Raw genomic sequence first — 112,627 nt, forward strand, 5'->3', positions numbered from 1 at the left:
TACCGCAGCTACCACGGCTCGACCGCCACCGCGATCACCGCGACCGGCGACCCGCGACGCTGGCCGAACGAGCCGGTCGCGATCGGGGTCGTGCACTTCTGGGGCCCCTATCCCTATCGGTCGCCGTTCCACGCTTCAAACGAGGTCGAAGAGGCCGAGCGCGCCCTCCAGCACCTGCGCGACACGATCGTCTTCGAGGGCCCATCCACGATCGCGGCGATCCTGCTGGAGACCGTGGTCGGCACGAACGGCATCCTGGTGCCACCGCCCGGCTACCTGGCCGGGGTGCGGGAACTCTGCGACGAGTTCGGCATCGTCTTCATCGCCGACGAGGTGATGGCCGGCTTCGGCCGGTGCGGCGAGTGGTTCGCGATCGACAGGTGGGGCGTCACCCCCGACCTGATCACGTTCGCGAAGGGCGTCAACTCCGGTTACCTGCCGCTCGGCGGCGTGGTCATCGCGGACGCCATCGCCGAGACGTTCCGGGAGCGGCCGTTCCCGGGTGGGCTCACCTACTCCGGTCACCCGCTGGCCACGGCGTCCGCGGTGGCGAGCATGCAGATCTTCAAGGAGGAGGGGATCGTCGAGCACGCCCGGATGCTGGGCGAGGACGTGATCGGCCCGGCGCTTTTGAAGATCGCGGAAAAGCATCCGAGCGTCGGTGACGTACGCGGCCTCGGTGTCTTCTGGGCGGTGGAGCTCATTAAAAATGAGGACAAGACGCCTCTTGTCCCGTTTAATGCCTCCGGAAAAGACGCCGCTCCGATGAACGCGGTAGCCGCCGCGTGCAAGGAGAAGGGGCTCTGGCCCTTCGTCCACTTCAACCGCGTCCACGTGGTGCCGCCGTGCACGATCAGCGTGGACGAACTGAAGGAGGGCCTCGCGATCCTGGACGGGGCGCTGACGGTGGCGGACGGCTACACCACCGCCTGAACCCCGGATTGCGTCGTCTGAACCGGTGTCGATCTTCTGATTCCGTTTCAGGCTTGGAAATTACTTCGGATTCCCTTGCCCCTCAATACATCGGTGTGGAATGGTCCTGGCCAGTCCCGGTGAGACCGCCGGCACACCATGAACCGGAAGGCTCCCTCTTTCGTGAGTATCGTGCTGCGCAACTTCGTCGCCGGGTCCTACACCGACACCGCCGACGGGATCACCTCGCCGGTCGTCGACCCGAGCACCGGGGAGACCTACGCGCAGGCGCCGGTCTCCTCGGCGCGGGACGTCGAGCGGGCGGTGGCCTCGGCGGCCGAGGGGTTCGAGGTGTGGCGGGACAGCACGCCCGCCGAGCGTCAGCGGGCCCTGCTGCGCATCGCCGACGCCCTCGAGGCGCGCGGCGAGGAGATCGTCGCGGCCGAGTGCCGCAACACCGGCAAGCCGGTCGAGGCGACGCGCCAGGAGGAGCTGGCGCCGGTCCTCGACGAGCTCCGGTTCTTCGCCGGCGCGGCGCGGATCCTGGAGGGCAAGGCGGCGGGGGAGTACCTGCGCGACCACACCTCCTTCGTCCGCCGCGAGCCGATCGGCGTGGTCGGCCAGATCGCGCCGTGGAACTACCCGATGGTGATGGCCGTCTGGAAGTTCGCGCCGGCGATCGCGGCCGGCAACGCGGTCGTGCTCAAGCCCTCCGACACCACTCCGGTGTCCACGCTGCTGCTCGCCGAGATCGCCGCCGAGTTCCTGCCGCCGGGCGTGCTCAACGTGGTCTGCGGGGACCGGGACACCGGCCGGTCGCTGGTGTCGCACCCGGTGCCGCAGCTCGTCTCGATCACCGGTTCGACCCGGGCCGGCATGGAGGTGGCCGCGGCGGCCGCGCCGGACCTGAAGCGGGTCCACCTCGAGCTCGGCGGCAAGGCCCCGGTGCTGGTCTTCGACGACGTCGACATCGAGGCCACCGCGGCCGCGATCGCCGGCGCCGGATATTTCAACGCCGGGCAGGACTGCACCGCCGCGACGCGGGTACTCGTGCACGAGCGGATCGCCGCCGACTTCACCGCGGCGCTGGCCGCCGCGGCGAAGCGCACCCGGGTGGGCGCTCCGTCGGACGCCGACGCCTTCTTCGGGCCGGTCAACAACGCGAGCCAGCTGGAGCGGGTGACCGGCTTCCTGGCCCGTACCCCGGACCACGCGGAGGTGGTGGCCGGGGGCAACCGCATCGGCGACCGGGGGTACTTCCTCGAGCCGACCGTCGTGACCGGACTGCAACAGCGGGATGAGATGATCCAGGACGAGATCTTCGGCCCGGTCATCACGGTGCAGAGTTTCACTGACGAGGAGCAGGCGGTCCGCTGGGCCAACGACGTCCGGTTCGGTCTCAGTGCCAGTGTCTGGACGCAGAACCACGGCCGGGCGATGCGGGTCTCCCGTCGGCTCGACTTCGGCGCGGTGTGGATCAACACGCACCTGCCGTTCGTCTCCGAGATGCCTCACGGCGGCTACGGTCACTCCGGTTACGGCAAGGACCTTTCCATGTACGGCTTCGAGGAGTACACCCGGATCAAGCACGTCATGAGCTTCAACGGCTGATCCGGTTCTTCAGACCCGCAGACATAACGCCCCGCTTGAGGTGATAGATGACCACTTCTCCCCCGCACCACGCCACGAGCGCGCCGATCGGCACCGACCGGCCCGCCGGGCACCCGGCGATCGAGTTCGCCGGCGTGCGCAAGGACTACCTGTCGCACGGTGAGGCGGTGCCGGCCGTCAAGAACCTGGACCTGGCGATCGGACAGGGGGAGTTCTTCTCGCTGCTCGGACCCTCGGGATGCGGCAAGACCACCACGATGCGGATGATCGCGGGCTTCGAGGAGCCCACGGCGGGCAAGGTCCTCCTCGACGGCCAGGACGTCACCGGGGTCGCGCCGAACAAGCGTGACGTCAACATGGTCTTCCAGTCGTACGCGCTCTTCCCGCACCTGAACGTGCTCCAGAACGTGGCCTTCGGCCTGGAGCGCAAGAAGGTGTCGAAGACCGAGATCCGGCGCCGGGTCGGCGAGATGCTCGAGATCGTCTCGCTGACCGGCATGGAGAAGCGGCAGCCCAAGGAGATGTCCGGCGGCCAGCAGCAGCGCGTCGCGCTGGCCCGGGCGCTCGTGAACCACCCCCGCGCCCTGCTGCTGGACGAGCCGCTCGGCGCCCTCGACCTGAAACTGCGCCAGCAGATGCAGGTCGAACTCAAGCGCATCCAGCGCGAGGTCGGCATCACCTTCGTCTACGTCACCCACGACCAGGGCGAGGCGCTGACCATGTCGGACCGCATCGCGGTCATGAACGGCGGCCTGATCGAGCAGCTGGGCTCGCCGCGCGCCATCTACGAGCGCCCGGCGTCCCGGTTCGTGGCCGGCTTCATCGGCACCTCCAACCTCGTGGACGGCCAGGTGAGCTGGGTGGAGAACGGCCTCGGGGTGATCGACCTCGGGTCCGGGGAGCGGGTCCTGCTGCCCGTGCCGCCCACCTTCCGGGCCGGCCGCGACGTCGAGGTGTCGGTGCGCCCCGAGAAGATCGATCTGCACCGTACGGCGCCGCACGCGCCGGGGCTCAGCGTCGTCTCGGGCACCGTCTCCGAGGTGGTCTACCACGGGACGTCGACGAACTACACGGTGGCGACCACCGCCGGATCAGACTTCGTGGTGTTCGATCAGAACGCACACGATGCCGAGGACGTCGCCTCGCGCGGCGAGCGCGTCTTCCTCACCTGGGCCCCTCAGCACTCGTACCCGATCGGAGTCTGAAGTTGTTCCCCACCAATAAGCCGGACCCCTCCGTCCTCCGGGGCATGACGCAGCGGCGGTTCGGCCGCCGCGACGCGCTTCGCCTCGGCGGGATGTCGGCGATGGGTGCCTTCCTCGCCGCCTGTGGCGTGGAGGGTCAGGGCAAGCCGCAGGCGAGCGTCGCGCCCGACGCGGTCGCCAAGTTCTGGAGCGGCAAGGTCAAGAACGGCACGCTCGACTTCGCGAACTGGCCGCTCTACATGGACCCGAAGAGGCCGGAGCTCAAGAAGTTCACCGAGAAGACCGGCATCAAGATCAACTCCTACGACGAGGTCATCAACGAGATGGGCCCTTGGTTCGCCAAGGTCCAGCCACAGCTGTCGGCCGGCCAGTCGATCGGCTACGACCTCATGGTGATCACGAACTCGATTCAGTTCGGGCAGTTCCGCGACGCCGGCTTCCTGGCGCCGCTGGACCACTCGAAGCTGCCGAACTACGTGGCGAACGCCGCGAAGTCGTACGCGCAGTCGTCGTACGACATGGGCAACGTCTTCAGCATCCCGTGGGCCTCCGGCATCACCGGCATCGCGTACGACGAGAAGAAGACCGGCCGCCCGATCACCTCGCTCGCCGACCTCTGGGATCCGGCCTTCAAGGGCAAGGTCGGCATGTTCCGCGACCTGCAGGAGCTCGGCAACTTCGGCCTGCTCGCGGCCGGCCTCAAGCCGTCCGAGTCGGGCGAGGCCGAGTGGAAGAAGGCCGCCGCCAAGCTGCGCGAGCAGAAGGACGCCGGCATCGTCCGCCAGTACTACGACCAGACCTACATCGACGCGCTCGGCAAGGGCGAGGTCTGGATCACCCAGGCCTGGTCCGGTGACATCTTCCAGAAGAACGTCTCCGACGGCACGGACTTCAAGTTCGTGGTCCCGTCCGAGGGCGGCACGATCTGGACCGACAACATGACCATCCCGGTCACCGCGGCCAACCCGGTCGACGCGATCACGCTGATGGACTTCTTCTACGAGGTGGACAACGCCGCCACGCTCGCCGAGTACATCAACTACGTGTGCCCGGTGCCCGGCGCGCAGGCCGTCATGAAGCAGCACGCGGCCGAGGCGAAGGGTGAGGACAAGGAGTACCTGACCTCCGTCGCGGAGAGCCCGCTGGTCTTCCCGGCCGAGTCGGACTACGCGAAGCTGCACTACTACGTCGACTTCAACACGGCCGAGGAGCAGCAGGACTTCTCCAAGATCTTCGACCCGATCGTGCTGGGCTGACCCATGGGCCGGGTCAAACGTACGCTCGCGCCCTACCTGCTCGTGCTGCCCGGCGGGTTGTGGCTCCTGATGTTCTTCGCGGTGCCGATGGCGACCATGCTGTCGTTGTCGCTGCAGGAGGGCGACATCGTCAACGGGTACGTCTTCACGGGTCACTGGCAGACCTACGTCGAGGCGATCTCTGATTATCAGACCCAGTTGATCCGCTCGCTGGTGTACGGCGTCATCGCCACGGTCATCCTGATCGTGCTGGCGTTCCCGGCCGCGTACTGGATCGCCTTCTACGGTGGCAAGCGGAAGGCGACCTACCTGTTCCTGCTGCTGTTGCCGTTCTTCGTGTCGTTCGTGCTGCGCACCATCTCGTGGCGGCTGATCCTCACCGACGACGGCTTCCTGCTGCGTCCGCTGAAGGAGGCGGGTCTCCTCCCGGAGAACTTCCACATCCTCGGCACGTCGGCCGCGGTGATCGGCGGCCTGGTGTACAACTTCCTGCCCTTCATGGTGCTGCCGATCTACGTGGCCCTGGAGCGCATCGACCCCCGCGTGGTCGAGGCGGCGCGGGACCTGTACGCCTCGCCGATCACCGCGTTCCGGAAGGTCATCCTTCCGCTCGCGGTGCCCGGCGTCTTCGCCGGCGTGCTGATGACCTTCATCCCGGTCAGCTCCGACTACGTCAACTCGGAGGTGCTCGGCAGCTCGGAGACCACCATGATCGGCCAGGTCATCCAGAGCCAGTACCTGTCGAGCTCCAACTACCCGACCGCCTCGGCGCTGTCCTTCACCCTGATGGCGGTGCTGCTGATCGGCGTCTTCTCGTACGCGAGGGCGCTCGGCACCGAGGACGTCATGAAGGTGGCCGCCCGATGACGACGACGCTCGAGAAGCCGCCCGTCAGGACGGTGAAGGTGCGCAAGAGGTTCGGCGGCGTGCAATTCCTGCACGCGTACACCTGGCTGGTCATCATCTGGCTGGTGCTGCCGATCTTCGTGATGATCCTGTTCGGGTTCAACGACCCGAGCGGCCGGTACAACCAGACCTGGCAGGGTTTCACGCTGAAGTGGTACCGCGAGCTGTTCGCGCTCGACGACCTCACCTCGGCGCTGATCCTCTCGCTGGTGATCGCGGTCGCCGCCTCGATCATCTCGACGGCGCTCGGCACCGGCATCGGCTACGCGCTGGGCCGCTACCAGTTCCGCGGCTCCGGCGGCATGAACCTGATCATGTTCGCCACGATGTCCTCGCCGGAGCTCGTGATGGGCGCGTCGCTGCTGACGCTCTTCGTCTCGCTCGGCATCGGCCTGGGCCCGATGACGATCACGATCGCGCACGTGATGTTCTCGATCTCGTTCGTCGCCACGGTGGTGCGGGCCCGGGTACTCACCCTGGACCGCTCGATCGAGGAGGCCGCCGCCGACCTGGGCGCCAACGCGTGGACGACGTTCTGGAAGGTGACGTTCCCGATCATCCTGCCGGCGGTCTTCTCCGGCTTCATGCTCGCGTTCGCGCTCTCCGTCGACGACTTCGTGGTCACCAACTTCACCGCGGGCACCAGCGTCACGTTCCCGCTGTGGATCTGGGGCGCCACCCGGGTCGGCCTGCCGCCGCAGGTCAACGTGATGGGCACGCTGATCTTCGCGGCCGGCGTCCTGATCGCGGTGATCACCAACATCCGCTCACGACCGAAGAAGACCGCGGCCTGAGTTCCTCCCCGGCCCGGGAGGGGCGCCATCCGGCTTCCTGCCGGGTGGCGCCTGCTGCTTTGTACGGTCTGAGCCGCTGTGCTGCCGAAACAGTACGGAAATAGTGGTCGGAGGTCTTGTGCACGACGGATTCCGTAGGCAGGATCACTGGCAACACTAGTGACCAGTGGCGTGCAGGAGTTCTCACCGTGACCGACAGACCAGCTGATGTGGACGCTCTCTCCGCGACCGCCCGCGACCACCTGTGGATGCACTTCACCCGGCTCTCCGCCTACCGTGACGCCCCCGTCCCGGTGATCACCCGCGGCGACGGCTGCTACGTCTGGGACTCCAGCGGCAAGCGCTACCTCGACGGCCTGTCCGCCCTCTTCGTCGTGCAGACCGGTCACGGCCGGCAGGAGCTCGCCGACGCCGCCGCGAAGCAGGCCGCCGAGCTGGCCTACTTCCCGATCTGGTCGTACGCGCACCCCAAGGCGATCGAGCTGGCCGGCCGGCTCGCCGACCTCACCCCCGGCGACCTGAACCGGGTCTTCTTCACCACCGGCGGCTCGGAGGCCGTGGAGAGCGCCTGGAAGCTGGCCCGGTCCTACTTCAAGCGGGTCGGCAAGCCGCTGAAGACCAAGGTCATCTCGCGGGCGATCGCGTACCACGGCAGCTCGATGGGCGCCCTGTCGATCACCGGCATCCCGCCCTTCAAGCAGGACTTCGAGCCCCTCGTGCCGAGCACCGTGCGGGTGCCGAACACCAACTACTACCGCCGCCCCGACGAGAACATGACGCCGGAGCAGTTCGGGATCTGGGCCGCCGACCGCATCGCCGAGGCGATCGAGTTCGAGGGCCCGGACACCGTCGCGGCCGTCTACCTCGAGCCTGTGCAGAACGCCGGCGGCTGCTTCCCGCCGCCGCCCGGCTACTTCCAGCGGGTCCGGGAGATCTGCGACCGCTACGACGTGCTGCTCGTCTCGGACGAGGTGATCTGCGCGTTCGGCCGGCTCGGCGAGTTCTTCGGCGCCGACAAGTACGGCTACCAGCCCGACATCATCACCGTGGCGAAGGGCCTCACCTCCGGCTACGTGCCGCTGGGCGCCATGATCGCCTCGGACCGGTTGGCCGAGCCGTTCCTGGAGGGCGCCAACTGGTTCGCGCACGGCATCACCTACGGTGGCCACCCGGTCGGCGCCGCGGTGGCGCTCGCGAACATCGACATCATGGAGCGCGAGGGCCTCAACCAGCACGTCACCGCGAACAGCCCGCTGTTCCGGTCGTACCTGGAGAAGCTGCTCGACCTGCCGATCGTCGGCGACGTGCGCGGCGACGGCTACTTCTTCGGCATCGAGCTGGTGAAGGACAAGGCCACCAAGGAGACGTTCGACGCCGACGAGTCCGAGCGGCTGCTGCGCGGATTCCTCTCCCAGGCGCTCTTCGAGGCCGGCCTCTACTGCCGCGCCGACGACCGGGGCGACCCGGTCATCCAGCTGGCCCCGCCGCTGACCGCGACGGAGACCCAGTTCGCCGAGATGGAGCAGATCATCCGCGGCGTGCTGGTCGAGGCCCAGAAGCTGCTCTGACCCCGGCTCAGACCTCCAGCTTCGTCATGACCTTCTCGACGTCGGCCCGGAGCAGGTCCTGCATCTCCTGCTCCGTGGCCGGCCAGCCGGCCGGCTCGGTGACGAACCCCGAGTAGTGGTACGACAGGACCAGGCCGCCGTCCCGGACCACGTATTTGAAGACGCTCAGGTCCTGCGGTGACCATGGTTTGCTGTCGTCGTGCCAGCGGCGCAGATAGGCCGCCTCACCCAGATCATCGAGCTCGGTCACCGTACCCTCGGCGCTCTTGAACTGATCGAACTTGGCGGTGGCGGCAGCGGAATCCGGGAACACCTCGGCGAAGAGCAGCAGCGTGATGCTCCCGCTGGCGTAGGCGAGCTCGCACTGCCCGTTGGCCGGATCGGCCTGCACCTCGGGCGGCTCGGGAATCCGCGCCTGCACCGCGTTCTCGGTGATCAGATCGCAGACGTCGCCCTCGATCCGGTAGTCGGGTGGGTCGTCCGAGCAGCCGGCGAGCAGGGTGGATGCGAGGATCAGCGCTGCCGCGGCACGGCGGGCGGTCGGGAGCATCGCCCGATGGTGGCACATGATCACCACTCTCGTGGTACCGCCGCCCCGTGGTGTGGTGCCGCCGCCTTGCACCCCTCCGGGCCGGAAATCCGGTATAGCGGCGCGGCGGCTCCCGCGCGGGGGCATCCTGAGAACGAGACCGTTTGATGGAGCTGATATGCCCGTTATGCTGATCGCCGAGGACGACGAGGACATCGCACTGGTGCTCACCAGGGTGTTCAAACGTGCCGGGATGACGGTGCTGCGCGCGGTGGACGGGGTGGCCGCGCTGGAACTGCTGGCGGAGAACGAGCCGGACGTGATCGTCACCGACCTCGGCATGCCCCGGATGGACGGCTGGGAACTGATCGCCGCGGTCCGTGCCGACCCGCGGGCCTCCCGGACGCCGATCGCCATCCTCAGCGGCCACCTGCGGCCCGGCGATCCGCGGGCCGGCTCCGCGCAGTGCTGCGCGATCCTGCTCAAGCCGTGCCCGAACGACCAGCTGCTCGCCACGGTCCAGGAATTGCTGGAGATCGGCCCGCACGACCACGACAGCAGCGATTCGCGCTGTCCGGCCGAAATGCCGGTTTCAGTGTAGTTTGAGGACGGGTGTCCCGTCGGGAAGCCCGTGACCACGAGGTGTGGTCCTCAGCGTCTGGCTGCCGCCCATGACCAGGCCGATGCCGGTGAGAAAGCGGGCTGATCATGGTGGTGCTCGACGAATCGGTGCTCGGGAATCCGGTGCGCCTCGCGGCCGTGGAACAGGCGATGCGCACCCTCCCCGGCCGGATCGGGCACCCCGACGACGTCGCCGCGCTCGCCGCCCGCATGCTCGGCACCCCGATGGCCGCGGTCACCCTGGTCGGCGACCACGAGGAGCACATCCTCGGCCTGCACGGCGTGCCCGAGCCGTTCCGCCGCACCCGCCGGGTGCCGATGAGCCACTCGGTCTGCAAGTACGCCGTCTCGGCCGGCCACGTCGTGCTCTGCGCCGACATGGCCGCCGAAACCGAACCCGAGCTGCGCGAGCACCCGCTGGTCCGGGAGTACGGCGTGCGCTCCTTCCTGACCGTGCCGATCCGCAACGACGACGACCGGCCGATCGGCTCGATCACCGTGCTCGACGGCAGGCCGCGGTCCTGGACCGGCGAGCACACCGACATGCTCCTGACCATCGCCGAAACCCTGGTCGTCACGGCCGGCTTCGAGGTGACCGCGCTCGACGACGGCGCGTTCCTCGGCGCGCTGCTGCAGAGCCTCGACGCCGGGGTGATCGCCTGCAACGCGGCCGGCCGGGTGGTCTTCGTGAACAAGGCGATGCGCGAGGTGCGCGGCCTGCCGCCGGACGGCCCGCTGCCGGACGACTACCAGGAGCAGACCGTCGCCGTGCTGTCCGGCCCCGACCAGCGGCCGATGCCCTGGGAGCAGACCCCGCTCATGCGGGCGCTGCACGGCGAGCAGGTGCTCGCCGAGGACGTGCACGCGAAACTCCCCGGGCACCGCAGCCGGGTCTTCGGCACCACGGCCCGCCCCATCGTCGGGGCCGGCGGCAAACTCCTCGGCGCCGTCGCGGTGGCGCACGAGGTGACCGCGCTGCGCCGGGCCGAGCGGTTCCGGGCCTGCCACATCGCCGTCGACTACGTGCTGAAACGCGCCGTCGACGCGCGCGAGGCCGCGCCCGAGGTGCTGCGCGCCGTCACCGGCACGCTGGGCTGGCCGGCCGCCGAACTGTTCCTCATCGACGACGCCACCGGCTCGCTCGAAGCCGTCGGCCACTGGGACTCGTCCGGCTTCGACCCGGACGGGTTCTTCGGGCACACCCCGGTGCCCGGCGAAGGCATCACCGGCCGGGCCTGGCAGACCGGGCGCGCCATCTGGGTGCCGGACATCGCGCTCAGCCGGGACCTGCGCACCGAGCACGAGCGCGAGCGGGTGGAGATCTGCCTGCGGCGCGGTGTGCGGACCGCCCTGGCCGTCCCGGTCCGCGACGGCGGCACCCTGTTCGGCGTGCTCACCTGCTACGCCGGCACCCAGGAATACGAGCCCGACCTGCTCACCGTGCTCCTCGACGGGGTGGCCGCGCAGATCGGCGTGTTCGTCTCCCGGCGCCGGGCCGAGGAACTGGGCCGGCAGCTCGCCCGGGCCCAGAGCGACTTCGTCGACCTGGTCGGCCACGAGCTGCGTACCCCGCTCACCTCCATCACCGCGAACGCCACCATCCTGGCCGAGGAATCCGCCGGCCTCGACGCCGACTGCCGGCAGATGGCCCGGGTGATCGCCCGCAACGCGGCCGCCCTCCAGCGCATCGCCGACACCCTGCTCGACCTGGCCGGCCTCGACTCCGGCCACCTCGTCCTGGACCGGCACGAGACCGACTTCGCCTCCCTGGTGGCCGAAGCCGTCACCGCAGCCCGCCGCGGCGCCGACCGCCTCACCCTGGTCACCGAACTACCCGCCGCCCTGCCCCTGCCCGCCGACGCCGAACGGCTGCGCCAGGTCGTCGACGACCTGCTCTCCAACGCGATCCGGTACAGCCCGCCGGGGGCGCCCGTGCACGTGAAACTGCGCGTCGAAGGGTCGATGGCCGAACTCTGCATCGCCGACCAGGGAATCGGGATGCCGGCCGATGAGCGGGCGCGGGTGTTCGACCGGTTCTTCCGGGGCAGCAACGTGCGGCATCAGGGGATGTCGGGGAGTGGGCTGGGGTTGAGTCTGGCGCGGGCGATCGTGCTGCAGCATGGCGGGACGATCAGGCTGGAGGAGAACCGGCCGTCGGGGACCGTGGTTCGGGTGAGGTTGCCGCTGAGCAGTTGATCGATCGTTTTGGTCGAAGTCGAACCAGTCCAGGGCCCGCCCTTCCCTGGGGGCTCCCCCGCTGGCCAGTGTGCCGGAATCGGGCGATCTCCGGGCACTGCCCTGTGGACAGCCCGCCATTGTGGACGCCGCGAGCCGGCTCCGCGAACATGCTGAGCGCCCACTCCACCGCGATCAGGTCGATGGCGCGCCTCCCGTTCAGCCCACCCGAACCGGCTGCAGCGTGTCCGGGAGCGCCGCGCTGCAGCCCATCGCTGCGCCAGAGCACCCGTCCGGGAGCAACCGGCTGCAGCCGCCCGCCACCAGCTGCAGTCCATCGCTGCGGGGGAGGGGTCCAAAGCATTACGCTGCAGCCGAGTATGCGCCCCGAGCGGCGCTGTCCGTGCAGGCTGCACCAAAGAGCGACATTTCGGGCGTCATCCCGACCCTGTTGTTCAGCTAGCCCGTGGTGGCTGTACCGCAGAGCGACATTTCGGGTGTCATCCCGACCCTGTTGTTCAGCCGGCCCGTGGTGGCTGTACCGCAGAGCGACATTTCGGGTGTCATCCCGACCCTGTTGTTCAGTCGGCCCGTGGTGGCTGTACCGCAGAGCGACATTTCGGGCGCCACCCCGACCTTGACGTTCAGCCCAGTGAGGCCAACCGCACCGCAGAGCGGCCTCCCGAACACCACCGGCCGACCGGCTGCACGGACAAGCGTCCCCAAACCCAGTACTACGCCGCGGACCGCCGATCCCAGGCATCCAGCAGAGCGGTAGCCTTCAGCCCCGCGTTGATGCCGAGCCACCGCGCCGGCTCCGGCTCCCACCGCCGGGACCGATGGTTCACCCAGGGCAGCGCGGTCAGGCCACTCTCCCTGCCACGGATCAGATCGGCCAGCGTCCGCCCGGCGAGGTTCGAGGCCGCCACCCCGTCGCCCACGTAACCTCCGGCCCAGGCGATGCCGTCGCGCAGGCCGGCGGAGGGCATCCAGTCGCGGGGGATGCCGAGCGGGCCGCCCCAGCGGCAGGCGATCGGCGGGTCGATGCCGAAGAGCTCGGTCACGGTGCGGCGCAGCGCGTCGAAGACGGCCGGCACCCGGTCGTAGGAGGGGTGGACCCGGGAGCCGAAGTGGTAGGGCGCGCCCCGGCCGCCGAAGGCGAGCCGATCGTCGGCCGTGCGCTGACCGTAGATCACCATGCGGCGTTCGTCGGTGAACGTCTCGCGGCGGGCCAGCCCGACCCGGTCCCAGAACGACGCGGGAAGCGGCTCGGTGGCGATCATGAGGGAGTAGACCGGGGCGAGGTTGCGGCGGTGGCCGGCGAGCCCGGCCGTGTATCCCTCCAGGGCCCGCACCACGGTCCCGGCGCGGACCGTGCCGTGGTCGGTGACGAGCGCGCCGCGGGTGATCTGCCGGACCCGGGTGCCCTCGTGGATCGTGACGCCGAGACGTTCCACCGCGGAGGCGAGGCCGCGGACCAGTTTGGCGGGGTGCAGCGCCGCGCAGTGTTCGCTGTAGACGCCGCCGAGCACGTCGTCGGCGTTGCACACAGCGCGCGCCGCGGCGGCGTCCAGGAAACCGGGGGAGCCCTGCGCCCGCCGCAGCTGTGCCGGGCTGCGGACCAGCGAGATGACGCCGCCCTTCGCGTAGTCGCAGTCGATGCCTTCGGCGGCCGCGGCCCGGCCCACCTCGTCGACCGCCGCGGCCAGCGCCTCGTGCATGGCGGCGGCCCGGGCGGCGCCGTACCGCCGGGCCAGCTTCGCTTCGGGGACCGGGAACTCGCCGGACGCCCAGCCGCCGTTGCGGCCGGACGCGCCGAACCCGCAGTATTCCGCCTCCAGCACCACGATCTTCAGGGTCGGGTCGGCCTTGGCCAGGTAGTACGCCGTCCAGAGCCCGGTGTAGCCGCCGCCCGCGATCGCCACGTCGGCGTCGCGGTCACCGGGCAGGGCCGGCCGGCGTTCGAGAGAGCCTAGGGAGTCGAGCCAGAACGAGGGTGTCAACGAGTTCCCCAGGCGTAGGTCTGTTTGGCGAGTTTCAGGTACATGAAGGTGTCGGCCTCGGTGACGCCCTTGACCGTACGGATCTTCTCGTTGAGCAGGTCCAGCAGGTGCTCGTCGTCGGTGCAGACCAGTTCGACGAGCAGGTCGTAGCGCCCGGCGCAGATCACCACGTAGTCGACCTCGGGGATGGTCGCGATCTCGTCGGCGATCTGGCGCAGGTCGCCGGTGACCCGCAGGCCGACCATGGCCTGCCGGGCGAAGCCCAGGGTGAGCGGGTCGGTGACCGCCACGATCTGCATGAGGTCGTTGTCGAGGAGCCGCTGCACCCGCTGGCGCACCGCCGCCTCGGAGAGCCCGATCGTCTTGGCCAGCGTCGCGTACGACATCCGGCCGTCACGCTGCAGGTGCTCGATGATCTGCTTGTTGATCTCGTCCAGGGCCGATTCGCTCACGACGCGATTCTTCCCTGTGAGGATTGGCGAGAGCAAAGAGCTGAGCCTTTCGGGGAGAGGTGTGGCGCCCGCCGGGGTGCGGCGGGCGCCACCGGCGACTAGCTCAGTGCGGCGCGAAGGATCTCGATGCCCCGGTTCAGGTCCTCATCGGAGATCACCAATGGCGGCAGGAACCGCAGCACGTTGCCGTAGGTGCCGCAGGTCAGCGTGAGCAGCCCGGCGTCGTGGCACGCCTTGGAGACCGCCGCGGTCCGGACCGGGTCGGGCTCGAGGCCACCCGGCTGCACCAGCTCGATCGCGATCATCGCACCGCGCCCCCGGACCTCGGCGATTCCAGGGTCAAGATCAGCGAGGGTACGAAGGGAAGGCACGAGCACCGACTCGATGTGGCGGGCGGCCGCTGCCAGGTCGAGTTCGCGCATCGTCTCGATCGCGGCGAGCGCGGCCGCGCAGGCCACCGGGTTCCCGCCGTACGTGCCGCCGAGCCCGCCCGCGTGCACCGCGTCCATGAGCTCGGCCCGGCCGGTGACGCCGGCGATCGGCAGGCCGCCGCCCATCCCCTTGGCCGTGGTGATGAGGTCCGGCTCGACGCCCTCGTCCTCGCAGGCGAACCACTGTCCGGTCCGGGCGAACCCGGTCTGGATCTCGTCGGCGACGAAGACCGCGCCGTTGTGCTTCGCCCACGCGGCGATGGCCGGCAGGAAGCCCGCGGCCGGCACCACGAAGCCGCCCTCGCCCTGGATCGGCTCGATCAGCACGGCCGCCACGTTCTCGGCGCCGACCTGCTTCTCGATCACGTCGATGGCCCGGCGGGCCGCCTCGGCGCCGGACAGGCCGCCGTCGCGCAGCGGGTAGGACATCGGCGCCCGGTAGACCTCCGGCGCGAACGGCCCGAACCGGTGCTTGTACGGCATGTTCTTCGCGGTCAGCGCCATGGTCAGGTTGGTCCGGCCGTGGTACGCGTGGTCGAACACCACGACCGCCTGCCGCCCGGTGGCGTGCCGTGCGATCTTCACGGCGTTCTCCACCGCCTCGGCGCCGGAGTTGAACAGCGCGGCCCGCTTCTCGAACGACCCCGGGGTCAGCTCGATCAGCTGCTCGCAGACCGCCACGTAGGACTCGTAGGGCGCGACCATGAAGCAGGTGTGCGTGAACCGCGCGACCTGCTCCTGCACGGCGGCGACCACGCGGGGTGCGGCGTTGCCGACGTTGGTGACGGCGATGCCGCTGGCGAAGTCGATCCACTCCCGCCCGTCGACGTCGGTGAGCGTGCCGCCCGCGGCACGGTCGACGTACGCGGAAATGCTGGAACCGACGCCTCGCGCGACCGATGCCAGACGCCGTTTGTGGAGCTCTTCCGAAGAGGTGGACACGGTTCAGGCCCCCACGTTGTGCATGACGTGCTTGATCCGGGTGTAGTCCTCCAGGCCGTAGACCGACAGGTCCTTGCCGTGCCCGGAGTGCTTGAAGCCGCCGTGCGGCATCTCGGCGACCAGCGGGATGTGGCAGTTCACCCACACGCAGCCGAAGTCGAGGTTCTGGGTCATCCGCATGGCGGTGCCGTGGTCGGACGTCCAGACGCTCGAGGCCAGCGCGTACGGGACGCCGTTGGCGTACTCCAGGGCCTCGGCCTCGGTGCTGAACTTCTGCACGGTGATGACCGGGCCGAACACCTCGTTCTGGATGATCTCGTCGGTCTGCCGCAGCCCGGAGACGACGGTGGGCGACCAGAAGTAGCCGCGGTCGCCGACCCGCGCGCCGCCGGCCTGCAGCACCGCGTGGTCCGGCAGCCGGTCGATGAACCCGGCCACCCGGGCCAGCTGGCCGGCGTTGTTGACCGGCCCGTAGAGCACGTCCTCGTCGTCCGGCAGCCCGGTCTTGATGCCCTTGGCCTGCTCGGCGAGGGCGGCCACGAAGTCGTCGTAGGCGGCCTCGTGCACCAGCACCCGGGTCGCGGCGGTGCAGTCCTGGCCCGCGTTGAAGTAGCCGGCCTCGGCGATCGACGCGGCGGCGGCCGCCACGTCGGCGTCGGCGAAGACCACGACCGGGGCCTTGCCGCCCAGCTCCAGGTGGGTGCGCTTGAGGTCGGCCGCGGCCGACCCGGCCACCTCCATGCCGGCCCGGACCGAACCGGTGATCGACACCATCTGCGGGGTCTTGTGCTCGATCAGCGCGCGGCCGGTGTCGCGGTCGCCGAGGACCACGTTGAAGAGGCCGGCCGGGAAGAACTCGGCGGCGATCTCGGCGAGCCGGACCGTGGTGACCGGGGTGGTGTCGGACGGCTTGAGCACGACCGCGTTGCCGGCCGCGAGCGCCGGGGCGATCTTCCAGACGGCCATCATGAGCGGGTAGTTCCAGGGCGTGACCTGCGCGCAGACGCCGATCGGCTCGCGGCGCACGTAGCTCTCGAAGCCGTTCATGTACTGCCCGGCGGACCGGCCCTCGAGCAGCCGGGCCGCGCCGGCGAAGAAGCGGATCTGGTCGACCGCGGGCGGCAGCTCCTCGCTGGCGGTGAGGCCGAGCGGCTTGCCGGTGTTCTGCGACTCGAGGGCGACCAGCTCCCCGGCGCGGGACTCGACCGCGTCGGCGAACTTGAGCAGCGCCTTCTGCCGGTCACCGGGGGTGGTGGTGCGCCATTCCTGGAACGCGGTGGCGGCGGCCTGCATGGCCCGATCGACGTCGGCGGCGCCGGACACCGGAGCCGACGCGAATACCTCGCCGGTGGCCGGGTCGATCAGATCCTCGTACCGTCCCTCGGCGGGCGCGACGGCCTCGCCGGCGACGAAGTTGTGCAGAACCGTCTTGGCGCTCATCCGGCCTCCAGCTGTGGTATCAGTGCATGCGGCCCCATCTTTTCCGCTGAATCCGTGGCGAACAAGAGGGTTCAGAGATTTTTCCGTACCGGAAACATGGCCGCGTCAGAAGCGGCGGACCGCCAGCACGGCGACGTCGTCGGTCGGCTGCTCGACGCCGGCATCCGCCATGACGGTAGCGCACACGACGGCGGCCGGGGCCGCCCGAACCGTGTCGACCAGCTGCTCGAGGCCGACGTCGATGACCCGCTCGCGCCGTTCGACGAGCCCGTCGGTGAAACAGAAGAGCACCGCGCCGGGTACGAGGGTCAGCGCGGTGCTGCGCCGGGGACGGCCGTACCGCCCCACCCCGAGCGGCGGGTCGATCACGATCGCGGCGAGCCCGGCCGGCCGGCCCGGTTCGGCCAGCACCGGGCGCAGATGCCCGGCCGAGGAGATCAGCACCTGGCCCCGGTCCGGGCTGATCATGGCGTACAGCGCGGTGGTGAGGCTGCCCGCCTCGAAGTGCCGGACCTTGCGGTCCAGCAGGGTGAGGGCCTCCGCCGGGTCGTTGCAGATCAGGGCGTACGCCCGGAGCGCGCTGCGGATCCGGCCCATCACGACGGCCGAGGCGAGCCCGTGCCCCGACACGTCGCCGATCACCACGCCGACCCAGCCGGAGGGGAGGGTGAAGACGTCGTACCAGTCCCCGCCCACCCCGGCCGCGTGGCCCGGCACGTAGCGCGCGTCCAGCTCGATGCCGGGGACGTCGGGCAGCCGGGCCGGCAGCAGGCTGCGCTGCAGGGCCAGCGCGGCCTGCTGATCGAGCTTCGCCGAGCGGATCCCGCCGGCCACCGCGGCCCGGTCGGCGACGAGCTCGAGCAGCGCCACGTCGTCGTCGCCGAACATCCGCCGGCTCAGCGTGCCGATGTGCAGCACGCCGATCAGGTCGTGCCCGGCCAGGATCGGCACGCCGAGCAGCGACCGGATCCCCTTCTCCAGCAGGATCGGGTTCACCACGTCGGCCTCGCTCACCTCGGTGATCCGCACCGGCTTGCGGGTGGCGGCGATCCGGCCGGCGAACCCCCGGCCCACGGCGATCCGGAACCCCTTGCGGACCTCCTCCTCGAGGCCCTTCGCCGCGGTCGCGACGAGCTGCTGGGCGTGCACGTCGAGCAGCAGGATCGCGGCGGTGTCGACGTCGAGCAGATCGCGCACCCGGTCCAGCAGCTCGTCGAGGAGATCCGAGACGTCGAGCCGGGACAGCGTCGCATCGGCGACCGCTTCGAGACGGCGCAGCCGCTCGTCGTCGTTGATGCTTCGGGGCACAGGGAAAGCCTAGTGTTCGCCGGTCGGGCCGGGGGTGCCCACCGGGGTCACGAATCGGCGGGCCGTACCTCCACCGGGGTGATCAGGCGGCGGCCCGCCGGGGCCTCGCGCACCGGGCCGTCCAGGTGCACGGTTCCCTCGCAGGGCAGGTCCGCGGCCGACGACCCGACGAGGACCCGCAGCTCACCGGGCTCGACGATGCGGCGCATCCGGCGGCCGGTGAACGCGGTCCGGTCGGTGTGCACGGAGAACACCACGTCGGCGGCCTCGCCCGCGGCCAGCGGCACCCGCCGGAAGCCGGTCAGCTGTTTCACCGGACGGGTGACCTCGGCGACCGGGTCGGCCAGGTAGAGCTGGACCACCTCGGCGCCGTCCCGCTCGCCGGTGTTGGCGACCCGCACGGTGACCGTGAACGCGCCGTCGGTCGGCACCCGCTCGTCGCTGATCCGCAGATCGCCCACCGTGAAGCGGGTGTAGGAGCGCCCGTGCCCGAACGCGAACAGCGGCGTCGGGTCGAGGTTGCTCACGCCCAGGTGGTCGGCGCCGAGCCGGGGTTGCAGGTAGGTGCCGGGCTGCCCGCCCGGGTGCCGCGGGATCTGCACCGGCAGCCTGCCGCTGGGCTGGACCCGGCCGGAGAGCACGCCGGCGATCGCGGCGCCGCCCTCCTCGCCCGGCATGAACGCCTGCACCAGGCCGGCGGCCCGGCCGGCGACGTCGCCGAGCGCGTACGGCCGGCCGGAGACGACCACGACGACGACCGGCTTCCCGGTCGAGAGAAGCGCTTCGACGAGGTCGGCCTGCACACCCGGCAGGCGCAGGTCCGCGGCGTCGCAGCCCTCGCCCGAGGTGCCGTTGCCGAACAGGCCGGCGAGGTCGCCGACGAAGGCCAGGGTCACGTCGGCCTGCTCGGCCGCCGCCACGGCGGCGGCGAACCCGGACCGGTCGCGGCCGTCGACGGTGCAGCCCGCGGCGTACGAGATCGCGGTCTCCCCGAACTCGGCCCGCAGCGCCTCCAGGGCGCTGGGCATCGCGATGCCCGCGTCGACGCCCGGATAGCGGGGCAGGACGTGGTTGGGGAACGCGTAGCAGCCCAGGAAGGTGCGCGGATCGTCGGCGCACGGTCCGGTCACGGCGATCCGGGCGCCCGGGGCGATCGGCAGCGCGGTGCCCGGGTCGAGCAGCACGATCGAGCGCTCGGCCAGCTCGCGGGCGATCTCCCGGTTGGCGGGGGAGTCCAGGTCGACGCCGGCCGCTCCGGCCACTGTCGCCTCCGGCGTCCACCCCTGATCGAGCAGGCCGAGCTCGGCCTTCTGGGTGAGCAGCCGGCGGGCGGCCCGGTCGACGAGCGCCTCCGGCACCTCGCCCCGGCGGACCCGGGCGACCAGTTCCTCGCCGTACCCGATGGTGTCCGGCAGCTCCACGTCGATCCCGGCGGTCAGCGCGAGCACGCCGGCGCTGCCGGAGTCCGCGGCGACCCGGTGGTTGCCGGCCAGGAACGGCACCGCCCAGTAGTCGGAGACCACCGTGCCGGTGAAGCCCCACTCGTCCCGCAGCACCTCGGTGAGCAGCCATTCGTCGGCGCCGGCCGGCACGCCGTCGACGTCCGAGTAGGAATTCATGACCGATCGCGCGCCGGCTTGGGAGATGGCGGTCTCGAACGGCGGCAGGATCACGTCGATCAGCTCCCGGCGGCCCATCGGCACCGGACCGTGGTTGCGGGCGCCGCGCGAGGCGGAGTACCCGGCGAAGTGCTTGAGCGTGGCGATCACGCCGGCGCTCTGCAGGCCGCGCACGTACGCGGCGCCGACCAGCGACACCAGGTACGGGTCCTCGGCGATCGCCTCCTCGACCCGGCCCCACCGGTAGTCGCGGACCACGTCGAGCACCGGGGACAGGCCCTGGTGGACGCCGAGCGCGGCCATGTCCCGGCCGATCGCGGCGGCCATCCGCTCGATCAGCTCGGGGTCGAAGGTGGCGCCCCACGCGGTGGCCGAGGGATAGACGGTGGCGCCGTGCGCGGTGAACCCGGTGAGGCACTCCTCGTGCACGATCGCCGGGATGCCGAGCCGGTTCGAGGTCATCACGATGCGCTGCTGCCGGACCACCTCGGCCGCGCCCTCGGCGACGGTGAGCGGGTAGCTGCCGTAGACCCGGGTGAGGTGGCCGAGGCCGTGCCGGCTCGCGTCCTCGAGGGCGGCGCCGGCTCCGAACTCGTCCTCCATCGGTGCAACGTTGTGACTGTCTTCCGGTTCCGGCCCGGCGGCGCCGGTGGCACCCTTGTCCTTGCCGATCCAGCGGCTGCCGAGTTGCGCGACCTTCTCTTCCAGCGACATCTCGGCCAGCAGCGCCTCCACGCGCTCGGCGATCGGCAGGCCGGGATCCCGCCAGGGGTGAGTCGGCTGATCTGTTGTCAAGGAATTCCTCCGAAACTTTCAGTGCCCGCCGATCGGCGGCCATTTGCGCTTGCCGGGGGCTCAGGGCGCGGGCGGACGTTGCCAACTCTCGCGCTGTGAGCACTGTTACCGCAAGGGTCTTGACACTTGTGACGGCGAAACCCTACGTTAACGAAACCTCGCGTTAAATTGCGGCAGGGGGCCGAAACTTTCGAAACTTAACCGGTTCGGGAAACCTTCCGGTGTGAAAGATCCGGTCAGCTGCCATCGCCATATATCGCCAGCCGTGCCCCGCCGCGGCTTCTTCGAATACGGAGACCAGCGTGAAACGCAGGAGTTTTCTGACCCTGTCCGCCGGAGCCGCCGCGGGCGCCGCCCTCGCCGCGTGTGGCAGTTCCGGTCCCTCCGACAGCTCCGGTGGCGACACCGCCTCCGGCGAGGCCAGCTACTGGTTCCTCAGCGGCCCTCCCGGTGAGCCGATCCGCCAGGGCGCGGTCGACCGCTTCAACAAGGCGAACTCCGGTGGCCAGATCAAGGTCACCACGTTCCAGAACGACGCCTACAAGGACAAGCTCAAGACCGCCCTCGGCGCCGGCCAGGCGCCCAGCATCATCTGGGGCTGGGGCGGCGGCGGCCTGAAGAGCTACGTGGACAACGACCAGGTCGACGACCTGACCGACTGGTTCGGCCAGAACGCCGCGGTCAAGGACCGGCTCTTCCCGGCCTCCTTCGGCCCGGCCACGATCAACGGCAAGATCTACGCGATGCCGTGCGAGACCGTGCAGCCGATCGTGATGTTCTACAACAAGGAGGTCTTCGACAACCTCAAGCTCACGCCCCCGACCACCTGGGGCGAGGTCATGGAGATCGTACCGAAGATCAACGCCGCGAACATCGCGCCGTTCTCGCTCGGCGGCCAGTCGCGCTGGACCAACATGATGTGGCTGGAGTTCCTCTTCGACCGCATCGGCGGTCCCGAGGTCTTCCAGTCGGTCTTCGACGGCCAGGCCAACGCGTGGAACAACCCGGCGTCGCTCAAGGGCCTCACCGAGATCCAGAACCTGATCAAGGCGAACGGCTTCGTCAAGGGCTTCTCCTCGATCACCGCCGACTCCAACGCCGACCAGGCGCTGCTCTACCGCGGCAAGGCGGCCATGATGCTGCACGGCTCGTGGTCGTACGGCATCATCTCGGCCGAGGGCGGCAGCTTCATCAAGGACGGCAAGCTCGGCTACATGAGCTTCCCGACGGTCGAGGGCGGCACCGGCGACCCGAGCAACACCGTCGGCAACGCCGGCCAGTTCCTCTCGATCTACTCGAAGGCCAGCGACGCGCAGAAGGAGACCGCGAAGAACTTCTTCAAGAGCCTCCTCGACGACACCGAGCAGCAGGGCTGGATCGAAACCGGCGGTGTGCCTATCGTCAAGGGTGCGGACGCCAAGCTCGCCGCCTCGCCGGACAAGGACTTCCTGAACTTCGTCTACCAGGTGTCCAGCAACGCGAAGTACTTCGGGCAGTCCTGGGACCAGGCGCTGAGCCCGACGGCCGCCGAGACGCTCCTCGACAACATCGCCAAGCTGTTCCAGATGCAGATCTCCCCCCAGCAGTTCGCCGACAGCATGAATCAGGTCATCGGCAAATGACGATCGCTCCGCCCGTAGTGCAGACCGCTCCGCCTTCCGCCAACAGCGGCGGGCGGAGCGGTTCCGTCACCTGGATGGCCTGGCCGGCGCTCGTCGCGTTCGTGGCGTTCGGCGTCGTGCCGCTGATCGGCGTGCTGCTGCTGAGCTTCACCTCGTGGAACCGGCTGAGCCAGGACATCCCGTTCACCGGTCTGGACAGCTGGCGTTCCGTGCTCAGCGACCCGGGCCTGCCGCACGCGCTCTGGGTCACCTTCCTGATCATGGCGCTCTCCTGGCTCTTCCAGACCCCGATCTCGCTGCTGCTGGGCGTCTTCATCGCGGCCCAGAAGCGCTACCGGTCGGTGCTGGCCGTGCTCTTCTTCGTCCCGCTGCTGCTGAGCCAGGCCGCCATCTCCATCACGTACAAGGCTCTTCTCGACCCGAACTTCGGGCTCGGCGCCGGCCTCGGCTGGCCGTTCCTGCAGCAGGACTGGCTCGGTGACAGCACCCTCGCGCTCGGCGTCGTGGTCTTCGTGGTGTCCTGGCAGTTCATCCCGTTCCACACGCTGATCTACCAGGGCGGCGTGCGGCAGATCCCGGCCTCGATGTACGAAGCGGCCCAGATCGACGGGGCCGGCCGGGTCCGGCAGTTCTTCAGCATCACGCTGCCGCAGCTCAAGTACACGATCATCACGTCGTCGACGCTCATGGTGGTCGGGTCGCTGACCTTCTTCGACCTGATCTGGGTGCTCACGGCCGGCGGCCCCGGCGACGCCACCCGGGCCCTCGCGGTCGACATGTACCAGCGCGGCTTCAAGGCCGACCTGATGGGCCCGGCCAGCGCGATCGCGGTGATCCTGGTGCTCGTCGGCCTGGCGCTGGCGCTCGGCCTGCGCCGGCTGGGCGGCCGGGACGCCTCGTCGAGTCAGTTGGAAGGTGTCTGATGACGACCATGCTCGACAGCCGGACCACGCCGGCGCCGGCGAAGACGCCGGCGTCGCGACGACGAGGGCATCTGCGGCACTTCAACTTCCTCGGTGGCCTCGCCGGCTGGCTCTGGCTCATCGTCGTGCTGCTCCCGATCTACTGGATCGTGATCACCAGTTTCAAGGTGCAGTCCGACTACTACGCCACCAACCCGCTGGCGCCGCCGACGAGCCCGACCCTGGAGAACTACCGGTTCGTCCTGGAGAACGACTTCGTCCGGTACTTCGTGAACAGCGTCATCGTCACGGTCGGCGCGGTCGGACCGGCCGTGCTGGTGTCGTTCATGGCGGCGTACGCGATCGTCCGCGGCAGCGCGGCGAGCCGGTTCCTGCGCGGGGTGAACGGCCTGTTCCTGATGGGCCTGGCGATCCCGCTCCAGGCGGTGATCATCCCGATCTATCTGATCATCATCAAGCTGCAGATGTACGACACGCTCGGCGCGATCATCCTGCCGTCGCTGGCGTTCGCCATCCCGCTCTCGGTGCTGGTCCTCGGGAACTTCGTCCGCGACGTGCCGAAGGAGCTCTTCGAGTCGATGCGGATGGACGGCGCCACCGAGTGGGGCACGCTGTGGCGCCTCGCGTTCCCGCTCACCCGCCCGGCCCTGGTGACCGTCACCATCTACCAGGGACTGACCGTGTGGAACGGCTTCATCCTGCCGCTGATCCTGACCCAGAGCCCCGAGCAGCGCACCCTGCCGCTCGCGCTGTGGAGCTTCCAGGGTCAGTACAGCGTGAACATCCCGGCCGTGCTCGCCTCGGTCGTGCTGACCACGCTGCCGATCCTGACGCTCTACATCATCGGGCGCCGGCAGCTGCTCAGCGGTCTGACCGCGGGCTTCAGCAAGTGATCGGCCGCCGGCTTCGGCAGCCGGCGGAGCCGGTGATCAGCCGAGGGGTGCGGTGCTCTCCCGCACCATCAGCTTGGTGACCAGCTCCACCCGCGGGGTCTCGATGGTCTCGCCGCGCGACAACCGCAGGACGGTCCGCGCGGCGAGCGCCCCCATCTCGGCGAGCGGCTGCCGGACCGTGGTGAGCGGGGGAGAGGCCCACTGCGACTCGGGCAGGTCGTCGAACCCGACCACGCTGAGCTGATCCGGCACCCGCAGCCCGCGCCGCCGGGCCGCCTCGCACGCGCCGAGCGCCATCAGGTCGCTGGACGCGAAGATCGCGGTCGGCGGGTTCGGTGAGTCCAGCAGCTTGCTCGCGGCCGCGAACCCCGACTCGTGCCGGAAGTCGCCCGTCTCGATCAGCTCCTCCTCGGCCTGCAGCCCGGCCGCCTCCAGCGCGGCCCGGTAGCCGTCCAGCCGGGCCCGGCTGCACAGCAGGTTCTTCGGCCCGGCGATGAACCCGATCCGCCGGTGCCCCAGCGACAGCAGATGGTCGGTGGCGGTGCGCCCGCCGGACCAGTTCGTCGCGCCGATCGTCGGCACGTCCGCGGCCGCGCCGCCGGCCGGGTCGATGATCACCACGGGCACCTTGAGCCGGTGCAGCTCGGCGTGGATCGGCTCGGCCACGTCCGAGGTCACGAAGATGACGCCGTCGGACGCGCGGGCCCGCAGATTCTGCAGCCACTGCCGGGCCGCCGTGGTCCGCCGGTGCACCTGGGAGACGACCGTGCCGACCCCGGCCGCGTGGCTGACGTCCTCCACGCCGCGGATCAGCTCGAGCGCCCACGGGCTGTCCAGGTCGTTGAAGACCAGGTCCACCAGCCGGGCCCGGCCCGAATGCCGAGAGTTGCGGGGCCGGTAATCGTGCTCGCGGAGAAGCCTCTCGATCAGCTCACGCGTCTGGGGCGACACGTCGGAGCGCCCGTTGAGCACGCGGGACACCGTGGGGACCGAGACACCGGCCGCCTCGGCGATGGCCGCGATGGTCACACGTTGCCTGGACAGGGCCATGGGAGCGCTCCTTACGGCCGGGCTGCTCCGGCTGCAACTTCCGGTACCGGCATCGAAATCATGCCATGCCGGGTTCGCGCGCTCCACCTGCCCTCGCGGTGTTCCACCGCGATCTCCCTCGAAAGATCGATACCTGTCAGTCATGGGCCTGTCGCGTGTTGTTAGCATCGCGCCATGCGCGTTGCCGTCGGGTCGACGAACCCGGTCAAAATAGCCTCGGTCCGCGGTGCATGCGGCCAGCTCTGGCCGGACCGCGAATGGTCGTTCGACGCGATCGCCGCGCCGTCCGGGGTGAGCGCGCAGCCGCTCAGCGACGAGGAGGCGCGGACCGGCGCCCGGGCCCGGGCCGTGTACGCGCAGAAGCATCTCGACGCCGACTACGGCGTCGGCATCGAGGGCGGCCTGCAGAAGGTCGAGGGCTACTGGTTCAACGCGGCCTGGGTCGTCGTGGTGGACCGGGCCGGCCTGGAGGGGATGAGCAGCACCACCAGCGTGGCGGTGCCCGACGGCCTGCTGCCGCTGATCGAGGCGGGGCACGAGCTGCGGGACGCCTGCGAGATCCTCTGGGGAGGGTCCCGGACGGCGTACCACGGTGGACTGATCGGTGTGCTCACCGACGGGACCCTCGACCGCACCGGGGTCTACGTGGACGCCGTGGTGGCGGCCCTGACCCGTTTCCGGCACCCGGAGATCTTCGACCGCCGGTCGTAGCACCGCCGGCCGTAGCAATAGGACGGGAGTGTCAGTGCCGGATACCGGCAGGATCGCGATCGAAAACAAGATCGTCAAAGACATCTATCGTAATCATCGGCATTTCCTCCCGGGCATGAACTGCTCGCCACGCGAGCTGCGCGCGCATTTCGCCGGCCGCATTCTCCAGGACGGACTCGACGAGGAGGAGAAACTGCTCATCCTGTCGATCCTGCCGTCCGGATCGGCCGAGATCCTGCTCGAGGTGGCGGACAAGGGGCTGAGCGGCTCGAAGACCTTCCACGCCCGGTACCGGATTCCGGACGGCCTCTCCAAGCGCTTCGTCGTCAAGGTCGGCACCCTGCGGAAGATCGAGCGCGAGGCGTCGGCCGTGCTGCAGTTCGCGGCGCCGCTGCTGGACGGCACGAACAGCCCGGTCTGGCGCCGTGGCGAGACCAAGGCGGTGATCGCGCAGGAGCTGGTCAACCTCAACCGCGGCGCGCAGCTCAGCAGCCTGCGCAACCGGCTGCGGGAACGGCCGGACTCGGCCGAGTCGGTGAGCCGGCTCCTGCGGGACGGCCTGGCGCCCTGGTACGAGGACCCGATCGCGAACGGCCCGGTCCCGATGACGCTGGACGCGCTCTTCAGCCGGCACGTGCGGCGCGGCGGGGCGGTCGTGCATCCGGAGGACTGGGTCCTGCTGAAGGAGTGGACCGAGAACCTCTCCGGCGTCGCGTGGCGGGAGCCGTCCGAGGTGATCGGCGATCTCCTGCGGCGCACGGTCCGGGTCCCGAAATCCATCTCGCACGGCGATCTGCATTCCCAGAACATTCTGGTGGACCCGGCCGGGCGGTGCTGGCCCATCGACTTCGCGTGGTGTACAAACAACAGCAGTCTCGTAGTGGATCTCGTCATGCTGGAATGCTCGCTGAAATTCCTCGCATTCCCGATGCGCGCCGATCTGCAGGAGATGATTCGCCTCGAGCGTGCGCTGACAAATGAATACATCTATTCGGGTTCGCTGCCGCTGATGCCGTACGCCACCGAGCTCCGGAACGTCCTCGGCGGCCTGGTGGAGGTCCGCCGGTTCGCCCGGGACGCCGGGATCTCCTTCGCGGACTACCGGGCGTGCCTGGCGGTCATGACGAGCAGCCTCGCCACCCACGCCAAGCTGAACAGGCCGCTCGTGCTGGCGAGCCTGCAGATACTGATGGGATCAGTATGACGTTCGCCGGTTCCTACGATGAGCTGTACGCCGAACGCGGCCATGCCCCGCTGTGGGGGCCGGGTCCGGGCCGGCTCGTCGGCAGGATCCTCGAGTGGTGCTCCGGCGGGGAGGTCCTCGACGCGGGCTGCGGCGACGGCAAGAACGCGCTCTTCCTGGAACGGCACGGCTTCGCGGTGACCGGCATGGACGTCAGCAGCCAGGCCCTCGACCTCCTGGCCGACCGGTTCGCCGCGGCGGGCCACGTCCCCAAGGGGTCGTACCTGCAGGGCGACGTCGCCCAGTGGGCGCCCGATGGGCCCTTCGACGTCCTGCTCTCGTACGGACTGTTCCATTGTCTGGATCCGGCGGATCGCGTACGGCGTCACCGCGAACTCCAGGCATCCGTGCGGCCCGGGGGCATAATCGTGTTCTGTGCGCTGAGCGACGGCATTCCGATGCCCGACGACCACCGGACTCCCGGCGTCACCCTCGCCGGCCCGGACGAGCTGTCGGCCCTGTGGGACGGTCACGAGATCATGGAGAGCACGGTAGGACAGATCGCCGAGGAGCACCCGCCGCACGTGCCCTTACACCGGCACGAGGTCACCTGGACCGTCGCGCGGGTGTCGCCGTGACGGCCCGTGTGCCGTTCCCGGTGGCGATCGTGGTCACCGGCCCGGCCGGCTCCGGCAAGTCGAAGCTGTCCCGCGCCATCGCCGAACGGGCCAACTGCCCGGCCGTCAACGTCGGCAGCCTGATGGAGCAGGAGCTGCTCAAGCACGGCATGGTGATGAACCACCGCCGCGACATCGGTCCCGCCTTCCTGGAGCGTCTCGGCCAGCATGCCTACGTCGACCTGGTGGTCGACGCCCTCCGCCCCGGCGTGGTCGTGGAGGGCGTACGCCTCGCCGTCGCCCTGAAGGAGGCGGCGGCCCGCCGCCGCCCCCTCTTCCACGTGGCCCGCACCGAACGCCCCGGCTGGCAGGTGGCCCCCTCCGAACCCTTCGCCGCCGACGTCCTCGCCATGCGCGATGCGGCCGACCTCGTGGTCGGCTGGTTGCCCACCTCGGCGGCCCTCGAGCGCGAGGCCACCCGCGTCATCGCCGGCGCCCGCGGCCTGGTCCGGGGCTCCCACCCCGACGTCCCGGCCCGCCGATAGCAGGCCACCTGCCCCCGGCGCCGCAGGCCGGCCGTCTCACCGTCATCGAGGCGGAGCAGGACCGGCGGCTTCGGCCCCGAAGTGACCCCCTCTCCACGCCCGGCCGCTCGGCCCGCCACGCCTGGTCGTGGTCCGGAGTCGGCGTGCGGATGGTCGCTGCGGCGCCGTGACGGGGTCAAGGATGGGCGCGTCTCCTGATGGCCAGGGCGCCCGGCTGTGGGTGGCTGTGACCATCAGTGACCCATGGCTCCCGTCGCCGGGCGTCCCGCAACGCCACCCATCGGCAGGGGCCTCATACGTGTGCTGCTCGATGAAACGGTGATCGGGCCGGCGCACCGCCGGCCCGATCGCGGATGGGGAGAGTTCCATCGTGGCCGCTGTCAGGACTTCGCGGCCTCCACCACGTCGCCGTTGATCGCCGGACCGGATGCGGGGTCCTCGGCTGCGGTCAGCGAGGAGCGGCCCGGACCGGACATGATCTCGATGCGGCGGGGCTTCGCCGCCTCGGCCACCGGGATGGTCAGGGTCAGGACGCCGTCCTGCCAGGTCGCGCTGATCCGGTCGAGGTCGAGGCCGTCGCCCAGGGTGAGCCGGCGCTCGAACGTGCCGGTCAGCCGCTCGCGCCGGACCCACTGGACGTCCGCGTCGGTCCGCGCGGTCCGCTCCGCGCGGATGGTCAGCACGCGGCCGTCGACGTCGACCTGGACCGAGCCGGGGTCGATGCCGGCGAGGTCGCAGTGCAGGACGAAGTGGTCGCCGGAGCGGTAGAGGTCCATCGGCATGGCCGTGCTCGCACCGCCCGAGACGGGGCTGGTCAGCATCTGGCCGGCGAGCCGGTCGAACTCACGGAAAGGATCGAAAGTCAGCACCACGGATCCACCTCCTCGAGACCGCCGCCGGACTGTCCGGCGGCTCGTGGCGCTCGGCCGTCAATCGTCGCCGAGTGTGGTACCAGATCTCTCTGACCTGGCCCGACAAGACATTTTTTAGCACTGCCTCCCGGCGAGTGCCAAGCCTTTCGCGAAAAAATTCAGAGCGCCGTACGGAACCCCGTGTTGCCGGTCGAGGAGTCCGGCGTGTTGGCGGAGCGGGCGGCGTTGCGGTAGCGGTTGCAGTACGAGTCGTGGCACAGGTACGACCCGCCCCGGATCACCTTGGCGGTCCCCTCGGCCGGCCCGCGCGGGTCCTCGGCGGGCGCGACGGCGTAGTAGTCGCGGGCGAACCAGTCGGCGACCCACTCCCAGACGTTGCCGACCGGCTGCCACAGGCCGTACGCGTTCGGCGCGAACGACCGGACCGGCGCCGTCGTGAGGAATCCGTCGGCGGTCGTGTTCTCGTACGGAAATCGACCCTGCCAGATGTTGAGCGCATGGCCCGTATCGGGCAGCTCGTCACCCCACGGATAGCGCAGGGAGGGCAGGCCGCCGCGGGCCGCGCACTCCCACTCCGCCTCGGACGGCAACCGGCGGCCGGCCCAGGCGCAGTAGGCCTCGGCGTCGTTCCAGCTCACGTGCACGACGGGGTGGTCGTCGTGGGCCGTGTCCGAGGGGCCGCCCGGATGCTGCCAGTCGGCCCCGGAGACGCCGAGCCACCACGGGGTGCCCTGCATCTCGCCTACGACCTGTTCGGGATCGGTCAGGGCGAGGTGGAAGACCGCGGACCAGCCGAACTGCTCGGCGTCGGTCCGGTACCCGGTCGCCGCGACGAAGGCGCGGAAGTCGGCGACGGTCACCGCGGTGGCGTCGATCGTGAACGCGGGGACCCGTACCGGATGAACCGGCTGCTCACCGTCGGCCCAGGCGCCGTCGGAGTGCGCGTCGCCCATCGCGAAGGTCTGGGCGGGAACGGGGATCTGCTCGATCCGGTGCGTCCCGGCGCCGCCGATCGTGAGCGGCGCCGGGATGTGGGCGGACGGGCGGTCCGAAGACGGCGTGCAACAATCCATAATCGCTAGGATAAGTAGGATTGATCGTCGAGACCGCTCAGGGTCGGGTCGTGATCGACGTCGCCGACCTGGTACATCGACGTCATCCAGTGGTAGAACCGGTCGTCCCGCTCGACCAGGAGCCGGTACAGGCGTCCCAGCATCCGGTCGCGGACCGGCGCCATCTCCGGATGGCCGTAGACGTTGAGCAGCTCGTCCGGATCCTGGGCGAGGTCGTAGAGTTCGTTCACCGACTCCGGGTTGACCACCAGCTTGTAGCGGTCGTCGCGGAGCATGCGCTGCGGGTACGGGAAGTGGTGCCCGTGGAACTCGCAGACGATGTCCGGCTGCCACTCCGGGCGCTCGCCCCGGACCAGCGGGGCGAGGCTCCGCGAGTCGACCGCCGGGGCGGTGTCGGCGCCGGCCAGGTCGAGGATCGTGGCCGTGCAGTCGAGCAGGCTCACGAACTCGTCGCGGACCTGCGGCGGGGCGCCCGGGATCCGGATGATGCCCGGGGTCCGGTAGATGTCCTCGTACATGGCCGGGCCCTTGTCGTGCAGCCGGTGCGACCCGGTGAACTCGCCGTGGTCGCAGGTGAAGAAGACGGTGGTGCCCGCCTCGTCCACGGCGTCGAGGATCCGGCCGATCTCGTAGTCGATCATCGACACGTAACCCCGGTAGACCGCGATCAGCTTGCGCGTCACCTCGATCGGCATGGTGTCGAACGTCCAGTGCGCGCTGTAGTTGCGCTGCACCGGCGGCTTGCCCTCGAACGTCTCGGCGATCGACTTCGGCAATTCCACGCCGGCCGGGTCGATCAGGTCGAAGTATTCGTCCGGGACGATGTAGGGAAGATGCGGCCCGAAGAAGTGGGTGGCCAGATAGAAGGGCCTGTCCTCGCTCCGGTAACGGCGCAGCAGCTCGATCGTCCGGTCCGCCAGATAGTGCTCGAAGGTCGCCTCGACCGGCTGATTCAATCGGGCGGCGAGCAGATTTCCGGGTCCGCCGTTCGGCAGGGTCCCCCGGATCCGATCATTTATTTCGTACGGGGGAAGGTCGTGCTCCTTGAGATAGGCGAGGTAATCCGGGTGGTCGACAGGGTTGTGCCAGCCCGGGAGATGCGGGCCGTCGAACCCGTAGTCGGCCGGCGACTTCGCGCTGCTGGCGTGCCATTTGCCGAGCAGACCGCAGTTGTATCCGCGCTCCTTCAGCGCGATGCCGAAAGTGAACGCGTCGTCCGGCAGGTCCTCCTGATAACCGACGTTCCGCTCCCGGTTGGCGAGCACCTTGTGCCGGAACGGCGCCTGCCCGGTGAGCAGGCTGGCCCGCGCCGGCGTACAGATCGCGGTGGGCGTGTACCACCTGTCGAAGCGCGTTCCGGTGGCCGCCAGGCGGTCCAGATTCGGGGTGCTCACCCCCGGATTCCCGTAGGCGCCGAGGGTGTCCACCCGGTGCTGATCCGTCATCAGGAAAAGGAAGTTCACGGCAGGCCCAGGTAGTAGGTCGACGGCTCCGGATTGGACGGCAGCTTGCCCGCGCCGACGAAGTAGGAACCCATTCCGGTCAGCCATTTCGCGACCGTTCCGTCGCTGACATAACCGTCGACGGTCTTCGCGTCGAGCATCCGGCTGTTCGCGGCGTCGGCCTTCACCGCGTCGACGGTCTGCTTGTTCATCGCCGCCACGAGCTGCACGGTCTCGTCGGGGTGCGCGGCCCGGTAGTCCATGGCCTCGCGGAGCACCTCCCTGACGGCGGCCGTCCGGTCGGCGGCCACGTCGTTGCCCGCCACGAACGCGGTCGGGAACGCCATCTGGTCGGCGAAGTCGGCGTTCTCGGCGAGCTCCACCAGGTCCGGCGTGCGCTGCTTGATGGTGCCGAGCAGCGGATACCAGATGCCCGCCGCGTCGATCTGCCCGGCCGCGAACGCCGTGACGATGGTGGCCGGTTCCATCGGCACGCGCTCGACGTCGTCGTTCGTGAGCCCGGCCTTCCGCAGCGCCAGGGTCAGGATCATGTCGCCGGACGTGCCCTCCGGGACGCCGATCTTCTTGCCCTTGAGCTGCGCCAGGCCGGTGATCCCCGGCTGCGCGATCACGCGGTCGGCGTTGCCGAGCGAGTTCAGCGAGACGATCTTCGCCTTGCCGGAGGCGGGCAGCCAGACCGCGCCCGGTCCGATGTAGCCGTAGTCGAGGTCGCCGGCGTTCATCGCGGTGATCTGAAGCGGTCCGTTGGTGAAGACCTTGGCGTCGGGCTCGAGGCCGTGTTTCGCCCACAGCTTCTGATCGCCGGCGACGGCCAGCAGGCTCGTGCCGTTGTAGTCGGCGATGTAGCCGAAGCGCACTTTCCGCAGCGATTCCCCGCCTGCCTCGTCGCCGCTTCCGCCGCAGGCGGAAACGGCGAGCAACGATGCCGCGGCGATGGCCGCGAAGACCTTTTTCACGGTACGGGCTCCTGATGGTGAACGGCGCTCCACACGCGATTGCGGAGCGCGGTGAACGCGGGGCTGAGCCGGATCTCGTCGGTCCGGGGGTAGGGCAGGCCGACGTCGACGATCTCGGCGATCCGGCCGGGGTGGGCCGCCATGACGACGACCCGGTTGGCGAGGAAGACGGCTTCGTCGACGTCGTGGGTGATGAAGAGGATCGTGCGTTTCTCCCGGTCCCAGGTGGCGAGAAGCTGTTCCTGCAGCCGGACGCGGGTCATCGCGTCGACGGCGCCGAACGGCTCGTCCATGAGCAGGATCGACGGGTTGACGGCGTAGGCGCGGGCGATCGCGACGCGCTGTCTCATGCCGCCGGACAGGGTCTTCGGCAGGGCGCCGGCGAATTTCCCGAGGCCGACGAGCTCGATGAAATGGTCGGCGATCCGGCGTCGTTCGGCTTTGGGCACGCCTTTGTTGCGCAGGCCGAATTCGACGTTCTCGCGCACGGTCAGCCACGGGAAGAGCGCGTACTGCTGAAAGATCACCCCGCGTTCCGGCCCGGGCCCGGTCACCGGTGCGCCGTTCACCAGCGCGCGGCCGCTGCTCGGCGTCTCGAGACCGGCCAGGATGTTCATGAGGGTCGTCTTCCCGCAGCCCGAGGGCCCGACGACGGTGACGAACTCGTTGCCGGCGAGCTCCAGGGAGACGTCGCCGAGCGCGACGAACTCCCGCCCGTTCAGGGGGAATACTTTCCGGACATGCTCGATGCTGATCATCGGGTCTCCTGCCAACTCGTCAGCCGCTTCTCCGCGAGCAGCAGGATCCGGTCCATCCCCAGCCCGAGCACGCCGATCGTGATCAGTCCTACGAAGATCGTCGGAAGGTCGTAGTAGAGCTGCGCGCTCTGCATCCGGTAGCCGAGCCCCTGCTGGGCGGCGATCAACTCGGCGGCGACGAGCGTGGCCCACGACGAGCCGAGGCCGACGCGCATCCCGACGAGGATGAACGGCGATGACGCGGGGATCACCACCCGGCCGAAAATGATCCGGTCATTGGCTCCGAGGACCCGGGCCGCGTTGATCAGTGTCCGGTCGACGCCGACCACGCCCTGGAGGGTCGCGATCACGCACGACAGGAAGGAGGCCAGGAAGATCACGAAGATCTTCGGCGTCTCCTCGATGCCCATCAGCACGATCGCGAGCGGGATGATCGCCAGCGGCGGGATGGTCCGGAAGAACTGGATCCACGGTTCCACCAGGGCGCGTACCGGGGCATACCAGCCCATCAGGAACCCGACCGGCACGGCCAGCGCCACGCCGAGCAGGAATCCGGCCAGCACGCGCGTGAGGCTCGCCAGCACATCCGCGGCCAGCGTGCCGTCGGCGATCAGCTCGCCCGCGCGGGTCAGCACCGCGGGCGGCGCCGGAATGTCGTGGCCCGCGAGCGAGAAGCCCCACCACAGCCCGATTCCGATCACCACCGAGATCAAATTCAAGATCAATTTGCGTACGGGCGGCCGCCGCCGTGGCTGCGCGCCGGCAGCGACAGCGGCCCCCGCCCTGGTGTCGGCCTCGACCAGGCTCACCGTTCGTCCTCTCGTGGTCCGGTCTCGTGGTAGTCGTCGAGCAGCGGCGACTGCCGGAAGATCGCGGCGATCGCTCCCCGCGCCCCGTCGTCGTCCCCGAGCCGCGCCGCCCGCACGCTGAGTGCCTGGCCGGTGATGCGTTCGGCGTCGATGACCCGGGCCGCGCCGCCGACCAGCTCCGGGACCGCGCGGACGAGAGGGCCGCCGATCACGACGAGTTCCGGGTCGAGGACCAGCGCCGCGGCGGCCAGCACCCGCCCCACCGCGCCGGCGATGCGGTCCATGGCGGCGGCGACCGCGGGCTCGTGCCGGCGGCCGGCCAGGTCGTCGAGGTCCGCGGCGCCGGCCGCGGCCAGGGCCGGCGCCACGGCGGCGACGGTCTCCAGGCATCCCCGCTTGCCGCAGCGGCACAGCGCCCCACCGGGGACCGCGCTGACGTGCCCGAACTCGCCCGCCGCCCCGCCGGCCCCGGCCACCAGCCGGCCGCCGACGACCAGACCGCCGCCGATGCCGTCGGCCAGCCTGATGTAGAGCACGTCCCGCGCATCGGTGGTCCCGGCCTCGGCCAGCGCCGCGAACCGCGTGTTGTTGCCGACCAGCACCGGCGCGGCGAACCGTTCCCGGAAGGCCGCCAGCACCTCGTCCCGGGCCGACCGGCCCCGATCGCGGTCGGCGGTGGCCTGCGGGATGCCGGCCGGGTGCGGGCCGGTCACGCCGACCCCGACGCCCTGCAGGGCGGAGAGGCCGATGTCCTGGTTGCGGCTCAGGCGATCGACGAGGGTCAGGGCCGCGCGGATGCGCGCCGGGAGGGAGATCTTCGTCGGGTACGGGGTGACGCCGCTCGCGATGATCTCGTGGGCCGCGTCGGCGACCACGACGCGTACCCGGGTGTGCCCGAGGTCGACGCCGAGGAACTGGCCGGACCTCGGGTCGAGCGCCAGCAGTTCGGCGGGGCGGCCGCTGCCCGCCCGCCGGTGCGCGTCGGTGGTCGTCACGACGATCGCGCCGCGGCCGAGCAGGTCGCCGGTGATCTCCGAGAGCGTGGTGCGCGACAGGCCGGAGCGGGCCGCGATCTGGGCCCGGCTCAGCGTTCCGTGCTCACGGAGGATCGCCAGGACGCGCTCCTCGTGAGCGCGCCTGACCAGGGCATGGACACCACCAGTGACGGGCACGCCGGAAACCGTAGGCGCCCGCCAATTTTTCCGTCAACGATCCGACAGAATTATCTCTTCTAAACCGCTAGGAAAACTTCCCCGCCGCCGGGAAAGCCGGATTTGCCGGACCAGTATTCAGACCTGGACTCAGACCTGGACTCAGACCAGGACGAGGGAACGCGACCAGGGAGCCGGGGTCCAGCACGCGGCCTGCGGGGAGTCGGGCTCCTCGGCGAACCGGCGGAGGAGGATGCCCTCCCGCAGACCCCACGGGCAGACCCGGGCGGTGTCCTCGCCGAAGGCGCCGAGCAGCTCGTGGGCGATCACCGCGCCGGCCAGGATCTGGTGGGCCCGGTGGGCGGAGACGCCGGGCAGGCGCTCGCGTTTGGCGCTCGGCAGGCGGGAGAGGCGCTCGATCCACTTGCGCAGCGGTTTGCGCTGGACGTAACGGGGGCGGTGCGGGCCGTGGCGCATCGGCGCGGCGCCGGTGAGCCGGGCCAGCTGGTAGAACGTGCGGGACGCTGCCACCACGGTCCGGGGCGCCGGCCAGTGGCCGGGCATGACGCCGTCGCGGATCTCGCTCCTCACGTGACGGCGCAACCGGCGGACCGCGGCGCTGGACGGCGGATCTCCGTCGTACAGAAACTCTCTCGTCATTCGCCCCGCACCCAGCGGAAGCGACAGTGCCAGCTCGGGCAGCTGCCGGACCCCCGACGCGACCTCCAGGGTGCCGCCGCCGATGTCGAGCAGCAGCATCCGCCCGGCCTCGCGGCCCAGCCAGCTGCGGGCGGCCAGGAACGTCAGCTCGGCCTCCTCGACGCCGGAGAGGGCGCCGAGCCGGATGCCGGAACGGTCCTCGATCTCGTCGAGGACGCGCTCCCGGTTCGCGCAGTCGCGGATCGCCGCCGTACCGAAAGCGAAGATCTCCTCGACGCCGGCGCGACGCGCGTGTCCCACCGCTTCCGCGACGGCGTCCGCGACGCGTACCCGGCCCTTCGTCTCGATCGCGCCGTCCGGGTCGATGCAGGTGGCGACGTGTGTCCGGACCTTCCACGAGCGTGCCGGAAAGGGCTTCTTCGCCTCGATCCGGTTGCCGGACTCGCTGACGACCAGGTTGACCGCTTGAGAGCCGACGTCGAGGACACCTATCCGCATCGGCGCCGCCTACCCAAAATCCGCCCGCTCTCACCTCGGCAACATGCGTGACGCCTCACACGGCCGTGGCCGGCGAGGCGCCCGTCAAGTCTAGCCGGAACTCTCAGGTGAACTGCGGAATCACCTCTTCGGCGAACCGGAGCAGGGGCTCGTGGTCGTAGGCGGCGCGCGGGAAGTAGGCGATGACGTAGTCGGCGCCGGCGTCCCGGATCTGCTCGACCTTGCGGGTCAGGCCGGCCGTGGTGTCGCCCGGCTCGACGTTGAGGCTCGTCGACTTGGCGATCCGGTCGTAGTCGCGGCCGAGGGTGTCGCAGTGCTGCCGGAGGACGGCCAGCTTCTGCTTGATGATCTCCGGGTCGCCGTTGCCGAGGTTGCTGCCGTCGGCGTACTGCGCCACCAGCTTCAGCGTCACCTTCTCGCCGCCGCCGCCCAGCCAGAACGACGGGTGGGGCTTGCGGACGCCCTTCGGCTCGTTGATCGGCTTGTCGATGCTGTAGTGCCTGCCCTGGAAGACCGGCTCGTCCTCGGTCCACATCTTGTGCACGATCTGCACCGCCTCGCGGAAGGCGGCCATCCGGGCGGGGACGTCGGCCCACTCGTACCCGTAGGCCTTCCACTCGTGCTCGTACCACCCGGCGCCGAGACCGGCGTAGAGACGGCCGCGGCTGGCGACGTCGACGGTGGAGGCCATCTTCGCGTAGAGCGACGGGTGGCGGTAGCCGTTGCAGCCGACCATCTGCCCGATGTTGACGCGGCTGGTGTCCCGGGCCAGCGTGGCGGTCACGGTCCAGGCCTCGAACGTGGTCTGCATCGAGGGCTCGGGAAACGTGTGGAAGTGGTCGTAGACCCAGATGCTGTCCCACGGGCCGGCGTCGGCCAGCTTCGCCACCTGGGTCATCGCCTCGTACTGCTCGATCGGGTCGGCGATCTCGTCGAGATCGTTCTTCCAGCCCTGCGGAACGAAAACCCCGAAACGCATGCTCATGAGGGGTAACCTACCCGCCGATCATGGATGGGAGCGGCGGCCCACCTGATCTCCAGCATCGATTTCGACCATCGTTCGCCACCCGGCGGTCATCGGTGGCTGCCGGTATCGGAGGGGTAACGGTCTCGCGGGGCGCGTGTGCCTGACAGCGCCGGTGGCGTGAGGCTGTCAGACAGACGTCGACGCGGGGGAGCAGTCGCATGTTCAGAGTCGTCGTGGGCGCGGTGCGGTTCCGGGCGGCGCAGGCGGCCGCGCTGCTGATCCTGACCGCGCTGCCGCGACCGTGGCGGCCGCCGCGCCGTGGTACCCCGCCGCCGCGCAGGCCCGCACCTCGCGGGCCGTCATCAACGCGGTGCCCGAAGGCGATCGCATCCTCACGGTGCATCAAACAGCCGGCCCCTAGGCCCGCGATCTGCCCGCCATCCATGGGCGACCACCGATCCAATCTCGAACGCGCCCCCTACCCGTCACCGATCTTGAACGCGGGACCGCCCACAGCCGCCAATCTTGAACGCGGGACCACCCACCGCCGCCAATCTTGGACGCGGGACCACCCACCGCCACCAATCTTGGACGATTGCCCACCCAGAAAGCGATCTTGGACGACCACCCACCGGAAACGGTGGTCAACCGTCCAAGATCGCGTGAGGGTTCCGCAACCCTGCGACGAGGCTGCCGTCTGCTCCTCGTCACGCCGCGTATTGCTAGCCCGCACTGCCGTCAACTGCTCGGCGTAGAGCATGCTCGCTTCGCCGCCGCCGCCGCCGCCGCCAACTCGCTAACGCCGCCGGCCGCGATCTTGAACGATTCACCGCGCGCCCGCGGCGATCTTGGACGCTCGGCCACCGAAAGCGGTGGGCAATCGTCCAAGATCGGCAGAAAGGGGGCCGATCGTTCAAGATCGGCGGGGCGGACTCGGGGCCTGCGACGGCGCCGCCGACGTGAGTAACGGCGTCACAAGCGATCTTGGACGCTCGGCCACCGAAAGCGGTGGTCAACCGTCCAAGATCGCTGGAGGAGGGGGAGCTGTCGTTCAAGGTTGGCCGGGGGCTCGGGGGCTCGGAGGGCTTGTGGGGACGCTGCCGGCTTGAGCAAGCCGACTACTTATGGGCGCTGTGCTGCTGTCGGTTGTTCGGCTTGGGTTGTGTTCGGGTTGCTGCTTTGGCGATTCGCTCGCCCACCCGGCTAACCGCGATCTTGGACGATTGGACCACCAAAAAAGGCGATCTTGGACGAGAGGCCACCGGGAACGGTGGTCGATCGTCCAAGATCGCCTGCGTGGGAGCCCGCGTGGGAGCCCGCGTGGGAGCCCGCGTGGGAGCCCGCGTGGGAGCCCGCGTGGGAGCCCGCGTGGGAGCCCGCGTGGGAGCCCGAGGTGAGTCAGAGGTCAGGTCAAGGGCTCTTGGTCACGGTCGGCTCCGGGAGGACCGGGGGGCCGCGCACCGAAGAACAGCGCGGCCCCCGCCCACCCTCAGGAACCCTGCGAAGAAGCCGCCGGCTTGAGGAGGGGCATCCGCTCCCACGCACGGTGCTTGGCCAGCGCCGCCGTCAACTGCTCGGCGAACGCCTTGCTCGCATCCCCGTTGGTGAGCACACCGGGCGCCGCCGGGTCGATGCCGGCCGTCCGAAGCAGCTGCTCGCCGTCACCCCAGGAGCCGATCGCCTTCGCGTGCCGGAACGCCTCCTGCAGCAGGACCGTCACCTGCAGGTCGACGAGCTTGCCGGCGCCGTCCGCGACCAGGACCGCGTCGAACTCCACGGACCGGGCGGTCTGGAACGTCCGCTCGACGATCTCCTTGCCGTCCAGGATGCCGCCGATCGGGGCGATCACCCGGAGCACCACGCCCTGCGCCTTGAGCGCCTTGCGCAGCGTGTCGATGCCGGACAGGTCGGCGCCCGGACCGGCGATCACCCCGACGATCCGGCCGGCGACCGGCCAGAGCTTGTCGGTGATCTGGGCGAGCGCGGGGGAGGGCGTGACCTCGGCGGGCGGCTCGCCCTGCGGGGCCGGCAGGCCGAGGCCGGCGGCCACCTTCGCGGTCAGGCCGGCGTCGACCTTCGCGAGGACCGTGAGCATCCGCTCGCGGATCGGCGTCTCGTAGCACTTGCCCAGCTCGAAGGTGAACGCCTCGACCATGTGCTCCTGCTCGATCGGCGTGAGGCTGTGGTAGAAGAGCGCCGCCTGCGAGTAGTGGTCGGCGAACGACGCCGGGTTCTCCCGGATCTTGACGCCCTGCACCGGCTTCGGCAGGTGGACGTACCCGGCCGGGTCGGCCTCCGGCGCCTCCGGGCCGCCCAGGCTGTTCGGCAGGTAGGGCGCGATGCCGCGGTGCACCACGCTCTGGTGCATGCCGTCGCGCAGGTTGTCGTTCACCGGCGCGTGCGACCGGTTGATCGGCAGCTGGGTGAAGTTCGGCCCGCCGAGCCGGCTCAGCTGGGTGTCCAGGTAGGAGAAGAGCCGCGCCTGCAGCAGCGGGTCGTTCGTCACCTCGATGCCGGGGACCAGGTTGCCCATGTGGAAGGCGATCTGCTCGGTCTCGGCGTGGAAGTTGTCGGTGTTGCGGTTCAGCACGAGCTTGCCGATCGGCTGCACCGGCGCGAGCTCCTCCGGGACGATCTTCGTGGGGTCGAGCAGGTCGATGCCCTGGAAGGTCTCGTCACCGGTGTCCGGCATGACCTGCACGCCGAGCTCGTACTCGAAGAACAGGCCCGCGTCGATCGAGTCGGTGAGGTCGCGGCGGTGGAAGTCGGGGTCGACGCCCGCGGCGATCTGCGCCTCCTCCCACGCGAGGGAGTGCACGCCGGCGACCGGCTTCCAGTGGAACTTCACGAGCGCCGTCTCGCCGGCCGCGTTGACCAGGCGGAACGTGTGGACGCCGAAGCCCTCCATGGTCCGGTACGAGCGCGGGATGGCCCGGTCCGACATCGCCCAGAACACGTGGTGGGTGGCCTCGGTGTGCAGCGAGACGAAGTCCCAGAACGTGTCGTGCGCGGTCTGCGCCTGCGGAATCTCCCGGTCCGGGTGCCACTTGGCGGCGTGGATGAGGTCCGGGAACTTGATGCCGTCCTGGATGAAGAAGACCGGCATGTTGTTGCCGACCAGGTCGAAGTTGCCCTCGTCGGTGTAGAACTTGGTCGCGAATCCGCGGGTGTCGCGGACGGTGTCGGCGGAGCCGCGCGAGCCGAGGACCGTCGAGAAGCGGACGAAGACCTCGGTCTGCTTGTTCTTCTCGGCGAGGAACCCGGCCTTCGTGATGGACGCGGCGTTGCCGTAGGCGGTGAACACGCCGTAGGCGCCCGAGCCCCGCGCGTGCACCACGCGCTCCGGGATCCGCTCGTGGTCGAAGTGGGTGATCTTCTCCCGGAGGTGGAAGTCCTCCATCAGCGCCGGACCGCGGGTGCCCGCCTTCAGCGAATGATCGGTGTCGGACAGCCGCAGACCCTGCGCCGTGGTCAGAGCCTCCCCGGTCTGCAGTCCGCGCTCCGGCGCGAGCGACGCCTGCAGCGGCGTGGACTCGGCAGGGTCGAGGGACGCCGGGCTGGGAAGTGTAGGTTCTGGCATCGCTCTCTTCCTTCGGATCTTCGATTTAGGATCGCGACGGCCTCCATACCCACGAAAATCCGGACGGAACGTTGCGTAGGGTCGGTATTTATGGACCCACAGCTCCTCACCGCGTTCGCCGGCAACTGGAGCGGCGGCGGCACCGGCGTCACCGTGATCCTGCCGCCGCCCGGCACGGTCGGCTCCGGCGAGGTCCGCGGCGGGGCGCCCGCCACCCGGGAGTTCGAGCTTCTCCACCCCAGTCGCCTGGTCGACCGGGTGGACGCCGTGGTGCTCTCCGGCGGGTCGGCCTTCGGCCTCTCCGCGGCCGACGGCGTCGTGCAGGTCCTGCGCTCCCGGGAGCAGGGATTCCCGACCCCGTTCGGCCCGGTCCCGATCGTCGTCGGCATGTCGATCTTCGATCCGTCCGTCGGCGGCACGCCACCGGGGGCGGCGGCCGGGCGCGATGCCGCCCTCGCGGCCCTGCGGGGAGATCCCTTCCTGCCGGGTACGTCGGGAGCGGGCGTGGGTGCGACCACCGGCAAATGGCGGGGCGGCCCGGCGCCGGGTGGGCTCGGGGTGGCCCGCGGCCGGTCCGGCGCCGCGTCGGTGGCCGTCGTGGCGGTGGTCAACGCCTGGGGCGACGTGATCGGGGCGGACGGCACGCCGGTGCTCCCGGCCGGCGACGGTGATCCGGTCACCCCTCCCGGCCTCACGAACACCACGATCGCCGTGGTGCTGACCGACGCGAGGCTCACCAAGGCGGACTGCTTCCTGCTGTCCCAGAGCGGTCACGACGGGTTCGCGCGGGCCCTGCACCCGGCCCACTCCCGCTACGACGGCGACGCCGTGGTGGCGCTCGCGACCGGCGACGTGGAGGCCGACCTCGACCTGCTGCGCGCAACGACCACCGAGGTGACCGCGGAGGCGATCCGCGCGGCGGCGGCCCGGTGATCGTTTTTCCTTGGTATGCATGAACGATGTTCGTTGACTTCGCCGCGCCGGTCGCGGCCTCACCGGCCGAGGCGGAGACCGCCGCCGTCTCGGCGGAACAGGTCGGATACGACGGTTTCCTGGCGGCGGAGACGAAGCACGACGTCTTCACGACGCTCGCCCTGGTGGCCCGCGCCACCGCCCGGATCAGCCTTCAGTCGGCCATCGCGGTGGCGTTCGCGCGCAACCCGATGAACGTCGCGGTGCTCGCCAACGACCTCCAGCTGATCAGCGAGGGCCGCTTCCGGCTCGGGCTGGGATCGCAGGTCAAGCCGCACATCGAGCGGCGGTTCGCGATGCCGTGGGGGCAGCCGGCGAAGCGGATGGAGGAGTTCACCGGCGCGATCCGGGCGATCTGGCGGGCCTGGGAGACCGGCGACCGGCTGATGTTCCGCGGCGAGTTCTACAAGCACACCCTCATGACCGACTTCTTCAACCCGGGACCGAACCCGTTCGGGAACCCGCCGCTCGAGCTCGCGGCCGTCGGCGAACGGATGATCACGGTGGCCGGCCGGGCCGCGGACGGGCTGCTCGTGCACCCGCTGACCAGCCCGGCGTACCTGACCGAGCGGATCCTGCCGTGCCTGCGCGAGGCGCGCGGCGGCGACCTCGGCGGCTTCACGCTGCAGATGAGCGCCATGGTGGTGCTCGGCGCGGACCCGGCTCAGCGGGCCCGCGCCGAACAGGCGGTACGCGGGCAGATCGCGTTCTACGCGTCGACGCCGTCCTACCGTCCCGTGCTCGAGCTGCACGGCTGGGGCGATCTCGCCGACCGCCTCGCCATGATGTCGCGGCGGCAGGACTGGACCGCGATGGCCGCCGAGATCACCGACGACGTGCTCGACGCCTTCGCGGTGTCCGGGGACGCCGCGGCCGTCGCCGACGGCCTGCGATCCCGGTTCGGCACGTCGATTGATCGGATTTCGCTATATACGCCGTACGAGGCGGATCGCTACCAGATGGCCGCGGTCAGAGCGGCGTTGTCTCGATCGAGTCCACCCGGTTCGGATAGAACGCCACGTGGTTGACGATCGGCGCCACGGCGTCGAACGGCTCGGCGTACTCCCAGATCGCGTCCACCGACTTCTCGCCCCCGACCGGGATCGAGTAGTAGCCGGCCTCGCCCTTGTAGGGGCAGTAGGTCGTCGTCGACGTGCGTTCCAGCAGCGACCGGTCCACGTCCGTGAGCGGCACGTAGTACGCCGGCGGATAGTTCGCCTCCTGCAGGGTCAGCGCGTTGCGGCTGTCCGCCACCACCTTGCCGGCCACCGTGACGACGACCCGCTCGGTGCTGGGCCGCACGGTGATCGGATGATCCGGACCGGGCTGAAGCCGAGGTTTGTCGGCCATCGAAGTCCCCTCTCGTCGATGTTTCCGAAGCTTATTACCCTGATCTTGTGACGACCCCCGCGATCACCGCAGCGACCGCCCTCGGCATCCCCTTCGAGGTGATCACCCACGGCCCGGTCGCCAGCGTCGAGGAGGCCGCGGCGGCCCAGGGCGTCGAGGTCCGTGACCTGGTCAAGACCCTGGTGGTCCGCCGGGCCGAGGGCGAGTACCTGTTCGTCCTCGTCCCCGGCGACCGTTCGATCTCCTGGCCGAAACTGCGGACCCTGCTCGGTGTGAACCGCCTCTCCATGCCGGACGCCGCGACGGCGAAGGACGCCACCGGGTACGAGCGGGGCACCATCACCCCGTTCGGCGCGGCGAAACCGTGGCCGGTGATCGCCGACGAGCGCACCCGGGGCCGCACCGTCAGCCTCGGTGCCGGAGAGCGGGGCCTGGGCCTTCGCGTCCCGGCCGACGAGGCCGTCGCGGCACTGGGCGGCACGTTCGCCGACGTCACCGAGTGAGCCCGGCACCGAGTGAGCCCGGCACCGAGTGAGCCCGGCACCGAGTGAGTCCCGGCATCGGCTGAGTCACGGCACCGGCTGATCAGGCCTTGAGCAGCGCCGCCACGGCCTCGGACAGCGGCGTCGACGGGCGGCCGATCAGCTTCGCCAGGTCGTCGCTGCCGGTGTCGAGGTGGCCCTCAGTGATCTTGAAGTCGGTGTCGGCGAGCAGGCCCGCGTACGCCTCCGGCAGCCCGAGCCCGGCCAGCACCGCCTGGTACTCGGCGACCGGCAGGTCCTGGTAGGCGACCGGCTTGCCGGACTGCTCCGCCACCTCGGCCGCGAGCTCGGCCATGGTGAACGGCGTGCCGCCCAGCTCGTACACGCCGGCCTCGCCGGACAGCAGCACCGCGGCGGCGGCCTCGGCGTAGTCGGCGCGGGTGGCGGCGGCGATCCGGCCGTCGCCGGCGCTGCCCGCGATCGTGCCGGTGTGCAGGGCGCCGGCGACGCTTCCGGCGTAGTTCTCGATGTACCAGCCGTTGCGCAGCAGGGCGGTCGGGATGCCGGACGCCGCGAGGGCCTGCTCGGTGGCGAGGTGCTCCGGCGCGAGCCCGATCGGGCTGCTGTCCGCCCGCAGGATGCTGGTGTACGCGAGGAATCCGACCCCCGCCGCGACGGCGGCGTCGATGACGGCCCGGTGCTGCGGAACCCGCTGGCCCACCGCGTTCCCCGAGATCAGGAGCAGGCGGTCGACCCCGGCGAAGGCCGCGGCCAGCGTCGGCGGCTCGTCGTAGTCGGCCCGGCGGACCTGCACGCCGAGCGCCGCGAGCGGGGCGGCCTTGGCGGTGTCGCGGACCGCCGCGACGATGTCGCCCGGCGCGGCGCCCCGCGCGATGAGCGCCTCGACGACGAGGCGGCCGAGGTGGCCGGTGGCACCGGTGACGGCGATGGTGGTCATGTGAATCTCCTTAGAAGGTGCTGCGGTCAAAGCATGCACTAACTTTTCGAAAGTGCCAACTCTGAGTTGGTATCGTCTACGTCATGACCGACCCGGATGACGACCTGATCCCCAGCGTCTTCGCCCGCGACTGCCTCTCCCGCGACGTGCTCGGCGACGTGACCGGCCGCTGGGGCGGGCTCGCGCTGGCGGCGCTGCACGAGGGCTCGTTCCGGTTCAACGCGCTGCGCCGCAAGGTCGACGGCGTGAGCGAGAAGATGCTGGCCCAGACGCTGCAGGCGCTGGAGCGGGACGGGCTGGTCCGCCGCGAGGTGCAGGCCACCATCCCGCCGCGGGTGGAATACAGCCTGACCGAGCTGGGCGAGCGGGTCGCCGCGAAGTTCGTCGAGCTGATCGAGCTGGTCGAGGGTGAGATCAAGACCATGCGTGCGGCGCAGCGGGCGTACGACGAGCTGCGATAGGTTGCGGACGTGACTGCGCCGATTCAGACCGACGTCCCTCCCTCCGGCACCGGCTGCGCGGAGTGCCTCGAAACCGGCGGCTGGTGGTTCCACCTGCGCCGATGCGCCTCCTGCGGCCACGTCGGCTGCTGTGACACCTCGCCGTCGCAGCACGCCACCGCGCACTTCCGCAGCACCGGCCACCCGATCATCCAGTCCTTCGAGCCGGGCGAGGACTGGTATTGGGACTACGTGAAGGAGGAGGCCGGCAGCGGCCCCGAGCTGGCGCCGCCGACCAGCCGTCCCGCCGACCAGACCGTTCCTGGCCCCGCCGCGTCGGTTCCGGCGGATTGGCGAAACAAGATCCATCGCTGACGTAGGCTCGTTCCGGGCAAGCAGAGTCGTCCGGAAGCGGAAGATCTGCTTCCGGACTTCCAATCCGCTGAAACTTCAGTCCTCAGATGGATCCGTGCGCGGCCGATGGAACGTGCGTCGGACCACGGACGGAGGGCAGATGCGCGGCTTACAGAACATCGGCACGGCCAAACGGCTCAGTGCCATCGTCGCCACGGGCGCCATCGCGCTCGGTTCGATGGCGACGATCACCCTGCTGGGCCAGGACACCCTGGCGGACCAGGCCGAGGAGATCCGAAGCCTGGAGGCCGGCCTCGCCGCCCTCAACCACCTGAACAACCGGCAGAGCGAGCTCAAGGTCGACGCGTACCGGGCCGCGCTCGGACACGACGTCGCCGGCGACGCGAAGGACGACGTGCAGTCGGCGGTCGAGGCCGCGGACGCCGTGATCGCCTCCGGTCTGCCCGCCGACATCATCACCGAGTTCAACGGCTACCGGCCGGACTTCGAGGACTTCAACACCTTCATCACCGAGTTCGTGGCGGCCGGCGTGGCGAACCCGGCCTCGGTGGTGGACCGTACCGACGAGATCGCCGAGCGCAACGACACGACCGACAACGAGCTCGACGCGCTCACCGAGAAGGTCGAGGCCGACATCGTCGCCGGCAAGGCCGAGATGGAGAGCACCATCTCGTCGGTACGCACCACCGCGATCGTGGTGGCGCTCGCCGCCCTGGCGCTGCTCATCGGCCTGGCCGTCCCGATGGTCCGCTCGATCCTCGGCCCGATCCGCAAGCTCGGCCTCGTCATCGACGCCCTGGACCGCGGCGACCTGACCGTCCGCAGCGGCATCACGAGCCGCGACGAGCTGGGCACCATGGCCGCCGGCCTGGACCGCTCGCTCGACAAGGTGCGCGCCTCGATGGAGACCATCGCGGCCGACGCCGACAAGCTCGCCGCGGCGTCCACCGAGCTCGCCGCCGTCTCCGGCGAGATCGCCGGCGCGGTCGACAACACCGACCGGCAGAGCAGCTCGGCCACGATCGAGGCCGACGAGATCTCCCGCAACGTGCAGACCGTCGCGGCCGGCTCCGAGGAGATGGGCCTGTCGATCCGGGAGATCTCCCGCAACGCGGCCGACGCCGCACAGGTCGCCTCGATCGCCGTCTCCGAGGCCGCCAGCGCCTCCGAGGCCATCCGCAAGCTCGGCGAGTCCTCCGCCGAGATCGGCAACGTCATCAAGCTGATCACCTCGATCGCCGAGCAGACCAACCTGCTCGCGCTGAACGCCACCATCGAGGCCGCGCGCGCCGGCGACGCCGGCAAGGGCTTCGCGGTCGTCGCCTCCGAGGTCAAGGACCTGGCCCAGGAGACCGCCCGCGCGACCGAGGACATCGGCGCCCGGGTCACCGCGATCCAGCAGGACACCGGCGGCGCGGTCGAGGTCATCAACCGCATCTCCGAGGTCATCGCGCAGATCAACGACTTCCAGACCACCATCGCCTCCGCGGTGGAGGAGCAGACCGCCACGACCGGCGAGATGTCCCGGAGCATCGCCGAGGTGGCCGCCGGCTCCAGCCGGATCGCCGCGAACATCAGCGACGTCTCGTCCGCGAGCGCCCTGACGGTGAGCGGTGTGAACCAGACCCGCGAGGCGAGCGAGGAGGTCTCCCGGACCGCCGAGGAGCTGCGCAACCTGGTCGGCGCGTTCAAGTTCTGACGAGAAGCACCCCGAGGGGCCGGTCGCCGACGGCGACCGGCCTTCTCTCATGCCGGGGACGTTTCTGCCGATCAAAGGCTTATGCGTACGGTGGTGGACGACTCCCTCATGTCGCGCCGCCGCACGATCGAGCTCGCCGGCCTGGTCTCGCGCTCCATCGGGATCGCGAGCACGGCCTTCTACGGCAGCGGGCTCAGCCCCTACTCGCCGGCCGGCCTCGACGCCGGGGTGACGCTGGCCTGCTGGCTCGGCGTGGCGGTCATGTCGCTCTCCAACGTCCTCGGTCTCCTCGCCCGCCGCCGGCCCGGTTCCCGCTGGTACCCCTGGCTCAGCGCCACGCAGGTCACCCTCGACACCGCCACGATCACCGGGGTCGTGCTGATCTCGACGCTGCACTACCCGCAGGTGACCACCTGGCCGCTGCTGATGCTGACCGTCACGATCGGCGCGCTCCGGCACCGGCTCGCCGGCGCGCTGCTCGTCTGCCTGCTGACCTCGGCCGCGTTCATGGCGGGCGTCCCGGGGACGACCGACGACGTGTTCGTGGTGGGCATCAACCTGATGATCGCGGTGATCACCGGCACCCAGTCGTCGGCCTTCGCGAAGCAGCTCACCACGCTCCAGGAGACCCGCCGGGAGCTGCAGCACCAGGCCAACCACGATCCGCTGACCGGCCTGCCGAACCGATCCCAGCTGGCCTGCTGGGCGGCCGACCGTACCGGTTCCCCGCTGGCCGTCCTGCTGCTCGACCTCAACGGGTTCAAGAAGGTGAACGACACCTACGGGCACGCGGCCGGCGACGTGCTGCTGCACGAGATCGGCGCCCGGCTCGGCGCGGTGCTCGAGCCGGGCGACCTCGCCGGCCGGCTGGGCGGCGACGAGTTCCTGGTGCTGCTGCCCGACGCGGACAGCGCACGCTCGGCGCGGACGATAGCCCGGATCCGGGACGCCGTCTCCCGGCCGATCGCCATCGGCAACGGCCGCGAGGTCACGGTCGGGGTGAGCGTCGGTTTCGCCCTGCGCGCGGCCGGTTCCGACGTCACCCTCGACACGCTCACCGCCGAGGCGGACGCCGCGATGTACCGCGACAAGCGCAAGCTCGCCGCCTGATCACTCCCAACCGGCCAGGACGCCGGTCACGGTGGTCGTCTCGGGCGCGGTGGGAGCGCTTGCCGGGGTACGAGCGAAGCGGGGCGCCGGCGCGGGCTGGCGCACGCCGTCCACCTCGACGAACGTCCCGCGCGCCACGTTGTGCGGGTGATCCGGCGCCTCGGCCGGGGTCAGCACCGGCGCCACGCAGGCGTCCAGCCTCGCGAACACCGCGGCCCACTCGTCCCGGGTCCGGGTCGCGAACCGCTCGGTGAGGATCCGCCGCAGCTCCGGCCACCGCTCCCGGTCCATCTGGTCCGGCAGGTCCGCGTCACCGAGGTCGAGACCGGTGAGCAGCGCCGCGTAGAACTGCGGCTCGAGCGCGCCGACCGCGAGGAATCCGCCGTCCGACGCCCGGTAGGTGTCGTAGAACGGCGCGCCGCCGTCGAGCAGGTTCCCGCCCCGGCCGCCGCCCCACATCCCGCCCGCCATCATCCCGTGCAGGAACGTCATGAGCAGTGCGGATCCGTCCACCATCGCGGCGTCGACCACCTGGCCCACGCCGGACCGCTCCCGTTCGAGGAGCGCGGCGAGCACCCCGACGGCCAGCAGCATGCCACCGCCGGCGAAGTCGGCGAGCAGGTTGATCGGCGCGTGCGGGTTGGCGCCGGGCCGGCCCAGGGGCTCCAGCGCGCCGGCGAGGGCGAGGTAGTCGATGTCGTGTCCGGCGGCCGCCGCGAGGGGGCCCTGCTGGCCGAAACCGGTCATCCGCCCGTACACAAGCCTGGGGTTGATCTTGAAGAGCTCCTCCGGGCCGAAGCCGAGGCGCTCGGCCACGCCGGGACGGTAGCCCTCGATCAGGACGTCGGCCCTCCCGGCCAGGCGCAGGAGGTCGGTCCGGCCCTCCTCGCTCTTGAGATCCAGCGTGACGATGCTGCGGTTGCGCTGGAGCGGACCGCTCAGTCCGGTGCCGCCGGGGCGGTCGACCAGCACGACGTCGGCGCCCAGGTCGGCCAGCACCATGCAGCCGAACGGGCCGGGAGCGAGGCCGGCCAGCTCCACGACACGGATGCCGTTGAGCGGTCCTTTCCGGTCATAGGACACGCGCGATCAACTCCTTCATGATCTCGTTCGTGCCGCCGTAGATCTTCTGGACCCGGGCGTCCGCATACATCCGGGCGATCGGGTACTCGGTGGTGTAGCCGTAGCCGCCGAAGATCTGCAGGCAGCGGTCGACGATCTCGCACTGGCCCTCGGTGAGGTAGAGCTTCGCCATGGCCGCGGTCGCCACGTCCAGCTCACCACGCGTGTGCCGCTCGATCGCGTCGTCCAGGAAGATCCGGGACACCCGGGTACGCGTCGCGCACTCGGCGAGGACCATCCGGGTGTTCTGGTGGCCCAGCAGTGGCTTGCCGAAGGCGTGCCGCTCCTTCGCGTACGCCGTGGCCAGCGCGACCGCCCGCTGCATGGCAGCGACCGCTCCCACGCCGATGACCAGGCGTTCCTGGGGGAGCTGCTGCATCAGCTGGATGAAGCCCTGGTTCTCCTCGCCGCCGAGGAGGTTCGCCGCCGGCACGCGCATCTCGTCGAAGAACAGCTCGGCCGTGTCGTTGGCGTGCAGGCCGATCTTCTCGAGGCTGCGGCCGCGGGTGAACCCCGGCGTGCCGTCCTTCAGCTCGCAGATCAGCAGCGAGATGCCGTGCGCCTTGGCGGACTGATCGGTCTTCACGGCGAGGACCAATAAGTCCGCCAGATACCCATTGGTGATGAAGGTCTTCGACCCGCTCACCAGATAGTCCTCGCCGGTCCGGACCGCACGGGTCCGTATCGCCTGCACGTCGGAACCGCCGTCCGGCTCGGTCATCCCGATCGCGCCGATCAGCTCGCCGCTCACCAGGCCGGGCAGCCAGCGTTGTTTCTGCTCGTCCGTCCCGTAGTGAGCGAGATATCCCGTGACGATCCCGCTGTGCACCGCCAGGCCCAGGCTACCCTCGCCGGCCAGCGTCTGTTCGTGCAACAGCACCGCCTCGTGGGTGAAATCGCCGCCCCCGCCGCCGTACTGCTCCGGCACCGACAGGCCGAGCAGGCCGAGCTCGCCGGCGCGAAGGTAGTGCTCGCGATCGGGGTGGCCCTGCTTCTCCAGGCGGCCGGCGTGCGGCACGACCTCCTTCAGGAAGAACGTGCGGGCCAGCTCGGCGAGGTCATCGTGTTCCGGCTTGCGCCACGGCTCGGTGTAGCCGTCCAGTCCAGGCGTCGACATCGACCCACTGTCGATCGCTATTGGCGATGTGTCAATAAGTGGCGTATGAATTTCCGGGATTCATCTGGTCTGCTTCTGGATGCTTGATGGATCTTGAGACATTGATCTGTTCGAGGTCTGACTCGCGGCTATCGCGGATCGCGATGAATCGTGTGACGTAGGGTCACGGCGTGAGCATGGAGGCGACCCGCCGCCGGCGGATGGAACCGGACAGCCGCCGGGGGGAGATCCTGACGGTGGCTGTCCGGTTGTTCGGGCAGCGTCCGTATTCTGAGGTTTCTACGACGGATGTGGCGCGTGCGGCTGGGGTGGCGCGTGGGTTGGTGAACCACTATTTCGGGACAAAAAAGGATTTATACCTCGAAGTGGTGCGGGTGATGCTGACAGTGCCCGCCGTGGCCCTGGAGCAGGTCCGCCGGGACGATCCGCTCGAACGGCGCGTCGACACCATCGTCAGCTGGTTTCTCGACGTGGTGTCCCGGCACAGCACCTCCTGGCTGGCCGCCGTCAACGCCGGCGGCATAGCCGGTGATGCCGAAGTTGACGGAGTGATAGCCGAGGCCATCGATGTCGCCGCGGTGGGTGTGCTCGGTGCGGTGGGCCTCGGGGAGTCCCCGTCCGAGGCGTTGCGCGGCATGGCCCGGTCATATGTGGGGCTGGCGGTGTTCACGGGGCGCGAGTGGCTGCAGCGAGGCGTGTTGAGTCGCGAACAGGTCCACGCGCTGTTGAAGACGTCGTTGCTGGCGATGGTGGAAGAGGTGTTCCCCCAGGCGGTGTAGGACCACCCGGTCCGGGACCGTTCGGTCCGATTGCCGGACGGTGAGGTCCGAGCCGGTCGCCGGTTGTGGTGCGCCTGGTTCTTGCCGCGCCGGGTGGGCGGTTTTGGGGCGGGGATGGCCCACTCCGGGCGGTCAGGCTTGATCCCTGCGTGGTCCATCCCCGCCCCAAAACCTTGCCGGCTCAGCCTGGGTGCGGCGGCTCACTCTCCACAGGGGAGGCGCCCCCTCGCGGTGTGGTTGTCCGTTGTGGAGGCGTGCTCGGCGCGCCCGCGTGAGATCTCCATCGTGGGGGTCGGCTCGGGGCGCCCGCGTGACCCTCCGTCGTGGAGATCCGGTTCGGCTGCAGCGTATTGCTGCGACACGCCGTGGGTGACCGCAGCGCGCTGCAGCCGGATGTCGGCCGGCGGTGATCTCGTCTCTTCGGCTGCGCCCCGCCGCCGGCTCGCCCCACATGCCTGGGTCGGGGAGAAGCTCGCCCTGGATGCGCCCCTTTGGTCGGCTTGCTGCCCGGTCGGCTCGCACCCCGATGGATGAATCTGGCCTAGGTTCCTAGGACGCTCACGCTCGCGCTCGACCGCGCAGGCTTGCACGTTGCAGGAGGGTGCGACCTAGGTTCCTAGGATGCTTTAGAGCGGGTTATGTGGGGTGGACAACGGGGAGGGAGGGGCGCAGCGTCGGGGGATGGGTGCGTATGAGGAGGTCTATCGGCGGAGTCTGGCCGACCCGGCGGGATTCTGGCGGGCGGCGGCCGAGGGGATCGACTGGGAGCGGGCGCCGGACAGGATTCTGGACGACAGCGAGGCGCCGATCTTCCGGTGGTTTCCGGACGCGGAGTTGAACACCTGCTGGAACGCGGTCGATCGGCATGTGGCGGAGCGCGGGGATCAGGACGCGCTGATCTATGACAGTCCGGTGACCGGGGTGGTGCGGAAGTACACCTACCGTGAGCTGCGCGATCAGGTGGCGCTGTTCGCCGGGGCGCTGCTGCGGGCCGGGGTGGAGCGGGGGGATCGGGTCGTCGTCTACATGGCGATGGTGCCGGAAGCCGTCGTGGCGATGCTGGCCTGCGCGCGGATCGGGGCGGTGCACTCCGTTGTGTTCGGCGGGTTCGGGGCGAGTGAGCTCGCCAAGCGGATCGACGATGCGCGTCCGAAAGTGATCGTGGCGGCGAGCTGTGGGATCGAGGCCGGCCGGGTCGTGCCCTATCAGCCGATGCTCGACGCGGCCTGCGACGAGGCGACCCACAAGCCGGCTACCCGAATAATCCTCGAACGAGAGCAAATATCCGGAAAAATCGGGCGAAACGACTTGAGCTGGCACGACGCGATCCACCAAGCCGAACCCGCGGACTGCGTCCCCGTCAGCGCCACCGACCCGCTCTACATCCTCTACACGTCGGGGACGACCGGCCGCCCCAAAGGCGTGGTACGCGACAACGGCGGCCACGCGGTGGCGCTGCACTGGTCGATGGCGAACATCTTCACGATTGCACCGGGCGAGGTGTTCTGGGCGGCCTCCGACGTGGGGTGGGTGGTCGGTCACTCGTACATCGTCTATGCGCCTCTTCTGGCGGGCGCCACCACGATCCTGTACGAGGGCAAGCCGGTCGGCACCCCCGATGCCGGCGCGTTCTGGCGGGTGGCCGAGCGGCATCGGGTGTCGGTCATGTTCACGGCGCCGACGGCGATCCGGGCGATCCGGCGGGAGGATCCGGACGGCAGGCTCGCGGCGGGGCGGGATCTCGGCGCGTTGCGGTTGCTGTTCCTGGCGGGGGAGCGGCTCGACACCCCGACCTACGAGTGGGCCGGCGAGCTGTTGGGAATCCCGGTGGTGGACAACTGGTGGCAGACCGAGACGGGCTGGCCGATCGCGGCGAGTCCGCGGGGGATCGAGGCGTTGCCGACCCGGCCGGGGTCGCCGTCGGTGCCGATGCCGGGCTATCGGGTGCGGGTGGTGGACGAGGCCGGCAACGACGTGCCGCCGGGCACCGAGGGCGCGATCGTGCTCGGGTTGCCGCTGCCGCCGGGGTGCCTGCCGACGCTCTGGGGCGACGACGAGCGCTACGTCCGGTCCTATCTGTCGCGTTTCCAGGGCAACTATCTGACCGGAGACGGCGGTTCTCTCGATCAAGACCATTATCTGTACGTGTCCGGCCGCACCGACGACGTGATCAACGTGGCGGGGCACCGGCTGTCCACGGGGTCGATGGAGGAGGCGCTCGCCGCCCATCCGTCGGTCGCCGAGTGCGCCGTCATCGGCGTGGCCGACCCGTTGAAGGGGCAGGTGCCGCGCGGGCTCGTGGTGCTCAGGGCGGGGGCGGCCGCCGACCCGGCGGAGCTGGTGGCGTGGGTGCGGGAGCGGATCGGGGCGGTCGCCTCGCTGCGCCGCATCGACGTGGTGGCGGCGCTGCCGAAGACGCGGTCCGGGAAGATCCTGCGCGGCACCATGCGCGGGATCGCCGGCGGTGAGGACGCGCCGGTGCCGTCGACGATCGAGAACCCGGACGTCCTCGAGGCGCTGAGAACGATCCTGAAGCCGTGAGGGGCGGTGTGCGGCGCCGGCCTTGACCGGGGATCCGGCGCCGCACACCGGGTCAGTGGCCGCCCGGCCCGTACGCGGTCAGGAACCGGTCGCGGAAGGCGTTCATCGGCCAGACCGGCGCGTCGGTGGCCGGCTTGAGGCCGTCGGTCCAGCCCCACGACGAGATCTTGTCGAGTACCGCGGGGTCCTTCGCGACCACGGTGATCGGCACGTCGTGGCTGGCGTTCTCGCCGGAGACCACCTTGGACGGCTGGTGGTCGCCGAGGAAGACCAGGACCAGGTCGTCGTTCCCGTACTTCTGCACCCAGTCGATCAGCGTGGTGAGCGTGTACTGGATCGACTTGCCGTACTCGGCGCGCACCCGGGAGGTGCTTCCCCAGATGTCCGCCTTCTTCGGCGCCTCGGCGGCGATGCCGGAGTAGACCGACCCGTCGCCGACCGCGTTCCAGTCCAGGAAGGTCGGGATCGGCGCCCACGGCGTGTGGCTGGAGACCAGCGGCATCTCCACCATGAGCGGCTGCCGGCCGGCCTTGCCGTACTCGACCTCGGTGAACTTCTTCAGCGTGTACTGGTCGGGCATCGGCGCCCAGCTGAACTTCGGCCCCTGGTAGCCGAGGTTGCGGCTGTCCCAGACCCGGTTGTAGCCGTAGAACTTCCCCTCGGGCCAGGCCCGGGTGGCGCCCGGCATGACGCTCACGGTGTCCCATCGGGCGCGCTTGAACGCGCTCGTGATGGTGAGCCGGTCGCTCGCGGTCAGCGTGCGGTACCGGCTCTGGTTGTTGATCCAGAGCCCGGAGAGCAGCGTGGAGTGGGCCAGCCAGCTGTTGCCGCCGAAGGTGGGTGAGGTGAGCCAGCCGCTGCGGGCCGCGAACCCGGCCTGGGTGAGCTGCGCCGTGCCCTTGTCGAGGACGGCGTCGACGCCGGGCGCGAGCTCGGGGGCCTCGACCGCGTTGCGGCCGTAGCTCTCCACGAATGTGAAGATCACGTCCTTGCCGGCCAGCCCGGTGAGCAGCTGGTCGCCCGGGGTGTCCTGGAACGGGTCGTTCGCGATCTCCTTGCCGAACTCGGCGCTGTTCGCGATGCCGGCCTTCGCCTGCCGGGCGCGGTCGTAGGCGTAGGTGACCGTGCTGCGGGCCGCGATCGGGATCTTCGGGACCACCTGGACGCCGACCAGGAGGGCGGCGAGCCAGGCGGCGGCGATGCCGCCGGCGGTGTACGCCGACACGCGGCGGTGCCGGCCGATCAGGTCGGTGACCCGCAGCACCGCCCAGACGAGCAGGGCGATCACGGCGACGGCTCCCAGCGCACCCCCGACGGCGGCGGCGTAGGCCGAGGCCTGGCCGTAGGAGTCGCGGATGAAGCCGTACGTGTCGTCGAAGAGGATCCAGTCGAGGACCGGGTCGAACGGCCGGTTGAGGATTTCGAACCAGCCCATGTCCAGCGACTTCTCGATGATCAGCCAGCCGAGGGCGGCGCCCGCGATCGCGGCGAGGACGCGCCGGGGCCGGCGGGGCAGCAGGATGAGCAGGCCGATCCCGATCGCCGCCTCGATCGGGATGCGGGCGAAGCCGCCGACGGTGAGCCGCTTGAGCACGTTCGGGTAGACCAGCGCGGCGAAGACGACGATGCAGGCGAGAACGGTCAGGGCCAGCTGGAACCGCGGGTGCGCGACGGTCCGGCGTACGCGTCCCGGCTCTTTCGGCGGCGCGACCGGGGTCTCCTCCTCGGTGGTCTCCTGCGAGGTGTCCTGCGGATCGGCGAGTTCTGTCTGCTGCACGACCAAGGGAACGGACGGCCGGCCGAGATGGTTCATCAGCGGCGCCTAATCGGCCGCTAAACATCACTAAAGCTTGTGCATTTCCTACAGAAGCTACTTGTGCATTTCCTACAGAGGCTATAGGAATGGTGGAGCGCACGACTACACGCGCACGCTGCTCGCCGCCGTGCGCAACTGGAGGTACCGCATGAGTTTGCAGCTGGCCGTGGCCCTGGACTCCCCGTCGTTCGACGCCGGGGACTGGGTGACCTGGGCCCGGCAGGCGGACGACGCCCGCCTCGACTTCCTGACGATCGAGGACTCGTTCGGCCGGCACGGGCCGGACGCGGTGCTCACGGCGGCCCGGATCGCTCCGGTGACCCGGCACGTCGGGCTGATCCCGGTCGCCACCACGACGCACACCGAGCCGTTCCACCTGTCCACGGCGATCGCGTCGCTCGACTACGCGAGCAGGGGGCGGGCCGGCTGGCAGGTGCGGGTGTCGGCGGAGCCGGGGGAGGCGTCGCTGCTCGGGCGCCGAGAGCCGCTGCCGGTGGACGCGCTGTTCGAGGAGGCCGGGGACGCCGTCGAGGTGGTGCGCCGGCTCTGGGACAGCTGGGAGGACGACGCGATCATCAAGGACGTGCCGACCGGCCGGTTCATTGACCGGGAGAAGCTGCACTACATCGCGTTCGACGGGAAGTACTTCTCGGTGAAGGGGCCGTCGATCGTCCCGCGGCCGCCGCAGGGGCAGCCGGTGGTGGCCGCGCTCGCCCACAGCGCCCCGGTATGGGAGTTCGCGGGCCGTTCCGCCGACCTGGTCTTCATCACGCCGTCCGACGCCGACGACGCCGCGAAGATCAAGGCGAGGCTGGACCCGGCACTCAAGGTCTTCGCCGATCTCGTCGTCTTCCTGGATGAGCGGGACACCGACGCGATCCAGCGCCGGGGGTCGGCGACCTCGGACGCGGCCGTGTTCGCGGGAACCGCCGCCCAGCTGGCCGACCTGCTCGGCCGGTGGTCGGGGTCGGGGATCGACGGGGTGCGGTTGCGGCCCGCGGAGATCACCCGCGATCTCCGACACATCACCGAACATCTGGTACCCGAGCTGCGGCAGCGCGGGCTCTTCCGGCCCTCGGCCGCGACCACCCTCCGCGAACGGCTCGGACTGCCGGTCGCGATCAACCGTTACTCCGCCCAGGGGGCCGTCCGTGCCTAGGCAGATCATCCTGGCCGCCCACTTCCCGGGCGTGAACAACACGACCGTCTGGAGCGATCCCCGCGCCGGCAGCCAGATCGCGTTCGACTCCTTCGAGTACCTCGCGAAGACCGCCGAGCGGGGCAGGTTCGACTTCTTCTTCCTGGCCGAAGGGCTGCGGCTGCGCGAGCAGCGCGGGCTCATCCACGACCTGGACGTGGTGGGGCGGCCGGACACGCTGACCGTGCTCACCGCCCTCGCCGCGGTGACCGAGCACCTGGGTCTCGCCGGGACGCTGAACGCTACCTACCACGAGCCCTACGAGCTGGCCCGGCAGCTGGCGACGCTCGACCACCTGTCCGGCGGGCGGGCCGCGTGGAACGTGGTGACCTCGCCGGGGGCGTTCTTCGGCGAGAACTTCCGGCGCGGCGGATTCCTCGCCCATGAGGACCGCTATGTGCGGGCGGCCGAGTTCATCCGGGCGGCGCGGGCGCTGTGGGATACCGATGGTGGCGAATTCGCCATCAGGTCCTCGCAGTTCGACATCTCCGGGCGCTTCGGTGTCCCGCGCAGCCCGCAGGGGCATCCGGTCGTTCTCCAGGCCGGCGATTCGGACGGTGGCCGCGAACTCGCCGCGCAGCACGCCGACGCGATCTTCTCCCGGCATCATCGGCTGGAGGACGCGCGGATCTTCTATCGGGACGTGAAGGATCGGCTGTCTCGTCATGGGCGCGCCGAGGACGACCTGAAAATCATTCCGGGCGTCTCCTACGTGCTCGGCGACAGCGACGCCGACGCCCAGGAGAAGGCGCACCACATCCGCCGCCAGCAGGTGAGCCCGCAGACCGCGATCCTGCTCCTGGAGCAGTTGTGGAACACGGACCTGTCCGGGTACGACGCCGACGGGCCGCTGCCTTCCTTCGAGCCGGTCCTCGACGAGGACGACACGATCATCAAGGGCCGGGCCGGCATGTATCCGGACCGGCTGGCCACCGCGGCCGAGTGGCGGGCGCTCGCCGAGGCCAAGAAGCTCTCGATCCGCGACCTGATCATCGAGGTGACCGGCCGGCAGAACTTCATCGGCACCGCGGACCGGGTCGCCTCCCAGCTGAACGAGTACGTCCAGACCGGCGCCTGCGACGGCTTCATCCTGGTTCCGCACCTGACGCCGACCGGCCTCGACGACTTCGTGGACCAGGTGGTCCCGCTGCTCCAGGAACGGGGCGTCTTCCGGACCGAGTATTCCGACGGCGGCACGCTGCGGCAGAACCTGGGGCTGTCGCCCGTGTCACGCCGACTGAAAGGGCGGTGAGCCACCATGTCCGTACCCCTCTCCATCCTCGATCTGTCGCCGCTCGTCTCCGGCGAGACCTCGCCGCGGCCCGCCCTGCTCCGGACCCTCGACCTGGCCCGGCAGGCCGAGCAGTTCGGCTACCACCGCTACTGGGTGGCCGAGCACCACTTCACGCCCGGTGTCGCGAGCTCGCAGCCGGCGTTGCTGCTCGGCCAGATCGCCGCGGTCACCGACCACATCCGGCTCGGTTCCGGCGCGGTGCAGACCGGCCACCAGACGGCGCTCACCATCGTCGAACAGTTCGGCCTGCTCGACGCGCTGCATCCCGGCCGTCTCGACCTCGGCATCGGCCGGTCCGGCCAGGCCAAGACCGAGGTGTTGCGCGAACAGCGGAAGCACGCCGCACCGCAGGAGGAGCGCGTCGTCGACGGCCTGCTCATCCCGAAGCCGTTCTCCTGGGCGCCGATCTTCGCTTCGAAGCGCACCGCCCTCGCCTCCAGCCTGCTCAGCCAACCCGGCGCCGAGCCGCTCGGCCTCGCCGAGATCCTCGACCAGATCGAGGCCCTGCTGGCCGGCCCGGTCGGTGACGGCGACGGCAACGAGGTGGTGGCGGTGCCCGGCGCCGGCGCCGACCTGCAACTCTGGCTGCTCGGTTCCAGCGGCGGCGAGTCCGCCCGCACGGCCGGCGCGCGAGGCCTCCCCTTCGCCGCGAACTACCACGTCGCCCCGGCGAAGGTCCTCGAGGCCGCCGAGGCGTACCGGGAAAGCTTTGTGCCCTCGCCCTCCCTCAGCGCGCCGCGCCTGATGGTCTCGGCCGACGTCCTGGTCGCGGAGGACGACGAGACGGCGAGGCGCCTGGCGGCGCCGTTCGCCCTGTGGGTGCACAGCATCCGGACCGGGTTCGGCGCGGTGCCGTTCCCCAGCATCGAGGAGGCCCAAGGGTACGAGTGGACCGACGAGTCGAGAGCCCTGGTCAAGGACCGGGTGGACACCCGATTCGTAGGCTCCCCCCGAACAGTCGCCGACAAGCTGCGAACCCTGCAGCGCGTAACCGGAGCCGACGAACTCCTCATCACGACGATCGCCCACGACCACACCGACCGCGTCCGCTCCTACGAACTCCTCGCGAAGGAGTGGCACAGCTGACCCGACGCCCACCGCTGTGACGAATGCCGACCTGATCGCGATGCAGCGCGCCGTTCAGCGCAGCTCGCATGCAAGAGGCTCTGGCGATGGCCCGATCCAGTTCCGGTATAAGTACTGATCGTGGACGTCACCTCATTCGACATGCGCTGGGAGATCGTCGGTTCCGGCTGGGCCAAGCTGACCTGGATCGCTGACGACGACGAGCTGCAAGTGATCACGTCCTACACCGGCCACGGGCTTCAGAGCCTCCTTCGGACCGCAGTCGATCTGCACCTCGGATCCGCGTCGTCGCTCGCCTGGCTGTCCGACGAGCCCCATGCCCATGTCTTCGTCTTCACCGGCGCTGCCGAACATGTCTACGTCCAGATCCTTCGCGTGCCTGACGAGTATGCGGAGGACCCATGGATAGGCGCGAAGCGCCGATGGGCTGCCCGGATTCCGGTCCACGCCTTCCTTACCGCCGCGGCGAATATGGCCCAAGCAGTGCTCGATCAGTACGGCGAGACCGGCTACAAACAGGCGTGGCGAAACATGTCGTTCCCAAGCCAAGAACTGGCCGTGCTACGGAGCAAACGCCCATAGACGCTCCTTGCGCTCAACCGCGCGGCCGACTTCACCATTCTCGCGCCAGGGCCCGAAGCTGGCTCGGCCGTACATCTGTCGTTCGAGCATTTGACGCGGCTGACGTTGCCTTCGACGGGGCCGGAACTGAAGGGCAGGCCGAGTCCGATCCAACCGCCCCACCCGCCACCCTGAAACGGACTGAAGGCTGCCTTCCCCGCTGCGACATCGTTCTTATTCCCCCGGAAGATTGACGGAACCGGATCTCGGCGGTGGCTCGCGGGGTGCCGGGCAAGGATCGTGGCGTGGAGTTGCGCCAGCTCAGCTACGTCGAGGCGGTGGCCCGGTACGGCGGGTTCACCCGTGCCGCCGAGCGTCTGCACGTGGCCCAGTCGGCGGTGTCGGCGCAGATCCGGGCGCTGGAGACGGAGCTGGGGCTGGCGTTGTTCGCGCGCACGACGCGGCGGGTGGCGCTGACGCCGGCCGGTGAGTTGTTCGTGGCGCGGGCGCGGCGGGTGCTGGCCGAACTGGACGGTGCGCGGACCGAGCTCCACGAGATCACGGCGGTGGTGAACGGGAAGGTCGGTATCGGCGCCACGGCGGCGCTGGGCTCGTACGATCTGGCGCACGCCCTGGCGAACTTCCGCGACCGTTTCCCCGGCATCGCGCTGCGGTTGCGCAGCGGCACGGCGACCACGCTGCTCGGCGCGCTCGACGAGGGTGAGCTGGATCTGGTGCTGGGCCCGATCTACGCCGATCTGCCGCCCCGGTTCGACGCGCTGCCCCTGGCCGACGAGCATCTGCTGCTGGCGTTGCCGATCGGGCACGCGCTGGCGCGGACCGGGCGCCTGACGCTGGGCGAGGCCCGCGACGAACCCTTCGTGTCGACGCCGACCGGCACCGGGCTGCGCTGGATCCTGGAGGACGCCTGCCGGTCGGCCGGGTTCGCGCCGCGGGTGGAGTTCGAGACGGCCACCTCCGCCGGGATCCGGGATCTGGTCGCGGCCGGCCTGGGGCTGGGCCTGCTGTCGAAGTCGGCGGCGGAGGCGGCCTGGGGTCCGGCCATCGCGATCCGGAACCTGCATCCCACGCCCGTGCACCCGCCGATCGGGGTGATGCACTCGCGGGACCGCCCGCTGTCGCCGGCCGCCCAGTCCTGCCGCCACCACCTGGTCGAGCTGGCGGGCCGCCAGCCGGACCCGTCGCATCGGGAGGATCCCACCGAGGAACCGTTGTGAGAGCTAGACCCGGATCTCGTGGAGGTGGTTCTCGGCCCACTGGCGCAGCGCCCGCAACGGCACGTTGAGGCTGCGCCCCACCTCGGTCAGCTCGTATTCGACGTGCAGCGGCACGGCCGGGTAGACCGTCCGCGTCAGCAGTCCCGCCTCCTCCATCCGGCGCAGCGTCTGGGTGAGCACTTTCGGACTCACGCCTTCGAGCTGGCGCTGCAGGACGCCGAACCGCTGCGGGCCGTCCTCGAGGGCGCCGACCGCGAGCGTCGTCCACTTGTTGGCGATCAGGTCGAGCAGTCCCCGGCACGGGCAGAGCTGGGCGTAGACGTCGTGGTGGTCGTGCTGACCGGTCTCACAGGCGGTGGGCATCGCCGTGACCTCCTTACTTCCTGATGGATAGTAGTAGCTCTTGCGGGTAACTACCATCCAGCGGATAGCTTGGCCGGCATGCGAGCAATCACCCAGCAGCGGTTCGGCGGCGTCGAGGTCCTCGAGGTCGGCGACGTGCCGCGTCCCCAGCCACTCCCCACCGAGGTCCTGGTCCGCGTGGTCGCGGCCGGCCTCAACCCGGTCGACGCGAAGTCCCGCGAGGGCGGCGGCATGGCCGGCGTCCTCGGCGCGCCGCCGTTCATCCTGGGCTGGGACGTCTCCGGCGTCGTCGAGGAGGTCGGCTTCGGCGTGCACACGCTGCGGCCGGGCGACGAGGTCTACGGCATGCCCTGGTTCCCGCGCCAGGCCGGCGCCTACGCCGAATACGTGACGGCGCCGTCCCGCCAGTTCGCCCGCAAGCCGGTCACTATCGGTCATCCGGCGGCGGCCGCTGTTCCGCTGGCCGCCCTCACGGCGTGGCAGGCGCTCACCGCGGCCACGACCGTCGCTCCCGGACAGCGGGTGCTCATCCACGCGGCGGCCGGCGGCGTCGGGCACTTCGCGGTGCAGTTCGCCCACCACCTCGGCGCCCACGTGATCGGGACCGCCCGGTCCGCGAAGCACGACTGGCTGCGCTCCCTCGGCGCCGACGAGCTGATCGACTACACGGCCGCGCCGTTCGAGTCGGCCACCGGCGGCGTGGATCTGGTCCTCGACCTGGTCGGCGACGAGGACACCGGGCTGCGGTCATTGAAGGCGCTCTCCCCGGGCGGCCTCCTCATCGCGATCCCTTCCGGCGTCGCACCCGCCGTGGCCGAGGCCGCTTCCCACCAGGGCAAACACGCCATCCCGTTCCTGGTCGAGCCGGACGGTCCCGCGCTGACCGAGATCGCCTCGCTGATCGATAACGGTCATGTGCGGGTCGAGGTGGCGGAGCAGTTCCCGCTGGAGAAGGCCGCCGACGCGCATGCGGCGCTGGAGACCGGCCGCACCCGAGGAAAGATCGTCCTGACTCTCTGAAAGAAGAATGCGGATGTCGTAGCGGGCGAGGGAGGGGCCGGTTCTCGGTGGGGACGCCGTCCATCAGGAAGTCCGAGCGGGCCGGCCGGCCGTCGGACAAGCTCGAAGGCCGCCTCGGACCGGATTGCGAGGCCGGATCGTCGCCGGGTGCGGTTCACCGCCGGCGGCGTCACGGTCGCGTTCCTGGTCGACCGCCGCGATCAGCTCGGCCGGACCCGGACCGAGGTCGTGTCGATCGGCGCGTGCTCCTGAAGGCCGGCCCCGCGGGAAGGCGGGGCCGGCGCTCTCAGAGCCGTCGATAGGCGGTGAAATCGGTCGTCCTGCGGAGTTCGAAACCGATCGACTCGTAGAGGCGGATCGCTGTCAGGTTGGCTGCTCCGGTGTGCAGGAAAGGGGTCTCGCCGCGTTCGCGGATGCCGGCCGCCACCGCCCGGATCAGCCGGGTCGCCAGGCCGCGGCCTCGGTGGGCCGGGTCGGTGCAGACCGCGCTGATCTCGGTCCATCCGGACGGGTGGAGGCGTTCCCCGGCCATCGCGATGAGGGCGCCGGCGGGGGAGCGGAGCCCCAGGTAGACGCCGAGCTCCACGGTCCGCGGCAGGTAGGGGCCGGGCCTGGTCCGCGCGATCAGGTCGAGGATCTCCGGGACGTCCGCGGTGCCGAGCCGGACCGCCTCCGGATCGGACGCGGCGGTCAGGGCCACGTCGACGAACTGGACGCCCGGGATGCTCCGGGCGACCTCCCAGCCCGGGTACGCCACCTCGCCCGCGCCGGCGATCGTCACCGCCGTGCCGGGTTCGACCAGGGAGCGCAGGTCCTCCCAGGCCTCCGGGTCGGCCGGGTCGGACAGGGCGTGGAACGGCGCGACGTCGGACCGGTAGCGCGCCGCCTTCCCGTGCCGGACGGCGAACCGCGCGTGTGCCCCGGTGAGCGCCGACCAGGCCGGGTTGTCGAGGACGCCGGCCGCCCGCAGAACCCCCGTCACTTGCCCTCGATCGGCAGGCCCGGCGGGTTCACCTGGGCCTCGGTGACGGCCTCGTCCGTGAGGTTCCACCGCTCCAGGATCTTCGCGTAGTCACCGGAGGCGATCAGCTTGTCGAGGGCCGCCGCGTACGCCTCGACCAGGCCGTTGTCCTTCTTCGTGGTGAGCGCGATCAGGCCCTGCAGGCTCGCGCCGGCGCCCGAGTAGGTGCCGACGATCTCGCTGTCCCCGGTGGTGGCGACGTGGTAGGCCAGCGACGGGTTCGGGCCGAGGTACAGGTCGATCTGGCCGGAGCCGAGCGCCAGGTAGGTGGCCTGGTTCGTCTGGTAGTACTTGATCTCCACCTTGGGCAGCCCTTGACGGGAGACCTCCGCGGCCCACTCGACCAGGATCTTCTCCTGGTTGGTGCCGGAGCCGACCGCGACCTTCTTGCCGGCGATGTCGGCCGGCTTCGTGACGGTCAGGCCCGAGCCGCGCTTGGCGAGCCACCCCAGGTCGTCCTTGCGGTAGCTGACGAAGTCGTACTTGAGCTTGCGCTCCTCGGTGACCGTGATGTTCGAGGCGCCGAGCTGGTACTTGCCCGAGTCGAGGCCGATGAACAGGTTCTCCCAGGAGGTGTTCTCCAGGACCGGTTCGAGGCCGAGGGTGCCGGCGATCGCGACGGCGATGTCCGGCTCGTTGCCGATCAGCGTCTTGTTGTCGGTGGCGGCGAACGCGAGCGGCGGGAATCCGGAGCCGGCCGTGCCGACGCCGATGACCAGTCTGCCGCTCGCCGCGACGTCGGGTGGCAGCAGTGCCGCGGCCGCCTCGTCCTTGGCCGGCACGATCCGGTTCTGTTCCGGGCTGTCGTTGAATGTCACGACGGTCGCGCCCGACGCGTCGCCGGCGGCGGGGACCGCCGCGGCCTCCTCGTCGGGCGCGGCGCAGGCGGCGAGGCTCAAGGTCACTGCGGCAAGGGCCAAGACCCATTTGGTACGCATGAAAGTGTCGCTCCGATTCGTCAGATGAGGACCTTGGACAGGAACGTCCGGGTCCGGTCGTGCTGGGGGTTGTCGAGCACCTGTGCGGGCGGGCCCTGCTCGACGATCCGGCCCTCGTCCATGAAGATCACGGTGTCGGCGGCCTCCCGGGCGAAGCCGATCTCGTGGGTGACGACGATCATCGTGGTGCCGGCGCTCGCCAGGTCGCGGAGGACGTCGAGCACCTCGCCGACCAGCTCCGGGTCGAGCGCCGAGGTCGGCTCGTCGAAGAGGATCAGCTGGGGGTCGAGGGCCAGGGCGCGGGCGATCGCGACCCGCTGCTGCTGGCCGCCGGAGAGCTGCCGTGGGTAGGCGTCGGCCTTGTCCGCCAGTCCCACCCGTTTCAGCAGCTCACGCGCCGTCGCGTACACATCGGCCTTGGGCTTGTGAAGAGCCGAGACGGGGGCCTCGGCGATGTTCTCGAGCGCCGTCAGGTGCGGGAAGAGGTTGAAGTTCTGGAAGACGAAGCCGATGCCGGCCCGCTGCTTGAGGATCTGGCGCTCGCTGAGCTCGTGGAGCCGATCGCCCGACCGGCGGTAGCCGATCAGCTCGCCGCCGACCCGGACCAGGCCGCTGTCGACCTTCTCCAGGTGGTTGATCGAGCGGAGCAGGGTGGACTTGCCGGAGCCGGACGGCCCGAGGATCACGGTGACGGTGCCGGCCCGGGCGGTCAGGTCGACGCCGCGCAGCACGTGCAGCGCGCCGAACGACTTGTGGACGCCGGTCACCTCGACGACGGGGGTGCTCATCTCGTCAACGCCGCCTTGAGCTTCTGGAACGGGGTGGGCGGGAGCGTGCGGACGGCGCCGCGGGCGAAGTGGCGCTCGGTGTAGAACTGCAGGATCGACAGCGCGGCGGTGAGGATCACGTACCAGACCGTGGCGACCATGAGCAGGGGAACGACCCGTCCGCTGCGGCCGTAGATCACCTGTACCTGGTAGAACAGCTCGCCGATCGCCAGGACGTACACGATCGATGTGCTCTTCAGGAGGTTGACCAGCAGGTTCGCGGCGTTCGGCAGGATCGCCCGCATGGCCTGCGGCGCCACGATCCGGAAGAACTGCCGGCGCCGGGGGATGCCGAGCGCGGCGGCCGCCTCGTGCTGTCCCTGGTCCACCGAGAGCAGGCCGGCGCGGATGATCTCGCCGGCGAAGGCGGCCTCGTGCAGGGCCAGGCCGAGCAGCGCGGCGCCGAACGGGCTGACCAGGTCGGCCGTGGCGAACGACCAGCCCGGGCCGAACGGGACGCCGATCTGCAGGCGGTCGTAGAGGTAGCCGAGGTTGGCCCAGAACAGCAGCTGCACCAGCAGGGGCACGCTGCGGAACACCCAGATGTAGGCCCAGCTCACGGTGGCGAGGACCGGGTTCTTCGACAGCCGCATCGCGGCGAGGGGGATGCCGCCGAGGAAGCCGAGGACCGCGCCGGCGACGGTCAGCTGGAGGGTGACCAGCAGCGCGTCCATGACCGACTTCTCCAGGAAGTAGCCGGCGAAGGTGCTCCAGTCCCAGCCCGGGTTGGTGGCCAGGCCGTGCGCGAACTGGGCGAGCAGCACGAGGACCAGCGCCGTGCCGGCCCACCGCCACGGATGACGGGCGGGCACCACGACCAGGGTGGACGGCGGATCCGCGTTCTCGGATCGCGGCGGGGACAGGACGCTCATGCCGAGAAAGGTAGGCAGCGGGCGACCTTACCCACAAGTCCTATCAGGTATATATGTTTAAACGCGTCGTTACGGCTGCCGGCATCCGGGAGTCGCGCGCACGTCCGAGGAGGTGGGGTCGTGCTCAGGCCTTCTTGACCACGACCTTCTTGCCGGAGGCCTTCACCGTGTAGGCGACCGTCTTCTTGGTCCACGGGTTGGTGGCGCTCACCTTCACGCCGCCGGTGACGTCCTTGACGGTGAACTTCACGATCGACGTGCGGTTCCAGGACGTCACGTCGTTGCGGGCCACCTTGCGCAGGGTCGCGACCTTGACGGTTCCACCCTTCGCCTTGGTGCGGGTGGCGGTCGCGGCCGCGCCGGCCAGCGCTTTCACGTCGTCGGCCATGGTCAGGTAGGCGACGCCCTTCGCCAGCGCGGCCACGGGGATCGTCTCGGCGCCGGTCGGCATGGTGACGGTCTGCGGCCCGTACGCGAAGGCCATCTCCACCTCGGCGGCGGTGCCGTCCTCGCCGCCCCCGACGGCCAGGTGCGCGCCGGTGAGCAGGCCGGACGCTCCGACGTGCAGGACCACGCCGGCGCCCTGCTCGTCGGTGGCGGTCAGATCCGCGCTGCCGTCGTCGTGGGTGACCTTGGTGCCGCCACCGTCGATCCCGGCGGTCATCGCGACCGGGCTGGGCGCGTTCTCGGTGAGATATTCACCGAGGTCGAACGCGGCGTCGGCGGTGTAGGCGTACTTCACCGACGCCCGGCCCATCATGGCGAGGGCCCGCTGCTCGTCCTGCTCCTGCACCGGCTCCCAGCGACCCGTGCGGTCCACCGCGAAGTAGTCGGCCGAGCCGAACCCGATCGTGGTGAACCGGTCGGCGTAGCGGCCGCGCACCAGGTCGGCCTGGGTCGCGCCGGAACCCCTGATCACGGTGGCCGAGCCGGGGAAGGTGAACGTGTAGTCCGAGACGGTCTTCCAGCCCTGACTGCCGGCCGCCGTCGAGGCGGCCGCGATGGTGTCGAGCTCGGCGGCCATCTGCGCCGCGGTGAGCTGCGCCGGGGCGCCGGCCGCGGTGAGCTGCGCCCGGGTGCCCGCTGCGGTGAGCTGCGCCGGGGCGCCGGCCGCGGTGAGCTGCGCCCGGGTGCCCGCTGCGGTGAGCTGCGCCGGGGCGGCCGCGTGGGCTGCGCCGGGGGTCGCGAGCAGGCCGGCGGCCGCCGAGGCGGTGGCGAGCAGGACGGCGGGCCGGGTGAGGACGGACATACGGCAACCTTCGGGGCGGCGGGACCGGATGCCGTAGTGATCGGTCCCTCGCGGGCCGGGATGAGGTTCCGCCGCCGACGATCAGTAGTTGCCGCCCCCGCCGCCTCCTCCGCCGAGGCTGTTGCCGTCGTCGTACAGGCTCCAGCGGGTGTCGGCGTTGGGGTCACGATCCCGAGGGCCGCTGCGACGCAGGCCCTTGCCGGCCGCGCGGGCCGCGGCGAGACGCTCCTCGCGGGTCAGCGGCCGGGCCGGGCGGCGCAGGTGACGGAGGATGAGAAGGAACAGGACGACGGTGACGGCCGCGATTCCAGCGGCCCAGAGAAACCACTGCATGCCCTCGACGGTAGGAACCCCGCGCCAGGGGTAAACGAGCGATCATGAGCGACGTGAACCCCGAAGCATTCGCCGAGTTCGCCACCCAGGACGGGCCGGGCTCCGCGGACAGTGACTACTTTTCTCGCGACGAGTCTTCTCGCGGCTCTTCTCGCGACGAGGAACGGGACCCGCGCCCCGAGCAGGAAGCGCACGGCGGCAGCATGGCCCCCAACCTCGTGAACGACACCGGTGACCGCACCGCCGAGGAGTTCCCCGGCGAGCGCGATCTGTAGGAGTCCTACGGCTTGCGGCCGACCGCACCGTATTCGTCGACGGGACGGATCTCGTCGCCGGTGGCGCCCTCGGCCGGGCGCCACTCGGCGCACGGGACCAGGCCCGGCTCGAGCACGTCGAGGCCCTCGAGGAACCGGCTGATCTGGTCGGGGTGGCGCAGGTGGTAGCTGAGCGGGGCGTTCGCGTTCCACACCCCGATCGCCTCCTCGAACGCCGGCCCGTCGATCACGTTGGTGCCGTCGGCGGTCACCAGGTAGCTCCCCGGCGCGAGCTCCGCGAGCAGTGTACGGACGATCTTGACGGCGTCGTCGAGGTCGGGCACGTGACCGAGAATGTTCATCAGGATCAGGCCGACCGGCTGGTCCAGGTCGAGCGTGCCGCGGGCCGCGTCGAGGATCTGCAGCGGCTCGTGCAGGTTGGCGTCGACGTATTCGGTGCGGCCCTCGGCCGTACCGGTGAGCAGCGCCCGGGCGTGCACCAGCACCAGCGGGTCGTTGTCCACGTAGACGATCTTCGAATCGGGCGCGGCGGCCTGCGCGACCTGGTGGGTGTTCTCGGCGGTCGGCATGCCGGTGCCGATGTCGAGGAACTGCCGGAGCCCGGCGTCGGTGGCCAGGTGGGTGACGGCCCGCTTGAGGAAGGCCCGCGACTGGCGGGCCACCACCGCGATGTCCGGGTACAGGTTCGCGAAGTCGTCGCCGACCGCGCGGTCCACCTGGTAGTTGTCCTTGCCGCCGAGCCAGTAGTTCCAGACCCGGGCGGAGTGCGGCACGGTGGTGTCGAGCTTGGCGTCGTTGTCGGTCATCGGGGGGCTCCTGACGTGTGGTGACGCAGAGCATACGCGCGTCCGATGAGGACAGTGGGGTACGGTCGGCCGACCGGGGGAGGACGGATGTCTAGAGTCCGCGAGCGGCAGGCGTCCCGGCTCGGGCCGGCCGCAAGCGTCGCCGCGACCGCCTCCCGGGCCCGGAAAGGGAGGCGGGCGTGACGCGTCCCCCGTCCGCGTCACGCCCGCTCAACGACCCGCCCACCCCCACCGTCCTGGGGTGGCCGGGAGGTCTGTTATCTCAGATCGACCACCAGACGGTGGTGTCCGGCGGCAGCACCACGTTGTCCGGGGTGCCGTCCAGCGAGCCGCTGGTCAGCAGCAGCTCACCGGGTCGGCCCACGGCGACCGGCGCGGCGCCCATGTTGACCGTGCAGCGGAACACCGGGTGGCCCTCCACCTCACGCTCGAAGGCGAGGACGCCCTCCGGCGCCGGCACCCAGCGCAGGTTGTCGATCGGCGCGAGCGCCGGGTTGCCGCGGCGCACCGCGAGGGCGGCGCGGTACAGCTCCAGCGTCGAGCCGGGCACGCCCTCCTGCGCGGCGACGCTGAGCTCCGCCCAGGAATCCGGCTGCGGCAGCCAGCTGCCGCCACCGTCCGGGCCGAATCCGTACGGGGCCTCCGAACCGCTCCACGGGATCGGCACCCGGCACCCGTCACGATATCCGTCCTGGCCGGTCGCGCGGTGGAACGCCGGGTCCTGCCGCACCTCCGGGGGAAGATCGACGACCTCGGGCAGGCCGAGCTCCTCGCCCTGGTAGAGGTAGGCCGAGCCGGGCAGCGCCAGCATCAGCGCGGACGCGGCGCGGGCCCGCTGCAGGCCGGCCACCGGGTCGACGTTCACGGGGCGGCGGCCGGCCACCTCGCCGTCGCCGGTCTGCAGCAGCCGGTTGGTGTGCCGGACGACGTCGTGGTTGGAGAGCGTCCAGGTGGTCGGGGCGCCGACCACACGCATCGCGGCGAGCGAGTCGTCGATCATCTGGCGCTGCTGCGCGACGTCCCACCGGGTGCCGAGGTAGCTGAAGTTGAACGCCTGGTGCAGCTCGTCCTCGCGGACGTAGTCGGCGACCCGGGCCAGGGTCGGCGCCCAGGCCTCGGCCACCGCGATGCGCTCGCCCGGGTACTCGTCCAGGATCTTGCGCCACTCGCGGTAGATCTCGTGCACGCCGTCGCGGTCGAAGCACGGGCTCTCGCCGACGCCCAGCAGGTGCCACTCGGCGTCGCCGCCGACGTCCGGCAGGCCGTCCTCCTTGACCATGCCGTGCGCCACGTCGATCCGGAAGCCGTCGACGCCCAGGTCCAGCCAGAACCGCAGGATGGTCTTGAACTCGTCGCGGACCGCCGGGTGCTCCCAGTTGAAGTCCGGCTGCTCGGGGGCGAACAGGTGGAGATACCACTCGCCGTCCTCGACGCGGGTCCACGCCGAGCCGCCGAAGATCGACGGCCAGTCGTTCGGCGGCAGCTCGCCGTTCTCGCCCTTGCCGGGGCGGAAGTGGTAGCGGTCCCGGAACGGCGAGCCCGGGCCCTCGGCGAGCGCCCGCTTGAACCACTCGTGCTGGTCGGAGGAGTGGTTCGGCACCAGGTCCACGATGATCCGCATGCCGTGCTCGTGCGCGCCGGCGATCAGCTTCTCGGCGTCCGCGACGGTGCCGAAGATCGGGTCGACGGTGCGGTAGTCGGAGACGTCGTAGCCGGCGTCCGCCTGGGGCGAGGCGTAGAAGGGGGAGAGCCAGACCGCGTCGACGCCCAGGTCCCGCAGGTACGGCAGCCGGCTCAGGATGCCGGGCAGGTCGCCGATGCCGTCGCCGTTCGAGTCGGCGAAGCTGCGCGGGTAGATCTGGTAGATGACCGCGTTGCGCCACCAGGATGCGGGCGGCGCCTCCACGGCGGGCGGTGCGATCAGTTGATCAGTCATGACGAGGAACGCTAGCAGGTAACTAACACGTGTTACATAGCCGGACGGCTGCTTTCTTGCAGCAAGTTCTTGCAGAGGTGGCACATGCCCGGAATATCCGGCCTAATGCGGCAGACTCTGCGGCTTCGCGGTCGAGTCCCGGATGATCAGCGAGGTGCCGAGCATCTGGTGCGGGTGCTGGTCCTCGCCCCGGATCGCGGAGATCAGGAAGTCCGCCGCCATCCGGCCCTTGGTCACGATCGGCTGTCGCACGGTGGTGAGCCGGGGACGGAACCAGGCGGACTCCGCGAGGTCGTCGAAGCCGGTCACGGACACCTCGTTCGGGACATCCACCGCAAGTTCTTGCAAAGCATCCACGGCGCCGTAGGCGAGCACGTCGGAAAGGGCGATGATGGCGGTCGGCGGGTCGGCCCGCGCCATCAGGCCGGTCGTGGCGCGGTAGCCGTCGTGGCGGGTCACCGGCACCTCGGCGAGGCGTACGTCGTCGAGGCTCAGACCGAAATCGCCCAGCGCGTCGCCGATCCCGGCGAGGCGCCGCGCCAGCGGCCCGCGGTAGCCTCGCACCGCCGCGTCCGGGCCCGGCTCGATGGACAGCACGGCGAGCCGGCGGTGCCCGAGCTCGAGCAGGTAGCGGGCCACCTCGGCAGCGCCGCCCCGGTCGTCCACCTCGACGCTCGGCGCCCCCTCGTGCCGATCGCTGTCGATCAGCACGAACGGAATCCCGCGCCGATCCAATTCGGCCACCTCGCCGCGATCGACCTCGAGCCCGCAGACGATGAACCCGTCCACCGCGGCGTACGGGATCGCCTTGAGCACCGAGTCCTGCAACGGCGGCGTCAGTAGCAGTGTGTAACCCTCCCGGTCGCACACCTGCCCGGCGCCCATCAGGAACCGCGAGTAGTACGGGTTCTCCAGCACCTGCGCGAGCCGCTGCGGCAACAGCACGCCGATCGAGTTCGTGGTGCCCGCCTGCAGCATCCGTCCCAGCGTGTTCGGCGTGTATCCGAGCCGCTCGGCGGCGTCCAGGATCCGCTGCCGGGTGCCCGCCGAGATCCGCTGCGGATTGTTGAACGCGAACGACACCGCCGAGCGGGACACACCCGCGGCCGCGGCCACATCACTGGACGTGGGCTTCCTCGACCGCATGAGCGCTCCCCGGGGTAGGCAGCCACGATAACGCAGCCCACTGCCGGTCACTCAGGGTGTTTCTCGTCGGACACACGCCACCGACCGTTTCCGGTCACCGTCGCCGTCGTCGTCACCCCCGCCCCCGCGTGTCGACTTGTGGTCCAATCCGCGCCTCAGCTCCCCACGCACGTGGCAGACCGTTGCCGTGTGGGGAGTTGAGGTTCGATCCGCGCCTCAATTCCCCACGCACGTGACAGACCGTTGCCGTGTGGGGAGTTGAGGTTCGATCCGCGCCTCAATTCCCCACGCACGTGACAGACCGTTGCCGTGTGGGGAGTTGAGGTTCGAGCCGCGCCTCTATTCCCCACGTACGTGACAGACCGTTGCCGTGTGGGGAGTTGAGGTTCGAGCCGCGCCAGCTCCCCGCCCAACTCGCAACAGATCTTGGACGATCGCTCACCCGCTCCACGATCTTGGACGCTCCACCACCGAATCAGGTAGCAAAGCGTTCAAGATCCGAACGGGGCGCGACCTTTGACTGGGGGCCGCTGCGGGTGCACTGCGGCATGTCGGCACGGCGCACCCCGCGACGGTCGAGCGGACTGCTCAGGTGGCGGTGACCGGGACCCGCACGACGGCGTCGAAGAGGTAGCCGAGGGTGTTGTGGACCGTGGCGTCGGGCTGGGTGTTGCCGTGCACGTCGGTGGCCCGGGCCAGCAACTCGTGGGCGCCCGCGCCCGGCTTCCAGTCGAGCTCCCAGCGCTGCCAGACGCCGCCGGGCGTGGCGCCGTAGAAGCGGGCCCGGCGCCAGGTCGCGCCGCCGTCGGTGCTGACCTCGACCTTGCGGATCGGGCCGTGGGCGGACCAGGAGCGGCCGGTCAGGACGGTACGGCGGCCGGCCTCGAAGACCGCTCCGGCGTCGAGTTCGAAGGCGCTCTTCACGACCTGGGAGTCGAACGGCTGCCCGGCCGCCGGGTAGGAGTCCCCGAAGAGCCGATAAAATTGGGTGTTCCACGGCGAGAACAGCGGTTCGGACGACACCTCGATGCTCCCCACCCACTTGATCGACGCGATGCCGGCCCAGCCCGGGACGATCACGCGGACCGGATGGCCGTGGTCGGCGGGCAGGTCCTCGCCGTTCATCCCGTAGGCCAGGATGACGTCGTCGAGGGCCTTCTCCAGGGGGAACGGGCGGCGGACCGGGCCGAGGTCGACGCCGCCGGAGACGAAGTTCGCGTCGAGGCCGATCGGCTGCACGTCGACGGCGTGCCGGCTCAGCCCGGCCCGGCGCAGCACTGTCGACAGCCTGACCCCGCGCCACTTCGCCACGCCCACGGCGCCCAGCGTCCAGGCGGTGCCGGAGACCGTCTGGCCCTGCTGCGAGGTGAAGTAGCTGCGGCCGTTGCCGGCGCACTCGACGGCGGCCGGCACCGTGACGCCGGGCAGGCGCTTCAGGTCAGCCAGCGAGAACGACACCGGGCCGCCGCGCAGCCCCGAGCCGAAGACCGACAGGCTCCAGGTGGCGGCGTCGATGATCGGGGTCGTCGTGTGGTTGCGGACGAAGAAGCGGTCGGCCGGGACGTAGTAGCCGACGTCCTTCAGCGACGACCAGCGCGTCTCCGCGTTGGTGCCGAGCGCGCGGAACAATGCGGGCGGCAGCGGCTTGACGATGGGGGAGGCGGCTCGCGCCGATCCGGGGAGGGCAGTGGCGCCGACGCCGGCCGCCGCGGCCAGAACCAGCAGGTCACGCCGGGAGAAGCCACGCGCCCGGCCGGCCGTGAAATCCCGCAGCCGACGCTCGTCGTATTCACGTTCGTTCATGGCAGTACCCTATCTAGCAGATAGGGTTAATGGATACACTTCCCGGCGTACGGGGAATGCGGCGCAACGATCGACGGCCCGGACCGGAAGTCCGGGCCGTCGATCCGCGAAGATCAGCTGTCGGCGGGCGACGTGCTCTTGCTCCGGTTCACCGCTTCCCAGTCGGTCTTCTCCTGCGGGGAGGGGGAGTCGCCGGAAGCGGGGGCGGAGACCTGCGGGCGGCTCGGCCACCAGAACCTGTCCCCGGTCAGCGTGGCCAGGGCGGGCACCAGCACGGTCCGGACCAGCAGGGTGTCCAGCAGGACGCCGATGCCGACGATGATGCCGATCTGGGTGAGCGTCACCACCGGGAGGACGCCGAGCACCGCGAAGACCGCCGCGAGCAGGATGCCCGCGCTGGTGATCACGGCGCCGGTCACGGCGAGGGCGTGCACCATGCCGTCCCGGGTGCCGCGCGCCGGCGTCTCCTCCTTGGCCCGGGTGACCAGGAAGATGTTGTAGTCGACGCCGAGCGCCACCAGGAACAGGAACGCGAAGAGCGGGACCGAGTTGTCCAGCGCCGGGTAGTCGAAGACGTTCTCGAACAGCCAGGACCCGGCGCCCAGCGAGGCCAGGAAGCTGACCACCACGGTCGCCATCAGCAGCACCGGCGCGACCAGGGCCCGCAGCAGCAGGACCAGCACCAGGAACACCACGCCCAGGATGACCGGGACGATCGTCACGAGGTCGTGCCGGGCGGCGTCGCGGGTGTCGAGCGCGGTCGCGACGGTGCCGCCGACGAGCGCTTCGCCGTCGAGGCGGTCGCGCATCTCGCGGATCGTGTCGAAGGCCTCGGCGGTGTCCGGCGCGGCCTCCATGGTGGCGCTGATCGCGGCGAGGCCGGCGTTCTGCTCGGCGATCCGGGCCTGCACCACGCCCGGGGTCTCCGAGACGGTCTTGAGCACCTGCTCGGCCTTGGCCGGCTCGGTGAGCACGGTGGCCGGGCCGGCCGCGCCGGCCGGGAAGTACTTGCTGAGCGTCTCGAGGCCCTGCACCGACTCGGCCTCGACCCGGAACTGCTCGGTCTGCGACAGGCCCACCTTCGTGCCGAGCGCGCCGAGCGAGAGGACGCCGAGGACGACGACGGAGAACGCGGTCACCGCGACCGGGCGCTTCACGACCATCCGGCCGACCTTGCCCCAGAAGCCACGCTCGTCCTCGGCGCCGGCCTGGCCGTACCGCGGGATGAACGGCCAGAACAGGCCGCGGCCGCAGATCACCAGCGCGGCCGGCAGCACGACCAGGGCGAACAGCGCCGCGATCGCCACGCCGACGGCGGCGGTCACGCCGAGGGCCGCGTTGCTCTTGAGGCTGGCGAGCAGGAGGGTGAGCAGGGCCAGGAACACGGTGCCGGAGCTGGCCAGGATCGCCGGCCCGGCGCCGCGCAGCGCCCGGCGCATCGCCTCGAAGCGGTCCTCGTGCCTGTGCAGCTCCTCGCGGTACCGGGAGATCAGCAGCAGCGCGTAGTTGGTGCCGGCGCCGAACACCAGGACCGTGACGATGCCGGTGGTCGAGCCGTTGATCGCGAGGTCGGTGTGCTGCGAGAAGAGCGCGATGGCCTTCGCCGCGAGCTGGTCGGCGAACCCGACCACGAAGAGCGGGACGATCCAGAGGATCGGGCTGCGGTACGTCACCAGCAGCAGGATCGTCACGACCACGACGGTCACGATCAGCAGGCGGGTGTTCGCGCCGCTGAAGCTGTCCGACAGGTCGGCGCTGAATCCGGCGCCGCCGGTCACCTGGGCGGTCACGCCCTCCGGCGCCGCGGCCCGGAGCTTGTCGCGCAGCTCCTGCACCTGGCCGATGGTCCGGTCGGCGTCGCCGGTGGCGGCCAGCGGCACCGAGATGATCGCGGCCTTGCGGTCCTCGGACGGGATCGGCTGCCCGAACTCGGCGAAGGCGGACAGGTCGGCCTCGGTGAGTGTGTCGCCGCCCTTCGCGATCACGAGGAGGGCCGGGTTGGTGCGGCCGGACGGCAGCTCCTTCTGCAGCTGCGCGACCTTGGTCGACTCAGCCGAAGAGGGCAGCGACGAGGTGGGGTCGTTGTCGGTGGTCGTCGAACCGGCGAAGGCGAAGACCGCGCCGCCGATGACGAGGGCCAGCAACAGCGTTGCCCATGCCCTTCTCATGAAACCTCCAAGACTGAGAATCTTTACAATCGAGATTGTTCACGACCGGAGGGGAATCTGCAACACTTACCCCCGTGGAGGTAACGGAGACCGCCGAACGCCAGCGGTTACGCAGGGCGCTTGTCGACCTGCTGAACACGTACAGCAGCGAGGCGCAACACATCGGGCACGCTTTTGCCAACCGCAATCACCTGCATGCCACGGACATGCACGCTCTACTCGCCGTCATGCATGCCGAACGGCACGGGAATCCGCTGACCCCGGGCAGGCTGGGGGAGGCGATCGGCCTGTCCTCGGGTGCGACGACGGCGCTGATCGACCGGCTGGAGAAGGGCGGGCACCTGCGGCGCAGCCGGGAGAGCTCCGACCGGCGGGTGGTGCACCTGCGCTACGGCGACGCCGGGATGTCGCTGGCGATGGCGTTCTTCACACCGCTGCGACCGCACACCGACGCCGTGATGGAGCAGTTCAGTGTGGACGAGCTGCTGGCCGTCGAGAAGTTCCTGAGTGGGATGACGGCCGCGCTCGTCGAATACCGGGATGAGCTGAGGGGACGCTAGCGGGCCAGGGCGGCGTACCGGCCGCCCATGTCCACCAGGGACTCGTGCGTCCCCGACTCCAGGATGCGGCCGTGGTCGATCACGGCGATCTGGTCGGCGTCGCGGACGGTGGACAGCCGGTGCGCGATCGTCACGGTGGTGCGACCCGCCGACAGCGCGTCGAAGGCCTGCTGCACGGCCCGTTCGGTCTCGGTGTCGAGCGCGCTCGTCGCCTCGTCCAGGACCAGGATCCGCGGGTCGCGCAGCAGGGTGCGGGCGATCGCCATCCGCTGCTTCTCGCCGCCGGAGAACCGGTGGCCGCGCGAGCCGACCATGGTGTCGTAGCCGTCCGGCAGCGCCGCGATCAGGTCGTGGATCCGCGCCGCCGTGGCCGCCGCGACGATCTCCTCGTCGGTGGCGTCCGGCTTCGCGTAGCGCAGGTTCTCCCGGATCGTGGTGTGCAGCAGGTAGGTCTCCTGGCTCACCACGCCGACGATCTCGGCGAGCTGCGTGAGCGACATCGTGGAGATGTCGACACCGTCGATCGTGACGCGCCCGGAGGTCGGGTCGTGGAGACGGGCGATCAGCGACGCGATGGTGCTCTTCCCCGATCCGGTCTCGCCGACCAGGGCGAGCGACGAACCCGGGGGCACGTCGACGTTGACGCCCGCCAGGGCGGCGGTGGCGCTGCCGTCGTACACGAAGGTCACGTCCTCGAAGCGCAGGTGGCCCCGCACGTGCTCGAGCCGCACCGGCGTCGCAGGCTCCTCGACCTCGACCGGCAGGTCGAGATATTCGAAGATGCGCTGGAAGAGCGCGAGCGAGGAGGTGAGCGTCACGCCGACGTCGAGCAGGCTCATGAGCGGCCGGAAGAGGCCGGCCTGCAATCCGGTGAAGGCGACGAGCGTGCCGATGCTCATGGTGCTGAACGGCAGCCCGGCGGCGAGGTAGATGACGGCCGGGATGGCGGCGAAGACGATGTTCATGGACGCCATCCGCCAGCGTCCGGCCAGCTCGGACCGGAGTTCGAGGTCGATGAGCTTGCCCGAGGACGCGGCGAACCGCTCGGTCACGAGAGCCGTGGCGCCCATCGTCTTGCTCAGCTGGATGCCGCTGATCGACAGGCCCTCGTCGATGATGACGTTCAGCTCCGCCAGCTCGCGCTGCCGCTGGGCGGTGATGGCCTGCCGCATCCGCGCGACGCGCCGGGTCCAGTAGATCGCCGGCGGCAGCGCCACCAGCGAGACCAGGGTCAGCTGCCAGGAGAGGGCGGCCATCGCGACCAGGGTGGCGACGACGGTGGTGACGTTCGAGGCGATCGAGCCGGCGGTCGAGGTGACCACCTGCTGCATGCCGCCGATGTCGTTGGTGATGCGGGACTGCACCTCGCCGGTGCGGGTACGGGTGAAGAACCCGACCGACTGGCGCTGCAGATGGGTGAAGACGTCGGTGCGCAGCCGGTGCATGACCCGCTGGCCGACCGACGTCGAGATCCAGGTCTGCACGACGCCGAGCCCGGACGTCGCGGCCGCCACGGCGACCATGCCGGCGACGAGCCAGCTCAGCAGGGTGAGGTCACCGTCCGGCAGGGCGACGTCGATGACCTCGCGGAGCAGGAACGGTGACGCCATCGAGATCACGGAGGAGATCACGATGACCGCGACGACGACGGCGAGCTGCCGCCGATGTCCGATGAAGAGCGCGCCGATGCGGCGCAGGGAGACGGCGCGTGCCTGCGCCTTCTCCGCGGGGGTCACGGTCCGTGCCGGCCCCCGTCCCGGGCGTTCTGCCAAGTCGTACTCCCTCGTTTTTTGCTGAGGTTACCTCAACATGAGGGTACAACCGTAATCGCTGTTATGTTGTTCCCGTGCAACCCGACTCCCTGTCCGAGGCGTTCTGGGCCGTCGCCCGCGAGCTGCGGCACCGCACCCGGGCCGCGCTCGAGCCGTGGAACGTCACGCCGTCCCAGTCCCGGGCCATCGGCGTGCTGTCCCGGCACGGCGAGATGCGGCTCAGCGCGCTCGCCGAGCACCTGCGGATCGCGCCGCGCTCGGCCACCGAGGTGGTCGACGACCTGCAGCGGCGCGGCCTCGCCGAACGCCGGCCCGACCCGGCCGACCGGCGGGCGACCCTGGTGGCGCTGACCGCGGACGGGTCGTCGGCCGCCGCGGCGATCCAGGAGGCGCGGGCCGCCGAGGGGGAGCGGCTGTTCGCGGTCCTGTCGCCGGGCGACCGCGCCGCGCTGGGCCGGATCCTGCGCGACCTGCTATGACACCCGGGCCCTAGGGCAGCCGGGGCCGGGCCAGGCGCGCCACCAGCGCGAACACGCCGGCGGTGCAGAGCAGCGTCAGGTAGAGCCCGTCCGGCACCGCGACGAGCCCGGTGATGTCGAGCGCCCCGACGCCGAGGAACGCCGAGAAGAACCAGACGAACGACACCCGCATGACGTACGCGAAGGCGTCCCGCGCCTTCTGCGACCCCACCGGCGCCGGGGCCGGCCGGACCCGCATCCGCTCGGCGAACTCGTCGGCGGCCAGCGCCAGCGACGGGGCGTCCACGACGTCCTTCATGGCCCGCTCGAACCGCCCGATCGCCGACCGCGCACCGGCGTGCTGCGGGTCCAGGGTCAGGGCCCGCCCGGCCGCCTCCCGCGCGGTGAGCGGACGGCCGGCCGCGAACAGCGCCAGCGCGTACGTGACGTGCAGGTCGGCGTCGTAGCCGGCCAGCTCCACGGCGACCTGCAGGCCGGCCACGGCGTCGCCGACCCGGCCGTCCGCGAGCTGCGCCTCGCCGAGCCGGTTGTGCAGCCGCGGGTTGCCCGGGTCCTGCCGGCACGCCGTCGCCGCCGTCTCGATCGCCTCGGCGTGGTCGCCAGCGGCGGTGCAGGCCCGGCTGATCCAGTACAGCGACTCGGCGCCGTCCGGGTCCTGCTGCCAGGCGGCCCACGCGGCGTGCATGGCGCCGCGGGCGTCGCCCAGCTCGAGGCGGGCCCGGGACATCCGGTGCCAGGCCGGCACGTCCTCCGGCCGGCGCCCGACGTGGGGCGCGAGCAGGTCGACGACGTCACCGGCCCGGCCGCGGGCCAGGAGGTCGTCGGCCTCGTCCAGGATGGGTCGTCCGGCGGGCGGGTCGAGAAGCGGCTGCTGCGTCACGCCCCTCTGATTCGGCCGTCAGGGTGGCGGCTTGCGGATCACCCTCGGTGCGCTCCGGTTGCGCCGGTCTCCCACCCCTGCACCGCGTGCACCCGTGCCGACTTCGGGTAGCCCGCCGCCGACGGCTCGCCGATCTCGAAGAGGTCGATCAGCAGGAACAGCGGGTACGACGGCGCCTGCGCGATCTCCCGGACCACCTCGCCCTCGCACCCGATCGTCGTGAAGCCGGGACCCCACACCGCGGTCCAGGTGTGCGGCCGGGAGGCGTCCAGCGGAACCGTCACCGCTGCCATGTCGGTCCGCAGCCGCTCGTCGGAGTGCGCCTTCACCCCGCAGCGGGCCACGGTCGAGGACGCACCGACCGCCGAGGCGTCGATCTCGAACAGGCAGATCTCCCCCGCGTCGCCCTCCGCGAGGTGCTCGGTCCCGACCAGCCAGGCGGCCAGCATGCAGTTCTCGTCGACGCTGGCGCTGACCGTCACGTCGACCCGGCCGGCCGAGGGCGCCCACAGCACGGTCGTGGGCGACGGGGTACGCACCGACAGACCGTCCGGCCGGTGCCGATGCGTACCCGGATGGTTTCCGCTCTGGATGTTGGAGACGCGCAGCGGAGCGTCCTCCGGGCGCCAGTCGAGCTGGTCGGCGTCGATCCGCAGGCGAAGACCGCCGGCGCCCACGTCGTAGCGGGCCCGCGACCGCTCCGGAGTGGTCCAGTGCGGTAGGTAGTGATCGATCCAGCGGGCCGGATCGAGCGAGCGGAAGTCGTCGGCGAAGTCGGGGGCGCGATCGGGCGCGGGTGGCAGGCGCACTACTGCTGGAACCGCTCGAAGTGGACGACCTCGTCGAGCGGCCGGCGCTTCGGCTCGGACCAGCGGCCCTTCGCCGGGTAGCCGAGCGGGATCAGCGCCATGGTGAGCGCGTCGTCGGGCAGGCCGAGCAGCGTCCGCACGTCCTCCTCGTGGCCGATGTGCAGGGTGGTCAGCGTGGCGCCGATGCCGTAGGCGCGGGCCGCGAGGATGAGGTGCTGCACCGCGCCGTAGATGGACGAGCCGAGCCGCGGGTTGGCCGACTTCGCGGCGCCGAGCAGCACCGGGAAGATCCAGACCGGCGCCTCCTCGAGGTGGTTGGCCAGGTGGTCGGCGGCGAGGAAGCTGGCCTTGCTCATCGGCCCGCCGGCCGGCGCGTTCAGGATCTGCTCGCGCCGCGAGCCGTAGTGGCGCTCCCAGCCCTCCCGGTACCACTCGGCGATCTGCCGCTTCGTCTCCGGCTCCCGGACGACGATCCACGTCCAGAACTGCCCGTTGCCGGCCGAGGGTCCGCGGATCGCCGCGTCCAGGATCGCGCGGATCACGTCGTCGGCGATCGGCTGGTCGGACAGGTATCGGCGGGCCGGCGTGGAGTGCAGCGCCTCGAGCAGCGGAAGATCCTCAGGGTTCATGCCGTGCAGCCTACGATCTCGTGCGGCGCACCACGCGGGTGCCGTGCACCACCCGGACCGCCGCGATCCCGGTGAGCCAGGCCAGGCCGGCCGCGTAGAACGGCGGCCAGTGGAACGGCTCCAGCGTGTAGATCACGACGAGCGCCAGCGGCACCCAGGCGAGCCGCAGCGGCCACCACGGCAGCCACGGGATCGCCAGGAAGAGCACGGCGGCGATCACGGCGGGTATGCCGTGTTCGATGCATTCGTACACCAGGATCGCGGCCACGAAGAGGCCGGCGACTGCCCAGCCGACCCGTGGCACGTCCACCGCTCCGACGATAACCACATCGGCGAACAGCGCAGGTCACGTGGGCGATTCGCCCGCGTATCGACCACTCGGACGGTATCGCAGCGGCCGAGCCGCGTACTCCTCCAGTGCGTGCGCGAGCCATCCGGCGGTCCGCGCCACCGCGAAGATCGCTTCCCCGGCGTCCGCCGGCATGTCGTGCCGCAGCGTGAGTGCCGCGAGCGCCAGGTCCACATTGGGCAGAACCCCCGACCGGGTACGCATGACCGCCCCGAGTTGTTCCGCCACCCGCCGGGCCGGCCCGTCCACCAGCGCGAGCAGTGTGGTGGCGCGCGGGTCACCGTCCGGGTAGAGCGGGTGCCCGAAGCCCGGGACCGTCCCGCTGGTGCCGGCCGCCCGCAGCCGCTCGGAGACGATGGCGACCGGGTCGGGCCCGCTCATCGCCTCGGCGAGCAGCGTATGGGCGAGGGAGCTGGCCGCGCCGTGCAGCGGGCCGTCGAGGGCGGCGAGCCCGGCGCTGACCACGGCGTACGGATGGGCCCGGGTCGAGGCGGCGACCCGGGCGGCCAGGGTGGACGCCGCCAGGTCGTGGTCGGCCAGCAGCACCAGCGCCGCGTCGAGCGCCCGGATCCCCTCGGGGGTCGGCGGCTGTGGGCTGAGCCGGTGCCAGAGAGCCGCGGCCAGCGAGTCCCCCTCCGTCGCCGGGGAGCGCTGCGGCAGCGCGTGCACCATCGTGGACAGCAGCTGCCGGCCGGTCGCCACCACGGCCGCCGATGTCGTGTCGAAGCGCAGCGGGTCGGCGGCCGCCACCGCCGCCACCGTCACCCGGAGCCGGTCGGCGAGCCGGGCCGTCGCGGGCAGCGGCCGCGTCACCCGGGTCGCCAGGTCGACCAGCTCCGGGTCGACCGGGAACGCCTCGTGGCCGGGCTCGCCGGTCCAGAGCAGGGTGGCGACGGACTCGAAGGACTCCGTCCCGGCCAGCCCGGTGACGTCGCGCCCCCGGTAGAAGAGGGCGCCGTCCCTGATCAGCGTGATGCCCGTCCGGATGGCCGGCGTCGTGGTCCTCCGCCGGCCCGCCACGAACGCGTCGACGTCGGCCCGGTCGAACAGGCTCCCCTTCCCGTCCGCGTTGCGGCGGCTGCGCAGCAGGCCCCGGCTCACATATGCGTACACCGTCGCCGCCTTGACACCCAGCCGCTCAGCGACCTCATCCGTGGTCAGGAGAGAACCCATACGGGGATCCTCCCATGTTGACTGGATCAATATTGACCGCACGGCGTGCTGGTTCCGGCGGCCGGCTGGGTGGCAGCCGGCTCCGAAGGCGCCCGAGCGGAGGGCCCCGTTGCGAATGACGACTATCCCTGTGGTCTCCTTCTCGCGGCCCGCGATGAATTGTCAGTGTCGGATTCCGGTCGGACAACAACCGCATGCGAAAAGGCCAGATGACCGCGTTAATGGACGCCTGCCAATGGATCCGGCGCGGCCGTCGATCGCGGCCCAAGGTCTCAACGTCCGCGGTCGCGGCGCCCGCCGGCTCCGCGATCGCGGTCGGGTTGACCGCCTCCAGCGGTTCCGCGATCGAGGTTCGGGTGACCGCCTCCAGCGGCTCCGCGATCGCGGTTCGGATGACCGCCTCCAGCGGCTCCGCGATCTCCACCCCTGATTGACGAGCCTCTTCAGTGCTGTCATCACCTGCGCATTCATCCCGCTCAGCCGCGTCCGCATCGCTGGGCGCTGACTCGACGGATGCCTCGGAACCCCCGCCTCCCTCCCGCAGCCTCCGCAGTCGCCGAGCGTGACGCTGCGCCAGACCCCACGCGCGATGTCGCTCGTGGTCGCGCCGGAACTCCTCGGCCGCCTCCGCATGGTTTCGCCGCAGCGTCCGATCCCGCAGGTGCTTCGTGGGAAAGAGGGAAAGCTGCCGCATGCGCCATTCTTGCTCGGCCGGAATTCGATCGGCGAGGCCGGCCACGACTAATTCAGAATGCGCAACCACGGGCGGAACGCCTCGATGGGTGGAGGCCCACCTGACCTTCGCGCCGGGCTGTGCGGATCCTCTCATGTTGATGGGATCAACATTGACAGCAAGTCATGTTGATTTCAGATTGAAGTCATGTTGACTGTGAATCCAGGGCTTGCCGGTGTCGTCGCGTTCGACACCGAGATCGCGGAACCGGATCGGGACGGCGGGTCGCTGCGCTATCGCGGCGTGGACATCCGGTCGCTCGCCGGTCACGTCTCCTACGGCGACGTCTGGGGGCTGCTCGTCGACGGCGACGTGGAGCGGGGACTCCCGGACGCCGAGCCGGCCGTGCTGCCGGTGCGGACCGGGGACGTGCGGGTGGACGTCCAGGCGGCCGCCGCGATGCTGGCGCCGCGCCTCGGCGCCGGACAACTGATCGACATCGCGGCCGGACGGGCCCGGGACGATCTGGCGCGGACGTCGGCGACGCTCCTCTCGTACGTCTCCCAGGCCGCCCGCGGCAGTGAGCGGACCGCCGTGCCGCAGCACCTCGTGGATGCCGGCCGGACCGCCACCGAGCAGTTCATGATCCGCTGGCGGGGCGAGCCCGACCCGCGGCACGTGGCGGCCGTCGACCGCTACTGGATCTGCGCGGCCGAGCACGGCATGAACGCGTCCACGTTCACGGCGCGGGTGGTCGCCAGCACCGGCGCCGACGCCCCGGCGTGCCTGTCCGCCGCGGTCGCCGCGCTCTCCGGGCCGCTGCACGGCGGCGCGCCCTCCCGGGCCCTCGGGATGATCGAGGCGGTCGAGGGCGGGGTCGACGCGCGGAAGTACGTGAAGCGGGTCCTCGACGGCGGGCAACGGCTGATGGGATTCGGTCACGCGATCTACCGGGCCGAGGACCCGCGCGCCCGGATCCTGCGGGACGCGGCCCGGGAGCTGGGCGCGCCGCGCTACGAGGTGGCCCGGGAGCTCGAGCGGGCCGCCCTCGCCGAGCTGCGGGAGCGCAAGCCGGACCGGGTCCTGGAGACCAACGTCGAGTTCTGGGCCGCGGTGATCCTCGACTTCGCCGAGGTGCCGGCCGACCTGTTCACGGCGATGTTCACCTGCGCCCGGACGGCGGGCTGGAGCGCGCACATCCTGGAACAGAAGGCGCTCGGGAAGATCATCCGGCCGTCCGCCGACTACGTGGGGCCAGGGGAGCGGGACGCCGCGTCGGTCCGGGGCTGGTCGGAGGCCGTCCGCCGTAGCGGAAAGTCCGATTTGTCGGTTTAAGACGCGCCGGGGATTTCCCACATTGTGTCCGACTTGGCATGTTTGCCCGCATCCGGAAGGGTCCCGGCGCGGTTATCGGGTCGAATCCCTGCACGGAACACGCGGAAGGCACTCGATGGCTGTCACCCCGCGGGCACCCGACGACCCGCACACCCACCTGGACGACGCCACCCAGGTGTTCCCCGGCGCGACCCCGATCTCCTCGGACGCCACCCAGGTGTTCCCCGGCGCGACCCCGATCTCCTCCGACGCGACCCGGGTGTTCCCGCCGGCGAGACCGGCGCCGGACGCCCTGGACTCCACGCTCGTCATGCCGCGCCGGGAGCGGCCGGCCTGGCGCGCCGACGAGCCGGCCGAGGAGGCCCGGCAGCTTCGGCAGGCGCGCCGGCTGCGGCATCGGAAGCTGGCGAGCATGGCGTTCGCCGCGACCGGGCTGATCGTGGTGACGTCCGGGGCGTGGGCGCTGCTCGGCTCCGAACCGGGGGACCCGACGTTCGCCGGGGCGATTCCCACGGTCCCGGTCGCCGAGGCGCCGGTCAGTTCGGGGCCGGCCGCCGTGGCGCCGCTCACGCCGCTCGATGCGGACGCCTCCGAACCCGGGTACGAGACGTGGACGGAAACGGTCACGCCCACGGCCGGGCGCACCTCCAGCACGCCCCGGGTGAAGCGCAGCGCGCAGGCCGCGGCGCCGTCGCCGGCGGGCGTCGCGGCCGAGACTCCGGCCGCCACGCCGGGGCGCCGGGCACGGAAGGCCACGCCGGACGCCGGCAGGACGGCGGCCGCCGCTTCGGTGAGCATCGCGAGCCCGCGGAACGGGGAGTCCGTCGAGGAGAACGTCACCGTCAGCGGCGAGGCGGAGGTCCCGGACGGTCACCAGGTGTATCTGCTGACCGGTACCGATCAGGCGACGACCTCGTGCGCTGGGGAGGGCCATTTCGTCTGCGGCCCGGTCACCCTCGACGACGGCGAGGAGACGGTGCCGCTGGCCGTCGTGGTGGCGCCCGAGGGCGACGCCGGCGACGCGGTGGCCCGGGACGAGATCACCGTGCAGCGCCCCGCGGAGTAGCGCGGCGCGAGAAGGAGGGACGACCCGGGCGGCATCCCCTCCCTCGCCGCCCGGGCCTCGTCAGACCCCGGCCTTTGCCAGCAGCGGTCTCACCAGCCGGGCGAACTCGTCGGGCCTCTCGATCTGCGGCATGTGCCCGGTGTCGGCGAACAGGTGGGACTGCGCGTGCGGGAACGCGGCCCGCGCCGCCGCCAGGTGGGCGCACGGGAGGATCACGTCCCGGTCGCCCCAGAGGATCATCGTGGGCTTGGCGTGCGCGGCGACCCGGCGGAGGAGATCGGTGCGCCACGGGGCCGCCACGCCGCGGAAGCCGCCGAGGGCCTTCGCGATCTCCAGGTAGACCGGTGCGAAATCGGGCTGGCGGGCGATCCGGATCGCCATCTCGATGCGTTCCGGCGTGACCAGCGCGCGGTCGGCGAACAATTGCCGTTCCACCCGCGGGGCGGTACGCGCGTCGATGCGTTTGAGCATTTGCCGGCCGATTCCGGGAACGGCGAGCATGCGCAGCGCGACCGTCACCTCCCGGCCGAACCCGGCGCTGTTCACCAGCGTCAGGGTGGACACCCGATCCGGCTCGCCGGCCAGCATGGTCATCGCCACGGCGCCGCCGAGGGAATTGCCCATCATGTGCACGGGACGCGTCTCGCCGAGCGCGTCCAGCGAAGCCCGGACCCCGTCCGCGAGCACGGGCAGGGTGGTGGTCTCCGGGGAGCGCTGGGACAACCCGAATCCGGGCATGTCGAGGCTGATGACCCGGTATTCGTCGTCGAACCGGGAATGCTGCGGCGACCAGTCCTCGAGGCTCCGGCCGATACCGTGCAGCAGGACCACCGGCGGCGCTTCCACCGGGCCCGATTCGTGGACGCGGATGCGGGTCCCCCGTACGTCCATGAACCTCATCGATTGACCACCCGCTCAGCGGAAGCGGGACGCGCAGCGGAAGCCGTGGTCAGGGCACGCACGATGCGGGCGTGACCGACCGGCAGGAGCCGGGCCAGCAGGTCGGGGACCTTGGCGCTCGTCGAGATCAGCAGCCGTGCCTTCCGGGTGGCGACGGCGCGCAGGATCTGTTCGGCGGCCTTTTCCGGCGGATAGCTGAGCAGCGCCGCGAACAGTTTCCGATTCGGCTCGATCTCCGACTCCGGAACGTCGACGCCGACGAGCGCGCTCTCCGCGATCCGGGTGCGAATACCGCCCGGATGCACTGTCGTGACGCCGATCCCGTTCTCCGCGAGCTCGCTCCGCAACGATTCGCTGAGGCCGCGCAACGCGAATTTGCTGGCCGCGTAGGCGGACTGCCCGGGCGGCGCGATCAGCCCGAACAGGGACGAGACGTTGACCAGATGCGAACCGTTCGACAGGGACGGCAACAACGCGTGGGTGAGCAGCATCGGCGCGCGGAAGTTCACGTTCATGACGGTCTCGAACTGCGCCACGGAGATCTGGTCGAAGCGGCCGCCCAGCGCGATTCCGGCGTTGTTGACGAGCAGGCCGAGTGCCGGGTGCTCGGACCGGATCCGCTCCGCCACATCGTCGACAGCCGATCGATCGGCCAGGTCGGCGACGATGGTCTGCACGGTTATGCCCGGATGGGATGTCCGGATCCGGTCAGCGACCGCCGTGAGCCGCGCGGCGTCCACGTCGACCAGGACGAGGTTGCTGCCGCGCGCGGACAGGCCGTAGGCGAGGTGCTCGCCGATGCCACTGGCGGCGCCGGTGAGGACGGCGGTGCGGCCGGCGAAACGATAGGGAGTCATGAGGCCACCTTGTGGGGAACGGACGCACGGGTGAAGGTCATGTCGCGGGTGACGTCGGCGCGCGGGGTGGTGAGCACGTCCCGCAGGTAGTTCTGCCGGATGATCCACGGGTCCCGGTCGCCCTGCCTCGGGAACCTGTCGAGGGCGCGCCGCACGTATCCCGAGGACAGGTCGATGAGGGGCCGGCCGCTGCGGACCGGGGCGGTCGGGGCGGCGATGGCGTAGCCCCGCCGGTCCATGTGGTCGAGCAGCCGCAGCACGTAGCGGTGGGACAGGTCGGCGCGCAGCGTCCACGACGCGTTGGTGTAGCCGAGGCAGTAGGCGAAGTTCGGCACCCGGCTCAGCATCAGCCCCCGGTAGGCGGCGTGCTGTCCGACGTCGATCGGGTCGCCGTCGACCGTCAGCGCGATGCCGCCGACCGGGAGCAGGGACAGGCCGGTCGCCGAGACCACGATGTCGGCGTCGAGGACGGTGCCCGACCGCAGGCGGACGCCGGTCGGCGTGAACGTCTCGATGTGGTCGGTCACCACCGAGGCGCGCCCGGAAGCGATCACCTGGAACAGGTCGCCGTCCGGGATCACGCAGAGCCGCTGGTCCCAGGGGTCGTAGCGCGGCTTGAAGTGCTCGTCGACGTACCCGGGGTCGCCCAGATGGCGCACCGCGACCTTGCGCAGGGCCTCGCGCACCAGCTTCGGCCGCCGCCGCGCGAGCTGGTAGAAACCCTGCGTGAGCAGGATGTTCTTGGCGCGGGCGACGCGATTCGCCGCCTGCGGCGGCAGGATCCGGCGGGCCAGGTCGGCGATCACGTCGCGGTCCGGGAGCGGTGTCACGTACGTGGGGGAGCGCTGCAGCATCGTCACGTGTGCCGCGTCGGCGGCCAGGGCCGGCACCAGGGTCACCGCGGTGGCGCCGCTGCCGATCACGACGACGCGCTTGCCGGCATAGGAGAGGTCCCCGGGCCAGAACTGCGGGTGGACGACCGTGCCCCGATACGACGAGATGCCGGGGAAGTCCGGCTGGTAACCCTCGGTGTAGCTGTAGTACCCCGAGCAGCTGTAGAGAAAATCGCAGGTCAGAACGCCGCCGTCGGCGATCCGGACGGTCCACCGCGCTTCGGGGGTCGACCAGTCGGCGCGCACGACGCGGTGATTGAAACGGATATTGGGGGAGATATCTGATTCGGCCGCCGTCTCCTCGATGTACCGCCGGATCGCCGCCCCCGACGCCAGGGCCTCGCGCTCCCGCCACGGCCGGAACGGGTAGCTTAGCGTGAACATGTCCGAGTCGGATCGCACGCCGGGGTAGCGGAACAGGTCCCAGGTCCCGCCGACGGCGTCGCGCGCCTCGAGGATGGCCCAGGTGTCGCCGGGCCGCTGCCGCTGGAGGCGCCAGGCCGCGCCGATCCCGGACAGGCCGGCCCCGACGATCAGCACGTCGAAGTGCTCAGTCATGGCCGGCTCCGGACCACGGCGGGGTTCCGGTACCCGAGAGCCGCACCCCGCCCCAGGGATCCGGCTCGCTCAGCTTGACCGGTGTCTCGCGCTCGTCGACCACGAGGACCGCCGTACGCAGTCCGCCGCTCACCCTCCGCAGCAACGCCTCGTCGGGTCCGGTGCGGCCGGCCCACCGGAACCTTCCCTCGATCGGCTCGAAGCGGGCCGACATCCGTATCGACACCGCGATGTCCTCGTCCTCGGTGCGCAGGCGGGCGGGACCGCGGTACTGCTCATCGCTCATGAGTCCTCCGTGGGAGCGGTGAAGGCGGAGAGCCCGCCCGGGATGTCGGCGGCCCGGGAGATCCCGGCGATGCCGCCCCAGAGGAACGTCGTCAGGTATTCGCCGAGCGCCTCCCGGCTGATCGGCTGCTGCTGCCGGAGCCACCAGTCGCCGACCGCCTGCACGTAGCCGACCACGCCGTACGCCCAGGGCAGCGCCGCGCCGGAGTCGAGCCCGCGGGCCCGCAGCCGATCGCCGAAAATCCGGGCGAGCCCGCTGGCCACCGTGTCCATGACGTCGGCGACCACGTCCCGGTGCCGGGCGACGTCCGGCTGGTGCACGACGAACCGGTACAGGTTCAGGTCGGCCTCGATCTGCGCGAGGTAGACGTCGATGACCGCGGCGATGACGGCCCGTTCCTCGCGGACGTTCGCGACGGCCGGGACCATCGCCTCCACGATGATCCCGCCGGCCTCCTGGCCGACCGCGAGCCACAGCTCGGACTTGTCGGCGAAGTAGCGGTAGAGCACCGGCTTGCTGACGCCGGCGTGCGCGGCGATCGCCTCCATGCCGACGTCCGGGCCGTGCAGCCGGATCGCTTCGATGGCCGCCGCGGTGAGCTCGGCCCGGCGCTGTTCCCGGTGGTGGTCCCAGCGACCACGCCGGCCATCGCCGCGCTTCGATGGGGGATTGACGGGTGGTGTGGCCGAGTTCATAGTACAAGAAGTATCTGTTACCGCCGGTAACGTCAAGGGGGCGCCACCATGACCGATCGCGACCGCACCGCCACCCGCCTGCTCCGGTCCTCGGCGGAGCACTCCTACGACCCCGAAGTGGAGATCGACTGGGAGGCGCCGTTCGTACCCGGCAAATTCTTCGTGCCGCCGCACCGGTCCAGCCTCTACGGCACCGCGCTCTGGGACCGCCTCACCGAGGAGCAGCGCATCGAGCTCACCAAGCACGAGGTGGCGAGCATCGCCGGGCTCGGCGTCTGGTTCGAGACGATCCTCATGCAACTGCTCATCCGCGACTACTTCAAGCAGGACCCGACGGCCGCGCACGCGCAGTACGCGCTCACCGAGATCGGCGACGAGTGCCGGCACTCGGTCATGTTCGGCCGCATGATCGCCCGGCTCGGGACGCCGATCTACCAGCCGGTCGGCTTCAACCACTGGCTCGGCAAGTGGATCGCCCACACCGGCAGCGGCCCGCGGATGTTCGCCGCCATCCTGATCGCCGAGGAGATCCTGGACACCCTGCAGCGCGAGGCGATGGCCGACGAGAACGTGCAGCCGCTGGTACGGATGGTGTCCCGCATCCACGTGGTCGAGGAGGCGCGGCACGTCCGCTACGCCCGCGAGGAACTGGCCCGGCAGATCCGCCGGGCCGGCCGCGGCCGGATCGTCTTCGACAAGCTGGTGATCGGCCGGGCCGCGTTCCTGACCGGCCGCCGGCTCGTGGACCCGCGCGTCTACCGGGCCGTCGGCATCTCCCCCGAGGAGGGGCGGCGGGCCGCCTGGCAGAACCCGTACCACCGCGAGACCATGCGCTGGGCGGGCGAGCGCGTGGTCACGTACCTCAAAGACCTTGATCTGATCGGAGGCCCCGGTGCGGCCCTCTGGCGCGCATCGGGCCTGCTGGCGGCCTGACGACCCGGTTGTGAGCGACGTCGCCCAAGTCCGGACGGACGGCCCCTGGGCGGGCGGATCTTTCGCGTGTGAGATGGCTGCGACGGATTCGCACCGGGGAGACTGCTGTGATCGACGAGGCGCTGGTGGCCTACAACGCCGGCCGGGTGGACGGGGCCGCCGGCCTCCGCGATCCGCAGGTCGCCGAGGACCCGGAGTTCGGCGCCGACTACCGGATCGGCATGCTCGACGGCCGGATCGCCGCCTTCCACCTGCGCGCCGAGATCCGCCGCGTCCTCGGCGAGGACTAGCTTCCGTCTCAGATCAAGACCGTGGGGTACGGCGCGGAGCCGGTCACCCGGCGGAGCCTTCGCCGCCCCGCGCACCGTTCTTACCGAAAGTCGTGAACATGTCATTTCCTCACGTGATCTTGTAAAACCACCGAGGAGAACAATACTCGCGCCGCGGTGCACTCGTGGGTGTATTCACTCGCGCGTTTCACGGTGCCGGCCAATCCACCCGTACGTCGAACTCGAACCGGGTCGGCGGGGTCGGCGTGTCGGCTTTCCAGGTGACCACCCACTCGTCGTTCGCACGATCCCGCACGGGGCCGCTCAGCGTGCCGCGCCGATCACGCTCCTGGACGAGGACCGTCCGCGCCTTTCCGTCCACCCGGAACGTCACCGAGAATTCGCCGATCGGGAAATTGCGCACGTCGTACCGAAATACGTCGATGTCGTCCGCGCGCAACGGATTCCACAATCCCGCCGGCGAATAGTCCAACGTCCATTCCACGGTTTCGCCGGCCGGTATCTCCGGCACGAAATTGACGGTGCCGCGCCCGGTGATGTCCTCGGCCATCCAGGTCGCTTCCCGGCGCCGCCCAGCGGTCCGCGCCTCGCTCACCCCGATCCGCGGCGTCGCCGAGAACTTGCCGGTGTCCAGCCCGGCGTACGGCGAGATCAGCGTGAGCTCACGCTGCCGCAGGGGGCGATCGACCCGCGTGGTCCGCCGCTCCCGCACCCGGTCACCGTCCTCGCCGCTGCCCACCCACACCGTCAGCGCGAGATCCTCGCTGTACCCCTCGATGCTCGACAGCGGCCGGTCCGGCCACTCGCCCGGCGGCAGCTCCCGCGCCGGCGCGGTCCGCGTGGCCGGCCGCCGATCCGGGATCACCGCCGGTTTCGGGGACACCTCCTCGAAGCGACGCAGACGTACGAGTACGACCACGCCCGCCACCGCGATCACCACGAGCAGCGGCGCGGCCCGGAGTGGCTTCAGTGTGGCGATCAGAATGACGGCGATGTTCGCGTACGCGATCACCGCGCCGGCGATGAGGAAACCGGCCGACCCGCGCCGTCGTGTGGTGTGATCGATGCTCATCAGTTTCCCTCCGGATCGAGCAGCAGCATCAGCTTGATCGCGGCCTCGGCGGGCGGGCGCGCGGCCAGGAAGGCGTTGAGGTCGTCGATGGTGAACCGGTAGGTGCGTACCCCGTCATGGGGTTGATCTGCCGGATCGAAGGCGATGCCCTCCGGTGGGGACGGGCAGTCCAGGACGCCCAGGGCCGACGGCAACCGGAGGACGAAGGTGACCGACCGCACCGGCGTGCGTGACGTGCCGTTCTCCTCGCGCCGGATCAGTGGCGGCGCCCAGACGAACCGCTGGCCCTTCGCCTCGCGCAACGGGTCCCAGTGCCCGGGCGAGCGGTAGTGGGCCGTCCAGTCGACCCGGTGCCACGGCGGCGCGAACAGGATCAGCGCCCGGGGGATCGGCCGGTCCCGCACCTGGATCACCTTCGCCCGCTGCGGGTCGCTCGGATCCTCCGGCGTGCGGTTGATCCGCAGCTCGATGTCGTCCCAGCTCAGGCTGTGGTGCGGGCTGTGGGTGAGCGCCTCGAACTGCGACCAGTACACGACCGGGCCGCGCAGCGGGGTGGTCCGGCGGTGCTCCTCGATCAGGTCGTCCTCGGCCTGCTCGCCGATGTCGAAGATGATCGTGCGGCGTTCCTGGTACGGCCGGTACGCGCCGAGCGTCGAGTCGAGGACGCTCCGGATCGTGGTCAGCTCCTTGTTACGCACGGCCAGCTCCGCGCCGGTGTCGCCGGAGCGTCGCGCGCCCCGGTGGTACCCCTCGTCGTAGACGGCCGGCAGCAGCGCCCCGGTGCCGATCAATCCGGCGATCACCAGGCCGGCCGGGGTGACCTGCTCGGCGCCGAGCACCTCGAGGCCGTTCGCCACCGTGCTCACGGTCGCCAGGCCGTAGAGGCCGACCCGGCGCCACAGCCGGAACCGCTCGTCCGTCATCGAGCCGGTCCCCGGCGACCGGACACGCTAGCCACTGTCGCATCGCTTCGCCTCCCGGCTCTCGGAAAACCGGCCCGACGCGAATCAACTTCGATTTCTTCCATCAGTATGAAGTTTAGGGAAGGGGGCGGCCAGCGATCCAAGCGGCGAATCACTCGCGAGCTAAGTCGTACGGGTGGGAAGGATGTCATTCTGGTGGTGAACGCTCTGGTCAGGGAGCCGTCAGCGAAATAGGCGAGATCAATTCACCTGCTATTTTGGCACATTCGGTTAGTCCTTTTGTTCGACCCCGGATTAATGCAATCGGCGGACGGTTTCCGGTCAGAAGGGCACGACCCGGCCGGCCTCGATCCCACAGCTCGCCGCCACGATCACTTTCGGACGCGCATCCCGATCGGTGGGGGTGACCCGGCAGTGGTGCGGGGTGGCGTCGCTCTGGGCGTGGGTGGTGCATCGCGCGAAGCGGGCGCTCACAACGGTGATCAACGGGCAAGTGAGTCGCCGTTATCATCGTGGAAACATGACTTTGCCGGTTCCGAAATCAGGCCTTAGGACTCTTGCACCAGGCTTGAGACGGGGGACTGGATGACCGAGGGCGCACTGGCGGGCTTCACCGTGGCGGTGACAGCGGAACGACGCCGCAGCGAGATGGCGGCACTGCTGGAGCGGCGGGGCGCGCGAGTGGTGAGCGCGCCGGCCATCACGATCATTCCGCTGATCGACGACGAGGCGCTGCGGGCGGCCACCGAGGCGTGCATCGGGCTGGAGCCGCACCTCGTGGTGGCGACCACCGGCTTCGGCTTCCGCGGCTGGCTGGAGGCGGCCGAGGGCTGGGGTCTCGCCGAGACGCTGCGGGCCTCGCTGCGCAACGCGAAGATCATCGCCCGCGGTCCGAAGCCGTGCGGCGCGATCCGCGCGGCCGGGCTCACCGAGGACTGGGCGGCCAAGACCGAGGCGTCCGAGGAGGTCCTCGAACGCCTGCTCAGCGACGGGGTGGCCGGCCGGCGGATCGTGGTGCAGGAGCACGGCGAGCCGCAGACCGAGTTCGTCAGCGCGTTGCGGGCGGCCGGCGCGGCCGTCGTCGAGGTGCCGGTCTACCGCTGGGCGATGCCCCCGGACGTCGCCCCGGTGCGCCGGCTCGCCGAGCAGGTCGCGGCCGGCCAGATCGACGCCGTGACGTTCACCAGCGCCCCGGCCGTCAAGGCGTTCCTGACGATCTCCGAGGACGCCGGCGCCGACGTGGTCGCCGCGTTCGGATGCTCCACCCTGGCCGCGTGCGTCGGCCCGGTGACGGCCGCGCCGCTGATCGAGCGGGGCATCCCGGTCGTCACGCCGGAGCGCTACCGGCTCGGCGCCCTGATCAAGACGGTCACCGACGAGCTGCCCCGGCGCGCGGTCCGGCTCCGGGTCGCCGGCTCCACCCTCGAGGTACGCGGCCACGCCGTCCTCATCGACGACGACTTCCACGCCCTGGCCCCGGCGGCCATGGCGATCCTCACCTCGCTGGCCCGCCGGCCCGGCGTCGTGGTGTCGAAGGAACAGCTCGCCGAGGCGTTGCCGCGGGGCAACGACGGGCACGCCGTGGACGTGGCGGTGGCCCGTCTGCGTGCCGCCCTCGGATCGGGCAAGCACATCGAGACGGTCATCAAGCGCGGCTACCGCCTGCGGGTGGACGAAGCGGCCTGACCGGCAACCCCTAGGAGCAGACCCATGAACCCCACGCTCATCGCGGTCGCGCACGGCACCCGCTCGCCCGCCGGACGCCGGCAGATCGAGCAGCTGGCCCGGACCGTCGCGCGCCGCCGGCCCGGCCTCGACGTGCGGCTGTGTTACGTCGACGTCCAGGAGCCCAAGGTCTCGGTGATCACTGAAGAAGCGACCGACGCCGTGGTGGTCCCGCTGCTGCTCTCCTGCGGCTATCACGTGCGGGTGGACATCGCCGAGGCCGTCTCCGGAACCGGGTTCCCGGTGACCGGCCCGCTCGGCCCGGACCCGATCCTGCTGGACAGCATGGTCCGCAATCTCCCGGACGACGCCGACGCGATCGTGCTCGCGGCGGCCGGCTCGTCGGATCCCCTGTGGCGCGCCGACGTCGAGGGCGTGGCCTCCCGGCTCGGTGCGGAGATCGGCTACACGTCGGGGGCCGGACCCCTGGTCAAGGACGTGGTGGCGGGACTCCGTGAGCGGGGCGCGCGGAGGATCGCGATCGCCGCCTACCTGCTCGCCGAGGGGCTCTTCTACCGCTCCCTGCTGAACGCGGGCGCCGATGCGGTGACGCCGCCGCTCTGTCACGACGACGCCGTGGCCGATCTGGTATTGCGACGGTTCGATGCCGCGCGTCTCACATTGGCCGGCAGCCCGTTGTAGGGATTTCCTGACAACAGCGTCACCGCTAAGCGTCGGAAGGGTTAACGGGCGGCCGCGAGGCTACTACCCGTGACGGCGACCCAGACGCATTGCCCCTACTGCGCACTGCAGTGCGGGATGACGCTGACCCCGAGGATTCCGGGGGTTCAGCTGGAGCCGGCCGAGTTCCCGACGAATCGGGGCGGCCTGTGCGCCAAGGGATTCACCGCGGCGGACCTGCTCGACCACCCGGATCGGCTGCTGACGCCGCTGGTCCGCAAGGAGCCGGGCAACCGGGACAGTCCGCTGCGGGAGGCCTCCTGGGACGAGGCCTACGCGTTGATCACCGCCAAGATCCAGGAAAACCAGCACGGGTACGGGCGGGACAGCGTCGGCGCCTTCGGGGGCGGGGGACTGACCAACGAGAAGGCGTATGCGCTCGGCAAGTTCGTCCGGGTCGCGCTGCGCTCCTCGTCGATCGACTACAACGGCCGGTTCTGCATGTCGTCGGCGGCGACGGCGGCGAACCGGTCGCTGGGGATCGACCGCGGGCTGCCGTTCCCGCTCGCCGACGTGGCCGAGGCCCGGACCGTGCTGCTGGTCGGCGCGAACCCGGCCGACGCGATGCCGCCGTCCATGCAGTACCTGGACGCGGGGCGGGCGGCCGGCGCGAAGCACATCGTGGTGGATCCGCGCCGGACCAGCACGGCCAACGGCGCCCACCTGCACCTGCAGCCGCTGCCCGGCACCGACCTGGCGCTGGCGAACGGGATGCTGCACATCGCCCTGCGCTCCGGCTGGGTCGACGAGGACTTCATCAGAGACCGCACCGAGGGTTTCGCGGCGGTCAAGGCGGCGAGCAACGCCTACTGGCCGGAGCGCGTCGAGCGGATGACCGGCGTCCCGGAGAGCAGGTTGCGGGAGACGGTGCGCCTGCTCGCCACCGAGCAGCCGTCCATGATCCTCACGGCTCGCGGCGCCGAGCAGCACAGCAACGGCACCGACACGGCGCAGGCCTGGCTCAACCTGGCGCTCGCGCTCGGCCTGGTCGGCAAGCCCTTCTCGGGCTACGGGACGATCACCGGGCAGGGCAACGGGCAGGGCGGCCGGGAGCACGGCCAGAAGGCGGACCAGCTGCCCGGGTACCGCCGGCTCGACGACCCGGCCGCTCGCGCGCACGTCGCCGGCGTGTGGGGCATCGACCCGGACGAACTGCCGGTGCCCGGCGTCTCCGCGTACGAAATGCTCGATCGCCTCGGCACCGAGGGCGGCGTCCGGGTCCTCTGGGTCCTGGCCAGCAACATCGCGGTCAGCGCCCCGCACAGCACCCATGTGATCGACCGGCTCCGGTCCCTCGACTTCCTGGTCGTCTCGGACATCTTCCTCTCCGAGACGGCGGCCCTCGCCGACGTCGTCCTCCCCGCCGCCCAGTGGGCCGAGGAGGAGGGGACGATGACCAACCTGGAGGGCCGGGTGATCCGCCGCAGGATGGCCCTCCCGCCACCTCCGCTGGTCCGCACCGATCTGCGGGTCATCGCCGACCTCGCCGAGCGGCTGGGACGCGGCCGGTACTTCTCGGCCGATCCGCGGACCGTCTTCGCCGAGCTCCGCCGGGCCAGCGCGGGCGGGATCGCCGACTACAGCGGCATCACCTGGGAGCGGATCGAGGCCGAGCAGGGGGTCTTCTGGCCCTGCCCGGCGGAGGACCACCCCGGGACGCCCCGGCTCTTCGCCGAGAGCTTCCCCCGGCCGAACGGCCGGGCCAGGTTCGTGCGGGTCGATCACCGCGATCCCGCCGAGCTTCCGGACGGGACATTTCCGTACGTGCTGACGACCGGCCGCAACATGCAGCAGTACCAGAGCGGCACCCAGACGAGGCGGGTGAAGGCGCTCACCGTGGCGCTGCCGGAACCCCGCGCCGAGATCCACCCCGACCTGGCCCGCCGGCACGGCATCGCCGACGGCGACCTGGTCGAACTCCGCAGCCGCCGGGGCGCCGCGACGTTGCGCGCCCGGCTCAGCGACGGCATCCGCCCGGACACGGTCTTCGCGCCGTTCCACTGGCCGGGCGCCAACGCGCTGACCAACCCGGCACTCGACCCCCACTCCAAGATGCCCGCTTTCAAGGTGTGCGCGGTGACCATCGCGCTCGCCGACACACCGGAAGGGACCACGACTCGATGACCCAGCGCCTTGTTGTCATCGGCAACGGCATGGCGGGAGCCCGCACGGTCGAGGAGATCCTCGCTCGTGACGGCGACTTCACCGTGACGATGTTCGGAGACGAGCCGTACGGCAACTACAACCGGATCATGCTCTCCAACCTGCTCGCCGGGGTGGAGACCGAGGACGGGATCTTCCTGAACGACCTCTCCTGGTACCGGGAGAACGGCATCACGCTGCACGCCGGCACTCGCATTTCCAGGATCGACAAAGCGGCCAAGGTGGTCTACGCCGAGGACGGCAGCCGGACCCCCTACGACAAGCTGATCATCGCGACCGGCAGCTACTCGTGGACGCCGCCGATGAAGAACGTGCACAACCCGAAGCGCGGCTACCACCAGGGCGTCTTCGCGTTCCGCACGCTCGACGACACCCGCGCGATGATCCGGTACGCGCGGGACCACGAACGGGCCGTGGTGATCGGGGGCGGCCTGCTCGGCCTGGAGGCGGCCCGCGGCCTGCAGAACCACCTGAGCCACGTGACCCTGCTGCACGCCATGGGTCACCTCATGGAGCGGCAGCTCGACCCGAAGGCCGGCCAGATGCTGCAGTCCAGCGTCGAGGGCAAGCTCGGCATCGAGGTGGTCACCAACGCGATGACCACCGAGATCCTCGGCAAGGACCGGGTCACCGGCGTGAAGCTCGCCGACGGCCGGGTCATCGACTGCGACGTCGTGGTGATCGCCGCCGGCATCCGGCCGAACACCCAGGTCGCCGCGGACAGCGACCTGCCGGTGGAGCGCGGCATCGTGGTCGACGACCAGATGCGGGTCGAGGGGGAGCGCGACATCTACTCGGTCGGCGAGTGCGCCCAGCACCGCGGCAGCCTCTACGGCCTGGTCGCGCCGCTCTGGGACCAGGCCAAGGTGCTCGCCGACCACATCACCGGCACGACCGACGTGGCGTACACCGGCTCGAAGCTGCACACCAAGCTGAAGGTCGCCGGCATCGACGTCGCCTCGATGGGCCTGATCGCCCCGGAGCACGACACCGACGAGGTGATCGTCTACAACGAGCCGAAGAAGGGCGTCTACAAGCAGCTGATCATCCGCGACGACGTGCTGGTCGGCGCGGTGCTGGTCGGCGACAACAGCAAGGCGGCGTCGCTGATCCAGGCCTTCGACCGGGGGATGGCCCTGCCCGAGGAGCGCGCCGAGCTGCTCTTCGACATCGGCGGCCCGGCCGGCGAGGTGTCGCCGGCCGAGATGCCCGACGACGCACAGGTCTGCAACTGCAACGGCGTCAGCAAGGGCGCCATCTGCGGGGTGGTGAACCAGGGCTGCAAGACGGTCAGCGGGGTCATGGACAAGACCCGGGCCGGCAAGGGCTGCGGCACCTGCAAGCCGCTCGTCCAGCGGATCGTCGAGTGGGCGGCCGGCGGCGAGGTCGAGGAGGACCCGGCGGCGTCCTGGTACGTCCCCGGCGTGCCGATGCCGAAGCCCGAGCTGATGGCCGCGATCCGCAAGTACGAGCTGAAGAGCGTCTCCAGCGTGTTCGACAAGCTGGTGCCCGGCGGGCAGCACGACGCGAAGAGCAAGATGGGCCTCGCGTCGCTGCTCAAGATGATGTGGGCCGACGAGTACGAGGACGAGCGCGACGCCCGGTTCATCAACGACCGGGTGCACGCCAACATCCAGCGGGACGGCACCTTCTCGGTGGTGCCGCAGATGAAGGGCGGCGTCACCACCCCGGCCCAGTTGCGCAAGATCGCTGAGGTTGCGGAGAAGTACGACGTACCCATGGTGAAGCTGACGGGTGGGCAGCGCATCGACCTGCTCGGTGTTCCGAAGGAACAGCTCCCGGCCATGTGGGCGGACCTGGACATGCCGTCCGGCTACGCCTACGCGAAGAGCTTCCGCACCGTGAAGACGTGTGTCGGCTCGGACTTCTGCCGGTTCGGCGTCGGCGACTCGACGGCGCTGGGCATCGCGCTCGAGGAGCGCTACCAGGGTCTCGAGGGCCCCGGCAAGATGAAGCTCGCGGTCACCGGCTGCCCGCGTAACTGCGCCGAGGCGTACGTCAAGGATCTCGGGGTCGTCGCGATCGACGGCGGTAGGTGGGAGATCTATGTGGGCGGCGCTGCCGGCGCCCACATCCGCAAGGGCGATCTGCTCACCACGGTCGGCTCGGCCGAGGAGGTCATCCGCCTGACCGGCCGCTTCCTCCAGTACTACCGGGAGAACGCCAACTGGCTGGAGCGGACCTACGCCTTCGTGCCGCGGATCGGCATCGACCGGATCCGGGAGATCGTGGTCGACGACGCCGAGGGCATCGCCGCTGCGCTCGACGAGGCCGTCGACGAGGCCGTGCAGGCCTACAAGGACCCCTGGAAGGAGCGGGCCGAGCCGGCCACGCCCGGCCAGTTCCGCACTTCCCTTCCCCTGACCGTTCTCCCCCAGGTTCCGGTGCGCTCATGAAAACTGCTGTGGTTCTCGGTTCGCTGCACGACATCCCGCTCGGCGAAGGGCGCTCCTACGCCGTCGACGGACAGATGATCGCGGTCTTCCGCCTTCGCGACGGCTCCCTCCGTGCGGTCGACGCGGTCTGCCCCCACCAGGGCGGCCCGCTGGCGGACGGGCAGATCGACAACAAGGTCGTCGTCTGCCCGCTGCACCTCTTCGCCTGGGACCTCGCCACCGGGTGTTCCCAGTCCGGCCAGCCCCCTCTCACCGTCTACCCGGTCCGGGCCGACGGCGACCAGATCATCTTGGGAGAATGACGTGACCGCTGTACTCGAACGGCCGGCTGCGAGATCGATCAACGGCCACTGGATCGACGACTGGCGCCCCGAGGACCGCGAGTTCTGGGACAACGGCGGCGCGGCGATCGCCAAGCGCAACCTGATCATCTCGATCTTCTCCGAGCACATCGGCTTCTCGGTGTGGACGCTCTGGTCCGTCCTGGTGCTGTTCCTCGGACCGGCCTACGGCATCGACCCGGCACAGAAGTTCCTGCTCACCGCGGTTCCGGCGCTGTTCGGCGCGGCCCTGCGCATCCCGTACACGTTCGCGGTGGCGAAGTTCGGCGGCCGCAACTGGACCATCATCAGCGCGTCCCTGCTGCTCATCCCGTCGGTGTCGGCGGCCTTCCTGATCGAGCCGGGCGTCTCCTTCGAGACCCTGGTGATCCTGGCCGCGCTCGCCGGCGTCGGCGGCGGCAACTTCGCCTCGTCGATGGCGAACATCAACGCCTTCTACCCCGACCGGCTCAAGGGCTGGGCGCTCGGCATCAACGCGGGCGGCGGCAACCTCGGCGTGGCGGTGGTGCAGCTGGTCGGGCTCTTCGTGCTCGCGGTCTTCGGCTCGGGCAGCCCCGGCATCGTGGCCGGCATCTACATCCCGTTCATCGTGATCGCGGCGGTCGCCTCGGCGCTCTGGATGGACAACCTCACCCAGGCCCGCAACGAGAAGCGGGGCATGCGCGACGCCGCCCGCGAGGGCCACACCTGGATCATGTCGCTGCTCTACATCGGCACGTTCGGCTCGTTCATCGGCTTCGGGTTCGCCTTCGGCCAGGTGCTGCAGGTGCAGTTCGCCGAGCAGTTCGACACCCCGATCAAGGCGGCCTACCTGACCTTCCTCGGCCCGCTGCTCGGCTCGCTGATCCGCCCGCTCGGCGGCGCCCTGGCCGACCGGCTCGGCGGGGCCCGGGTGACGTTCGTGAACTTCATCGCGATGGCGGCCGGGGCGTCGATCGTCCTGGTGGCGGCGCAGCAGCGGTCCCTGCCGCTCTACATCTGCGGCTTCATCGTGCTGTTCGTCCTGAGCGGGCTCGGCAACGGCTCCACCTACAAGATGATCCCGGCGATCTTCCGGCAGAAGTACGCCGGCGACGAGCACCAGGCCCGCCGCATCTCGGGCGCGGTCATCGGCATCGCCGGCGCGATCGGCGCGGTCGGCGGGGTGCTGGTCAACCTGGCCTTCCGCCAGTCGTTCCTGACCTACAAGGACGCCGACGCCGCGTACATGGCCTTCATCGCCTTCTACGCCCTCTGCGTGCTGGTCACCTGGGCGGTCTACCTCCGCCCGGCGGCCCGCGCGAAGATCGCCGTCTAACTGCAAGATCACCCGTTCGAGGCTGTGTGTCAGCTGAAAATGGATCGGCTTGACGATATTGTCGCTCTTGTCCGAAAAAGCCCTTTCTTGTGGAAAGGTGATCCATGAACAAGTTGACACGCACGTTCGTCATGACGGGCGTGGCGGTGGCCGCGGGTGTGACCATGGCTGCCGGCCCGGCGGCCGCATCCTCGGCCTCCCCGTCCACCCCGTCCGCCGACAACGCGAAGACCACGGCGAAGCAGGACGCGCGCCCGCGCCGTGAGCGGATCTACGGCGTCTACCGCAGCCCGCGGACCTGCGAGCGTGTCGGTCGGGCCGGCGTCTGGCAGGACCGCTGGGAGAACTACCGGTGCTTCCGGACCGGCGGCTTCCGCAGCGGCTGGGCGCTGAAGGTCTACTACGGCTGGGGCGGCGGCCCGGGCGGTTTCCCGGGTGGCCACCACGGTCACGGCCCGGGCGGTCACGACTTCCACGACGGCCCCGGCGACTGGAAGAAGGGTCGCTGACAAGCAGTCCTCAGCGAATGCCGACAGGCACGAAGGCCGCCCCTTTCCCGGGGCGGCCTTCGCCCGTTCCGGCTCCGTTTCGCGGCCCCATTCCGCATTCCCGCTCGTTCGCCCCTTCCCGCTCGCCCGTTGTCCCTTCACACACCCTCTTCCCCTTGTCGCAGCGCCCCGGCGCCCTGCGTCGCGCGCTTTCCGCACCTCGTGTCGCGTCGTGTCCTGCGTCGCGTCGTGTCCTGTGTCGTGCCGCGCCCTGCGTCCCGCGCCCCGCGCCTTTCGCGCCCATCGCGCCGCCGGGGGGTCGCTTTGTCGTTTGCGTGGGGAGTTGGGGCGCGGATCGGACCCCAACTCGACACGCGCTCGTCGGGCCCTGTGGCTCGCCCCCTCCGCGTTCGCCCGGACGCCTGGCCCGTCTTTATTCAACCTAGGTTCCTAGGACGCTCTGCCTCGTCGACGATCGTGCGGGAATCGTCGAGGGTGAACTGGCAGGCGCGTACGTCGGTGCCCGGCGTCATCATCCCGCCCGTGGCCATCACCTTGACGAGATCGGCGCCGCGTTCGGCCCGGTCCCGGACGGCCCGCCGCAGCGCCTTCACCCCGCACACCGCCGCGGTCGCGCGGGTGGAAGCGGTCGACCACGGCCGAATCCCGATCGCCGAGGTCGCGGACCGTCGTCACGCCGGCGGCCAGTTCGCGGCGCAGGCTGTCGTCGATCACGGCGTCGAGCTCGGTGGCCGACAGCGACGACATCCGGTCGAGGGCTTCGGGGAGCCGTCGGCGCAGATCACTTCCGGACACGGGATGCGCTGCTCGATGCGGTCGTGGAGCGGTTCGCGGAGCGCGAGCGGCGCAACTGGGAGGCGATCGCGGTCCGGAGCGCGCCGCGCACCCCGGCCGAGCTGGCCCTTGTCATGACGCTTTTCGCCCACGAGGCGACGACGACGCACCGGACCCTCACGCTGGCGCGGTACGCCATCCTCGTCGAGCCCGGAATTCATCCCTCGCTGTGTGCCACCCTGCTGGCGACTGGGGCCCGGGCCGGCGAGTGGTTCGTCTCCTGGCTGCGGCCGGCCGGCTCGGACGACCCGGAACGGCACGCGCCGATCCTGATGAACCACTGGACCGGCGTGGTGCTGCACGAGCTGGCCGTACCCGACCCCGCCTTCGACCCGAGCACCCAGCTGAAAGCGATGGTCACCGCGGTTCTAGGAGAAACAGTGAGCACCTGACCCCGGGAGAAGGCGGCACATGGACGTCTGGGACGAGATCACCGCACTGCGGCTCGCGATCGCCGGCCTGCTCGACGACCTGACGGCCGAGGAGTGGGCGAAGCCCTCGCTCTGTGCCGGGTGGACGGTCCGCGACGTGGCCGCCCACCTGACCCTGCAACAGCTCGGCCTGCGCGACCTCTGGGCCGCGGCGGCCGCCACACAGCGACGTCTGACGATGCGGATGCCGCCGCCGCTGCCTCCGGCACGGGCCATGCGGGGACTACGGTTGGTGGCTACCGACGTCGATCGGCGGCACGGTGAGGGCCCCGGGATCAGGGGGCCGATCGGGGCGCCGCTGCTCGCCTGTTGCGGCCGGGCCGTGTGGTTGTCGCAGCTCAGCGGGGACGGAGTTGAGGTTTTCCGGCAGCGAGCGGCGCTATGAACGTACCCATGAAGGCTCTTGATCTCGAACGGACAGGGATGACACAGCGTAGGCAGAAGCTGCGGTCATAGCTTGGCGCAGCGGTTCGTCCGGGCCGCCGGGGGAGCCGGTCGCCGACACCTCCGTGTGCTTTTCAGGAGGCGCCATGGCCGAGACCAAGCCCGCGGCCGGTCGTGACCGATACTTCGATCTGCTGCGCGTGCTGGCGATCGTCCGGGTGTCGGTCTTCCATATGTTCCCCTACGCCCTGCTCGAATTGATCTTCCCCTCGATGGGCGTCATGTTCGCCCTGGCGGGCTCGCTCATGGCGAACTCGCTTCAGCGATCACCTTCGGTCATGTCGGTGATCAGCAGCCGCCTGCGGCGCCTGCTGCCTGCCTATTGGGTCCTGGCGGGCGTGCTGGTTCCGGCGATGTTCCTGTACGGGTGGGAGCAGCGCCCGCCGCTCTGGCACCTCGTCGCCTGGGTCGTGCCGTTCGTCGACCCGCCGTCGAGCAGCTTCGGCATCCAGGCCACCGAGGTGCTCTGGTATCTGGTCACCTACCTGTGGCTGGTGGCGCTGTCGCCGATCATGCTGGGGATCTACCGCCGGGCCCGGCTCGTCGCGATCGTGGCGCCGGTGGCCGTGCTGCCGGCCCTGAGCATCCGCCCGATCTGGCCGGCCAACGAGAACTACCGGGAGGTGGCGACGAACATCCTGATGTACGCCACCTGCTGGATGCTCGGCTTCGCGCACCGCGACGGCACGCTCCGCAGGATCCCCGGTCTGCTCGTGACGGTGCTGGGCGCGGCCTCGGTCGTCGCCGGTCTCGCCTGGAGTTTGCAGCACCCGGACGCCGGCGGGATCAAGGAGATCCCGGTCGCCTACGCCGTCTACAACGCCGGGTTCGTGCTGGTGCTGCTGCGCTGGTCGCCGAGCATGACGTGGCTGCGGAGGCGGCGGTTCGCGGACGGCTGGGTCACGCTGATCAACGCCCGCGCCGTGACGATCTACCTGTGGAACAACGTGGCGATCGCCCTCTGCTTCCCGGTCGGTGACGCGCTCGAGGTGTGGCGGCTCGGCCGGTTCTTCGAGGTCGGCTATGTCGTGGTGGCGCTCGCGCTGCTGGCGAACGCTGTGCTGTTCCTCGGCTGGGTGGAGGATCTGGCGGCCCGCAAGAGGGTGCGGTTTCTGCCGTGGCCGGCGATCACCGAGGAGACGGCGTCCCCGCAGCCCGGCCCGGCGGCGCCGCCGATGTCGCGGGAACCGGTTCCGGCGGGGCGCTGACCGTCCAGCAGTGCCGGATGCCGTGCTTCTTCAGTGCCTTCCCGGCACGGACCATGGATCGGCGGCTTCCCGTCGCGATCGGGTAGCCGCCGGTCCGGTCCGCGTAGAGGGCGAGCAGGACCGCCCGGGCCGGGTCGATGCCGGGGAACGCCTGCCAGAGCGCCGTGACGGTGGAGTCGAGGGTGTGGTCGCGGTCGCCGCCGAGGATCAGCGCCCACGTCCCGGAGGCATCCGTCCGGTGCGGCGGCGGCGGGCGGAGATCCTGCTGGAGGAGCGGCCACAGTTCGTCGACCAGCGCCGGGATGTCGATGACGGCCCGGAAGTCCATGCCCCTCGGCCGCTGCCGGACCTCGGCCGCCGCGGTGACGCCGCCGAGCAGGTAGGCCATCTGTCGGGCGAGCTCGGACCGGCTCTCCGCGGCGTGCACGACGTTCGCGAACACCCCGATCGCGTACCGGCCGCGCAGCTCGCGCTTGGCCAGGCGGCACTTCTCGTACGCGTCCTCGCCGCTCACCACGACCACCTCGGACGGGCCGGAGGTGAGGTAGCGGTCGAGGAAGGCGCGGGCCAGGACGTGGCCGTCGTCGGAGTATTCCGGCCACAGCACCCGCACGCCCGCCGGTGTCAGCGTCACCGTCCGCCGTTCCTCGATCGTCAGCCCCAGCCCGGCGATCACCCGCTCGGCCTCGCCGGTCAGCGCCTGGCGCAGGCAGTCGGGCTTGAGGAGAAGGAAACTGCTGGTGATCGTCGGCTCCTCGATGCGCGGGTCCTTCCATGGTACGAACAAGCCGGTGAGGCGCGAACCTGCCGCCACCCCGAGTGGGTTAGGCTCACCTAACTCGAAGGAACAGGGTTGAAGATGGCGCAGCCGGAATCGCTGGCGGAGTTGCTCAACGGGCGGCGGGCGGCGGTCGACGCGTCGCTGCCGCCGATCGGGTTCGTGGCCGGCTATCTGATCGGGGACGGCTCGATCTGGGCCGGGGTCGGCGCCGCGGTGGCGTTCGCCCTGGCGCTGTCGGTGTGGCGGATGCGCCGTGGTGACAAGCCCCGCGCCGTCGTGATCGGCCTGCTCGGCGTCTGCGTGGCCGGGCTGATCGCGCTCGGCACCGGCCGGGCCGAGAACTTCTTCCTGCTCCAGCTCCTCAGCAACGCCGCCTCCGCCCTCCTCTGGATCGTCAGCATCGTGGTGCGGTGGCCGCTGCTCGGCCTCGTCGTCGGCACCGTGCTCAAGCAGCGCACCCGCTGGCGGCGCGACCCGGCGCTGGTGCGGGCCTACTCGCGCGGCAGCTGGGTGTGGGTCGGCCAGTACGTGGTCCGGGTCGCCGTCTTCGTCCCGCTCTACGAGGCGGGCCGGGTGGCCGAGCTCGGCATCGCCCGGGTCCTGCTGAGCTGGCCGCTCGTGGCCGCCTGCCTCGCCGTGAGCTGGTGGGTGATCCGCCGCAGCCTGCCCGAGGGGCACCCCGGTCTGCGCCACCCGCGGGTCGAGGAGCTCCGGGCGGGCGTCTGACCCCTGCCGCCGTGATGGTCCGCTGACCCTGTGTCGACGTTGCGACGGTCCTGTACCGTGCCCGCAGCGCATCAGAGATCATCACTGCCGGGTAGCCGCCCGGCCCGGCGGAAGAGGCACCGTGAGAAGACAACGTGCGGGAGCGGTGACAGCGGCGGCCGTGCTGCTGCTCGCCGGCTGCACCTCCGAGCAGGAGACGGCCCAGACGCCCGGCCTCGAGGAGCGCGGCACCGTCCTGACCACGGTCAAGGCCGAGCGGCAGGATCTCACCAACAAGATCAGCCTGGCCGGCAAGGTCGCCATCGACCCGGTCTTCGGCGTGGTCGCGCCGATCGGCGGCGAGGTGCGGTACGTACAGCGCAAGCCGTCGGCGAAGCCGGCCGAGGAGGCGCTCTGGGTCGCCACGGTGTGGAAGAACGGCCAGCCGCGCGAGGTCGTCATCCCGAAGGGCTCGATCATGGCGGGCCGGCTCATGGAGGACCGCTCGACGGTCGCGAAGGGCATGCCGATCGTCTCGGCCCGGCACTCCGGGTACGGCATCGTCGCGAACATCGACAGCGCGCAGGCGTACCGGATCTCCGGCGCCGTGTCGAGCGTGACCGGTCAGATCAAGAACGGTCCCGGCCCGTTCAAGTGCAAGCCGAAGGGCACGATCGCGGCCCTGCCGGCCGGCACCATCCCGGAGCCGCCGCCGACGACGGCGCCGACAACAAGCCCTTCGGGAGCCCCGGTTCAGCCCGAGCAGCCCGTCGATGTTCCCGAAGGCTCCGAGGCCACCGGTCTCCAGCTCGTCTGCACCCCGCCGCCGACGGTCACCCTGATCAACGGCGCCGAGGTGACCCTCGAGGTGGTGACCGGCAAGGCCGAGGACGTCATGGTGCTGCCGGTCGAGGCGGTCGCCGGCACCCAGGGCAAGGGCAAGGTCGACGTCGTCGACGAGAACCAGAACCGGAAGACCGTCGACGTGACCCTGGGCCTCACCGACGGCAAGGTCATCGAGATCAAGAAGGGTCTCACCGGCGAGGAGACGATCGCGATCCCGGGCCCGAACCTGCCGACCGCCGAGGCGCAGCCGGGGCAGCCCGGATGAACCAGCCGCTTATCTCCCTGGAAGGCGTCAGCAAGGTCCTCAAGGGCCAGGAGCAGCCGCGCACGATCCTCGACGGCGTCGACCTGACCGTGCACGCGGGGGAGAGCGCCGCGATCGTCGGCCGGTCCGGCTCCGGCAAGAGCACCCTGCTGTCCATTCTCGGCCTCTTCGACCGGCCGGACGCCGGCCGCTACCTGCTGGCCGGCGAGGACATCAGCCGGCTGCCCGAGCGGAAGGCCGCGAAGCTGCGCAGCTCGCACTTCGGGTTCGTCTTCCAGCGCTTCTTCCTGCTCAAGCATCTGACGGCCGCGCAGAACGTGGCGATGGCCCTGGTCAACGGGCAGGGCTGGCTGCCCCGGCGGCAGCGCCGGCTGCGCGTGCTGGAGGCGCTCGACCAGGTCGGCATCGCGCATCTCGCGAAGAACCGGCCGGCCAAGATGTCCGGCGGCGAGCAGCAGCGGGTCGCGATCGCCCGCGCGCTGGTCCGGGACCCGCGGGTGCTGCTGGCCGACGAGCCGACCGGCGCGCTCGACACCGAGACCGGCGCCGCCGTGATCGACGCCCTGTCGGCGGCCACCCACCGCGGCTGCGCGCTGATCCTGGTCACCCACGACCGCGACCACGCCGCCCGGATGGGCCGCACGCTGAGCCTCGTCGACGGGGTGCTCGCATGATGCGCTTCTCCGGCCGGTTCCGGTCCTCGCTGATCATCGGCATCCAGGGCATCCGGGCCCGCAAGCTCCGCACCCTGCTCTCGATGATCAGCCTGTTCCTGGGCGTGCTCGCCGTCGTGACGGTCCAGGCCGGCGCGAGCATCGCCGAGCGCGCGCTGATGTCCGACGTCGAGCTGCAGTCCGGTTTCGACGGCACCGTGGTGATCGACGTGATGCCGCACGAGAAGTCGCCGGCCATCGTCGCCGACACGATGAAGGGCCGCGACGACGCCGTGAGCCTCGTCTACACCCAGGCGATCATCGGCGAGCCCGGCGTCAGCCCGATCAACCCGGGCGCCTCGCCGTTCGACCAGGCCGGCAGCTGGGGCACCACCGAGGTCTGCGACGACGCCGGCAACTGCGTGCCCGGGCCGCCCACCGGCGAGGCCATCGAGGTGATGCTCACGGCGGTGAGCGGCGACCTGCTGTCGTTCCGCCCGCTGCGCCCGGTCTCCGGCGACTGGCTGAAGGCCGGCACGGTCCCCGCGATGGCCCCGAAGATCGTCATCAACGAGGAGGCCGCGAAGGGCTTCCGCGACCACCGGGTGCCCGCCGAGATGCGCGTCCGTGGCGCGAAGGCGAACCTGACCCCTCAGATCGTCGGCGTGGTCCACGACGGCGACTTCCAGCCGCGCGCCTACGTCCGCCAGGACGAGCTGACCAACTGGCTGCCGGCGAGCAGCCTGATGGACCCGAACTACGGACAGGGCATCACGGTCATGACGGTCCAGGGCAGCCCGGTCGAGCAGGTGCTCACCACCCGCCTGAAGGGGGCCGGCGCCGAGTCCTACGTCAACGTCGTCGAGAACCGCAAGCAGATGGAGAAGCAGCTCATGCTGATGAGGCTGGTCTTCCTCTCGATGGCCGGCCTGGTCCTGCTGATCGGCGTGGCCGGCATCCTCAACGTCGGTCTCGCCACGGTCGGCGAGCGCGTCGAGGAGTTCGCCCTGCGCCGCGCGGTCGGCACGCCCCGTGCCCTGCTCGCCGGCATCGTGCTGGCCGAGACGATGCTGACCGGCCTGCTGACGGCGGCCGCCGCGATCGGCGCCGGGGTGGCCGGCCTCAAGATCGTGTCGATGTTCCTCGGCGATTCGGAGCCGCTGCTCGCCAACGTCCAGTTCCCCTGGGACGCGGGCGTGGCCGGCATCATCGCGGGCCTGATAGCCGGCATCCTCGGCGGCTTCATCCCGGCCATCCGCGCGGCCGGCATCCCGATCGCGACGGTCATGAGGGCATAGATCAATTTCAAGTGCCGGTCGCAGCGGGGCGGGTGGTGCAGACCGCCGCTCACGCCGAGGGCCCGGCGCGGGTCGCTTCGCTCCCGCGCCGGGCGGCCTGCGTGAGTGGTTGCGCCCCTCTTCTCTCAGTCCACGATCCGACAGCGAGTGGCATCGTCACTTGTCTATCTCGCCGGCGTGGACACCCTTTACCTTTTCGGCGTGGACACCCTTTACGCGCGGGCCGGGGGAGCGCCGGCCGTCACCGCCGCGGTCGAAGCCCTCTACCGGGTCGTGCTGACCGACGACCGCCTGTCCCCGTACTTCGCCGGCGTCGACATCCCCCGGCTCAAGGACCACATGACCGCCCTGCTGACCCAGGTCCTCGGCGGCCCGTCCGCCTACACCGGCCGCGATCTCCGCCTGGCCCACGCCCGGCTCGCGATCACCCCGCCGCACTACGACCTGGTGGGCGCCTACCTGATCGGCGTCCTGGCCGGCCTCGGCGCCGACGACGAACTGCTGGCCGCGGTCCGGGGTGTCCTCGCCGGAACGGAGGCGGACATCGTCGCCGGTTCGATCGCACCATGAACGGGTAGTGACACTTCGCCGCCGCGAACCGCTGAGTGGGTAGAGCCGTCGAAGAGGGAGCGACCGTTGACCGCACAGACCTCGCAGGTCCCTGCCGCCGCCCGCCGCGCCCTGTCCGGCCTGCTCTGGCTGGCGCTCGCCGTGATCGTGGTGATCGCCGCGCTGAACACCTGGGCGGCGTTCCGCTCCGGTGACCCGGTCATGGCGCTGGCGGCGGTGGTCGCCGGTGTCGCCCCGGTTCTGCTCGCGGTCCTCGTACACAAGAATGATTGACGTTATGGTGCACCGGTGAAGCGCACCGCCCTGATCACCGGAGCATCCTCGGGAATCGGCCTGGCCACCGCAGCCGCCCTGGCGGGCCGCGGCTACCGGGTCCTCGGCACGAGCCGCAACCCCGACGCGGTCGCCCACCCGGCCGACGGCGTCGAATACATCGCCCTCGACCTCACCGACGACGCCTCGATCGAAGGTCTCGCGGACGTGCTGGCCGGAGTGGACGTGCTGGTCAACAACGCGGGGGAGAGCCAGTCGGGCCCGCTCGAGGAGTTGCCGGCCGACGCGCTGCGCAGGCTCTTCCAGGTGAACGTCCTGGGCCCGGTGCGCCTGGCCCAGCTGGCCCTGCCCGGCATGCGCGAGCGCGGTTACGGCCGGGTCGTCATGGTCGGCTCGATGCTGGCCTCGTTCCCGCTGGCCTACCGCTCCTCCTACGTGGCCTCGAAGGCAGCGATCAAGGGTTTCAGCAACGGCGCCCGCCACGAATACTCCCCGTACGGTGTCTGGCTCACCACCGTGGAACCCGGCTCCATCAACACCGGCATCAGCGAGCGCCGCACCAAATACATTGCCCCCGGATCCCCGCACCGCCCCGAGTTCGACAGGATGCTGGCGGCGCTCGACCACAACGAGAGCCGGGGCATCTCCGCCGCCCAGGTGGCCGAGACAATCGTCAAGGCGATCGAGTCACCGAGGCCGAAACAGCTCTACGCGGTGGGCAGCAACGCCCCGGCGGTCTTCGCCCTGCGCCGCCTGCTACCGGCAAGCCTGGTCGCCAAAGCCACCCACCGAAAGCACAACCTCTCCCGCTGACCCGGCAGCCGTGTTCCGGTGCGCCTTCCAGCGGCCCGCCGTGTTCCGGGGCGCCTTCTCGCCGCCCGCCGTGTCCCGGTGCGCCCTCTCCCCGGTCGCCCTGTTCCGGCGCACCCTCTTGCCGGCCACCCAGTTCCGGTGCGCCTTCTCGCCGGCCACCCAGTTCCGGGGCGCCTTCTCTCCGGTCGCCGAGTTCCGGTGCGCCGAAGCCTCCAACGCTGCCGCCGCCGGAGCCACCGGCCGACTTCCGTGGCACCCCTCCACCCGAAGCCGCCATGACCTACGATCGCCAACCATGCCCATCGATCCAACGGCCGAGGCTCCCAGTCCCCAGGATGCGCTCGCACCCCCGAACCCGGCCGCAGATCACCTCAGTACCCCACGCAGCCCGCACAGCCCTTCCCCGGCAGGCCCACACGTCGCCTACCCGGGCCCGCACATCGCTTCCCCAGGCCCGCACGTCGGCTCTCCGGGCCCGCACATCGCTTCCTCGGGCTCGCACATCGCCTCCCCGGGTCCGCAAACGCCGAAGCCCCACCGCGAACGCGACCTGACCAGCTGGCTGATGACCCCGATCGCCACCATAGTGATCGCCCCACCGCTGACGATGATCCTCGCCGTAGTCATGCTCACCGGCGACCAACCACCCGCCATGTGCCACGACGTAGCAACCGCCAACGGCTGCGAAGAGATCACCCTAGGCATGATCGGCGAACATGTAGCCATCTTCCTGGCCCTCTGGCTGACCCTCTGGGCCCTGCCCTGGTGGCGTTCCCTGCGCAAATGGCGAACAGCGATAGCCGTCCTGTCAGCCCTGATCCTCCTGGCAGTCCCCGTGAGAATGTCCGGCGACGACAACCCGTCCGACGACCAGCAGCCCACGACCACCATCAACAACCCGAACTGACCCCAGCACCCGCCCACCAGCGCCCGCCCACCGGCACCCGCCCGGCAGCGCCCGCCCACCGGCACCCGCCCGGCAGCGCCCGCCCACCGGCACCCGCCCGGCCGCGCCCGCCCACCGGCACCCGCCCGGCCGCGCCCGCCCACCAGCACCCGCCCGGCCGCGCCCGCCCACCAGCACCCGCCCGGCAGTGCTCGCCCACCAGCGCTCGCCCGGCAGCGCCCGCCGAGAGACCGTCTAGAGAACCGCCCGGAACTCAGGCCAAGTCCCCCAGAACCGCTCCACCTCTTCGATGATCGGCTGAAGCGTGGACACGATCTCCCGCGGCACCGGCGTACCGTCGTCCCACCGCGGCGCCGATGGCAGGTAGTACAGCCCACCACGAACCCCCGGCTCCACACCGAGCGTGATCACGTGACCGTCGACCTCGAACTGGCGAGCAAACCGTCCGTGGCTTCGCAAGATCGCGCCGGAGTGATGTTGTGCCTCCTGGCGGTGCAGTTCCCGGACCGTCATGATGTCCTCCTCCGTAGGCCGGTGTGAT

108 protein-coding genes (1 of these 108 cut by a window edge) are annotated in these 112,627 nt (G+C 70.6%); 57 read left to right on the forward strand and 51 right to left on the reverse strand.

The window, feature by feature from the left end; translation table 11 throughout:
* The 7 genes from AB0G10_RS08040 to AB0G10_RS08070 form a co-directional block, all read left to right on the forward strand.
* Window positions 1-933, forward strand: the 3' portion of a protein-coding gene (locus AB0G10_RS08040; RefSeq protein WP_360918035.1) for an aspartate aminotransferase family protein. 405 nt of this gene lie to the left of the window's left edge; 933 of the gene's 1,338 nt are visible here — the last part of the coding sequence; the start codon falls outside the window, past its left edge; its stop codon occupies window positions 931-933.
* 138 nt (window positions 934-1,071) lie between these two features.
* Window positions 1,072-2,523, forward strand: coding sequence for a gamma-aminobutyraldehyde dehydrogenase (locus AB0G10_RS08045; protein WP_360918036.1), 1,452 nt, complete (start codon window positions 1,072-1,074; stop codon window positions 2,521-2,523).
* Window positions 2,524-2,570: 47 nt separating this feature from the next.
* Window positions 2,571-3,728, forward strand: a complete 1,158-nt coding sequence (locus AB0G10_RS08050) for an ABC transporter ATP-binding protein (RefSeq protein WP_360918037.1) — start codon at window positions 2,571-2,573, stop codon at window positions 3,726-3,728.
* Window positions 3,729-3,772: 44 nt separating this feature from the next.
* Window positions 3,773-4,984, forward strand: a complete 1,212-nt coding sequence (locus AB0G10_RS08055) for a spermidine/putrescine ABC transporter substrate-binding protein (RefSeq protein ID WP_360918038.1) — start codon at window positions 3,773-3,775, stop codon at window positions 4,982-4,984.
* Between the two features lie 3 nt (window positions 4,985-4,987).
* Entirely contained in the window at window positions 4,988-5,851 is an 864-nt protein-coding gene (locus tag AB0G10_RS08060) for an ABC transporter permease (protein WP_360918039.1), read from the forward strand.
* Window positions 5,848-6,684, forward strand: coding sequence for an ABC transporter permease (locus AB0G10_RS08065; RefSeq protein WP_360918040.1), 837 nt, complete (start codon window positions 5,848-5,850; stop codon window positions 6,682-6,684). The genes AB0G10_RS08060 and AB0G10_RS08065 overlap by 4 nt, the downstream gene beginning before the upstream one ends.
* Before the next feature lie 188 nt (window positions 6,685-6,872).
* Complete coding sequence (locus AB0G10_RS08070; protein ID WP_360918041.1) at window positions 6,873-8,252, forward strand: aspartate aminotransferase family protein; 1,380 nt, start codon at window positions 6,873-6,875, stop codon at window positions 8,250-8,252.
* Window positions 8,253-8,259: 7 nt separating this feature from the next.
* Here AB0G10_RS08070 and AB0G10_RS08075 read toward each other — a convergent pair whose 3' ends face one another.
* Window positions 8,260-8,802 (reverse strand): hypothetical protein, encoded by a 543-nt coding sequence (locus AB0G10_RS08075; RefSeq protein ID WP_360918042.1) that lies wholly within the window; start codon window positions 8,800-8,802, stop codon window positions 8,260-8,262.
* Between the two features lie 157 nt (window positions 8,803-8,959).
* Here AB0G10_RS08075 and AB0G10_RS08080 point away from each other — a divergent pair, with 157 nt between their 5' ends.
* Window positions 8,960-9,382, forward strand: coding sequence for a response regulator (locus tag AB0G10_RS08080; RefSeq protein ID WP_360918043.1), 423 nt, complete (start codon window positions 8,960-8,962; stop codon window positions 9,380-9,382).
* A gap of 107 nt (window positions 9,383-9,489) precedes the next feature.
* Window positions 9,490-11,598, forward strand: coding sequence for a GAF domain-containing protein (locus tag AB0G10_RS08085; protein ID WP_360918044.1), 2,109 nt, complete (start codon window positions 9,490-9,492; stop codon window positions 11,596-11,598).
* Window positions 11,599-12,311: 713 nt separating this feature from the next.
* On the opposite strand, the gene AB0G10_RS08090 is transcribed toward AB0G10_RS08085, so the two are convergent.
* From AB0G10_RS08090 to AB0G10_RS08115, 6 genes are all read right to left on the reverse strand, one after another.
* Window positions 12,312-13,580, reverse strand: a complete 1,269-nt coding sequence (locus AB0G10_RS08090) for an FAD-binding oxidoreductase (protein ID WP_360918045.1) — start codon at window positions 13,578-13,580, stop codon at window positions 12,312-12,314.
* On the reverse strand, window positions 13,577-14,032 hold the full coding sequence (locus AB0G10_RS08095) for an Lrp/AsnC family transcriptional regulator (RefSeq protein ID WP_360918046.1): 456 nt from the start codon (window positions 14,030-14,032) through the stop codon (window positions 13,577-13,579). The genes AB0G10_RS08090 and AB0G10_RS08095 overlap by 4 nt, the downstream gene beginning before the upstream one ends.
* Before the next feature lie 98 nt (window positions 14,033-14,130).
* Window positions 14,131-15,405, reverse strand: a complete 1,275-nt coding sequence (gene gabT, locus AB0G10_RS08100) for a 4-aminobutyrate--2-oxoglutarate transaminase (protein WP_360918047.1) — start codon at window positions 15,403-15,405, stop codon at window positions 14,131-14,133.
* 3 nt (window positions 15,406-15,408) lie between these two features.
* Window positions 15,409-16,845 carry a gamma-aminobutyraldehyde dehydrogenase gene (locus AB0G10_RS08105; RefSeq protein WP_360918048.1) on the reverse strand — a complete coding sequence of 479 codons (1,437 nt, stop codon included), beginning with the start codon at window positions 16,843-16,845 and terminating at the stop codon, window positions 15,409-15,411.
* Between the two features lie 105 nt (window positions 16,846-16,950).
* Window positions 16,951-18,153: a GAF domain-containing SpoIIE family protein phosphatase gene (locus AB0G10_RS08110; protein ID WP_360918049.1), complete on the reverse strand. Its 1,203-nt coding sequence runs from the start codon at window positions 18,151-18,153 to the stop codon at window positions 16,951-16,953.
* A gap of 47 nt (window positions 18,154-18,200) precedes the next feature.
* Window positions 18,201-20,567, reverse strand: a complete 2,367-nt coding sequence (locus AB0G10_RS08115) for a glycoside hydrolase family 3 N-terminal domain-containing protein (RefSeq protein ID WP_360918050.1) — start codon at window positions 20,565-20,567, stop codon at window positions 18,201-18,203.
* 302 nt (window positions 20,568-20,869) lie between these two features.
* Between AB0G10_RS08115 and AB0G10_RS08120 the strand changes: the two genes are divergently transcribed.
* From AB0G10_RS08120 to AB0G10_RS08130, 3 genes are read left to right on the forward strand one after another with little or no spacing between them, the layout of a single operon-like run.
* Window positions 20,870-22,189: an extracellular solute-binding protein gene (locus AB0G10_RS08120; RefSeq protein ID WP_360918051.1), complete on the forward strand. Its 1,320-nt coding sequence runs from the start codon at window positions 20,870-20,872 to the stop codon at window positions 22,187-22,189.
* Window positions 22,186-23,112, forward strand: a complete 927-nt coding sequence (locus AB0G10_RS08125; protein WP_360918052.1) for a sugar ABC transporter permease — start codon at window positions 22,186-22,188, stop codon at window positions 23,110-23,112. The genes AB0G10_RS08120 and AB0G10_RS08125 overlap by 4 nt, the downstream gene beginning before the upstream one ends.
* Window positions 23,112-24,005, forward strand: coding sequence for a carbohydrate ABC transporter permease (locus tag AB0G10_RS08130; protein WP_360918053.1), 894 nt, complete (start codon window positions 23,112-23,114; stop codon window positions 24,003-24,005). Before AB0G10_RS08125 ends, AB0G10_RS08130 begins: the two co-directional genes overlap by 1 nt.
* 36 nt (window positions 24,006-24,041) lie before the next feature.
* On the opposite strand, the gene AB0G10_RS08135 is transcribed toward AB0G10_RS08130, so the two are convergent.
* Window positions 24,042-25,055 carry a LacI family DNA-binding transcriptional regulator gene (locus AB0G10_RS08135; protein ID WP_360918054.1) on the reverse strand — a complete coding sequence of 338 codons (1,014 nt, stop codon included), beginning with the start codon at window positions 25,053-25,055 and terminating at the stop codon, window positions 24,042-24,044.
* Window positions 25,056-25,229: 174 nt separating this feature from the next.
* Here AB0G10_RS08135 and AB0G10_RS08140 point away from each other — a divergent pair, with 174 nt between their 5' ends.
* From AB0G10_RS08140 to AB0G10_RS08155, 4 genes are all read left to right on the forward strand, one after another.
* Entirely contained in the window at window positions 25,230-25,766 is a 537-nt protein-coding gene (locus tag AB0G10_RS08140) for an inosine/xanthosine triphosphatase (RefSeq protein WP_360918055.1), read from the forward strand.
* A 115-nt stretch (window positions 25,767-25,881) separates the two neighbouring features.
* A complete protein-coding gene (locus AB0G10_RS08145) occupies window positions 25,882-26,970 on the forward strand; it encodes a hypothetical protein (RefSeq protein WP_360918056.1) in 1,089 nt (362 codons plus the stop codon).
* Window positions 26,967-27,587, forward strand: coding sequence for a class I SAM-dependent methyltransferase (locus tag AB0G10_RS08150; RefSeq protein WP_360918057.1), 621 nt, complete (start codon window positions 26,967-26,969; stop codon window positions 27,585-27,587). The genes AB0G10_RS08145 and AB0G10_RS08150 overlap by 4 nt, the downstream gene beginning before the upstream one ends.
* Window positions 27,584-28,111, forward strand: coding sequence for an AAA family ATPase (locus AB0G10_RS08155; RefSeq protein ID WP_360918058.1), 528 nt, complete (start codon window positions 27,584-27,586; stop codon window positions 28,109-28,111). Before AB0G10_RS08150 ends, AB0G10_RS08155 begins: the two co-directional genes overlap by 4 nt.
* A 380-nt stretch (window positions 28,112-28,491) precedes the next feature.
* Here AB0G10_RS08155 and AB0G10_RS08160 read toward each other — a convergent pair whose 3' ends face one another.
* From AB0G10_RS08160 to AB0G10_RS08205, 10 genes are all read right to left on the reverse strand, one after another.
* On the reverse strand, window positions 28,492-28,983 hold the full coding sequence (locus AB0G10_RS08160) for an Hsp20/alpha crystallin family protein (protein WP_360918059.1): 492 nt from the start codon (window positions 28,981-28,983) through the stop codon (window positions 28,492-28,494).
* A gap of 158 nt (window positions 28,984-29,141) precedes the next feature.
* The gene (locus AB0G10_RS08165) at window positions 29,142-30,056 is read right to left on the reverse strand and encodes a formylglycine-generating enzyme family protein (RefSeq protein WP_360918060.1); all 915 of its coding nucleotides are present in this window, start codon (window positions 30,054-30,056) and stop codon (window positions 29,142-29,144) included.
* Window positions 30,057-30,061: 5 nt separating this feature from the next.
* The gene (locus AB0G10_RS08170; RefSeq protein WP_360918061.1) at window positions 30,062-31,606 is read right to left on the reverse strand and encodes a sulfatase-like hydrolase/transferase; all 1,545 of its coding nucleotides are present in this window, start codon (window positions 31,604-31,606) and stop codon (window positions 30,062-30,064) included.
* Window positions 31,516-32,475, reverse strand: a complete 960-nt coding sequence (locus AB0G10_RS08175) for an aliphatic sulfonate ABC transporter substrate-binding protein (RefSeq protein ID WP_360918062.1) — start codon at window positions 32,473-32,475, stop codon at window positions 31,516-31,518. Before AB0G10_RS08175 ends, AB0G10_RS08170 begins: the two co-directional genes overlap by 91 nt.
* A complete protein-coding gene (locus tag AB0G10_RS08180) occupies window positions 32,472-33,233 on the reverse strand; it encodes an ABC transporter ATP-binding protein (RefSeq protein ID WP_360918063.1) in 762 nt (253 codons plus the stop codon). Before AB0G10_RS08180 ends, AB0G10_RS08175 begins: the two co-directional genes overlap by 4 nt.
* Window positions 33,230-34,042, reverse strand: a complete 813-nt coding sequence (locus tag AB0G10_RS08185; RefSeq protein ID WP_360918064.1) for an ABC transporter permease — start codon at window positions 34,040-34,042, stop codon at window positions 33,230-33,232. The genes AB0G10_RS08180 and AB0G10_RS08185 overlap by 4 nt, the downstream gene beginning before the upstream one ends.
* Window positions 34,039-35,214, reverse strand: coding sequence for an ROK family transcriptional regulator (locus tag AB0G10_RS08190; protein WP_360918065.1), 1,176 nt, complete (start codon window positions 35,212-35,214; stop codon window positions 34,039-34,041). The genes AB0G10_RS08185 and AB0G10_RS08190 overlap by 4 nt, the downstream gene beginning before the upstream one ends.
* 141 nt (window positions 35,215-35,355) lie before the next feature.
* Complete coding sequence (locus tag AB0G10_RS08195; protein WP_360918066.1) at window positions 35,356-36,351, reverse strand: Ppx/GppA family phosphatase; 996 nt, start codon at window positions 36,349-36,351, stop codon at window positions 35,356-35,358.
* Between the two features lie 103 nt (window positions 36,352-36,454).
* Window positions 36,455-37,336: an LLM class F420-dependent oxidoreductase gene (locus AB0G10_RS08200; RefSeq protein WP_360918067.1), complete on the reverse strand. Its 882-nt coding sequence runs from the start codon at window positions 37,334-37,336 to the stop codon at window positions 36,455-36,457.
* Between the two features lie 1,471 nt (window positions 37,337-38,807).
* The gene (locus AB0G10_RS08205; protein WP_360918068.1) at window positions 38,808-40,898 is read right to left on the reverse strand and encodes a catalase; all 2,091 of its coding nucleotides are present in this window, start codon (window positions 40,896-40,898) and stop codon (window positions 38,808-38,810) included.
* 90 nt (window positions 40,899-40,988) lie between these two features.
* Here AB0G10_RS08205 and AB0G10_RS08210 point away from each other — a divergent pair, with 90 nt between their 5' ends.
* Both AB0G10_RS08210 and AB0G10_RS08215 read left to right on the forward strand, forming a co-directional pair.
* Window positions 40,989-41,831 carry a P1 family peptidase gene (locus AB0G10_RS08210; RefSeq protein WP_360918069.1) on the forward strand — a complete coding sequence of 281 codons (843 nt, stop codon included), beginning with the start codon at window positions 40,989-40,991 and terminating at the stop codon, window positions 41,829-41,831.
* Between the two features lie 26 nt (window positions 41,832-41,857).
* On the forward strand, window positions 41,858-42,898 hold the full coding sequence (locus AB0G10_RS08215; RefSeq protein WP_360918070.1) for a TIGR03617 family F420-dependent LLM class oxidoreductase: 1,041 nt from the start codon (window positions 41,858-41,860) through the stop codon (window positions 42,896-42,898).
* Here the strand turns inward: AB0G10_RS08215 and AB0G10_RS08220 are convergent.
* Window positions 42,840-43,220 (reverse strand): DUF427 domain-containing protein, encoded by a 381-nt coding sequence (locus tag AB0G10_RS08220; protein WP_360918071.1) that lies wholly within the window; start codon window positions 43,218-43,220, stop codon window positions 42,840-42,842. The two genes, AB0G10_RS08215 and AB0G10_RS08220, sit on opposite strands and share 59 nt — an antisense overlap.
* Before the next feature lie 47 nt (window positions 43,221-43,267).
* Between AB0G10_RS08220 and AB0G10_RS08225 the strand changes: the two genes are divergently transcribed.
* Window positions 43,268-43,723 (forward strand): YbaK/EbsC family protein, encoded by a 456-nt coding sequence (locus AB0G10_RS08225; protein ID WP_360918072.1) that lies wholly within the window; start codon window positions 43,268-43,270, stop codon window positions 43,721-43,723.
* A gap of 82 nt (window positions 43,724-43,805) precedes the next feature.
* Here the strand turns inward: AB0G10_RS08225 and AB0G10_RS08230 are convergent, their stop codons facing one another.
* Window positions 43,806-44,660, reverse strand: a complete 855-nt coding sequence (locus AB0G10_RS08230; protein ID WP_360918073.1) for an SDR family oxidoreductase — start codon at window positions 44,658-44,660, stop codon at window positions 43,806-43,808.
* 83 nt (window positions 44,661-44,743) lie between these two features.
* On the opposite strand from AB0G10_RS08230, the gene AB0G10_RS08235 reads away from it, so the two are divergent.
* The 4 genes from AB0G10_RS08235 to AB0G10_RS08250 all read left to right on the forward strand — a co-directional run bounded on the left by AB0G10_RS08235 (window position 44,744) and on the right by AB0G10_RS08250 (window position 48,284).
* Complete coding sequence (locus AB0G10_RS08235; RefSeq protein WP_360918074.1) at window positions 44,744-45,121, forward strand: helix-turn-helix domain-containing protein; 378 nt, start codon at window positions 44,744-44,746, stop codon at window positions 45,119-45,121.
* Window positions 45,122-45,130: 9 nt separating this feature from the next.
* On the forward strand, window positions 45,131-45,475 hold the full coding sequence (locus AB0G10_RS08240) for a UBP-type zinc finger domain-containing protein (protein WP_360918075.1): 345 nt from the start codon (window positions 45,131-45,133) through the stop codon (window positions 45,473-45,475).
* Between the two features lie 139 nt (window positions 45,476-45,614).
* The gene (locus AB0G10_RS08245; RefSeq protein ID WP_360918076.1) at window positions 45,615-47,174 is read left to right on the forward strand and encodes a methyl-accepting chemotaxis protein; all 1,560 of its coding nucleotides are present in this window, start codon (window positions 45,615-45,617) and stop codon (window positions 47,172-47,174) included.
* A gap of 81 nt (window positions 47,175-47,255) precedes the next feature.
* Window positions 47,256-48,284, forward strand: a complete 1,029-nt coding sequence (locus AB0G10_RS08250; protein WP_360918077.1) for a diguanylate cyclase — start codon at window positions 47,256-47,258, stop codon at window positions 48,282-48,284.
* Here the strand turns inward: AB0G10_RS08250 and AB0G10_RS08255 are convergent, their stop codons facing one another.
* Entirely contained in the window at window positions 48,285-49,367 is a 1,083-nt protein-coding gene (locus AB0G10_RS08255; RefSeq protein WP_360918078.1) for a CaiB/BaiF CoA-transferase family protein, read from the reverse strand.
* On the reverse strand, window positions 49,357-50,523 hold the full coding sequence (locus tag AB0G10_RS08260) for an acyl-CoA dehydrogenase family protein (RefSeq protein ID WP_360918079.1): 1,167 nt from the start codon (window positions 50,521-50,523) through the stop codon (window positions 49,357-49,359). Before AB0G10_RS08260 ends, AB0G10_RS08255 begins: the two co-directional genes overlap by 11 nt.
* Window positions 50,524-50,699: 176 nt before the next feature.
* Here AB0G10_RS08260 and AB0G10_RS08265 point away from each other — a divergent pair, with 176 nt between their 5' ends.
* On the forward strand, window positions 50,700-51,302 hold the full coding sequence (locus AB0G10_RS08265; protein WP_360920646.1) for a TetR/AcrR family transcriptional regulator: 603 nt from the start codon (window positions 50,700-50,702) through the stop codon (window positions 51,300-51,302).
* A 681-nt stretch (window positions 51,303-51,983) separates the two neighbouring features.
* The gene (locus AB0G10_RS08270; protein WP_360918080.1) at window positions 51,984-53,843 is read left to right on the forward strand and encodes an AMP-binding protein; all 1,860 of its coding nucleotides are present in this window, start codon (window positions 51,984-51,986) and stop codon (window positions 53,841-53,843) included.
* A gap of 52 nt (window positions 53,844-53,895) precedes the next feature.
* Here AB0G10_RS08270 and AB0G10_RS08275 read toward each other — a convergent pair whose 3' ends face one another.
* Complete coding sequence (locus tag AB0G10_RS08275) at window positions 53,896-55,620, reverse strand: sulfatase (RefSeq protein ID WP_360918081.1); 1,725 nt, start codon at window positions 55,618-55,620, stop codon at window positions 53,896-53,898.
* Window positions 55,621-55,807: 187 nt separating this feature from the next.
* Between AB0G10_RS08275 and AB0G10_RS08280 the strand changes: the two genes are divergently transcribed.
* The 5 genes from AB0G10_RS08280 to AB0G10_RS08300 all read left to right on the forward strand — a co-directional run bounded on the left by AB0G10_RS08280 (window position 55,808) and on the right by AB0G10_RS08300 (window position 61,036).
* A complete protein-coding gene (locus tag AB0G10_RS08280) occupies window positions 55,808-56,818 on the forward strand; it encodes an LLM class flavin-dependent oxidoreductase (protein ID WP_360918082.1) in 1,011 nt (336 codons plus the stop codon).
* Window positions 56,811-58,109: an NtaA/DmoA family FMN-dependent monooxygenase gene (locus AB0G10_RS08285; RefSeq protein ID WP_360918083.1), complete on the forward strand. Its 1,299-nt coding sequence runs from the start codon at window positions 56,811-56,813 to the stop codon at window positions 58,107-58,109. Before AB0G10_RS08280 ends, AB0G10_RS08285 begins: the two co-directional genes overlap by 8 nt.
* 6 nt (window positions 58,110-58,115) lie before the next feature.
* A complete protein-coding gene (locus tag AB0G10_RS08290) occupies window positions 58,116-59,237 on the forward strand; it encodes an LLM class flavin-dependent oxidoreductase (protein WP_360918084.1) in 1,122 nt (373 codons plus the stop codon).
* A 120-nt stretch (window positions 59,238-59,357) separates the two neighbouring features.
* Complete coding sequence (locus AB0G10_RS08295; protein ID WP_360918085.1) at window positions 59,358-59,819, forward strand: hypothetical protein; 462 nt, start codon at window positions 59,358-59,360, stop codon at window positions 59,817-59,819.
* 284 nt (window positions 59,820-60,103) lie between these two features.
* Complete coding sequence (locus AB0G10_RS08300; RefSeq protein WP_360918086.1) at window positions 60,104-61,036, forward strand: LysR family transcriptional regulator; 933 nt, start codon at window positions 60,104-60,106, stop codon at window positions 61,034-61,036.
* Window positions 61,037-61,039: 3 nt separating this feature from the next.
* Here AB0G10_RS08300 and AB0G10_RS08305 read toward each other — a convergent pair whose 3' ends face one another.
* Complete coding sequence (locus tag AB0G10_RS08305; protein WP_360918087.1) at window positions 61,040-61,399, reverse strand: helix-turn-helix domain-containing protein; 360 nt, start codon at window positions 61,397-61,399, stop codon at window positions 61,040-61,042.
* Between the two features lie 78 nt (window positions 61,400-61,477).
* Here AB0G10_RS08305 and AB0G10_RS08310 point away from each other — a divergent pair, with 78 nt between their 5' ends.
* A complete protein-coding gene (locus tag AB0G10_RS08310) occupies window positions 61,478-62,419 on the forward strand; it encodes an NADP-dependent oxidoreductase (protein WP_360918088.1) in 942 nt (313 codons plus the stop codon).
* A gap of 286 nt (window positions 62,420-62,705) precedes the next feature.
* Here AB0G10_RS08310 and AB0G10_RS08315 read toward each other — a convergent pair whose 3' ends face one another.
* The 6 genes from AB0G10_RS08315 to AB0G10_RS08340 all read right to left on the reverse strand — a co-directional run bounded on the left by AB0G10_RS08315 (window position 62,706) and on the right by AB0G10_RS08340 (window position 67,659).
* A complete protein-coding gene (locus AB0G10_RS08315; RefSeq protein ID WP_360918089.1) occupies window positions 62,706-63,401 on the reverse strand; it encodes a GNAT family N-acetyltransferase in 696 nt (231 codons plus the stop codon).
* Window positions 63,398-64,360 (reverse strand): ABC transporter substrate-binding protein, encoded by a 963-nt coding sequence (locus AB0G10_RS08320; protein WP_360918090.1) that lies wholly within the window; start codon window positions 64,358-64,360, stop codon window positions 63,398-63,400. Before AB0G10_RS08320 ends, AB0G10_RS08315 begins: the two co-directional genes overlap by 4 nt.
* A 38-nt stretch (window positions 64,361-64,398) precedes the next feature.
* Entirely contained in the window at window positions 64,399-65,166 is a 768-nt protein-coding gene (locus tag AB0G10_RS08325) for an amino acid ABC transporter ATP-binding protein (RefSeq protein WP_360918091.1), read from the reverse strand.
* The gene (locus AB0G10_RS08330) at window positions 65,163-66,077 is read right to left on the reverse strand and encodes an amino acid ABC transporter permease (protein WP_360918092.1); all 915 of its coding nucleotides are present in this window, start codon (window positions 66,075-66,077) and stop codon (window positions 65,163-65,165) included. The genes AB0G10_RS08325 and AB0G10_RS08330 overlap by 4 nt, the downstream gene beginning before the upstream one ends.
* Before the next feature lie 124 nt (window positions 66,078-66,201).
* Window positions 66,202-67,326 (reverse strand): hypothetical protein, encoded by a 1,125-nt coding sequence (locus AB0G10_RS08335; protein WP_360918093.1) that lies wholly within the window; start codon window positions 67,324-67,326, stop codon window positions 66,202-66,204.
* Window positions 67,327-67,407: 81 nt separating this feature from the next.
* Complete coding sequence (locus AB0G10_RS08340; protein ID WP_360918094.1) at window positions 67,408-67,659, reverse strand: hypothetical protein; 252 nt, start codon at window positions 67,657-67,659, stop codon at window positions 67,408-67,410.
* Window positions 67,660-67,703: 44 nt separating this feature from the next.
* On the opposite strand from AB0G10_RS08340, the gene AB0G10_RS08345 reads away from it, so the two are divergent.
* A complete protein-coding gene (locus AB0G10_RS08345; protein ID WP_360918095.1) occupies window positions 67,704-67,934 on the forward strand; it encodes a hypothetical protein in 231 nt (76 codons plus the stop codon).
* A gap of 5 nt (window positions 67,935-67,939) precedes the next feature.
* On the opposite strand, the gene AB0G10_RS08350 is transcribed toward AB0G10_RS08345, so the two are convergent.
* From AB0G10_RS08350 to AB0G10_RS08370, 5 genes are all read right to left on the reverse strand, one after another.
* Window positions 67,940-68,740 (reverse strand): SAM-dependent methyltransferase, encoded by an 801-nt coding sequence (locus AB0G10_RS08350; RefSeq protein ID WP_360918096.1) that lies wholly within the window; start codon window positions 68,738-68,740, stop codon window positions 67,940-67,942.
* A 262-nt stretch (window positions 68,741-69,002) separates the two neighbouring features.
* A complete protein-coding gene (locus AB0G10_RS08355) occupies window positions 69,003-70,676 on the reverse strand; it encodes a glycoside hydrolase family 13 protein (protein ID WP_360918097.1) in 1,674 nt (557 codons plus the stop codon).
* Between the two features lie 102 nt (window positions 70,677-70,778).
* The gene (locus AB0G10_RS08360; RefSeq protein WP_360918098.1) at window positions 70,779-71,822 is read right to left on the reverse strand and encodes a LacI family DNA-binding transcriptional regulator; all 1,044 of its coding nucleotides are present in this window, start codon (window positions 71,820-71,822) and stop codon (window positions 70,779-70,781) included.
* Between the two features lie 588 nt (window positions 71,823-72,410).
* Window positions 72,411-73,625, reverse strand: a complete 1,215-nt coding sequence (locus tag AB0G10_RS08365; RefSeq protein WP_360918099.1) for a sulfite oxidase — start codon at window positions 73,623-73,625, stop codon at window positions 72,411-72,413.
* Between the two features lie 113 nt (window positions 73,626-73,738).
* Window positions 73,739-75,793 carry an MMPL family transporter gene (locus AB0G10_RS08370; RefSeq protein ID WP_360918100.1) on the reverse strand — a complete coding sequence of 685 codons (2,055 nt, stop codon included), beginning with the start codon at window positions 75,791-75,793 and terminating at the stop codon, window positions 73,739-73,741.
* A gap of 74 nt (window positions 75,794-75,867) precedes the next feature.
* Between AB0G10_RS08370 and AB0G10_RS08375 the strand changes: the two genes are divergently transcribed.
* On the forward strand, window positions 75,868-76,353 hold the full coding sequence (locus AB0G10_RS08375) for a MarR family transcriptional regulator (RefSeq protein ID WP_360918101.1): 486 nt from the start codon (window positions 75,868-75,870) through the stop codon (window positions 76,351-76,353).
* Here the strand turns inward: AB0G10_RS08375 and AB0G10_RS08380 are convergent.
* Window positions 76,350-78,089: an ABC transporter ATP-binding protein gene (locus AB0G10_RS08380; RefSeq protein ID WP_360920649.1), complete on the reverse strand. Its 1,740-nt coding sequence runs from the start codon at window positions 78,087-78,089 to the stop codon at window positions 76,350-76,352. The genes AB0G10_RS08375 and AB0G10_RS08380 overlap by 4 nt on opposite strands.
* 110 nt (window positions 78,090-78,199) lie before the next feature.
* Between AB0G10_RS08380 and AB0G10_RS08385 the strand changes: the two genes are divergently transcribed.
* Window positions 78,200-78,604 carry a MarR family winged helix-turn-helix transcriptional regulator gene (locus AB0G10_RS08385; protein ID WP_360918102.1) on the forward strand — a complete coding sequence of 135 codons (405 nt, stop codon included), beginning with the start codon at window positions 78,200-78,202 and terminating at the stop codon, window positions 78,602-78,604.
* A 10-nt stretch (window positions 78,605-78,614) separates the two neighbouring features.
* Here the strand turns inward: AB0G10_RS08385 and AB0G10_RS08390 are convergent, their stop codons facing one another.
* The 5 genes from AB0G10_RS08390 to AB0G10_RS08410 are packed head-to-tail and all read right to left on the reverse strand — an operon-like array spanning window position 78,615 to window position 82,444.
* Entirely contained in the window at window positions 78,615-79,484 is an 870-nt protein-coding gene (locus AB0G10_RS08390) for a tetratricopeptide repeat protein (protein ID WP_360918103.1), read from the reverse strand.
* Window positions 79,485-79,522: 38 nt separating this feature from the next.
* The gene (locus tag AB0G10_RS08395) at window positions 79,523-80,293 is read right to left on the reverse strand and encodes a hypothetical protein (RefSeq protein ID WP_360918104.1); all 771 of its coding nucleotides are present in this window, start codon (window positions 80,291-80,293) and stop codon (window positions 79,523-79,525) included.
* Window positions 80,293-80,922 carry a nitroreductase family protein gene (locus AB0G10_RS08400; protein ID WP_360918105.1) on the reverse strand — a complete coding sequence of 210 codons (630 nt, stop codon included), beginning with the start codon at window positions 80,920-80,922 and terminating at the stop codon, window positions 80,293-80,295. The genes AB0G10_RS08395 and AB0G10_RS08400 overlap by 1 nt, the downstream gene beginning before the upstream one ends.
* 10 nt (window positions 80,923-80,932) lie before the next feature.
* A complete protein-coding gene (locus AB0G10_RS08405; RefSeq protein WP_360918106.1) occupies window positions 80,933-81,232 on the reverse strand; it encodes a hypothetical protein in 300 nt (99 codons plus the stop codon).
* A 36-nt stretch (window positions 81,233-81,268) separates the two neighbouring features.
* Complete coding sequence (locus AB0G10_RS08410) at window positions 81,269-82,444, reverse strand: citrate synthase (protein ID WP_360918107.1); 1,176 nt, start codon at window positions 82,442-82,444, stop codon at window positions 81,269-81,271.
* A 562-nt stretch (window positions 82,445-83,006) separates the two neighbouring features.
* On the opposite strand from AB0G10_RS08410, the gene AB0G10_RS08415 reads away from it, so the two are divergent.
* The 3 genes from AB0G10_RS08415 (at window position 83,007) to AB0G10_RS08425 (ending at window position 85,518) form a co-directional block, all read left to right on the forward strand.
* Complete coding sequence (locus AB0G10_RS08415; RefSeq protein WP_360918108.1) at window positions 83,007-83,189, forward strand: hypothetical protein; 183 nt, start codon at window positions 83,007-83,009, stop codon at window positions 83,187-83,189.
* 135 nt (window positions 83,190-83,324) lie between these two features.
* On the forward strand, window positions 83,325-84,452 hold the full coding sequence (locus AB0G10_RS08420; RefSeq protein WP_360918109.1) for a citrate synthase 2: 1,128 nt from the start codon (window positions 83,325-83,327) through the stop codon (window positions 84,450-84,452).
* Between the two features lie 115 nt (window positions 84,453-84,567).
* The gene (locus tag AB0G10_RS08425) at window positions 84,568-85,518 is read left to right on the forward strand and encodes a hypothetical protein (RefSeq protein ID WP_360918110.1); all 951 of its coding nucleotides are present in this window, start codon (window positions 84,568-84,570) and stop codon (window positions 85,516-85,518) included.
* Window positions 85,519-85,578: 60 nt separating this feature from the next.
* On the opposite strand, the gene AB0G10_RS08430 is transcribed toward AB0G10_RS08425, so the two are convergent.
* From AB0G10_RS08430 to AB0G10_RS08450, 5 genes are read right to left on the reverse strand one after another with little or no spacing between them, the layout of a single operon-like run.
* The gene (locus AB0G10_RS08430; RefSeq protein WP_360918111.1) at window positions 85,579-86,418 is read right to left on the reverse strand and encodes an alpha/beta fold hydrolase; all 840 of its coding nucleotides are present in this window, start codon (window positions 86,416-86,418) and stop codon (window positions 85,579-85,581) included.
* Entirely contained in the window at window positions 86,415-87,275 is an 861-nt protein-coding gene (locus AB0G10_RS08435; protein WP_360918112.1) for an SDR family NAD(P)-dependent oxidoreductase, read from the reverse strand. The genes AB0G10_RS08430 and AB0G10_RS08435 overlap by 4 nt, the downstream gene beginning before the upstream one ends.
* A complete protein-coding gene (locus AB0G10_RS08440) occupies window positions 87,272-88,726 on the reverse strand; it encodes an NAD(P)/FAD-dependent oxidoreductase (RefSeq protein WP_360918113.1) in 1,455 nt (484 codons plus the stop codon). The genes AB0G10_RS08435 and AB0G10_RS08440 overlap by 4 nt, the downstream gene beginning before the upstream one ends.
* Window positions 88,719-89,012 (reverse strand): DUF4873 domain-containing protein, encoded by a 294-nt coding sequence (locus AB0G10_RS08445; RefSeq protein ID WP_360918114.1) that lies wholly within the window; start codon window positions 89,010-89,012, stop codon window positions 88,719-88,721. The genes AB0G10_RS08440 and AB0G10_RS08445 overlap by 8 nt, the downstream gene beginning before the upstream one ends.
* Entirely contained in the window at window positions 89,009-89,707 is a 699-nt protein-coding gene (locus AB0G10_RS08450; RefSeq protein WP_360918115.1) for a TetR/AcrR family transcriptional regulator, read from the reverse strand. Before AB0G10_RS08450 ends, AB0G10_RS08445 begins: the two co-directional genes overlap by 4 nt.
* 48 nt (window positions 89,708-89,755) lie before the next feature.
* Here AB0G10_RS08450 and AB0G10_RS08455 point away from each other — a divergent pair, with 48 nt between their 5' ends.
* Both AB0G10_RS08455 and AB0G10_RS08460 read left to right on the forward strand, forming a co-directional pair.
* Window positions 89,756-90,640 (forward strand): diiron oxygenase, encoded by an 885-nt coding sequence (locus AB0G10_RS08455; protein ID WP_360918116.1) that lies wholly within the window; start codon window positions 89,756-89,758, stop codon window positions 90,638-90,640.
* A gap of 107 nt (window positions 90,641-90,747) precedes the next feature.
* On the forward strand, window positions 90,748-90,930 hold the full coding sequence (locus tag AB0G10_RS08460) for a hypothetical protein (protein WP_360918117.1): 183 nt from the start codon (window positions 90,748-90,750) through the stop codon (window positions 90,928-90,930).
* Window positions 90,931-91,117: 187 nt separating this feature from the next.
* Here AB0G10_RS08460 and AB0G10_RS08465 read toward each other — a convergent pair whose 3' ends face one another.
* The gene (locus tag AB0G10_RS08465) at window positions 91,118-92,002 is read right to left on the reverse strand and encodes a hypothetical protein (protein WP_360918118.1); all 885 of its coding nucleotides are present in this window, start codon (window positions 92,000-92,002) and stop codon (window positions 91,118-91,120) included.
* Entirely contained in the window at window positions 92,002-92,925 is a 924-nt protein-coding gene (locus tag AB0G10_RS08470) for a hypothetical protein (protein WP_360918119.1), read from the reverse strand. Before AB0G10_RS08470 ends, AB0G10_RS08465 begins: the two co-directional genes overlap by 1 nt.
* Window positions 92,926-93,510: 585 nt before the next feature.
* Between AB0G10_RS08470 and AB0G10_RS08475 the strand changes: the two genes are divergently transcribed.
* The 7 genes from AB0G10_RS08475 (at window position 93,511) to AB0G10_RS08505 (ending at window position 102,058) form a co-directional block, all read left to right on the forward strand.
* Window positions 93,511-94,611 carry a uroporphyrinogen-III synthase gene (locus AB0G10_RS08475; protein WP_360918120.1) on the forward strand — a complete coding sequence of 367 codons (1,101 nt, stop codon included), beginning with the start codon at window positions 93,511-93,513 and terminating at the stop codon, window positions 94,609-94,611.
* Window positions 94,612-94,635: 24 nt separating this feature from the next.
* Entirely contained in the window at window positions 94,636-95,292 is a 657-nt protein-coding gene (locus AB0G10_RS08480) for a sirohydrochlorin chelatase (protein WP_360918121.1), read from the forward strand.
* A 69-nt stretch (window positions 95,293-95,361) separates the two neighbouring features.
* Window positions 95,362-97,455, forward strand: coding sequence for a molybdopterin oxidoreductase family protein (locus AB0G10_RS08485; protein ID WP_360918122.1), 2,094 nt, complete (start codon window positions 95,362-95,364; stop codon window positions 97,453-97,455).
* Entirely contained in the window at window positions 97,452-99,911 is a 2,460-nt protein-coding gene (gene nirB / locus AB0G10_RS08490) for a nitrite reductase large subunit NirB (protein WP_360918123.1), read from the forward strand. The genes AB0G10_RS08485 and nirB overlap by 4 nt, the downstream gene beginning before the upstream one ends.
* Window positions 99,908-100,213, forward strand: coding sequence for a Rieske 2Fe-2S domain-containing protein (locus AB0G10_RS08495; protein WP_360918124.1), 306 nt, complete (start codon window positions 99,908-99,910; stop codon window positions 100,211-100,213). Before nirB ends, AB0G10_RS08495 begins: the two co-directional genes overlap by 4 nt.
* A gap of 1 nt (window position 100,214) precedes the next feature.
* The gene (locus AB0G10_RS08500; RefSeq protein WP_360918125.1) at window positions 100,215-101,549 is read left to right on the forward strand and encodes a nitrate/nitrite transporter; all 1,335 of its coding nucleotides are present in this window, start codon (window positions 100,215-100,217) and stop codon (window positions 101,547-101,549) included.
* Window positions 101,550-101,653: 104 nt separating this feature from the next.
* The gene (locus tag AB0G10_RS08505; RefSeq protein ID WP_360918126.1) at window positions 101,654-102,058 is read left to right on the forward strand and encodes a hypothetical protein; all 405 of its coding nucleotides are present in this window, start codon (window positions 101,654-101,656) and stop codon (window positions 102,056-102,058) included.
* Window positions 102,059-102,474: 416 nt separating this feature from the next.
* Here the strand turns inward: AB0G10_RS08505 and AB0G10_RS08510 are convergent, their stop codons facing one another.
* Window positions 102,475-102,651 (reverse strand): hypothetical protein, encoded by a 177-nt coding sequence (locus AB0G10_RS08510; RefSeq protein ID WP_360918127.1) that lies wholly within the window; start codon window positions 102,649-102,651, stop codon window positions 102,475-102,477.
* 225 nt (window positions 102,652-102,876) lie between these two features.
* Between AB0G10_RS08510 and AB0G10_RS08515 the strand changes: the two genes are divergently transcribed.
* The 3 genes from AB0G10_RS08515 (at window position 102,877) to AB0G10_RS08525 (ending at window position 104,975) form a co-directional block, all read left to right on the forward strand.
* Window positions 102,877-103,284, forward strand: a complete 408-nt coding sequence (locus AB0G10_RS08515) for a TetR/AcrR family transcriptional regulator (protein ID WP_360918128.1) — start codon at window positions 102,877-102,879, stop codon at window positions 103,282-103,284.
* Between the two features lie 19 nt (window positions 103,285-103,303).
* Window positions 103,304-103,708 carry a maleylpyruvate isomerase N-terminal domain-containing protein gene (locus AB0G10_RS08520; protein ID WP_360918129.1) on the forward strand — a complete coding sequence of 135 codons (405 nt, stop codon included), beginning with the start codon at window positions 103,304-103,306 and terminating at the stop codon, window positions 103,706-103,708.
* A 145-nt stretch (window positions 103,709-103,853) separates the two neighbouring features.
* Window positions 103,854-104,975 (forward strand): acyltransferase, encoded by a 1,122-nt coding sequence (locus AB0G10_RS08525; RefSeq protein WP_360918130.1) that lies wholly within the window; start codon window positions 103,854-103,856, stop codon window positions 104,973-104,975.
* Here AB0G10_RS08525 and AB0G10_RS08530 read toward each other — a convergent pair.
* Window positions 104,896-105,762, reverse strand: coding sequence for a nucleoside-diphosphate kinase (locus AB0G10_RS08530; RefSeq protein WP_360918131.1), 867 nt, complete (start codon window positions 105,760-105,762; stop codon window positions 104,896-104,898). The genes AB0G10_RS08525 and AB0G10_RS08530 overlap by 80 nt on opposite strands.
* 72 nt (window positions 105,763-105,834) lie before the next feature.
* On the opposite strand from AB0G10_RS08530, the gene AB0G10_RS08535 reads away from it, so the two are divergent.
* The 8 genes from AB0G10_RS08535 to AB0G10_RS08570 all read left to right on the forward strand — a co-directional run bounded on the left by AB0G10_RS08535 (window position 105,835) and on the right by AB0G10_RS08570 (window position 112,086).
* Window positions 105,835-106,482: a DUF3159 domain-containing protein gene (locus AB0G10_RS08535; protein ID WP_360918132.1), complete on the forward strand. Its 648-nt coding sequence runs from the start codon at window positions 105,835-105,837 to the stop codon at window positions 106,480-106,482.
* A 121-nt stretch (window positions 106,483-106,603) separates the two neighbouring features.
* The gene (locus tag AB0G10_RS08540) at window positions 106,604-107,572 is read left to right on the forward strand and encodes an efflux RND transporter periplasmic adaptor subunit (RefSeq protein ID WP_360918133.1); all 969 of its coding nucleotides are present in this window, start codon (window positions 106,604-106,606) and stop codon (window positions 107,570-107,572) included.
* The gene (locus AB0G10_RS08545; protein WP_360918134.1) at window positions 107,569-108,246 is read left to right on the forward strand and encodes an ABC transporter ATP-binding protein; all 678 of its coding nucleotides are present in this window, start codon (window positions 107,569-107,571) and stop codon (window positions 108,244-108,246) included. The genes AB0G10_RS08540 and AB0G10_RS08545 overlap by 4 nt, the downstream gene beginning before the upstream one ends.
* Window positions 108,243-109,523 carry an ABC transporter permease gene (locus tag AB0G10_RS08550; protein ID WP_360918135.1) on the forward strand — a complete coding sequence of 427 codons (1,281 nt, stop codon included), beginning with the start codon at window positions 108,243-108,245 and terminating at the stop codon, window positions 109,521-109,523. The genes AB0G10_RS08545 and AB0G10_RS08550 overlap by 4 nt, the downstream gene beginning before the upstream one ends.
* A gap of 201 nt (window positions 109,524-109,724) precedes the next feature.
* Window positions 109,725-110,093, forward strand: coding sequence for a group 1 truncated hemoglobin (locus tag AB0G10_RS08555; RefSeq protein ID WP_360918136.1), 369 nt, complete (start codon window positions 109,725-109,727; stop codon window positions 110,091-110,093).
* A 66-nt stretch (window positions 110,094-110,159) separates the two neighbouring features.
* Window positions 110,160-110,366 carry a hypothetical protein gene (locus AB0G10_RS08560; RefSeq protein WP_360918137.1) on the forward strand — a complete coding sequence of 69 codons (207 nt, stop codon included), beginning with the start codon at window positions 110,160-110,162 and terminating at the stop codon, window positions 110,364-110,366.
* A 15-nt stretch (window positions 110,367-110,381) separates the two neighbouring features.
* Window positions 110,382-111,179: an SDR family oxidoreductase gene (locus AB0G10_RS08565; protein ID WP_360918138.1), complete on the forward strand. Its 798-nt coding sequence runs from the start codon at window positions 110,382-110,384 to the stop codon at window positions 111,177-111,179.
* Window positions 111,180-111,744: 565 nt separating this feature from the next.
* Entirely contained in the window at window positions 111,745-112,086 is a 342-nt protein-coding gene (locus AB0G10_RS08570) for a hypothetical protein (protein ID WP_360918139.1), read from the forward strand.
* A gap of 234 nt (window positions 112,087-112,320) precedes the next feature.
* Here AB0G10_RS08570 and AB0G10_RS08575 read toward each other — a convergent pair whose 3' ends face one another.
* Window positions 112,321-112,599 (reverse strand): hypothetical protein, encoded by a 279-nt coding sequence (locus tag AB0G10_RS08575; protein WP_360918140.1) that lies wholly within the window; start codon window positions 112,597-112,599, stop codon window positions 112,321-112,323.
* Between the last annotated feature and the right edge of the window lie 28 nt (window positions 112,600-112,627).

Source organism: Actinoplanes sp. NPDC023714, from assembly GCF_040639855.1.
In the GTDB taxonomy this organism is placed as follows: domain Bacteria; phylum Actinomycetota; class Actinomycetes; order Mycobacteriales; family Micromonosporaceae; genus Actinoplanes.

Bases quoted from the DNA above. Each gene is read 5' to 3' on its own strand.
- AB0G10_RS08145 (WP_360918056.1), top strand. From the start codon at position 25,882: ATGAACTGCTCGCCACGCGAGCTGCGCGCGCATTTCGCCGGCCGCATT.
- AB0G10_RS08425 (WP_360918110.1), top strand. From the start codon at position 84,568: ATGGCTGTCACCCCGCGGGCACCCGACGACCCGCACACCCACCTGGAC.
- AB0G10_RS08105 (WP_360918048.1), bottom strand. From the start codon at position 16,845: ATGAGCGCCAAGACGGTTCTGCACAACTTCGTCGCCGGCGAGGCCGTC.
- AB0G10_RS08045 (WP_360918036.1), top strand. From the start codon at position 1,072: ATGAACCGGAAGGCTCCCTCTTTCGTGAGTATCGTGCTGCGCAACTTC.
- AB0G10_RS08335 (WP_360918093.1), bottom strand. From the start codon at position 67,326: ATGTCCGTCCTCACCCGGCCCGCCGTCCTGCTCGCCACCGCCTCGGCG.
- AB0G10_RS08400 (WP_360918105.1), bottom strand. From the start codon at position 80,922: ATGAACCCTGAGGATCTTCCGCTGCTCGAGGCGCTGCACTCCACGCCG.
- AB0G10_RS08165 (WP_360918060.1), bottom strand. From the start codon at position 30,056: ATGGATTGTTGCACGCCGTCTTCGGACCGCCCGTCCGCCCACATCCCG.
- AB0G10_RS08195 (WP_360918066.1), bottom strand. From the start codon at position 36,351: ATGCGGATAGGTGTCCTCGACGTCGGCTCTCAAGCGGTCAACCTGGTC.
- AB0G10_RS08330 (WP_360918092.1), bottom strand. From the start codon at position 66,077: ATGAGCGTCCTGTCCCCGCCGCGATCCGAGAACGCGGATCCGCCGTCC.
- AB0G10_RS08050 (WP_360918037.1), top strand. From the start codon at position 2,571: ATGACCACTTCTCCCCCGCACCACGCCACGAGCGCGCCGATCGGCACC.
- AB0G10_RS08305 (WP_360918087.1), bottom strand. From the start codon at position 61,399: ATGCCCACCGCCTGTGAGACCGGTCAGCACGACCACCACGACGTCTAC.
- AB0G10_RS08345 (WP_360918095.1), top strand. From the start codon at position 67,704: ATGAGCGACGTGAACCCCGAAGCATTCGCCGAGTTCGCCACCCAGGAC.
- AB0G10_RS08085 (WP_360918044.1), top strand. From the start codon at position 9,490: ATGGTGGTGCTCGACGAATCGGTGCTCGGGAATCCGGTGCGCCTCGCG.
- AB0G10_RS08570 (WP_360918139.1), top strand. From the start codon at position 111,745: ATGACCCCGATCGCCACCATAGTGATCGCCCCACCGCTGACGATGATC.
- AB0G10_RS08550 (WP_360918135.1), top strand. From the start codon at position 108,243: ATGATGCGCTTCTCCGGCCGGTTCCGGTCCTCGCTGATCATCGGCATC.
- AB0G10_RS08220 (WP_360918071.1), bottom strand. From the start codon at position 43,220: ATGGCCGACAAACCTCGGCTTCAGCCCGGTCCGGATCATCCGATCACC.
- AB0G10_RS08575 (WP_360918140.1), bottom strand. From the start codon at position 112,599: ATGACGGTCCGGGAACTGCACCGCCAGGAGGCACAACATCACTCCGGC.
- AB0G10_RS08280 (WP_360918082.1), top strand. From the start codon at position 55,808: ATGAGTTTGCAGCTGGCCGTGGCCCTGGACTCCCCGTCGTTCGACGCC.
- AB0G10_RS08260 (WP_360918079.1), bottom strand. From the start codon at position 50,523: ATGTCGACGCCTGGACTGGACGGCTACACCGAGCCGTGGCGCAAGCCG.
- AB0G10_RS08355 (WP_360918097.1), bottom strand. From the start codon at position 70,676: ATGACTGATCAACTGATCGCACCGCCCGCCGTGGAGGCGCCGCCCGCA.
- AB0G10_RS08075 (WP_360918042.1), bottom strand. From the start codon at position 8,802: ATGCTCCCGACCGCCCGCCGTGCCGCGGCAGCGCTGATCCTCGCATCC.
- AB0G10_RS08475 (WP_360918120.1), top strand. From the start codon at position 93,511: ATGACCGAGGGCGCACTGGCGGGCTTCACCGTGGCGGTGACAGCGGAA.
- AB0G10_RS08125 (WP_360918052.1), top strand. From the start codon at position 22,186: ATGACGATCGCTCCGCCCGTAGTGCAGACCGCTCCGCCTTCCGCCAAC.
- AB0G10_RS08470 (WP_360918119.1), bottom strand. From the start codon at position 92,925: ATGACGGACGAGCGGTTCCGGCTGTGGCGCCGGGTCGGCCTCTACGGC.
- AB0G10_RS08340 (WP_360918094.1), bottom strand. From the start codon at position 67,659: ATGCAGTGGTTTCTCTGGGCCGCTGGAATCGCGGCCGTCACCGTCGTC.
- AB0G10_RS08200 (WP_360918067.1), bottom strand. From the start codon at position 37,336: ATGAGCATGCGTTTCGGGGTTTTCGTTCCGCAGGGCTGGAAGAACGAT.
- AB0G10_RS08505 (WP_360918126.1), top strand. From the start codon at position 101,654: ATGAACAAGTTGACACGCACGTTCGTCATGACGGGCGTGGCGGTGGCC.
- AB0G10_RS08245 (WP_360918076.1), top strand. From the start codon at position 45,615: ATGCGCGGCTTACAGAACATCGGCACGGCCAAACGGCTCAGTGCCATC.
- AB0G10_RS08265 (WP_360920646.1), top strand. From the start codon at position 50,700: ATGGAGGCGACCCGCCGCCGGCGGATGGAACCGGACAGCCGCCGGGGG.
- AB0G10_RS08140 (WP_360918055.1), top strand. From the start codon at position 25,230: ATGCGCGTTGCCGTCGGGTCGACGAACCCGGTCAAAATAGCCTCGGTC.
- AB0G10_RS08310 (WP_360918088.1), top strand. From the start codon at position 61,478: ATGCGAGCAATCACCCAGCAGCGGTTCGGCGGCGTCGAGGTCCTCGAG.
- AB0G10_RS08435 (WP_360918112.1), bottom strand. From the start codon at position 87,275: ATGACTCCCTATCGTTTCGCCGGCCGCACCGCCGTCCTCACCGGCGCC.
- AB0G10_RS08215 (WP_360918070.1), top strand. From the start codon at position 41,858: ATGTTCGTTGACTTCGCCGCGCCGGTCGCGGCCTCACCGGCCGAGGCG.
- AB0G10_RS08350 (WP_360918096.1), bottom strand. From the start codon at position 68,740: ATGACCGACAACGACGCCAAGCTCGACACCACCGTGCCGCACTCCGCC.
- AB0G10_RS08370 (WP_360918100.1), bottom strand. From the start codon at position 75,793: ATGAGAAGGGCATGGGCAACGCTGTTGCTGGCCCTCGTCATCGGCGGC.
- AB0G10_RS08205 (WP_360918068.1), bottom strand. From the start codon at position 40,898: ATGCCAGAACCTACACTTCCCAGCCCGGCGTCCCTCGACCCTGCCGAG.
- AB0G10_RS08150 (WP_360918057.1), top strand. From the start codon at position 26,967: ATGACGTTCGCCGGTTCCTACGATGAGCTGTACGCCGAACGCGGCCAT.
- AB0G10_RS08520 (WP_360918129.1), top strand. From the start codon at position 103,304: ATGGACGTCTGGGACGAGATCACCGCACTGCGGCTCGCGATCGCCGGC.
- AB0G10_RS08130 (WP_360918053.1), top strand. From the start codon at position 23,112: ATGACGACCATGCTCGACAGCCGGACCACGCCGGCGCCGGCGAAGACG.
- AB0G10_RS08525 (WP_360918130.1), top strand. From the start codon at position 103,854: ATGGCCGAGACCAAGCCCGCGGCCGGTCGTGACCGATACTTCGATCTG.
- AB0G10_RS08440 (WP_360918113.1), bottom strand. From the start codon at position 88,726: ATGACTGAGCACTTCGACGTGCTGATCGTCGGGGCCGGCCTGTCCGGG.
- AB0G10_RS08420 (WP_360918109.1), top strand. From the start codon at position 83,325: ATGTTGACTGTGAATCCAGGGCTTGCCGGTGTCGTCGCGTTCGACACC.
- AB0G10_RS08210 (WP_360918069.1), top strand. From the start codon at position 40,989: ATGGACCCACAGCTCCTCACCGCGTTCGCCGGCAACTGGAGCGGCGGC.
- AB0G10_RS08235 (WP_360918074.1), top strand. From the start codon at position 44,744: ATGACCGACCCGGATGACGACCTGATCCCCAGCGTCTTCGCCCGCGAC.
- AB0G10_RS08465 (WP_360918118.1), bottom strand. From the start codon at position 92,002: ATGAGCATCGATCACACCACACGACGGCGCGGGTCGGCCGGTTTCCTC.
- AB0G10_RS08080 (WP_360918043.1), top strand. From the start codon at position 8,960: ATGCCCGTTATGCTGATCGCCGAGGACGACGAGGACATCGCACTGGTG.
- AB0G10_RS08545 (WP_360918134.1), top strand. From the start codon at position 107,569: ATGAACCAGCCGCTTATCTCCCTGGAAGGCGTCAGCAAGGTCCTCAAG.
- AB0G10_RS08495 (WP_360918124.1), top strand. From the start codon at position 99,908: ATGAAAACTGCTGTGGTTCTCGGTTCGCTGCACGACATCCCGCTCGGC.
- AB0G10_RS08410 (WP_360918107.1), bottom strand. From the start codon at position 82,444: ATGGGTTCTCTCCTGACCACGGATGAGGTCGCTGAGCGGCTGGGTGTC.
- AB0G10_RS08365 (WP_360918099.1), bottom strand. From the start codon at position 73,625: ATGAACGAACGTGAATACGACGAGCGTCGGCTGCGGGATTTCACGGCC.
- AB0G10_RS08135 (WP_360918054.1), bottom strand. From the start codon at position 25,055: ATGGCCCTGTCCAGGCAACGTGTGACCATCGCGGCCATCGCCGAGGCG.
- AB0G10_RS08230 (WP_360918073.1), bottom strand. From the start codon at position 44,660: ATGACCACCATCGCCGTCACCGGTGCCACCGGCCACCTCGGCCGCCTC.
- AB0G10_RS08535 (WP_360918132.1), top strand. From the start codon at position 105,835: ATGGCGCAGCCGGAATCGCTGGCGGAGTTGCTCAACGGGCGGCGGGCG.
- AB0G10_RS08250 (WP_360918077.1), top strand. From the start codon at position 47,256: ATGCGTACGGTGGTGGACGACTCCCTCATGTCGCGCCGCCGCACGATC.
- AB0G10_RS08065 (WP_360918040.1), top strand. From the start codon at position 5,848: ATGACGACGACGCTCGAGAAGCCGCCCGTCAGGACGGTGAAGGTGCGC.
- nirB (WP_360918123.1), top strand. From the start codon at position 97,452: ATGACCCAGCGCCTTGTTGTCATCGGCAACGGCATGGCGGGAGCCCGC.
- AB0G10_RS08480 (WP_360918121.1), top strand. From the start codon at position 94,636: ATGAACCCCACGCTCATCGCGGTCGCGCACGGCACCCGCTCGCCCGCC.
- AB0G10_RS08170 (WP_360918061.1), bottom strand. From the start codon at position 31,606: ATGGCTGACCGGAATGGGTTCCTACTTCGTCGGCGCGGGCAAGCTGCC.
- AB0G10_RS08270 (WP_360918080.1), top strand. From the start codon at position 51,984: ATGGGTGCGTATGAGGAGGTCTATCGGCGGAGTCTGGCCGACCCGGCG.
- AB0G10_RS08055 (WP_360918038.1), top strand. From the start codon at position 3,773: ATGACGCAGCGGCGGTTCGGCCGCCGCGACGCGCTTCGCCTCGGCGGG.
- AB0G10_RS08325 (WP_360918091.1), bottom strand. From the start codon at position 65,166: ATGAGCACCCCCGTCGTCGAGGTGACCGGCGTCCACAAGTCGTTCGGC.
- AB0G10_RS08180 (WP_360918063.1), bottom strand. From the start codon at position 33,233: ATGATCAGCATCGAGCATGTCCGGAAAGTATTCCCCCTGAACGGGCGG.
- AB0G10_RS08455 (WP_360918116.1), top strand. From the start codon at position 89,756: ATGACCGATCGCGACCGCACCGCCACCCGCCTGCTCCGGTCCTCGGCG.
- AB0G10_RS08445 (WP_360918114.1), bottom strand. From the start codon at position 89,012: ATGAGCGATGAGCAGTACCGCGGTCCCGCCCGCCTGCGCACCGAGGAC.
- AB0G10_RS08290 (WP_360918084.1), top strand. From the start codon at position 58,116: ATGTCCGTACCCCTCTCCATCCTCGATCTGTCGCCGCTCGTCTCCGGC.
- AB0G10_RS08360 (WP_360918098.1), bottom strand. From the start codon at position 71,822: ATGCGGTCGAGGAAGCCCACGTCCAGTGATGTGGCCGCGGCCGCGGGT.
- AB0G10_RS08430 (WP_360918111.1), bottom strand. From the start codon at position 86,418: ATGAGGTTCATGGACGTACGGGGGACCCGCATCCGCGTCCACGAATCG.
- AB0G10_RS08060 (WP_360918039.1), top strand. From the start codon at position 4,988: ATGGGCCGGGTCAAACGTACGCTCGCGCCCTACCTGCTCGTGCTGCCC.
- AB0G10_RS08450 (WP_360918115.1), bottom strand. From the start codon at position 89,707: ATGAACTCGGCCACACCACCCGTCAATCCCCCATCGAAGCGCGGCGAT.